This window comes from Erwinia psychrophila, from assembly GCF_039023475.1.
In the GTDB taxonomy this organism is placed as follows: Bacteria; Pseudomonadota; Gammaproteobacteria; order Enterobacterales; family Enterobacteriaceae; genus Erwinia.
In genome coordinates, this window is record NZ_JBCHVB010000001.1 from 115,344 (window position 1) to 228,249 (window position 112,906).

Genomic DNA, 112,906 nt, shown 5'->3' on the forward strand with positions numbered 1-112,906 from the left:
TGAGCAGACGGATTCAGCAGGTCAGGCTCATCCTGCAACGAGGAGAATATAATGGCGGTTACACAAACAGCCCAGGCATGCGATCTGGTGATTTTCGGTGCCAAAGGCGATCTGGCACGCCGGAAACTGTTGCCTTCCCTGTATCAGTTAGAAAAAGCCGGTCAGATTCATGAAGAATCCCGCATCATTGGCGTGGGCCGTGCAGAATGGGATAAGGCCGCTTACACCAAGGTTGTGCGCGAAGCGCTGGAAACTTTTATGAAGGAGAAAATCGACGAGGCGCTGTGGGACAAACTGAGTAGCCGGCTTGATTTCTGTAACCTTGACGTGAACGACTCAGCGCATTTCGCCAGGCTTGGCAAAATGCTCGATCAGAAAAAGCGCGTAACCATTAACTATTTTGCGATGCCGCCGGGCACATTCGGCGCCATCTGTAAGGGGCTGGGCCAGGCGAAACTCAACGCACAGCCGGCGCGCGTGGTGATGGAGAAGCCGCTGGGCACTTCGCTGGAAACCTCGTGTGAGATCAATGACCAGGTAGGGGAGTACTTCGAAGAGAATCAGGTCTTCCGTATTGACCACTATCTGGGCAAGGAAACGGTGCTTAACCTGCTGGCGCTGCGCTTCGCCAACTCGCTGTTTGCCTCCAACTGGGATAACCGTACCATCGACCACGTGCAGATTACCGTGGCGGAAGAAGTCGGTATCGAAGGTCGCTGGGGTTACTTCGACAAAGCGGGACAGATGAGGGATATGATCCAGAATCACCTTCTGCAGATCCTGACCATGATCGCCATGTCACCGCCAGCCGATCTCTCCGCCGACCGCATCCGTGATGAAAAAGTGAAGGTGCTGCGTTCGCTACGCCGTATCGATCACACCAACGTGCGCGATAAAACCGTACGCGGTCAGTACACCGCAGGCTTCGTCCAGGGGAAAAAGGTTCCGGGCTATCTGGAAGAAGAGGACGCGAATAAATCGAGCAGCACGGAAACTTTCGTGTCTATTCGCGTGGACATCGACGACTGGCGCTGGGCGGGCGTGCCGTTCTACCTGCGTACCGGTAAACGACTGCCCTCCAAGTGTTCAGAAGTGGTGGTCTACTTCAAAAACCCGGCGCTGAACCTGTTTAAGGATTCCTGGCAGGAACTGCCGCAGAACAAGCTGACTATCCGCCTGCAGCCGGATGAGGGTGTCGATATTCAGATCCTGAATAAAGTGCCGGGGCTGGATCACAAGCATAACCTCCAGACCACCAAGCTTGACCTGAGCTTCTCGGAGACCTTCAACCAGTCCCATCTGGCGGATGCCTACGAGCGTCTGCTGCTGGAAACCATGCGCGGCATTCAGGCGCTGTTTGTGCGCCGTGATGAGGTTGAGGAAGCCTGGAAGTGGGTTGACTCCATCATGGAGGCCTGGGCGTCAGATAAAGAAGCACCTAAGCCTTACCAGGCGGGCACCTGGGGCCCGGTGGCGTCCGTGGCTATGATTACCCGCGACGGCCGCTCCTGGAACGAATTTGAGTAGGTGATGGCCCGCTCCGTTGCTGAGAAGTAGCGGGGGGCTGATTAAGGCACGGAAGATCGACTGTAGCCGATCCTCTGTGCCTGCTGACCCTCCTGTTTCACCCTTTTCTGATTTTCTCTTTCCGATACTCTCCGGTTATAAGTCATTATTCCCGTCTTATTAACGCTATCCGAATTAACCCAGTGCTGCCTGAATGGACGCGCCCTGGGGGTATTTCTGCCTGCGATTAACACCTTAGGGTATTAGCCGCGAATGACCGCCTTATCGGTACGCCAAAAAAATGCGTCAGGCTTCACAAAATTGCATCCGAAATTTCCGGATATTTCCCTCTCTTCAGGCATCTGCCGTCCTCCCGATAGCGTAAAATTTAACTTAATGATTTTACTGTTGAAATTTTTATTACTGTTAAATTCATCACGCTTCTCACCTGTGATTAACCTCACAAAAATTAGCCATTGAAATGCGCTGTCAACGATCACCGCCCCGATAATATTCCCTTTAATGTGATATCCGTTGCAAATTCAGGTCTTGTATTCGGTAAATATTTACCTGCGCCCTTACTCAGGAGGTAACAATGAAAATCGGCATGGTAATCAGCGGAGGCGACGTTTCCGGCATCAATAATTTTATTTTCCAGCTGGCAAAGCAGGCTGGCGCAGAAATGACGTTATTTAATGGTGGAATTGCCGGATTGCTGGAGAATCATCATCAGGAAATAAGCGCCCGTGATCTGGTTGATTATTCAATCTCCGCGATCCCCGTTATGGCGTCGGGGAGAACCGAGCGAAAACTGATGAGTAGCGAATATGAACATATCGCAAAGAAATTAAAAGGCCTGCACATTGATGTGCTGGTCATGGCGGGCGGCGACGGTTCTCTGCAATTCCTGCATAACCTGAGTGAATACGGCGTTAATTGCTTCGGTGTCGGCATGACTATCGATAATGACGTATTTGGCAGTTATTACTCCATTGGTTTTTCTACCGCCTGTGAACAGGTCATTACGGAAGTCAGAAAACTGCGTAATACCGGACGGGCGCTGCCGGGCAGGGTGTTTATGATGGAGCTGTTAGGCGGCTACTGCGGTGAGTTAACCCTGCAGGCAGCCATCAAAAGCAACGCGGATTTTGCGCTGATCCCGGAGTGCCAGATCCCGGTGCCCGCGCTGGCTGAGCGTATTAAAGAGCGTCTGGCCGGCCAGAACAGCGTCATTATTTTGTGTTCAGAAGGCTACACCAAAGAGTATTCCCCTGGCTTTCAGGGGGCGATCGACACGTTAATAAAACAACTTGAACCGCGCATTGGCGTACGCATTCGTAAAACCCTTATGGGATACGGATTGCGAAATGGCGACCCAACCTGTGAGGAGATATATCAGGGCACAATTATGGCGAGCGAGGTGGTGCGCTGTATTAACGCCGGGATGAAAAATAAAGCCATCATTATTAATGCGGGTAATAAACCCATTCCAATAGATTTAGTGAGTATGCAAAAGCGGCTGGTCGACGCCGAAGGGCATCATTATAAACTGGCTAAACAGATCAACATTATTTAAGGATACTCTCATGCTTAACGTTCTCTGTGTATGTGGCTGCGGTTTAGGTTCAAGCTTTGCAATTGAAATGAGCGCGCAGGCGGTATTTAAAAAATTACAAATCCCGGCGAAGCTGGATCACACTACGGTCTCTGAAGCCAACGCTTTTAAATCCGACATGATCCTCACGCAAAAAGCCTTTGCCGATATTCTCACGGCCGACGCAACGCCCGAAGAAGCCAGCCGCGTAATTGTCCTGAACCGGCTTACCGATAAGGCGGAAATTGAAGAAAAAATTCTGGCTTATATGAAAACGCACAATCTGAAGGTGGCGGAGCATGACTGATATCATCAACTTCATTGTAAAAGATCTGCTGGGACAGGCTTCTATTCTTATCGCCTGTATTGCCATGCTGGGGCTGATCTTACAAAAAAAATCCGCGGGAAAAGTGGTGGAGGGCACCTTCAAAACGCTGCTGGGCTTTCTGATTATGATGGCGGGGATCAATATCATTGTCGCCACGCTGACCTTCCTGAACGATATTTTCACGCACGGTTTCGGCATGCAGGGCTACATCACCGATGTGGCGGCTATTGCCGGTCTGGCTAACCGTGAGCTTGGTTCGGAAGTGGCGCTGACGTTAATGGTTATCTTTGCCGTTAATATTCTGATTGCCCGCATTACGCCCTTTAAATATATCTTCCTGACCGGACAGGCGCTGCTCTGGATGGCCACCATCGGCGCGGTGATCGGCTACAAAACCGGCCTGACCGGCCTGCCGCTGATTCTGACCGGCGGTATCTTTGGCGGAATAATGGCGGTCGTCATGCCCGCGCTGGCGCAGCCGGTTGTGCGTCGTATCACTGGCTCAGACGATGTCGCCCTGGGGCATTTCTGCACGCTCGGTTACCTGGTGCAGGCCGCCGTCGCCAAAGTGGTGGGCAAAGGTTCCCGCTCCACGGAAGATCTGCAACTGCCGGACAACTTCAAGTTCCTGCAGGACACCTATTTTTCGATGGCGGTCGTGATGGTGCCGATGTACCTGATCCCTGCGCTGGCGGCGGGTCCCGCCTATATCGCACAGTTTTCCGGCGGCACTAACTACCTGATGTACGCATTTATGCAGGCTATTCAGTTTGTTGCCGGCGTCTTTGTGCTCTATAGCGGCGTGCGTCTGCTGTTAAACGAGCTGGTTCCGGCTTTCCGCGGCATCGCCATGCGCATTGTTCCCGATGCCAAACCCGCGCTCGACTGTCCGGTGCTGTTCCCTTATGCGCCTAATGCGGTGATTGTCGGCTTCCTGGCCACCACCGCAGGCTCCCTTATCGGCATGGTCGTTTTCCCTATGTTCGGGCTGGCGATGATCCTGCCGGGTTTGCTGACCAACTTCTTTGCCGGCGGAACGGCAGGGGTATTCGGCAACGCGATGGGCGGCCGCCGTGGCGCGATTATCGGCGGTGTGGTACACGGCCTGTTTATCACCTTCCTGCCCGCCATCCTGGTGCCAATGCTGGAAAGCTACGGTTTCACCGGCGTGACCTTTAGCGACTCCGATGTGATCAGCAGTGGTTTGCTGCTGGGACACGCGTTCCAGAATAACTGGCTGTTTGTCGGCGTATTCATCCTGTTTGTCACCTTACTTGCCTGGTTCGTCAACGGCAAATCTACTAAGCACCATGAGGAGAAGGTCCATGAGTCTGTATAATTTTACTAATCTTCTGACTGTCGCCAAGCAACGTAATTTCAAAGCGGTTGGCTCATTTAATCTGCACTGCCTGGAAATGCTGCCGGCGTTTTTTAAAGCGGCGCAAAACACCGGCAGCCCGCTGATGATTCAGATCTCTACCGGTACGGCGGAGTATCTGGGTCATAAGCTGCTGGTGGATTCGGTCCGCTCACTGTCGGCAAGCCACGATGTGCCTGCCTGTTTACATCTTGATCACTGTTCGAGTATTGAAGACATCACCACCGCGATGGATGCCGGGTTCAGCTCGGTAATGTACGACGGCTCGCATTTGCCGATTGAGGAGAATATCGAAAACACTAAAAAGGTCGTTGCGCTGGCCCGGCCACGAAATATCACCGTAGAGGGTGAGCTGGGCGCCATCGGCGGCACCGAAGATGGAAAATCCGTCGATATGGACGCGATTGAATTTACCACCGTTGAAGATGCCATGCGTTATTCAGAGGCCACCGATGTGGATATGCTGGCCGTTTCCATTGGTACCGTGCACGGCATGTATACCGGTAAAACCCAGATCCAGCACCAGCGCCTGGCGGCCATCAGTGAAGTCACCCGTAAGCCTCTGGTACTGCATGGCGGTACCGGCGTCAGCGACGAGGACATGCGTAAAGTGGTGACCGAAGGCATTGATAAGGTCAATGTCGGCACCGAAATGAATGTGCAGTGGGTGGGGCAATGTAAAGCGACTTTTGAAAAAGGCAAAGTTAACGACAGCGTGCGCAAATTTCTTATTCCTGCCAACCAGGCCGTCACCAATATATTGATGGAAAAGATCGCATTATTTAAATAAATCCGCCGTAACTGAATTTTATTTGCTTAACTGCAAAAGGCCCCGGCTTGTCCGTCGGGGCCGGGAGGATAATATGTTTTCATCCATAAAGTCTTTATTTAACAAAGCGCCGGAAGCGCAGGGTGAAGTTCAGCAGGAGGCCGGGCAATTAATGGCGGAGCTGCAGCAGCTGGAAGATAAATTAGCGACGGACCCGCGTGACGGCGAGACGCAAAAAACGCTGATGCTGCGTTACAACCGTGCTTTATCCGTCTTCGCGAAAAGTCCCCAGCACCGTCAGCAGGTGGATGAGGTATTCGTTAAAATTGATGAATTACGAAATACTATTCGCCGTAATATTTAGGGAGAAAAGATGACGATTAAACAGCTATTAATCGACGCCCAGGCGATTCAGGTCGGCATAAAGGAAAAGGACTGGCAAAAAATTATTTATCTGGCAGCCAGGCCGCTGGTTGCTCAGGGCTACGTCGAGGAGCGTTACGGCCAGGCGGTGATCGACAGTACCCTGGAGCACGGCGCCTATTACGTGTTTGACGAGGGTATAGCGATGCCGCATGCACGCCCGGAATGTGGCGTGATCAAAAACGGTTTCAGCCTGGTGCTGCTGGATGAACCCGTGCAGTTTCACGACAGCGATAAAGCGGACATCGTGATTATGTTTGCCGCCCGCGACAGCAACTCACATATTCAGGACGGCATCCGCGCCATCGTGAGCCTGCTGGATGACGAAGAGGTGCTGCGCCAGCTGCGCCAGGCCCGTACCCCTGAGCAAGTGGTGGAGATCCTATGAAGTATGGCAAAACGCTGGTGCTGGTGAATGGCGTACCTGCATCAGGGAAAAGCACGGTCGTACGCCACCTGAGCGATCGGTTTAACTGGCCGTCGCTCTCCGTAGACGACATCAAAGAACCCTTTATGGCGCAGTACCCTGATCTTGACCGGGCGACAAACCGGCAGCTGGGGCGCGCCGCCTGCCAGGCCATTGGCAGCATCGTGGCGCAGGCGCCCAAAAAGTGCATCTATGTGGTGGATGCCTGGTTTGGCTTTCAGCCGCCTGCGTTCTGGCAGGCCATTTTTGAGCAGGCTGCCGTCGGGCAGGTGCTGGAGATCTGGAATGCGGTCTCGCCAGAGCACGCGGTGGCGCGCTACGGCGCGCGGCTGCACGAGCGCAAACAAGGCCATCCGGGCGAAGATTACTTGCCGGAGCTGTACAGGCTGGCTCAACAAGCAGAACCCCTGGCGCTGGGGCCGGTCTATCGGCTGGAGCAGGGAACGACAGTCGACTATTCCGGTCTCGATCGCTGGCTCAGCGCGCGATTTTCCTCTTCTGTTACGCAGGCCGTCAATGGTCATGCACCTTCCCGTCCGGTCAGCTAAGTCCGGTTTCTTATCCATAATGGCGCTTCTCAGCGCCTTTATTTTGCCCGATCCGCACCGGCGCACAAAAAAATGAACCGTAGTTTCAAAAACTGAGCAAGCGCATGGACGCACGCCGTCAACATCCTGTATGGTAGATGCAGCAATAACTTTCCTGACGCCTGGTGCGTCGCTTTTGCCGCCTTGCCGACAGCGCAGAGGTGGGTTTTACAGGAGAAGCAGGACGATGAGTAACTGGAAAACAAGCGCAGAACAGATCCTGACCACCGGTCCGGTAGTGCCGGTGATCGTGGTGAATAAACTTGAGCACGCTGTGCCGATGGCAAAAGCGCTGGTGGCAGGAGGCGTGAAGGTGCTGGAAGTCACGTTGCGCACCCCCTGCGCGATGGATGCCCTTAAGGCGATGATCAGGGAAGTGCCGGAAGCGATCGTTGGCGCGGGTACCGTGCTGAACGTTGAGCAACTAAAACAGGTTACCGATGCGGGCGCGCAGTTTGTGATCAGCCCCGGTATTACGGCGTCGCTGCTGAAGGCGGCCGTTGACGGCCCGGTGCCGCTGATCCCCGGCATCAGCACCGTGTCAGAACTGATGACCGGGCTTGATTACGGCCTGAGGGAGTTCAAATTCTTCCCGGCTGAAGCGAACGGCGGCGTTAAAGCGCTTCAGGCTATTGGCGGTCCCTTCCCGCAAGTGCGTTTCTGTCCGACGGGCGGTATTTCACCGGCGAACTATCGGGATTACCTTGCGCTGAAAAGCGTCCTTTGTATCGGCGGTTCCTGGCTGGTGCCCGCGGATGCGCTTGAGGCAGGGGACTACGATCGCATCACACAACTGGCGAAAGAAGCGGTCGCTGGCGCCCGCTAAGCGAAGAAACCGCGCCTGCAGGCAGGCGCGGTTTTCGCTGTTAACCGCTGACCTTGACCCCCGCGGCACAGCGGGTAGCCCGTGCCACGGCGTCTTCGATGCTCTCACCGCTGGCAAGCGCCACGCCAAGACGACGCTGCCCCGCAATTTCCGGCTTACCAAAAAGACGGATCTGTAATCCCGCTCCCAGCACGCCATCAAGTTGCGCAAACTGGACGTTGTCACTGTGCAGTGAAGGAAGGATCACGGCGGAGGCTGCCGGGCCGTATTGACGGATGCCGCCCACAGGCAGACCCAGGAAAGCACGGACGTGAAGGGCAAACTCAGAGAGATCCTGAGAAATCAGCGTTACCATTCCCGTATCGTGTGGACGCGGCGAGACTTCACTGAACACCACCTCATCACCACAGACAAAGAGTTCAACGCCGAACAGTCCATAGCCGCCGAGCGCACCGACAACTTTAGCGGCAATAGCCTGAGCGCGTTCCAGAGCCAGTTTACTCATCTGCTGCGGCTGCCAGGATTCACGGTAATCGCCATCTTCCTGACGGTGGCCGACCGGGGCGCAGAAGTGAATGCCATCTGACGCGCTGATGGTCAGCAGGGTAATTTCGAAATCAAACTTCACCACGCCTTCCACGATGACGCGACCCGCGCCCGCGCGACCGCCCTGCTGGGCGTAGGCCCAGGCGGCGTCAAGCTGTGCGGCTTCCCGGATAAAACTCTGACCCTTACCGGATGAACTCATAACCGGCTTAACGATGCAGGGGAAACCAATTTCAGCCGCAGCCCGATCGAACGCGCTGCGGCTGTCGGCGAAGCGGTAGCTGGAAGTGGGCAGGGCAAGTTCTTCTGCCGCCAGTCGGCGGATGCCTTCACGGTTCATGGTCAGATGAGCTGCCCGGGCGCAGGGCACCACATGTTCGCCCTGTTTTTCCAGCGCAATCAGCATGTCGGTGGCGATGGCCTCAATTTCCGGCACGATGTAATCAGGTCGCTCCAGCGCAACCAGCGCCTTAAGCGCCTCGCCGTCGAGCATATTGATCACGTGGCTGCGGTGGGCGACGTGCATCGCTGGCGCATCGGCATAGCGGTCAACCGCGATCACTTCCACGCCGAGGCGCTGGCACTCAAGCGCGACTTCTTTGCCCAGTTCACCTGAACCTAACAGCATTACACGGGTTGCGGCAGGGCGCAGCGCGGTTCCAAGAGTTGTCATAATCTCTACCTGATTGGAGGAAAAAAACGCGGGCGCAGTATAAACGAAAACGTTTGCGCGTTCATCTGCTTTCCGGGGTTGAGCTGAAAAATGGCTGCTGTTATACTGTATAAAAATACAGTAAACCGGGTGGAAACTATGGCTGTTGAAATCAAATATGTTGTCGTCAGAAAAGGTGAGGAAAAGATGACTTTCGCCAGTAAGAAAGAGGCCGACGCGTATGACAAAATGCTCGATATGGCGGAGGTTTTCTGTGACTGGCTGAGCGCCGGTCCGCTGGCGATGGAAGAGGAGCAGCGTGAGGCGCTCGGTCTGTTCCTCGCGGAAAATAAAGATGCGGTCCAGCATATTCTGCGCACCAGCAAAATGCCGGATGCGGCAGAGGCGCATCCTGCGGTAGCGACCGTGGCGTCGATGGAAGAAGAAGACGCGGAAGAAAAAACAAAGCCTAAGGCAGCGCGCATTAAAGCGGCCTGATCGGATCGCTAAGCAACACAGGCCCGAAGCGGTTGAACGGCAGGGCCGTCAGCGGCAGGCTGCCGGGTACGGCAGCCTCAGACAGCTGACAAAGGTAAAGCTCGGGGAACAGGGACTGGGAGTAAAGCGTCCCGCGCCATGGACGGCGCGGGACGGGCTATCAGGGACGATGCTTTTGCGTCTTTACGAGCAGGCCCTGTTCCCAGAGCCACTATTTAGTGATTAGTCTGAAGCTGCCAGATACGGTAGCCTGCTTCTTTCCGTGACCTTGGCGTAACCTTAGCCGCGTCGGCGGATCGGTAAGCGCAGTTTCACTCCGGCTGCATTATGGATGCCCTGGCGCAGCAACGCTTCAGCGCGTGCATCGCTTCTCTAGCCGCATCGGCAGGCGCCTGCTGGTGGATCTTGTCGTTAAAAACCTCCAGTCCTAACGGCCCGTCGTAGCCCTCCGCCTCAAGATAGTCCAGCAGCGTATAAAGCGGGAAGTTTCCCAGGCCTGGCAGCAATCGCTGATGGCGGGCGACATCCACCACCCGATCGGCTGACGGCAGCGTGGCTAAATCGGAAAGCTGCACCAGAAAAATCTTCTCCATCGGTATGCCGTGCAGATCGGCTATCGTGCGGTTACGCACAAAGATATGAAAAGCATCCACCACCAGACCCAGGTTCGGTTCATTAACGCGCTGCACAAGCTGCCAGGCCGCGGCTGTGGTATTGATATGCGTGCTCCAGGCCATTGCCTCAAACGCCACCCGCAATCCGCGTTTCCCGGCCTCCTGAGCCAGCCAGCGAATATCCTCTTCCTCTCTTTCTGCAATACACGCCTTATGCGTGGAAGCCGGCGTCAGAAGGGTGCCCGCGCCCAGCGTCACCGCCGTATCCAGCATCTCCAGCGCCAGCTGCCGTTTTTCTTCCCGCTCTCCGTCCGGTGCGCCATCAAAGTCCAGCAGAACCTGATAGTCCGTCAGCGACAGCTTGTGCTCCTGTAAAAAGCGGGCCATATCCTGCGCCGTACCGCCGGCCGCTTCGACATCCTGCCGCCAGAGTTCCAGCTGGCTGAAGCCTGCCAGGGCCGCGGCTGTCGCTTTCTCCTCCGGGCTGCCGCCCAGCAAAACCGTATTGATAAACAAAGGGTTGTTCTGAAAACGCATCCTGCTCTCCTTATCAGCTGTGTAAACGAGCTTTTCCGGCGGCACCTTGTCCATCCGGTCTGACCTTTTGACTTTGTCCGGCTGATAAGTATAGCCACGCGTGAACATTTACCCGCGGCGTCAGGGCGATAAAGGTTTTCCAGGCTTTGCCTGCCTTGACGATTCTTGACGTGACCGTAACTATGCTGAAGTTTTCCGGTAAAAGAAGGGAAGACGATGGCTAACTGGCTGCAACAGATACAGTCCCTGATGGGCAACCACAGCAAGGCAGGTGGCGGAGAAGGACTAAGTAAAATGCTGGCGCCCGGTGCGCTGGGCGGTCTCGCCGCGATGTTAATCGGCAGTAAATCCTCACGCAACCTGCTGCTAAAGTACGGCAAAAATGCCCTTATTATCGGTGGCGGCGCTGCGGCGGGAACTGTGCTGTGGAATAAATATAAGCAGCGCATAGGCGAAGCGCGTGGCAACGAAGCTAAGGCTGTTCAGGCGCACTCTCCGGTCGATCGCCGTGCCGAACGCCTGGTGCAGGCGCTGGTCTTCGCCGCCAAAAGCGACGGTCATATTGATGACGCAGAGCGAAAAGCGATTGATGAGCATATCCATCAGGCCGGTCTGGGAGAGGAGGGCGAGCGGCTGATCCAGCAGGCTATTGATATGCCCCTTGACCCGCAAAAGCTGGCGCAGGACGTGAAAAATGAAGAAGAAGCGCTGGAGGTTTACTTCCTCAGCAACCTCGTTATCGATCTCGATCATTTTATGGAGCGCAGCTATCTTCAGGCGCTGGGGGATGAGCTTAAAATTCCCCAGGATGTTCGCGAAAGCATGGCGCGTGACATCCAGGAGGAAAAAGAGAAGCTCACTGTCTGACGTAATCGGGGGCGGCGCGCGCTGCCCCAACCCGCTGTTTCATCGTGCTATTTCAAAATTCTCCCGCTTTGCCGCCTGGCTTTCAGCCACACAACATGCCACCCTTATGTCATCAATATGACTTTGCGGGGCAGGCAAAATGAAACCACCAGCAGCAAAAAAAATACCTTATGAGATGCGCCTGCACGGCGAAACCCGCACGGATAACTACTACTGGCTGCGTGACGACAGCCGGGAAGACCCCGACGTGCTGGACTATCTGCATGCCGAGAATGATTACGGCAGAGAAGTGATGCAGTCCCAGCAGGCGCTGCAGGAGCGCCTGCTCAGAGAGATGATGGACCGCATCCCGCAGCAGGATCATTCCGTTCCCTGGGTCAGAAATGGCTATCGCTATCAGCGCCGCTACGAGGAGGGGAATGAATATGCTATTCATACCCGCCAGCCCGCGGATACTCCCACGCCGGAAGTCTGGGAAACCCTGGTCGATGGCAATCAGCGCGCCGCGCGCAGCGAATTTTATACGCTGGGCGGGCTGAGCATCTCTCCCGATAATCAGACCATGGCGCTGGCGGAAGATTTTCTGTCGCGCCGCCAGTACGGCATCCGCTTTTGCAACCTCGCCACCGGCTGCTGGTATCCTGAGGTGCTGGAAAACGTCTCTTCCAGTTTCGTCTGGGTGAACGACAGCCGCACGCTCTATTACGTTCTGAAGGATAAGCAGACGCTGCTGCCCTGGCAGGTCTGGCGTCACCGGGTGGGAACGCCACAGGAGCAGGATGAACTGGTGTATGAAGAGAAGGACGACACCTTCTACGTGAGCGTGCATAAAACCACCTCAGAGCATTTTATCCTGATCTCCCTGAGCAGCAGCACTACCAGTGAGGTTCTGCTGCTGGACGCGGAATATGCTGATGCAAAGCCGCAGGTATTCTGTCCACGCCGTAAGGATCATGAATATACGCTCGATCACTACCAGCACTATTTTTATCTGCGCTCCAACCGGGAAGGCAAAAACTTTGGCCTTTACCGGACCGATCACTTTGCTGAAAAAGAGTGGCAAACCCTGGTGCCGGCGCGGGACCATATCGTGCTGGAAGGCTTCACGGTGTTTCGCGACTGGATGGTGGTGGAAGAGCGTCAGCGCGGGCTGACCAGCCTGCGGCAAATCTGCCGGAAGAACGGCGAAACCTTCGGGATCGCCTTTGACGATCCGGCCTATGTGACCTGGCTTTCCTATAACCCCAGCCCGGAAACCGGCAAGCTGCGCTACGGCTATTCTTCCATGACCACGCCGGACACGCTGTTTGAACTGGATATGGACAGCGGCGAGCGGCGGGTGCTGAAACAGACTGAGGTTAAAGGCTTTGATGCCACGCTTTACCAGAGTGAGCACCACTGGATCAAGGTGCGGGACGGCGTTGAAGTCCCCGTTTCGCTGGTCTATCACCGTGAACATTTCAGGCCCGGTAAAAACCCGATGCTAATATACGGCTATGGCTCTTACGGCAGCAGCATGGATGCCGATTTCAGCACCAGTCGCCTCAGCCTGCTGGATCGCGGCTTCGTTTACGTGCTGGCGCATATACGCGGCGGGGGCGAGCTGGGGCAGCAGTGGTATGAAGATGGCAAACTGCTGAAGAAAATGAACACCTTCCACGACTTTATCGACGTCACCGATGCGCTGGTGGCGAAAGGCTATGGCGACCCGAAAAAACTTTATGCGATGGGAGGAAGCGCCGGGGGACTGCTGATGGGGGCCGTGATCAATATGGCCCCGGATCGTTTTGATGGCGTGGTGGCTCAGGTACCTTTTGTCGATGTGCTCACGACCATGCTGGATGAAACCATCCCGCTCACCACCGGCGAATATGATGAATGGGGGAATCCGGCAGAGGAAGACTATTACCGCTATATGCGTCAGTACAGCCCATATGACCGCATTGCTGCGCAAGCCTATCCCCATATGCTGGTGACGACCGGCCTGCACGATTCCCAGGTGCAGTACTGGGAACCGGCAAAATGGGTGGCGAAGCTGCGGGAGATGAAGAGCGATAACAATCTGCTGCTGCTCTGCACCGATATGGATGCCGGCCATGGCGGGAAGTCAGGCCGTTTTAAATCCTATGAGGGAGTGGCGCTTGAATACGCTTTTCTGATCGGACTGGCGCAGGAAACGCTCGGAGCCGGTACGGCTCACTGATCGGCTGACAGGGCACGCTCCATGGCGCTACGAAGATCGGGCTTCAGATCCCGGATATTTTTCAGCATCCATTTGAGATAGCCGGGATCGCGTTTTGCCACATCATCAATTTTACTGCCGCGATACTTCCCGAACGGGAAGGTAGTGCTGGAACCCTGCACCTGCATCCTGCGTATCATCTCGGCGGCATCCCAACCGGAAAAGCTCATGATGCGGATTAAAAGTGACGCTGTCACATAACAGTCGTAGAGCGCGCGGTGGGCATGAAGATCCGCAGGCGGCGTCACCTCCAGCTGTAGCGCCTCGCGCAGGGCCTGGTTACTGTATTTCAGCCCCGGCCACAGGCCGCGGGCCAGCTTCATGGTACATATCCATTCGCCATGCATTTCCGGCAGCATACGGCGATCGAAGCTGGCATTATGCGCGACGTAGTAATCACTGCCATGATAGCGGCTGACAACCTGCTCAATGGGCGGTTTGTCCGCCACCATCGCTTCGGTAATGCGGTGTATCGCCATCGCCTGAGGGCTGATAGGGCGGTCGGGGCAAACAAGATCGCTCATCGGATTGACGATTTGTCCATCGACGACGTCAACAGACGCTACTTCGACAATGCCGCCCTGAAGCCCGCAGGTTTCGGTATCAATTACGCGTAACAATATTCATCCTTTTCAGATAGCAGAGTGATGTCCAACAGAATGCACTTCTCCCTGCCACAGTTTACCTTTTCGCCGGGCAATAACTAACTCTTCACCGCTGCCGCCCAGTACGACCTGCCTGCCGCTTTCATCCCAGAGCGCGCTTTTACCTGCGCTCTGATAGCCGCCGGTCGGCAGGGCATGGTTCGCCATCAGCACCGCCATTTTGTAGTCACGCGACCAGCGGGCCAGATACTCGCAGTCGTTATGGTAGCCCTGCTCTGAAACCAGCACGCCAGTTGCATAGAGATTGGCGCCACGCTGCGCGGCGTCGCGGGCATAGGCTTCGACGCTGATATCGGCGCAGATCGCCATCGCCACATGGTGCTGCTGATAGCCAAACAGCGGCACGCTTTGTCCCGCCTTGAAAAACAATTTCTCCTCGCCAAACAGTTTACGTTTGCCGTAGGAGATGCGCGTCCCTTCCGGTAAGAAAGCCACGGCGGCGAGCAGCGTGTCCGGCCCGTCCAGCAGCGGCAGCCCGATCACAATCGCCATCTGGTGCGTGGCAGCCGCATCGGCAAACACCGCCAGCCGCGGATCGTCAAGAGACATCGCGAGAGAGGGAGCGAGGGCAAGCTCGTACCCGGTCAGGGAAAGCTCAGGAAAAATCAGTAAATCAACGCTGTGTTCGGCGGCCTGACGAACGAAGTCGAGATGGCGTGAAATATTCCAGTCAATTTCCCCGGAACGCGATCCCGACTGGGCGGCAGCAATACTCCAGACGGACATAGGTTCTCCTGCGGATTGGTGCGTAAGCCGCTATCTCAACCGAAGCGGCAGGGAAAAACAAGAGAAGAACGGGAAAACAGGACTATTTTTGCCGGGGTTCATAAGGCAGGCGGGACAGGCTCAGTGACGCCTGGCGATAGTGAGCCAGACGCTGGCGAAACCAGTCGCGCAGCGGTTCAGGCTGTTCACGCTCCACCATTTCGGCCACGACCGGCATATTGTAGCGCTCCTTAAAGGCCACGCCTGCCGCCGCCAGGTCAACGTTCACCTTGTCTTTCTCATCCTGAGGCAGTTCTGCCAGGTTGTAGTGCATGATTCTCTCCCGTTAGTCGCCGCAAAAATAAAGGAGTTAATGGGATTTCGCAAGTCTCCCGTGCGGTAACGCCCCGATCGGCTCGACACGCTATTTTAAGCGGGGTATTCTTGCCGCGTCACGCAGCACGCGAGCTGCTCAGATAAGGATAATACGATGTTGACGCGTAAGATTTCTATGGTTTTGACTCTGGCTGTGATGGCTGCCGCTTCTTCCCCGCAGGCCTTGGCGCATGCGCATCTGAAAAGCCAGTATCCGGCGGCGGACGCCACCATGGAGGTGTCACCGCAGGCACTGACGCTCACCTTTTCGGAAGATATCGAGCCCGCCTTCAGCGGCGTTGAAGTGCTCGACAAAGCGCAGCAGCCGATGCCGCTGACGGAAGCGGAGCGTGCGCCGAAGCAGCATAATCAGCTGATCGTCCCGCTCGAAAAGCCGTTGGCCAGCGGGGATTATCAGGTGAAGTGGCATGTGCTTTCAGTTGATGGTCATAAAACCAAAGGGAACTATCGCTTCAGCGTGAAATAGAATGTCCCTCAGCCTCATATATGTCCTCCTGCGCTGGGTGCATTTCTCCGCGCTGATGGCGCTGGCGGGCAGCAGCCTCTTTTCGGTGCTGCTGGCGCCCCAGCCTTATGGTCAGCATATCGCCCAGCGCTGCCGCCAGCTTTCTGGCGGCAGCGCCATTGTCGCTCTGGTCAGTGCCCTGTTATTGCTGGCGGCGCAGACCGGCATGATGGGCGACGGCTGGCAGGATATTCTCCGTATAGCGATCTGGCAGGCGGTACTGCAAACGCATTTCGGCATGGTCTGGCAGTGGCAGCTTGCGGCAGCCTTAACAGGCGTCATGGCGTTCGCCCTGGCTGGCAGGGCGCGGCAGGGAATATATCTTTTCAGCGCGGCGGCGCAGCTGATTGGACTGGCCTTTACCGGCCATGCGACCCTGCTTGACGGCGTACCGGGTATATTTCAGCGAACTAACCAGGCGGTGCATCTGATAGCGGGTGCATTCTGGGCGGGTGGGTTACTGCCGGTGCTTTTCGTGATGGCGGATACGCGGCATCCGTCGCTGCGCGAGGCGGCCGTCCGTACGCTAATGCGCTTTTCAGCCTTCGGCCATCTGGCCGTGGCGCTGGTGGTGCTCAGCGGACTGATCAATGCGGTAATTATTCTGCCCGACTGGCCGCCCACCAGCTTCCAGCCCTACAGTCAGCTGCTGCTGCTTAAAACCGTGCTGGTGGCGATGATGTGCGGCCTGGCCCTCTGGAATCGTTACTGGCTGGTTCCCCGTTTTCAGCAACGCGGCGGCAATGCCGCTCATCAGTTTGTGCGGGCGACCTGTGCAGAGCTGATACTGGCGGGTGGCGTATTACTGCTGGTCAGCCTGTTCGCCACGCTGGAACCAGCCTGATTAACCCTTTTACTGCCTGCGATGCAGGTTCTCTACCGACCCAGGAAATAACCATGAAGAAACTGATTACACTGATACTTGCCATGAGTTTTTGCACCAGCGCACTGGCAGCGCAAATCATTACCGTCAGCCGTTTTGAGATGGGAAGGGATAACTGGGCGTTCAATCGTGAAGAAGTGATGCTGACCTGTACCAAAGAGGGGGCGCTGTTTGTGATCAATCCCGCCACGCTGATGCAGTATCCGCTGAATGAAAGCGCCGCCGCGCTGATCAAAAGCGGTCAGACTCAGGGCCAGTCGGTCAGCGTGATCCAGATCGAGGATCCTCAGCGTCCCGGCGAGAAGAAAAGCCTGGCGCCGGTAATTGCGCGCGCGCAGAAGCTGTGTGACTCAGCCTCTTAACTGCTTTCTTTTCCTTCTGGCAAAGGCTTCTCCAGGCTTTTGCCAGAGCGGGCAGTAAGTTATCTTTTTCTGCTGCAACTTCCTAACCCCGTTTATTCCGCCACGCTCACAAAGTTGGCATCTTTAGCCGCCTCGGGTAATACCTGGCTGGAAAACCGCCGCCGCTGTACTACCTTTTAAAGGGCAAGGCAACATTGCCTTCAATAATGCCAACTTTTAGCGCAAGGCTCCCTGAAAAGAGCCATTCCCCTGGACCGAAGACAGGACTCGTCTTCGGTCTTTTTTTATAGCACTCTGAAGACGTATTATAAAACCAAGTAAACCTTAACCCACCGGGTAATATCAAACCTCTTCCAAAATCGATAGCATAGGCTACCGCACAGCTGTGACGGATAAAAACCGATCCGGCGATATAAGGCCAGAGACGCGCTGCCTATTTGCTTTTTAAGCAGGCTTCACGCAGTATCGCGGTGGGCTGTTTTGCGCCAGGTTTTTATCGGATGGATGATTTCAGAGGAAAGTATGGGAACGATGTTAGCGCTGTTAGGCCTGGTGTTAGGGGCGTGGTCGGTACGCAGTATCTGCATTAAGCCGCAGAGTAATACCAGGAAGTTTCCCAAGGCTATTTTTGCAGGATTCTATTTTCTGGCCTTTGGTGGGCTTGCGGGTCAGGATGAGAATAAAGCAACCCTGGCGATAATCATGTTACTTGCCGGTGCGGCGGTTCAGTATTATTGCAATTCACGCTATAAATCCACACAGGAATAGCGGCAAACCGTTTCACAATAACAGCGAAGATCGTCAGAGAGTCCGCTTCTTAACCGGACATGGCCCGCCTTAAATAATCCTTTTAGGGAAAGGGAGTGAAGCGCTATTCGCGCATTCTCTGCTCAGGTTTAGTCAGAGGCTTGTCACAGGCGCTGGCCGTTTAGGCGGCTGGTGGGGTTGGCGCCAGGCCAGCCCTGCTCAACCAACAGGCTTGCCCCTTTTCGCCTCTCCTTGTATATCCCCCAACAACCCTTTACCCTGACAGGGCAGCAATGGAGCGCGACTCCCGCGAATGGCCTGACTGCCCGGAGCCAATTTAATGAAAAATGAGAAAGAAATTTCGATCGACCAGTTTACCGAAGCGGAAAAAGAACTGGTCGCGGCTAAGGTCAAACAGCTGACCCTGAAACTGGCGCATCTCGCGAGTAAAAAGGAAGAGAAAGAGATCCTGAAAGAGGCCAAGCGCCTGGTGATGAAAGATCGCGTGGTGAAGGAGAGCACCAAAGCGTTAATCGCCAAAAAGCCCCGCAAACCTGCAGCGGCGAAAGAAAGTGAAGTGAAGGCCTTTAACTGGTCGGCGTCACTGAGAAAAAACCCACGTGCGCTGAAGGAAAAATAACCACAGGCGGCGGCGCCAGATGTGACGCAAGTTCAGCGCTGGCGCATCACCAATCCCCATTTTTTTGCTTCAGCCCATCATCAGGTGGAGCATCCTTGCCATAACTTCTATCAGCAAAGCACTCCCCGTCAGTAACAGCAGCAGCATCAACCCTGATAGTTTGCGATCGCACATAGCCTGAGCCTTCCTCTGTCTGCGGACTGTCTATACTTTAGCGGGTAAAACCTGAACGGAACCTCAATACTTCGTGAACAGCCAGACAGGGTGTGATTATGGTTTATCAGTATCTGGACGGTGAAAACTGGCGGCATATTTATATCGTCGGCGACCTGCACGGCTGCCGGCGCATGCTGGATGAACAGCTCGTTGCCCATCATTTCGACCCGGACCAGGACTTGCTGGTTAGCGTGGGCGATCTGATCGATCGCGGGCCGGACAGCATGGGGTGCCTTTCGCTGCTCAGGGAGCCCTGGTTCCGCAGCGTACGCGGCAACCACGAGGAGATGGCGCTCAATGCCTTAAAGCAGGGGCAGCACCAGCAGTGGGCGATGAACGGCGGCGACTGGTTTTACCATCTTGAAGGGATGCGCATGGTGGAAGCGAAGCACGCCATCAGCCGCTGCGCTGAGATGCCGCTTATCCTGCATATTCTGCAAAATGAGCGCATCGTTGTAGTGGCTCATGCCGACTATCCGGCAGATAAGTATGCCTGGGGAGCGGATATCGATGCGGCGAAGGTGGTCTGGAGTCGTGGACGGATTGAGCGCCTGCAAAGCGGTGGCGGAGGGGCGATAGGCGGCGCTGATGCCTTTTACTTTGGCCATACGCCGCTGCCGGAACCGCTGCACAGATTTAATCAGCACTTCATTGATACGGGTGCGGTGTTCGGTAACGAACTGACGCTGGCCCGCATCCAGTAACCCACGCCGGGCCGCCAGTCCTTACCGCCCGGACGGTTTATGAGGTAAATAATTTGCCATCCCGCACCAGTTCGCGCGGGTAGCTATTTTTAATCCTGCTGCCGACTTTCTTGGCAATACCCACAGGCTGCCGCTGGCAGGTCACGATCATCTCATCCGCAGGCAGATCGCGTTCCGGGTAAATATCTCGTCCTCTGTACCACTCTTCCGCTTCCGCGAGCGTCAGCTCAAAGGCGTTCGCTCCCTGACCGTCGCCAAAAGCGATAACCGCCTCGTGCTGCCACCGGTAGCCTTTCGGAAACGTCTCCGCCAGCTTCAGGCCAATACGTGAGAAACGCACTTTGCCCAGCAGCGGCTCAAGCGCCAGCGGAAAGAGCCAGATCTCTTTATCGCGCTGCCACAGGCTGTGCGATCCCTCATCCCATTTCAATCCGGCTTTATGTGCTGCGGCGGTGACCTCCTGCCGCTCTCTCGTGCGCATGGGCGAGAAGGGTAGCCGGCCAACTTTATAGGTCGGCAGCGGCATGGCTGGTACGCTCTCACGCTTACGGAGGCGGGCCACGAAGAAGCCTTCGCTGTCGAAAAGCTGCGGAAAAACGTGCAGAAAACCTTCCGGCGTCACGGCCCGATCGGCTCCGCTAAAGAGATCGTTCAGCGGTTCTATGACCACGGCCTCTGCATAGCGTGCCTGAAGCCAGGCAATCACCTGCTGGTTTTCACGCACATTAAGGGTACAGGTGGAGTAGATCAGCGTGCCGCCGGGGCGTAGCGCGTGAAAAGCGCTGTCGATCAATTCGCGCTGGGTTGCGGCAATATCTTCCGTGCTCGCTTCCGACCAGTTACGCAGGGCATCCGGGTCTTTACGGATCACGCCTTCGCCAGAACAGGGCGCATCCAGCAGTACGGCGTCAAAGCTTTCCGGCAGCGCCGGGCCAAATACGCGGCCATCAAAGTGGGTCAGGGCGGTGTTACTGACGCCGCAGCGGCTCAGGTTGGCATGCAGCACTTTTACGCGGCTGGCGGAATACTCATTGGCAAGAATCGCGCCCTTGTTCTGCATTCTTGCTGCGATTTGGGTCGTTTTTGACCCTGGCGCGGCTGCCATATCCATTACCCGCTCAGGGAGCGTGCCGGCGCTGAACAGCGCCGCGACCGGCAGCATGGAACTCGCTTCCTGAATATAGTAGAGACCGGCAAGATGTTCGGCAGTGCTGCCCAGCGGCAGGTCGTCTGCATCCGTACGGCTTATCCAGAAACCTTCACTGCACCAGGGGATCGGCGTCAGGGCCCACCGGTAGGGCTCCACCAGCGTCAGAAAGTCAGCCACGCTGATTTTGAGCGTGTTAACGCGGATACTGCGGCGCAGAGGCTGCTGGCTGATGGCGATAAAGCGATCGAAGTCCGCTGCATCAGGCAGCAGTTCGCGCATCTGATCCAGGAAGGCGTCGGGAAAAAAGAGACGAGAAGATGAGGACACTGAAAAATTCCGCTGGGAAAAAGTGAGCGGCAGTTTAGCACAGACGGGTGGGCTAGAAAAAACGGACAGCGAGGCTGTCCGTTTGAGGTGAGGCTATGCTGCCTTCAGAGAAAATGGGTCAGCGTCGTCATCTGTGTGGCCAAACGCCTGCGGATTGCTCCGCAGGCGGCTGAGATTACTTGCCAGGAATCGCCGTTCCCCATTTACGCCACCCTTCCGGCTCCTCTTCTTCCAGCAGATAATGCTTGCCGGAGGTGGCCTGAGGCGCCAGCGGCACCGTTGGCGGCGTGGCAAAGGCGATGCCGCCCTGAATAAACTGCTGGAAGGTACCGGTCTTCACGACCCCGCCAATCAGGCCAAACTTCAGGTTGTAGCCCGAGGCGAGCCAGAATACCGAGTTATTCCGCACCAGATGCTGGTACTTTTTACTGATACGCAGCGTGATCTGAACACGGTCAGCCATGGCGCCGAGCGATGTACCTGTAACCGTACCGACCTCAATACCGCGGAACAGCACCGGCGTTCCGACAGAGAGCGATCCGCCTTCAGGCGCATCCAGCACCACGTTGAGGCCGTCCAGATAGCGGGCGTCGGTGATGGTGGACTCCTGAAGCTCAAAGCTGCGCTGTGCACGGCCTTTTCCAGGATCGACGTTGATATAAGGCTGAATTAGCGTATCCAGATGCTTCACGCCCGTCGCGGAAATTTCCGGTGATACCACCGAGAAGCGGCTGCCGATGCGGGCAAAGTCCTGCACATATTCCGGATAGAGAACGGCTTTCGCTACCACCAGGTTTTTATCCGGGCTGAGCGCCAGGGATTCAAGCTGGCCAATGGTAATGCCCAGATAGCGAATCGGCATCCCCGCAGAGAGCTTGCTGGCGTCATAGGTCCGTAGCGCGATCTGGCTGCCGACCGCACGGGCCGCCGTTTCCGAATCATAAAGTACGCGTTTATCCTTGCTGTTGAGCCCCGCGCCGGCGCCTGAGAGGTTATCGAAGCTGATGGCACCTTTCAGCGCACGGTTCAGCGGTGAAGCCTGCACGGTCAGACCGCTGGCATTAACCTGGACGCGGGCGCCGCCCTCGGCCCAAAAGACGCTGTTCCCGGAAAGCAGTTTACGGTATTCCGGTTTAACGTAGACGAGGACGTCAAACTGGTTTGCTTTCGGGATCACATCGACAATCTCACCTACCTGAAACTTGCGGTAAAGCACAACTGACCCCGCCTGAATATCGGGCAGGCTATTGGCCGTCAGAGTGAGGGTGGTAGGCAGGCGGTCGGTGGTGATCCCTGCGGCCGCTTTGTCAGCATTGGCGTAGAGAGGATAGTTCTGCTGCGCTTTTCCTTTGCTGCCCGGCTCAAGACGTATGCCGCCATCGACCCATTCACGGGCGCTGGCGCCAATCACTTCCATGCCGTCCAGCCCCAGCTTGACGTCGAGGCGGCTGTTGATAATGAATTTGCTGTCGCCATGCACCAGATGGCGGTATTTGGGCGCTACGGCGAGGCTGAACTGCACACCTTGCTCCTTCAGGTCCCGGCTGACGATCTGACCGATGCGCATGCCGTGCAGCATCAGCGGCTGGCCCGCATCTATGCCGTAGCTCTCCGGAGCGGTCAACGTCAGTTCCAGCGCGTCAGGCTGCTGTAAAAGAGAGGCGTTGTCCGGCACAACGGTGAAATGTTTCTGCGGGTCGCCTTCACCCGGGATCAGCTCCAGCGTGTTGCCGGTGAGCAGGCTGCTCAGGCTGGTATCGTTCAGGCTGACCTTCGGGCTGCGCATCTCAATACGGGTGCCGGTGCGCATCAGGCCCGTTACCGAAGGATCGAGGGTCAGTTCACCGGTCACCTTACCGCCAGGGTTCAGGTTCAGCGCGGTCAGGGTGCCCACTTCCAGTCCCTGATACATCAGCGGCGTACTGTCCGCCTTGAGGTTTTTGCCATCGGGAAGGTCGAGCGTGACGATGACGCCGCGCTTGCTGTGGGCCAGATCCGGATAGAGATTATAGGTATCCTCGGATTTCGCCTGCGGCGAATCTTCCGGTGAGTCGAAGGCGATCGCACCGTTGACCAGCGCGGCCAGGCTCTCTAACTCTACCTTGGCGCCGCTCAGGCTCACATCCGCCTTCATGCCGGATACGTTCCAGAAGCGGCTCTCTTTTTTCACCAGGTTGGTGAAACGGCGTTCGATTAGCACATCTACCGTTACGCCCTGGTTGCCGGGGTTAATGCTGTAATCATAAACGCGGCCTACCGGGATCTTACGGAAGTAAACCAGCGAGCCGGTATTCAGTGAACCCAGGTCGTCGGTATGCATATGGATCAGCATCTCACCGGTATTGACGCGATATTTCGGCTGGGTATCCAGCGCCACGAAATGTTCACGCGGCTCGCCTTTGCCGGGCATCATGCCGATATAGTTCCCGCCTACCAGCGCGTCCAGGCCGGAGACGCCCGCCAGTGAGGCTTTTGGCGTGACCAGCCAGAACTGCGTATCCTGACGTAGCGCATCGCGCATATCGCTTTTGATGCTGGCCTTGATTTTGATCGTGCGCAGGTCATCGGTCATGCTGATGCCCTGTACCAGACCCACCTCCACGCCCTGATAGCGCACCGGCGTGCGTCCCGGCACAATGCCGTCCGCCGTAGCGAAATCAATGATAACCGTCGTGCCTCGCTCCTGGTAATTGGACCAGAGGAGCCAGCCTGCGATCAGCAACGCGATAAGCGGCAGCAGCCAGAACGGCGAAATCTTGCGCCGGCGTGTAATGCGCGCGTTAGTCGGTGTAGTCGGCGTTTCCTGTTGCATGTGCATCCCAAAGTAAACGGCTATCCAGCCACTCAACGGCAAGGATAGTGAGAATGACCGCGGCACCAAAATAGAAGGCGGCAGGTCCCATGGTAAAAGCCAGTAGCTGATCGCGATTGACCAGCGACATGGTTAACGAAATCACAAACAGGTCCAGCATAGACCAGCGTCCGATCCAGGTCACAACGCGCAACAGCCGGACGCGGGTTTTCAACCCCTGTTCACATTTGAAATGAATGCTGATCAGCAGCGTAAGCAGCACTATCACCTTGGTGAACGGCACAAGAATACTGGCGATAAACACCACAGCCGCGATCGGGATATTCCCTGAGGCGAGCGAGAGGATCCCCGAAAATAGGGTGTCTTCCTGCCGTGAACCGTTCAGATAGATAATAGAGATTGGCAGCAGATTCGCCGGGATCAAAAACACGATAGAGGCGATCAGCGCGGCCCAGGACTTTTGCAGGCTGAAGCGGCGGCGAAACCGCAACGGCGTATGGCAGCGGGGACAGCGCCCGCGATCGTCGGCAAGCCCGGTATGATGGCAGTTCAGGCAGACCTGTAGCTGTTCAGGCGATACGTTCGGCTGTGGCTGCGGATAAAACCGGTGCCACAGCTGCTCCACGTTGATATGGATCAGCGTCACCAGACTCAATATTGTCAGCAGGACGTAGGCAATCAGTCCGGGGCCTGGGTTAATGCTGGCGTAATCCTGCACTTTAATTGAGGCGACCGCGATGCCGACCAGATAGATATCGAGCATCACCCACTCTTTAAGGCGGTCAAGCATCAGAAGCACCGGACGCAGGTTCAGGCCGAACTGATGCCCGAAGTAGAGCCAGCCAATCGCCGCCACCAGGGTTACCGGCGCGCCGATCGTACAGAAGGCAACCATCGAAGCGGTAATTACGTTGCCCTGCTGCGCCATCTGGATAACGCCGCCCAGCAAACTGGCCCGAATCGTGGTCCCCAGTAGCCTGATGGTCATCAGCGGCTCGTTAAAAGCGAAAGGCATCAGCAGCAGCATAGTTACCGCCATGGCCGCAAGCCGGGTCATCGACCAGTCGCGGCCATTCAGGATACGGGCGTTGCAGCGGGGGCAGTGCGCGGACTGGTCAGATTTCACATCTGGTAAGGAAAAAAGGGTATCGCATTGGGGGCAACGCTGATAACGTGCCTGAGGCAGAGCATGACGAATGACGTGTATTTTCATAATCCTGACTATGCTGATGCCCGGACGGTGCAGGGCAGGGTTTGGCTGTGTACTTCGCCACTAAGCTACCAGGACACATCGCAGTCGTGCTTAAGGTCCAGACAAAACCAAGGGTATATTAACTAACGGAATGTTTCACCTTGTCCGTCTGGACTTTTAATGCTTATTTTATCAGTTGCGGTCATTACGGGCCGCATATCTCGTTTTCATAATGGTTAAAAAATGACAAAAACAGAATTTTATTCCGACCTCAACCGCGATCTGCGTGCGCTGATTGCCGGTGAAACCAGTTTCCTTGCGGCGATGAGCAACTGTAGCGCGCTGCTTTATGAACGGCTTGAGGGCGTGAACTGGGCTGGGTTTTATCTGTTAACCGAAGCCAATACGCTGGTGCTGGGACCTTTCCAGGGCAAAATCGCCTGCGTGCGTATTCCCGTGGGTAAAGGCGTTTGCGGTACTGCCGTGGCGGAAAGCACCGTGCAGCGCGTTCAGGACGTGCATGCGTTTCCTGGCCATATCGCCTGCGACGCCGCCAGCAATTCCGAAATCGTCCTGCCGCTGGTGGTCAACGGTGAGACCATCGGCGTGTTAGATATCGACAGCGTTGAATATAACCGCTTCGATCAGGAAGACGAAGAAGGCCTGAAAACCCTGACTGACGGGTTGTGCGATCTCCTCGCCAAATCCGATGTGGAAAAATTTATTCACATGAAACGTAGCTAAAGCGCTGGATAACGTAGCATTTGCCGATGGGGTCATTATAATGACGCCTGTTCATGCCTGCGCTGATTGGCAAACCCGTTGTAATCAGGAAATTTCATGGAAAATCAACCTAAGTTGAATAGCAGCAAAGAAGTTATCGCCTTTCTGGCCGAGCGCTTTCCTCAATGTTTCAGTGCCGAAGGCGAAGCAAAGCCGCTGAAGATCGGAATCTTTCAGGATTTAGTCGATCGTGTACAGGGAGAAATGAACCTGAGTAAGACTCAGCTTCGCTCCGCGTTACGTCTGTACACGTCGAGCTGGCGTTATTTATACGGCATCAAAGCCGGTGCGACCCGCGTTGACCTTGACGGCAATGCCTGTGGCGTCCTTGACGAGCAGCACGTTGAACATGCGCGTAAGCAGCTGGAAGAGGCCAAAGCGCGCGTTCAGGCGCAGCGCGAGCAGCAGCAGGCGAAAAAACGCGAAGCGGGTAACGATGGCGCGCCACGTCGCCCCCGCAAGCCGGTGCGTAAACCTTCTGCCGAAGGCGAGCAGCCGCGTAAAGCTCAGAGCAAACCCGCCGCTGAGCGCGCGCCTTTGGCAGAACGTCAGCCACCGCGCAGCAAACCCGTCACCGATACGGCAGCATTGCAGATCGGCCAGCACATCAAAGTCACCGCGGGTAAAAGTGCGATGGATGCCACCATTCTTGAAATTACCAAAGATGGCGTCCGGGTACAGCTCACTTCCGGCATGGCAATGATAGTACGCGCAGAACACTTGCAGTTCTGATACGGAGGCCAGTCAGGGCATGAACAACTTTTTTAAAACCACCGTAATCGCTGGACTGCTGCTTGCCGGAAATGTTTTCGCCGCGGATACGCTTACCCGCGCCGACCAGATCCCTCAGCTTCATCAGGAACCGCAGCATGCGACCGTCAGTGAGCGCATCAGCTCACGCTTTACGCGTTCGCACTACCGGCAGTTCGACCTGGATAAGGCGTTCTCCGTAAAGATTTTTGACCGCTACCTCAATCTGCTCGACTACAGCCACAACGTGCTGTTGAGTTCAGATATTGCCCGGTATGCGGATAAGAAAGGCACCCTGGACGGCGAGTTAAAATCGGGCCAGCTGGATGTTTTTTATGATTTATATAACCTGGCGCAGAAGCGCCGGTTTGAACGCTATCAGTATGCGCTGAGCGTACTGAAAAAGCCGATGGACTTCAGCGGTCAGGATACCATCGATCTCGATCGCAGTAAGGCACCCTGGCCGAAGTCCACCGCCGAGCTTAATCAGCTCTGGGACGCCAAGGTCAAATATGACCAGCTGAGCCTCAAGCTGGCCGGCAAGGATGAGAAAGAAATCGGCGAAGTGCTCACCAAGCGCTATCAGTTTGCTATTCGCCGCCTGGCGCAGAGCAACAGCGAGGACGTGTTCCAGCTTGCGATGACGGCCTTCGCCCGCGAGATCGATCCTCATACCAGCTATCTCTCCCCGCGTAATACCGACCAGTTCAACACTGAAATGAGCCTGTCGCTTGAGGGGATCGGTGCCGTACTGCAGATGGATGAGGACTACACCGTCATCAACTCTCTGGTGGCCGGCGGACCTGCTGCCAAGAGTAAAGCCATCACCGTTGGCGATCGCATCGTTGGCGTGGGGCAGCCGGGTAAACCAATGGTGGATGTGATCGGCTGGCGGCTTGATGATGTCGTGGCGCTGATTAAAGGGCCAAAAGGCAGTAAAGTGCGGCTGGAAGTGCTGCCCGCCGGTAAGGGAACCAAAACCCGCACCCTGACCCTGACGCGCGAAAAGATCCGCCTTGAAGATCGTGCGGTGAAAATGTCCGTACATAACGTCGGCAGCAAAAAAGTGGGCGTTCTGGATATTCCCGGCTTTTATGTTGGCCTGACTGACGACGTTAAGGTGCAGCTGCAAAAGTTACAAAAGCAGAACGTCACCAGTATCGTAATCGATTTACGTACCAACGGCGGTGGGGCGCTGACCGAGGCAGTATCGCTTTCCGGTCTGTTTATCCCGTCCGGCCCGATCGTCCAGGTACGCGATAACAACGGCAAAGTGCGTGAAGACAGCGACACTGACGGCACCGTCTTCTATAAAGGTCCGCTGGTAGTGCTGGTCGATCGCTTCAGCGCCTCCGCCTCGGAGATTTTTGCGGCGGCGATGCAGGATTATGGCCGCGCGCTGATTGTCGGCGAACCGACGTTCGGTAAAGGCACCGTTCAGCAATACCGCTCTCTGAACCGTATTTACGATCAGATGCTGCGACCTGAATGGCCTGCGCTGGGCTCCATCACCTATACGATCCAGAAATTCTACCGCATCAACGGCGGCAGTACCCAGCGTAAAGGGGTGACCCCGGATCTGCTGATGCCAACGGGCGTGGAAGCGGTTGAGACCGGCGAGAAGTTTGAAGATAATGCGCTGCCGTGGGACAGCATCAATGCTGCCACCTACGCCAAAACCGGCGATCTCAGTCCGCTGGAGCCGCTGCTGGTGAAAAACCATCAGGATCGCATCGCTAAGGATCGTGAGTTCCAGTACATCATCAAAGATATTGCCCGCTTCAACGCTCTGAAAGAGAAGCGCAATATGATCTCTCTTAATTACGCCGAGCGTGAAAAAGAGAACCATGAAGATGATGCGCTGCGGCTGGCGCGTATTAATGCGCGACTACAGCAGGAAGGCAAAAAGCCGCTGGCTACGCTTGACGATCTGCCAAAGGATTACAAAGAACCCGATCCTTACCTTGATGAAACGGTCAATATCGCCAATGACCTGGCGGAACTTGAGAAATCTCACCCCTCAACGGCCGCTCAGTAAACCGAAAGCACAGCGAAAGCTGTGCTTTTTTTTAACGTTTCCGCAGAGATTAACGCCGCCTTTTTGACCCGCTTTTACCTCGCTTCTTCCGCCGTTACCCTTGCTGCCAGCTCCCTGCGCCATTGAGTGTAAAGTTATGTCTTTATAAGCACTTAAAGTTCAAGAGTGCTTGAAATGTTTTTAGCAGCCCATAGGATAGTTATCCGCTACAGGCACAATTGTTTACTGAGGAAGATAAAATTTTATGATGCGTATTGCGCTTTTCCTGTTAACCAACCTTGGGGTGATGTTGGTGTTTGGGCTGATCCTCAGCCTGACAGGGATCCAGTCAAGCAGCGTTCAGGGCCTGATGATTATGGCAGGCCTGTTTGGCTTTGGCGGTGCGTTTGTTTCACTGCTGATGTCGAAATGGATGGCGTTGCGCTCCGTCGGCGGTGAAGTGATTGAACAACCCCGTACGGAGACCGAGCGCTGGCTGGTCCAGACCATCGCCCATCAGGCGCAGCAGGTGGGGATCGCTATGCCGCAGGTGGCGATTTACCACGCGCCTGACATTAACGCGTTTGCCACCGGCGCTCGTCGCGATGCCTCGCTGGTAGCGGTCTCCACCGGCCTGTTGCAGAATATGAGCCGGGATGAGGCTGAAGCGGTACTGGCGCACGAAATCAGCCATATCGCCAACGGCGATATGGTCACGATGACGCTGATCCAGGGCATTGTTAACACCTTTGTGATCTTTGTTTCACGCATTATTGCCCAGATCGCCTCTGGTTTTCTCTCCGGCAACCGGGATGGCGAAGGTGAAAGCAGCAACGGCAATCCGATGGTCTATTTTGCCGTGTCGATGGTGCTGGAGCTGGTCTTTGGTATCCTCGCCAGCATGATCACCATGTGGTTTTCGCGTCATCGCGAGTTCCACGCAGATGCCGGTTCTGCAAAACTGGTGGGCCGTGAAAAAATGATCGCCGCGCTTCAGCGACTGAAGACCAGCTACGAGCCGCAGGAAGCCAGCACCATGATGGCCTTCTGCATTAACGGCAAGTCGAAATCGATAAGCGAATTCTTTATGTCGCACCCGCCGCTGGATAAACGTATTGAGGCGCTGCGCAGCGGCCAGTACCTCAATTAAGCGGCAAACGTCGCAAAAACCGGCCTGATGGCCGGTTTTTTTACGCCTGAAAAACGTTAAGCGCCGGCGCGGGGCTGGGTCAGTCGGAAGACGCTGACGACGGCGGCTATCGCTGAGAAGCCGCCCGCCAGCAGTAAAGAGGCATGGGTGCCGTGGGAACCGAACAGATTAAACATCAGCGCCACCAGCGCGGCGCCCATGGTTTGCCCAAGCAGGCGGGCGGTGCCGAGCATGCCGCTGGCGCCTCCGCTGCGGTGCCGGGGCGCGGAAGAGATAATAGCGTGGTTGTTGGGCGACTGGAACAGCCCGAACCCCGCGCCGCACAACGCCATTCGCCAGATGATATCCGCATCGCCGGGCGACGCAGGGAGCAGCGCCAGCGCAAACAGCCCGGCGGCAAAGAGCGCCAGCCCGGCTCCCCCCAGCAGGCCAGCATGAAAGCGCTCTGTCAGCCTGCCGGCAAGCGGGGATACCACCATGGTAGCCAGCGGCCAGGGCGTCAGCAGTAGCCCGGTTGCCACTTCATCACGCAGCAGCACGGTTTGCAGGAAAAAGGGCAGTGAAACCATCGCCAGCATTTGAGCGCAGAAAGAGCAGACGGACGTGCCGATTGAAAGCGAGAACACCGGGATGCGGAAAAGATCGACCGGCAGCAGCGGAAAGGGCAGGCGAAGCTGGCGACGGATAAACAGAAATCCCACCACCAGCAGAGCAGCAACCTCCGTGAGGATCAGCGTTCCACTCTGCCCCTGAGCAAAACCGCTCAGGGCGGAGATGAGCAGGCCAAAGGTTAAAGCGTTCATCACGGCGCTGATGAGATCAAAACGCTGCCCCTTCGCTTTTTGCTGATTATCCGGCAGAAAGCGTAACGCGAGAAAGAAAGCCGCCAGACCAATGGGAATATTGATCAGAAACAACCAGTGCCATGTCGCGACTGAGAGGATGGCAGCGGCGACCGTGGGGCCGGCGGCGATAGAGACGGCAACAATCAGCGAGTTAATGCCCATGCCCCTCCCGAGGAAACGCTGCGGATAAATAATCCTGATCAGGGCCGTATTCACGCTCATCAGCGCCGCGCCGCCGAATCCCTGGAGAACGCGCGCAAAGGTGAGCATCTCCAGCGAAGTGGAAAAGGCACAGAACACCGACGTGCCGGTGAACAGCACCAGCCCCGCCTGATAAATACGCCGGTAGCCAACAATATCGCCTAAAAACGAAAGCGACAGCAGCGAGACGATAATGGCCAGCTGATAGGCGTTAACGATCCAGATCGACTCCGCCGGGCTAGCGTTCAGATCGCGGGCGATAGTCGGCAATGCAACGTTAGCGATGGCGCCATCAAGGACGGCAACCGTAATGCCAAGCGCGATGGCCATAATGGCCCCATAGCGTCGGGGAACGGGCAGGCCGTCAGGGTAAGATGTTTGCGGCATAGGCCTTACGGAATCAGAGAAGAGAGTCTGAGTATGCTAGTGATTTTTTTTGCACTTTTCCAACTGCGCGCCGTTAAAATTAACGCGGATTTGTTCACAATTATTCGACAGCCGTCGTTGCGCCTGTTATGGCGCAAAACGTATACTAGAAATAATGTTCCATTTTTTATAAAACACGTAAAGGATCCCTCATGGCTAGCGGTGATATGGATAAACAACCGGATGCGGTCTCTTCGGTAATGAAAGTCTTTGGGATTTTACAGGCGCTGGGGGAGGAGAGAGAGCATGGCATCACGGAGCTGTCCCAGCGGGTAATGATGTCTAAAAGCACCGTCTACCGTTTCCTGCAGACGATGAAATCCCTGGGCTACGTTTCCCAGGAAGGGGATTCAGAAAAATATTCCCTGACCCTGAAGCTGTTTGAGCTGGGCGCAAAAGCGCTTCAGAACGTGGATCTGATCCGCAGCGCGGATATTCAGATGCGCGAGCTTTCCCGCCACACCAAAGAAACAATTCATCTCGGTGCGCTGGAGGAAGACAGCATTGTTTATATTCATAAAATCGACTCCCTCTACAACCTGAGAATGTACTCGCGTATTGGCCGCCGTAATCCGTTACACAGCACCGCCATTGGAAAAGTGCTGCTGGCCTGGCGCGAGGTGGAAGAGGTGAAGGAGATTCTGGCCGATGTCGTCTTTAACCGCAGTACCGCCCGTACCGTGGGCAGCGCAGATGAGTTGATGCCGGTACTGGAGAGAGTCCGGGCTCAGGGGTTTGGTGAAGATAATGAAGAGCAGGAAGAAGGATTACGCTGCATAGCCGTTCCGGTATTCGACCGCTTCGGTGTGGTGATTGCCGGACTGAGTATTTCTTTCCCCACCATCCGCTTTGCGGAGGAGGAGAAAAGTGACTACGTGGCGATGCTTCATCAGGCCGCGAGAAAGCTTTCTGAGCAGATGGGCTACCACGACTACCCCTTCTGAAAAGCGGGGCCAGCAGGCGCTGGCCCCGGCGTTTAGTTGTCCACCACTTCGGTGCTTTTTCTTAAAAGCGGGCAGTCGGTGACGCCAACAATGCCGCTATCGGAATGCAGGTATTGCGCTGTGACCACGCCCCGGGCGGTCAGGTAGTGACACTGAAGACCCAGCCCGGCGACGTTGCTGGCGCTGCTGGTCAGTACGCCATAGCCTGTTACCAGCAGCGCAACCCAAATAAGAACAAAAAGCATGACAAGTCGAACTAAAAAACGCATTTCTACTCCTTAAAACTCAAATTCAGCCGTTCAGGCATTCCCGCCTCGCTGTAAGCACTTATCATAACAGCCGCACATCCAGGTTTCGCAGCATAACTTATGCCGGGAAACCTGGCCTTATGAAGGTTCTTAAAATCTTGCGCGCCCGCTGTCAATTTTACGGCGACAGGGTAGAATCTTTCCCCAGCATGCACCACACCGGGGATGCAGTAAAAGAAAGGCACTTCAGAGGCAACTATGACGATTACAAACGATGCGATGAGTCTGGCGTCAATGGGCTTTATGGTCCTGCTGGTCATCATTAGCCTGATTGCCTGGTTCTTTGTTAACCGGGCCAGCGTCCGGGCCAGCCAGCAGGTGCGCTTACTTGAGTCGCTGCTGGAAGAGCAGAAGCGTCAGAACGTGATGCTTCACCGGCTGACCGATGCGGTGGCGGGTAAAGAGAAAGTCGCCTCCGGCGGGGAAAGGGATAGTCAGGACTTTATCCGCCTGATCCCTGAGCGTTAACCCTCAGGGAAGGCAACCTACTATGGCATGGCAAAACCCCTGGTACGATCCGGGCAAAGCACATCATACCCCCAAGGGGTTTCGTAACCCGGAAGAGGAACTGAGAGCCCCCGGCGATCTGCAACGCTGGCGCCGGGAGCGCAAAGCGGCCGGACTGCCTTATCCCCCTGCGCTGGGTTACGATGGTTTTACCCGCCAATGGTGGCAGCAGGCGGATCTCAGCGGCAGCGATGAGGCAGTCTGGTGGCTTGGTCACGCCTCGCTGCTGCTCAGGACGGAAGGGCAGTACACCCTGATCGATCCCGTTTTATCCTCACGCGCATCTCCCGTCAGTTTTTTCGGGCCGAAGCGTAAAACACCTTCTCCACTGGCGCTGGAGCAACTCTCCTCTCTGGCCTGCGTGCTGATTTCCCACAGCCATTATGATCATCTCGATCGGCCCACCATCAAAAAGATTTTGCGCCGTTTTCCTGACGTCACCTTTATCGTGCCGCTGGGGCTGGAACCCTGGTTCCGCAGGCTGGGTGCCAGAAACGTTACCCAGCTGGACTGGTGGGAGACAACGCAGACCGCCGGACTGGCTATTCACGCCGTTCCTGCCCGGCACTGGAGTATGCGCACGCCCTTCGATCGTAACCGCTCGCTCTGGTGCGGCTGGGTGATCAAGAGCGACAGGTTAAGCTTCTGGTTTACCGGCGACAGCGGCTATACGGAGAATTTGCTTGAGATACCCCGCCGTCTGGGGCCGTTCAACCTGGCGGCCTTGCCGGTGGGGGCCTATGCGCCAGAATGGTTTATGCGCGGGCAGCATATGAACCCGACCGCCGCAGTATCGTTGCATAAGGCCTTGGGCGAGCCCGTATCCATACCTGTTCACTGGGGAGTCTTTGAGCTTGCCGATGAATCACTGGATGAACCCCCGGCAATGCTGGCGGAAGCGATGCGTATCGCGGAGATGGATAATCGGCGATTCCGCGCCTGGCGAATAGGTGAAAAGAGATCGCTGAATAAGCTCACCCAGGAATATTCCTAAAACACTTAATTTGCCCGGAGCAGATTTAGCGTTTCATCTCAAATAATACAAATAGCCTGAAGACAGGACCGCAAATTAATTTAGCCCACTTTTTGCCTTTTAATGGGGCAGTGGGAATACAGTTTCCTGATTTTGGTGCAATTTAAAATTTCAGGCTGTACCTGAGCTTTTTTTTTGTACAGTTTTCTTTGGTAAACATTCGCTGAATGCGTACGCATTAAAAAAGAATGCGTCAGGTCCGGCTATGCCATATTTATGCAATACTTTTCCCCGATACTGACAGCAGGACTTATCAGGGAATAGACATAAAGCCACCGGCAGGGTAAGCTGGTGCCACTATTTTGAGAGAAGAATGGGCGGCGATAAACGGCCTTCAGGGCGCGACGTTTTCAGCCTGTCAGACATACAGATGCATTCTGTGCTTTATTCGATTCAATTCTGTGCGACGTCTCTATCACTGTTTAAAAATGACTTGCCATTAATTAACGGATATGTGATAACGCTTTAAGATAAAACGAGGTACAGCTCTGTTTATGTATGGCATCTTCAGTAAAGAAGTTTCGAGTAAAGACGTTGACGTTGAATACCGCTTCCTTGCCGAGCCTTAATTCATGCCTCATGCAGTAATGTCTCTGGTTTTTTTGTACGTCAAGCCTCCGGGCGAATAAACTCTCTAAGGAATTTGCAAAATGGCAAAGATTAAAGGTCAGGTTAAGTGGTTCAACGAGTCTAAAGGTTTTGGTTTCATCACCCCAGCAGACGGCAGCAAAGATGTATTCGTACATTTCTCTGCAATTCAGGGTAATGGCTTCAAAACGCTGGCCGAAGGCCAGAACGTTGAGTTCGAAATTCAGGACGGCCAGAAAGGCCCTGCTGCTGTGAACGTTACCGCTATCTAATTTTCGATCTGAGCCTGCTCTTGCCCGCGTGGCGAGTCACCAGGCACGCATCTGAATGCTAAAGCCCTGCCGGAAACGGCGGGGCTTTTTCATGGGCTCAGGAAAAGCGTGCCGCTGTCCGTCAGTTTCCGGTAAACTTCCGCCGTGTCCCTTTCCCGGAGAGTTGTTATGTCGTACCAGTGCCCCCTTTGCCATTCCCCTCTGCATCAGGAGGCGTCGCTGTGGCGATGCAGCAACAGACATCAGTTTGACCGGGCGAAAGAGGGTTACGTTAACCTCCTGCCGGTACAGCATAAGCGCTCACGCCAGCCGGGAGACAGTGCCGATATGATGCTGGCGCGGCGGGAGTTCCTGGATGCCGGGCACTATCAACCTTTGCAGCAGAAGGTCGGCGATATCTTCAGCCGGATCCTGCCGCCGACGGCGACAAGCGTGCTGGATATCGGCTGCGGCGAGGGCTATTACACCCATGCTGTGGCAGCAAAGTTGCAGGCGCGCGGCGAGGCGGAGGTTTATGGCCTGGATGTCTCGAAGGTCGCCGTTCGCTATGGTGCCCGCCGCTACCACAATGTGGAATTTTGCGTGGCCTCCAGCCACCGTCTGCCGTTCCCGGACGCGCAGTTTGATGCCGTGCTGCGCATTTATGCGCCCTGTAAGGCGAAAGAGCTTTTCAGAGTGGTAAAAGAGAATGGCTATGTGCTTACCGTTACGCCGGGTCCGCGTCATCTGATCCAGTTTAAGGCGCTTATTTATCAGGACGTGAAGCTCCATGATGAAACGCCGGAGCAGATGGAGGGATTCGAGATGATTGAGCAGCACGCCCTCAACTATCCGATGCAGCTTAACAGCGAAGAGTCCGCCGCGCTGTTACAGATGACGCCGTTTGCCTGGCGCGCGCGTCCCGAGGTCTGGGGCGTACTGGCCACGACGCCGCAGTTCGACTGTGAAACCGATTTTACGCTGCGTCTCTGGCAGCGCAGGGCGACGCCAGAGGCTACTGCGCTGCCATAAAGTGGTAAATGCTTTCCAGGTCATCCAGTTTGCTGACGTGTATATAGAGTTTACGCTGTTCAAGTTCGATGACCAGCACGCCATCTTCTGAAAGATTCATGGTTTTGATGCGGTCGTAACCGATGAAGATATTGGCGTAGAAAAAGCCCTGCGGCTTGAACAGCAGCTTCGGCTGGCGTATCCAGAAGAGATAGATGGAGCAGAAGGCCAGCGCCATCAGCAGCGTGGTGGTCAGCCGGGTGCCGCCAGCCGTGATATTCTGATAAAGGAGAATGGCAATCAGCCCGACGAAAATCAGACTGTCGAGCTTGTTCCGCCGCTTCAGCAGGACTTTCAGGCGGGTTTCGCCCCGCAGGCGATCCATGATCAGCTCATCATAGACGGCATAGAGCAGAAACAGGGCGATAAACAGCACGATCACGTAGTCGGTTAATGACATCTCTTTTCCTCTGAAAAAACAGCCGGAAGAAGCCTCTGATAAGCGCCTTCCGGCTGGTCTCTGAGACGCCGGGGTCGCCCCCGGCGACGCGTTTACAGACCCAGCACGCCGATCCCGTAGCCGACGATACCGATAACGAAGAAGCCCATAATAATCCAGAGCGCATTGACCTTACGGCGCAGCAGCCACATACAGCCGAAGGTCAGGAGCAGCGGGATAAGGCCCGGCATCAGCTGATCGAGAATCGTCTGTACCGTAGTGACCGTTGTTTTCCCGGTCTGATCGGTAATGCGCGAGACCACCAGCGGCACATTCACATGCGTCCACTTGTTGACCAGCGCTCCCATGACAAAGAGGCCAAGAATGGACGCCCCCTCGGTCAGCTTTTGCAGAAAACCGCCGCCCATATCGCCTACGATATCGACCCCTTTGCGGTAGCCGTAGGCCACGCCGTAATAGCGTACCAGCAGGCGCACCAGGTTAAAGAGCACGAAGAAGAGGACAGGGCCAAGCAGGCTGCCGCTCATGGCGATGCCGGCACCGAGTGCGGCAAATACCGGGCGGACGGTTCCCCAGAAAATCGGGTCGCCCACGCCTGCCAGCGGCCCCATCAGGCCAACCTTGATGCCGTTGATGGCCGCATCATCGATTGGCGCACCGTTCGCACGTTGCTCTTCCATAGCCATGGTTACGCCCAGAACCGGCGCCGCCACGTAAGGATGGGTATTAAAAAACTCCAGATGACGCTTGATGGCCTGCTTGCGGTCATCATTATTTTCGGGATAGAGGCGACGGATTACCGGCACCATGGAGTAGCAGAAACCCAGCGCCTGCATACGTTCAAAGTTCCAGGAGCCCTGAAACAGATTGGAGCGAAGAAACACGCCGCGTACGTCGCCCGCCGTCAGTTTTTTCTGCGTGCCGGAGGCCGTTGTGGCAGTTGCTGCTGTGGTAGTCGTAGTGGTATCAACCATTTTGCTCACCCTTTGCCTAATCTAATTCGTTATCAAGGTCGTTTGCGACCGGGCCAGAGCCCTGCGCACCCGCCACGCGGTTATATTTCGGTGCCAGCTGGATGTAGAGCACCGCCATCACCACGCCAATCACGCCCAGCGCAACCAGGTTAAAGTCGGTAAAGGCGGCGGTCACGAAGCCCAGATAGAAGAAAGGCATCAGATAGCCCGCGCGCATCATATTGATAACCATCGCGTAACCGACCACTACGATCATGCCACCGGCGATATTCAGGCCGTTGGTCACCACGTCAGGGATCGACTCAAGCATGCCCTGTACAATGCTGGTGCCGACCGAGATCGCAACGATAAGGGCGGGAATAGCGATACGCATCGCCTGCAAAAACAGCGCCGACACATGGATCCAGGAAATCGCCGTCAGATTGCCTTTTTCCGCCGCCTTATCGGCCGCGTGCTGGAAGGCCACGGTGATTGTCCTGACGATGATGGTCAGGACCTGGCCCGCCGCTGCCAGCGGGATAGCCAGCGCAATACCGGCACCGACGCTCTGTCCACCGGCAATAACCAGAATGGTGGAGATAATGGAGGCGAGGGCGGCATCCGGTGCAACGGCGGCACCGATGTTCATCCAGCCGAGGGCGATCATTTCCAGCGTACCGCCGATAATGATGCCGGTTTTCACATCACCTAACACGAAGCCGATAAGCGTACAGGCCACCAGGGGGCGGTGAAACTGAAATTCATCAAGGATGGAGCCCATACCTGCGATACAGGCAACGATAAATATGAGCACAATCTGAAGAGTGGTAATCTCCATTGCACTTCTCCTCTGTCATTCGAATACTGAGTTAAGCCTGAGATATCAGGCAATAATTTTCGCGAGTGCTACCTGTCCATTTTGGCAATCAGATCCATCATTTTCAGGCGTTGATCGGATGAGACCTTACGGACTTCAAGTTCAATGCCGCGTTCGTTCAGTTTCTTAAAGGCGGCGATATCTTTTTCATCCACGGATACGGCGTTGTTGACCTGTATTTTTCCCTGACGGAACGCCATGCCGCCAATGTTCACGCTTGGGATTTTTACGCCAGCCTCGACCAGTCGCTCCACGTCGGTCGGGTTAGTAAAGAGAAGCATAACGCGATCGCCCGCATATTTCGGGTTATTCCAGACGCGGATCATTTTGGCAACGTCGACCACGTGCGCCGTGACGCCCGGTGGGGCAACCTGAGTCAGCAGAGTCTTGCGCACGTTGTCCGCAGCAACCTCGTCGCTGACAACGATAATGCGGGTGACGTTGGTTTCTTTGGTCCAGCGGGTTGCAACCTGGCCATGGATTAAGCGGTCATCAATGCGGGCGAGTCCGATCTTCATATGGTCGTTCGGGCCCATCGGTTTCTGCGCTGCGGGAGCAGCGGCTTTTGCCGGAGCGGCGGCGACAGGCGCAGGCGCTGCTTCTTTTGCCTTCAGGGCCTTAACGCCTTCACGTCCGGTTTCCACGGCGATCGCCACCAGCTCATCAAAGCTGGGATCATCGTCTCTCGCCATCAGGGTTTCCACCAGCATCGGAATATTAACGCCGGCAATCACTTCATGGTTCTCTTTCTCAACCACCAGGCGGCTGGCAGCGTTGAACGGACTGCCTCCCCATGTATCGACCAGAAAAAGAACGCCCTTGCTGGTGTCTAAATCGGCCAGTCTCGCCTGATATTTCTCAATCAGGGTTTCAGCATTTTCGCCGGGAACGAAGTCGATCCAGGCGATATTTTGCTGCTCCCCGAGGAGCATTTCGGCCGTTTTGATCAGCTGCTCCGCAGCCCAGCCGTGCGTGCCGATAACAATAGCAATTGTCACTTGCTACCTCCATTAACAATAGGTTGCAGCCCGATATCTCTGTTGGGCCGCGCGAGAATTTATCTGACAGCCTGAGCTTATCGTAATAAATTGAACGTTTTGTTATTTTGCTGAGTTACCCGGGCACAGAATTAACCTGGCCGGCTCAGCAACAGGTCACCCAGAAAGGAACGCTGACGTTATCCGGGGCGCGATTTATTTTAGTACGCGAAAAAATAAATTATGTGACCGCGCTCAGTTATTTAGACCCTCGTCGCTTTTGCATGCCGATCCGTTTGGATAAGCAGGGCGAAACGTGCGCTCGCTCTGTAAATGTAAGAAAACATTTTGACGAGGTGAAAAGCGCTGTTTAAAGTAGTGATCCTTTTTCAACACAGGAGTAATGGGCCTCAGCCCTCCCTATGGACTGTCACCGAAGTCGCTTATTCATCTCACCGGATCATCCGGCCAGCTTTATCCCGTCGTCTGACGAATCTCCTGGTTCTCCCTGTCATGTTGTCTGCTGCGCACTGCTCTCTCCAGTGGCGGCGTTTTCCTGTTCCTGCTTCCGGAGTCTGTAATGGAATTTCTTTTAGACCCCTCAATCTGGGCTGGACTGCTGACGCTGGTCGTGCTTGAGATTGTATTAGGTATCGATAACCTGGTTTTTATCGCTATTCTTGCGGATAAACTGCCGCCGAAACAGCGAGATAAGGCCCGTATCATTGGCCTGTCGCTGGCGCTGATCATGCGCCTTGGCCTGCTGTCGCTGATCTCCTGGATGGTGACGCTCACCCGACCCCTTTTCAGCGTGGGAGAGTTCAGCTTCTCAGGCCGCGACCTGATCCTGCTGTTTGGTGGTCTGTTCCTGTTGTTCAAGGCAACGATGGAGCTGCATGAGCGGCTTGAAAACCGCGATCACGGCGATGGTGGCAATAAGGGTTATGCCAGCTTCTGGGCAGTGGTGGCGCAGATCGTGGTGCTGGATGCCGTCTTCTCGCTGGACGCCGTGATTACCGCCGTCGGTATGGTGGATAACCTGGCTGTCATGATGACCGCTGTGATTATCGCGATGGGCGTTATGCTGCTGGCTTCCAAGCCGTTGACCAATTTTGTTAACGCACATCCTACGGTGGTGGTGCTGTGCCTGAGCTTCCTGTTGATGATCGGCCTGAGCCTGGTGGCGGAAGGGTTTGGCTTCCATATTCCTAAAGGCTACCTCTACGCGGCGATTGGCTTCTCCATCCTTATTGAGATGTTCAACCAGATTGCGCGGGTAAACTTTATGCGCCATCAGGCAAGAAGGCCGATGCGTGAACGTACCGCGGAAGCTATCCAGCGCCTGATGGGGGGACGCCGCAGCCAGGAAGTACAGAGTGGCGAAAGCGACGAAGTGGCAAAAATCATGCCGCAGGAAACCTTTAAGGACGAAGAGCGCTACATGATTAACGGCGTGCTGACGCTGGCATCCCGGTCGGTGCGCAGCATCATGACGCCACGAGGAGACATCTCCTGGGTGGATGCCGATCGTCCACTGAATGAGGTGCGCGTCCAGCTACTGGATACACCACACAGCCTGTTCCCGGTTTGCCGTGGTGAACTGGATGAAATTATCGGCGTGGTTCGCGCGAAAGAGCTGCTGGTCGCGCTGGAACACGGCATTGATGTGGCAACCTTCGCCGCCGCCTCGCCGCCGATTATCGTGCCGGAAACGCTCGACCCGATTAACCTGCTCGGTGTTCTGCGCCGCGCGAAGGGGAGCTTCGTGGTGGTGACGAATGAATTTGGCGTGGTGCAGGGGCTGATCACCCCGCTGGACGTACTGGAAGCGATTGCCGGTGAATTCCCGGATGAGGATGAAACTCCCGATATTATCGCGGACGGTGAAGGGTGGCTGGTGAAGGGAGGAACAGATTTGCACTCTCTGCAACAGCTGCTGGATACCCAGATGCTGGTGAATCAGGAGGACGATCATGCCTCGCTGGCGGGTCTGCTGATTGAGCAGAAGGGGCAGCTGCCCCAGCCGGGTGAGGTGATCAAACTGGCTTCGTTTCTGTTTCAGATAGTGGAAGCAACCACCTACCGCATCGATCTTGTGCGTATCACCCGCGAACGCGATCCCCATGCCGGGGACGAAGAAGAGTAACGTTCAGGGCTGCATCCCGCTCAGCGGATGCAGCCTGTTACGTTTTTAACGGTGAGACGGTATACAGAGGGCCGGGCACCTCTTTTTCATCCGGAACCGTCGTCTTATGATTCGCCAGCCACTGCGGGAATTCGCCCAGGGGCATGGGACGCGCATAAAAATAGCCCTGCAGCACATCCACGCCTTTATCACGCAGATAATCGGCTTGCTCTTCCGTTTCCACGCCTTCCGCGACCAGACTGATATTTAGCCGCTGCGCCAGTGAGATCACCATGTCCGTTACCGTTGCGTTGATCGCATCCGTCCCGATAGCGGCAGTGAAAATTTTATCAATTTTCAGCACGTCCGGACTCAGCGTCTTCAGATAGGAGAGGGAGCTGTGGCCGGTGCCAAAGTCATCAATCGCCAGCTTCACGCCTATTTTGTGCAGATGTGAAACCACACGCTGGTCAACGGCGGGCAGGGAGTCACGCTCGGTCAGCTCCACTATCAGCTGGGGAACAGGGTTAGCGGGCCACCACAGGCGCTGAAGATCGTCAATAATTTCCCGGTTATGGAAATGGCTGGCGGCCACGTTGATGGCGATATGAAACGTAGGGGATGTGGGCAGTTCCGGCAGATGACGCACGACCTCGCTCATCACGAAGCGGGTAAGTGGCGCAATAAGATTCTGCCGCTCGGCCAGCGGAATAAAGACGTCCGGCGGGATCCAGCCCTGGCGGGCGTTATGCCAGCGCAGCAGGAGCTCAATGCCGTCACAGTCGCCGGTTCGCGCGTTAATCAGCGGCTGGCAGTAAACCATAAATTCTCTGGCGGTAATGCCATAGCTTATCTGCCAGGAGAGACTCATGCGGTTAGCGGTCGCCAGCCAGACGATATAGCCCATCAGCAGGCTGAGCAGCAGGGCGAGCGGGAGCTGTGACGGCACGGTCATCAGCGCCAGCCTGCCGGGTGCCGGGCCAAACAGGGTTATCGAAAAGGGATAGCGGAGCGAGACGTCTTTATAGGCGACTTCATCCTCAGAAGGCCAGGCAGGTTCAATCAGCGGATTGCCATACTCAAGGCTTTTGCCTCCGACATCGAATATCGCCCGTTCCACCCAGGGCAAGGTCGGTTCCAGCAGGTAATTGCTCATCATCTCAATGTTGATGACCTGGAGAATACCGGAGCGGTTATTCGTATCGTGAGGGGTCCACAGCAGCAGGACAGGGGAGCCCTTCAGCAGATGATCGTCGGTACTGAGCATCATCCGCTGATTGTTCACCGCCAGTTCAGGATAGCTCTGGCTGAAGGTCATGCCCGTAGTGCCAAAAATGCTGGAACAGTACATATTATCCTGATCCACCAGCACGATTGCGCGCACGGTTTGCAGCGCCGCAACCTTCTCAATCAGCGGAAACCGGACCTGATCGCAGGAGAGGCCTACCAGCCCAAGCGTATTATTCGCCGCCACGTCCAGCGGTGAAAAGAGGCGATCGAAGCGCTGAATGGCCTTATCGGCAAAAGTGCGCGACTGTTGCTCAATCCGGCCTTTCTCTTCCATAAAACGGAAGGATAATGTGAGGATAAGCACCAACGCGGCAACAACCGCAGCGATAAAAAATCGCTTACGGCGGAACTGTCCGAAAACTTCCTGGGACATTGGCATCAGTAACCACCCTTAGATCAAGACGCATATACACAGATCGAACATCTGTTATCGGCACCGGTTCCGGTAAGTTTAGTCTGATACGGGAGATTAACCGGTTCAGCGAAAACAGAAGGTTAAGGCGTGGGTTCGCCAGTAAACTGCGCTCGTGCATAACTGACGGGCGGTCAGGGTCTGTCAGGCGCAGGCACTAAAAACGCCACCGGGAAGGTGGCGTGAGGGGAGTGGCAAAGTGCCGGCTTCGGGATCAGTCACACTGGACTTTAATCGCCAGTCCGCCGCGTGACGTCTCGCGATACTTCGCGTTCATATCCTTGCCGGTTTCATACATGGTTTCAATGACCTTATCGAGCGAGACACGAGCCTCGCTGGTGCGGCGCATCGCCATCCGCGCGGAGTTGATAGCCTTCACGGCGCCGATGGCGTTACGCTCAATGCAGGGAACCTGCACCTGGCCTGCGACCGGGTCACAGGTCAGCCCAAGGTTATGCTCCATGCCGATTTCAGCGGCAACGCAGACCTGTTCCGGGCTGGCGCCCAGCAGTTCAGCCAGTCCCGCCGCCGCCATGGAACAGGCCACGCCCACTTCGCCCTGGCAGCCTACCTCCGCGCCGGAAATGGAGGCATTCATTTTATAGAGAATGCCCACGGCACCAGACGCGAGGAAGTAACGAATAAAAATATCCGGGCTGACTGACTCAATGAAGTGGTCGTAATAGGCCAGCACGGCGGGAACGATACCGCAGGCGCCGTTGGTCGGTGCGGTCACAACCCGTCCACCCGCGGCATTCTCTTCATTCACGGCCAGCGCAAACATGTTCACCCAGTCGATGACGTTCATCGGGTCGCGTGACAGTTTATCGGAGGAGACCAGCAGCCTGCGCAGCGCGGCGGCCCGGCGGGGAACGCGCAGCGGGCCGGGCAGTACGCCTTCGGTATTCAGACCGCGATCGATACAGTCGCGCATACTCTGCCAGATGTCAGCGAAATAGTGCTCGATTTCCGCTTTAGTGTGCACGGCCAGTTCGTTTTTCATCACCATGCCGGAGAGCGAGAGCCCGGTCTGATGACAGTGGGCCAGCATCTCTTTAGCCGAGTTAAACGGATAAGGGACGGAGACCTCATCAAGCGTGGATTGTCCGAAATGTTCCTCATCGACGATAAAGCCGCCGCCGATGGAGTAATAGGTTTTGCTGTAAAGGAGCGTGTCGCCCGACCAGGCGTGGATCCGCATACCGTTTTCATGCAGCGACAGGTTATCACTGCGGAACACCATACCGCCCTCGCGGGGGAAATCCACCTCATGCGCGCCGTTGGCCAGCAGCAGGCGCTGACGCTGCTCAACGTCGCGAATAAAACCGGCGATGCCGTCGATATCAACGCTTTCCGGCGAGGCGCCGGAGAGGCCCATAATAATGGCGATATCCGTATGGTGCCCCTTGCCCGTCAGGGAGAGCGAGCCATACACATCGACGGCCACGCGCGTCGCCTCGTTAAGCCTGCCGCTGCTGACCAGATCGTCGACAAACTTTTTACCGGCTTTCATCGGGCCTACCGTATGAGAACTGGATGGACCAATGCCGATTTTAAACATGTCGAAAACGCTAATCACACTTCGCTCCTTAGAGGGGCCAACCGGGCCATCGGGGACTGAGACTGTTAACCGATCGTCACGTCGGGACGATCGCATAAAATAAGGTACCGGGATAAGACAGGAAAGTGATGGCTGCGATCTGCACCTGCCGCACTGCAACACGCCGCAGCCAGATGCATCGTCATCTCTTTTCACGATGGCAAAATTCTTACCCTCTTTCTGCGGTGCAATATAAATGATCCGCCGCGTTTGTGAAGTGATTTGACCGGCAGAAGTGGGAATTTTATGGATGAAAATAGGGTAAATGTTTTTTCAGGCGGGTTATTTGTCGGCAAATTCGCCAGGCGTCGCCTGTTTTGCCACCTGGAGGCTGAGCTGGCGAATAATGCCGGCCGTCATCCCCCAGATAAAATAGTGCTCAAACCAGGAGAGCCAGACGCGGTGCGACAGGCCGTGACGATGGATATCCAGCGCGGTGTAGCGGCCCAGCCGGAGCGCTTCCTGCAACGGCATCTCAAACACCGATTCGACCTCACCTTCGTTAGGGTGCCAGTTCAGGTTGGCAGGCAGGATCCCGACAACGGGCGTCACCTGAAATCCGGTACTGCTGGTGACGGGCGGCAGGACGCCGACTACGTTCACGCTGGCGGGCGGGATCGCCACTTCTTCTTCAGCTTCACGCAGCGCGGTGACGATCAGCGATTCATCTTCCGGGTCCATCATGCCGCCGGGAAAAGCGACCTGACCCGGATGTTTACGCAGCGCGCTTGACCGCCGGGTCAGCAAAAGCGTGGGGTGCTCCCGGTTAACGATGGGGACCAGCACCGCCGCACGCCGCGTGGGTAAGTCAACCGGCAGATGGCGCGGCGGCTGAAGCAGAAAGCGGCTCAGGAAGGTTTCAAGCGTCAGCGGAGCGTCACTCATGCCGATCCTCCAGGCAGGGCAGAATGCGGTTAACCTTATCGAAGGTTTCCTGATATTCGGCCTCTTCAACGCTGTCAGCCACAATACCGCCGCCGGCAGAGCAGTAAAGCTCACCCTTTTCTGCGGTCAGGGTGCGGATGGTGATGCTGGTATCCATCCGGCCACAGACGCTGAGATAGCCGATGCTGCCGCACCATGCGTTGCGGCGGTGCGGCTCCAGCGTATCGATGATCGCCATCGCCCGCACTTTTGGTGCGCCGGTGATGGAGCCGCCAGGGAAACAGGCACGCAACAGATCGCAGGCGCTCAGCGAGGGCTTAAGCGCGGCGGTAATGGTGCTGACCAGATGATGTACCGCAGGAAAAGGCTCTACTACAAATAACTCAGGCACACGTACGCTGCCAGGCACGGCGACCCGGCCGATATCGTTACGCAGCAGATCGACAATCATCACGTTCTCTGCGCGATCTTTCGGGGAGTGCGCCAGCTTCTCCGCCTGCTGTTTGTCCGCCTCCGGATCGGCCAGGCGCGGGAGCGTTCCCTTGATAGGGCGGGTTTCAATAAGCCCGTTCTCCATTTTCAGAAAGCGCTCCGGCGAGAGGCTGAGCAGCGTGCTTTCCGGCAGCCTGATAAAGGCGCTGAACGGCGCACGGTTTTGCGCGCTCAGCCTCAGATAAGCCTGCCACTCATCGCCGCAGTAGCCCGCCCGAAAGCGCTGAGCGAGATTAATTTGATAGCAGTCGCCTGCGCGCAGCCACTGCTGTACGCGGCGGAACTTTTCACCATATTCCTGGCGGCTCATATTCGACCGCCATGGATGAGTCAGGCTGAACGGCGTGACCTGCGCGGGTTCAGGAAGATTATTCAGCCACTCAAGCCGCGAGGCGGGATCGTTTTGCGCCACCAGCGTCAGCGTTTTCCGGTGATGATCGGCAATGAGCGCCCAGTCGTAGATGCCGACGGCCATATCCGGCGTGGCGAGATCCTGCTCTGCAATTTCAGGTAATTTTTCAAACCTGCGGCCCAAATCGTAGCCAAACAGCCCCACCGCGCCGCCCTGAAAGGGCAGGTCAGGGTGAGACGGGGCCTGCATCTCACTTTCACTCAGCAGCCGGTCAAGAAGGCGCAGCGGATCGTCACGGCTTTCCGTGACGTCAGCGCCCTGAGTCAATAAGGTAATCTCACCTCTGGCGATCAGCGTGGCGACCGGGTCAGCGACCATGATATCGAAGCGATTATCGCTGTGGTCAGCAAAGCCGGAATCAAGCAGCATTGCCCAGGATTGACCGGCAACGCGGGCAAAGAGATTCCTGAGGGTTTCAGGCGTATACTCAAGAGGATAATAAACAGGTAGCATGGCGGTCAGCAGGTCTGGACGGTAACTGGGTGCAAGCCTGGCATACTTTTCCGCTGCTGGCATCTGTTTGTTACGCGTGGAATAATCCCCGCGATGTTTGCAGGAGTTTTTATGATTACAGGTTTACCGGCACTTACTTACGAACAGCAGCAGCTGGCCGTTGAACGCATTCAGGCGCTGATGGCGGAAGGGATGAGCAGCGGGGAGGCCATTCAGCTGGTGGCGGCGGAAATTCGCGAAACGCATACCGGAGAGATGATCTCGGCTCGCTTCGAGGATGAAGAAGAGGAGGACGAGGAAGAGGTCACGGAATACAAAGAGTTTCCGCAAGAAGACGAAGAGGACGACTATTAAGTCATTCGTCAGCGGCTGTGAAGCCGTGCAGCGCTAATCCTTTTTCGTGGCAGACAGCAGTATTCTGCCTGCCACGCTAACAACTCCCCCCGGCGTTACTTCGCCGCGACGATTTTAATTTCCACCAGATACTCCGGTTTCATCAGTCCCGCCTGCACCGTGCAGCGCACCGGCGCATTGCCGGGTGAAACCCAGGCGTCCCAGGCGCGGTTCATCGCCGGGAAATCTTCCTTATGAACCAGAAAAATCGTGGCGTCGAGAATGCGGCTTTTATCCGAACCAAGTCGGGTCAGCACCCGGTCGATGACGGCAAGCGCATTCGCGGTCTGCGCTTCGGCATCCTCATCCAGATTTTCAGGCACGCTGGTGTAGTAGATCGTATCGTTATGCACTACCGCTTCTGACATGCGGTGCTCTGGATCGAGACGTTCAATAGTCATGCTTTCCTCACATAGGGCAAAAAATTTTGCCGCTAGCCTGGCACAGATTCGGCCTGGCTGTCACCTAAAGGGTGGAGTGACGCGGCGGATACTGACATAATTACAGGGTTTTTTATTCAGTGGTGAGGGTGTGTGGCAGACGATTTTGCAGCAGACGGCGCGCTGGCGCTGGCTATTCCGGGCTTTAAACCGCGCGAACCGCAGCGGCAGATGGCTGAAGCGGTAAGTGAAGCGATAGCGAACAAGCGCGAGCTGGTCGTCGAAGCTGGCACCGGCACCGGGAAAACCTACGCGTATCTTGCTCCGGCGTTGCGATCCGGGAAAAAGGTGATTATCTCTACCGGCTCAAAAGCGTTGCAGGATCAGCTTTACAGCCGCGATCTGCCCACGGTGGCGAGCGCGCTGAAATTCAAGGGGACGCTGGCGCTGCTGAAAGGGCGATCGAACTATCTCTGTCTGGAGCGGCTGGAACAGCAGTCGATGGCGGGCGGGGAACTCGTGGCGCAGGCGATGAGCGATCTGGTGCATCTGCGCGGCTGGTCGGGCGAAACCGTGGATGGCGATATCAGCACCTGCGGCGGCGTAGCTGAAGACAGCACTATCTGGCCGCTGGTGACCAGCACCAACGATAACTGCCTGGGCAGCGACTGCCCGCAGTATCAGGATTGCTTTGTGGTCAAAGCGCGTCGGAAAGCGATGGATGCGGATGTGGTGGTGGTTAACCATCACCTTTTTCTCGCCGATATGGTGGTGAAAGAGAGCGGTTTTGCAGAGCTTATCCCCGATGCGGACGTAATGATTTTCGATGAAGCGCACCAGGTGCCCGATATCGCCAGTCAGTATTTCGGTCAACAGCTCTCCAGCAAACAGCTTGTGGACCTCGCCAAAGACATCACCATTGCTTACCGCACGGAAGTGCGTGATGCACAGCAGCTGCAAAAATCCGCCGATCGCCTCGCGCAGTGCGCGCAGGATTTCCGCCTGGCCCTTGGCGATCCCGGTTTTCGCGGGAATCTTCGCGAACTGCTCAGCGATGCCACGATACAACGTGCGCTGACGCTGCTCGATGATGCGCTTGAGCTCTGTTATGACGTCGCTAAGATGTCACTGGGCCGCTCCGCCTTGCTGGATGCGGCCTTTGAACGTGCCGCGCTCTATCGCGGGCGGCTTAAGCGGCTGAAGGATGTTTCTCAGCCGGGCTTCAGCTACTGGTATGAGTGCAACTCCCGTCACTTTGTGCTGGCGCTGACGCCGCTTTCCGTCTCCGAACGCTTCCGTGAGGTGATGAATGAAAGACCGGCGAGCTGGATTTTCACCTCTGCCACGCTGGCGGTTAACGAGCAAATGACCCACTTTGTGGAGCGGTTAGGGGTGACGGAGGCGGAAACGCTGATCCTCAACAGTCCTTTTGACTTCGCCAGTCAGGCGCTGCTCTGCGTGCCGCGCAATCTCCCGGCCTCCAACCAGCCCGACACCGCACGGCGGATGGCGCGTATGCTGCTGCCGCTGATTGAAGCGAACAACGGCCGCTGCTTCTTTCTCTGTACCTCCCATAAAATGATGCGCGAACTGGCGGCCGAGTTCCGGGCGCTGCTGACGCTGCCGGTCCTGTTACAGGGCGAAACCAGCAAAGGGCAGCTCCTCAAGCAGTTTATCGCGGCGGGAAATGCGCTGCTGGTGGCGACGAGCAGCTTCTGGGAAGGGGTGGACGTGCGGGGCGATCTCCTGTCGCTGGTGATTATCGACAAGCTGCCCTTTACCTCGCCGGATGACCCGTTGCTGAAGGCGCGGATGGAAGATTGCAAACTACGCGGCGGCGAGCCCTTTGATGATGTCCAGCTGCCGGATGCGGTGATTACCCTGAAGCAGGGCGTTGGCCGTTTAATCCGCGATGTGGACGATCGCGGCGTGCTTGTTATCTGTGATAACCGGCTGGTAATGCGCCCTTACGGCGCGGTCTTTCTGAACAGTTTGCCGCCTACGCCGCGTACCCGCGACATCGCGCGGGCCGTGGCGTTTCTGAAGCCGCCGGCAGAGCAGTAATCCTGCGTACAGTGTGCTATGCTGCGCGCCGAAAATTTTCTCCCGCCAGAGGTGAGTATGTCCACGCGAATTTTAGCTATTGATACGGCGACCGAGGCCTGTTCGGTGGCGCTGCTGAATGAGAACAAGGTGACGGCCCATTTTGAGCTTTGCGCCCGCGAGCACACGCAGCGCATTCTGCCCCTGGTGCAGGAGATCCTCAGCCAGGCGCAGCTCGGGCTGACCGGACTGGATGCGCTGGCGTTTGGTCAGGGGCCGGGGAGCTTTACCGGCGTGCGCATCGGTATAGGAATTGCGCAGGGGCTGGCGCTGGGTGCGGGTCTGCCAATGATCGGCGTTTCCACGCTGAAAACCATGGCGGAAGGTGCCTGGCGCCGCGACGGCGCGACCCGCGTGCTTGCGGCGATTGACGCCCGTATGGGAGAAGTCTACTGGGCAGAGTACCAGCGTGACGACCAGGGCGTCTGGCAGGGCGAAGAGAGTGAAGCGGTGCTGAAGCCGGAAGCGGTCCAGGCGCGGATGGCCCAGCTGACGGGACAATGGGCGATGGTGGGCACCGGCTGGAAAGCCTGGCCGCAGCTGGCTGAGCAGAGCCCGCTCGATCTCAGGCCTACTGATGTAACGCTTCCCTGTGCGGAAGATATGCTGCCGCTGGCGGTTACCGCGCTGGCCGAAGGGAAAACCGTTGCCGTCGAACATGCCGAACCGACCTACCTGCGTAATGAAGTGGCATGGAAAAAATTACCGGGGCGGGATCAGGCGTAGCAACTTATCACTGCGCCCGGAGTCCAAGGAATCAGTCCCAGGGAGATCATTATGCGTAAACGTGTTTTCGTGCAGTTAGGTAGTGTATTGCTGGCCGCCATCCTGCTTTCTGGCTGTGTGAGCGTTCCCGATTCGGTGAAAGGCACCTCACCCGCGCCCCAGCAGGACCTGGCGCGGGTGCTGAATGCACCACAGCTCTATGTCGGGCAGGAGTCGCGTTTTGGCGGCAAAGTGATTAGCGTGACAAACAGCAACGGGATGACCCGGCTCGAAATCGCCGCGATGAGGCTGGATAGCAGTGCCAGACCGCTACTGGGCAGCCCCTCGGTTGGGCGTATCTATGCGGATATTAACGGCTTTGTCGATCCGGTCGATTTTACCGGTAAGATGGTCACCGTCGTTGGCCCAATCAAGGGCGTGGAAAAAGGTAAAATCGGCCAGGCAACCTACAATTTTGTGATCGTTAACGTCACGGGATACCAGCGCTGGCATCTCTCACAGCAGATTATCTCGCCGCCGCAGCCTGTCGATCCCTGGATTTGGTACGGTCCACCGCGTGGTCGTCACTACGGGGGATACTGGGGCCCGCCGCCGTTTGGCTATTACTCCCCCGGCCCGGTGCAGGTACAAACCATTCTGACTGAGTAGTGCTGACAGGCCTGATGACCCGGCGGCTGGGTGACAGTCGCCGGGTCATTTTTTATCTGGGATCCCAGGACGGGATCATTTTTAGTGATGTGCTTCGCAACCTCTTAAGAGAGACCTGAGCAAACTGGTACGCTGAGTTAAAATAATGTTAACAAATGCGATCGGCCGAGGCTGCGATGACAATAAATAATAGTTTCCGAGGTGCTTCCTTGAATAAGGTCTGGTTAAACCGCTACCCCGCCGATGTACCGGCTGAAATTGATGCTGACCGTTACGCCTCGCTGATCGATCTGTTTGAACAGGCCGTTTCACGTTATGCAGAGCGGCCCGCATTTATCAATATGGGGCAGGCGATGACCTTCCGTCAGCTGGAGGCGCGCAGCCGCGCTTTTGCTGCTTACCTCCAGCAGGGGCTGGGCCTGAAAAAGGGCGATCGCGTCGCCCTGATGATGCCGAACCTGTTGCAGTACCCGATTGCGCTTTTTGGCATTCTTCGCGCCGGCATGGTGGTGGTTAACGTCAACCCGCTTTACACCCCCAGGGAGCTGGAACACCAGCTTAACGACAGCGGTGCCAGCGCTATCGTCATCGTCTCCAATTTTGCCCATACGCTGGAAAAGGTGGTGGCAAAGACGCAGGTAAAGCACGTCATTCTGACCCGACTTGGCGATCAGCTTTCCCCGGCCAAAGGCACGCTGGTCAACTTTGTAGTGAAATACGTCAAGCGCCTGATCCCTAAATATTATCTGCCGGATGCGCTCTCTTTCCGCAGCGCGCTGCAAAAAGGGGAGCGGATGCAGTATGCCCGCCCGCAGGTCAGCAACGACGATCTGGCGTTTCTTCAGTATACCGGGGGCACCACCGGCGTGGCGAAAGGGGCGATGCTGACGCACCGCAATATGCAGGCCAATCTTGAGCAGACCAAGGCGACCTACGGCTCCCTGTTGAAAGAGGGCAAAGAGCTGGTGGTAACGGCGCTGCCTCTCTATCATATCTTTGCGCTGACCGTAAATTGTATGCTGTTTATCGATCTCGGCGGGACGAATCTGCTGATCACCAATCCCCGCGATATCCCGGCACTGGTGAAGGAGCTGGGCAAGCACCGTTTTACCGCCATCACCGGCGTGAATACGCTGTTTAACGCGCTGCTTAATGATGAGGATTTCAATAAGCTTGATTTCTCAAGCCTCACGCTTTCGGCGGGCGGCGGCATGGCGGTGCAGAAAGCGGTCGCTGAACGCTGGGAAAAACTGACCGGCCACTATCTGCTGGAGGGTTACGGCCTGACAGAGTGTTCTCCTCTCGTTTCCGTTAACCCTTATGATATTCGCTACCACAGCGGCAGCATCGGCCTCCCGGTGCCTTCAACCGATATTATGCTGGTGGATGAAGCGGGAAATGAGGTCACTGAGGGCGAACCGGGCGAGCTGTGTATCAAGGGGCCGCAGGTGATGACGGGCTACTGGCAGCAGCCGGAAGCCACCAGCGAAGTGCTGAAAAATGGATGGCTTCACAGCGGCGATATTGTTACCGTTGACGAAGAAGGTTTTATCCGCATCATCGATCGTAAAAAAGATATGATTCTGGTGTCGGGCTTCAACGTTTATCCCAATGAAATCGAAGACGTGCTGATGCAGCATCCGAAAGTTCGTGAGGTGGCCGCAGTGGGCGTGCCCAATGATATTACGGGCGAAACGGTCAAAATCTGCGTGGTGAAGAAAGATGCGTCGCTGACGCAGGAAGAGCTTATTGCGCACTGTAAAAAGCACCTGACGGGCTATAAAATTCCCCGCGTCGTCGAGTTCCGCAGCGATTTGCCAAAAACCAACGTGGGTAAAATCCTGCGTCGCGAGCTGCGTGATGAAGCGATCAGGACGGCAAAAGCCTCCTGACCGCCAGCCAGGCTGCTGAAGATGACCACAACGCCGGAACCTCCGGCGTTTTTATTGAAAAGAACTGGGGCGGGACACGCCGCAGCGAGAGGATCATTTTGAACTACACCATGATAACCACCAACGAGGCGCTGGCCGGACTTTGCCAGGCTGCCCGTCAGGTTCCGGCGCTGGCGCTGGATACCGAATTTGTCCGCACGCGGACCTATTATCCCCGCCTGGGCCTGATCCAGCTTTATGACGGTGAGCAAATCTCCCTGATTGATCCTCTGCCTATTACCGACTGGACGCCGTTTCGCGATCTTTTACTCGACCGTGACGTCATTAAATTTCTCCATGCCAGTAGTGAAGACCTTGAGGTCTTCCTGCATGAATATGGCGTGCTGCCGACGCCGATGATCGACACGCAGATACTGGCTGCCTTTACTGGCCGTCCACTTTCGTGCGGCTTTGCCACCATGGTGGAATCCTTTACCGGCATCGCGCTCGATAAAAGCGAATCACGCACGGACTGGCTTGCCCGTCCTCTGACCGCAAGACAGTGCGAATATGCCGCCGCCGACGTCTTTTATCTGCTGCCTGTTGCGCATAAGCTGATGGCCGAAGCGGAAGCGTCCGGCAGGATCGCTGCCGCACTGAACGAGTGCGGCCTGCTGTGTCAGCGCCGTCAGGTCGTGGTTGCGCCTGAGGAGGCGTATCGCGATATCACCAACGCCTGGCAGCTTCGCCCCCGCCAGCTTGCCGCGCTGCGTCTGCTGGCCGCCTGGCGTCTCTCGCTTGCCCGCGAGAAAGATATGGCGGTGAACTTTGTGGTACGCGAAGAGAATCTCTGGAAAGTGGCGCGCTACCTGCCGGGTTCTCTGGGTGAACTCGATCATCTGGGCCTGCCGGGGCAGGAGATCCGCTTCCACGGCAAAGTGCTGGTGGAGTTGGTTGCCCAGGCGAACGCGCTGGATGAAAGCGAACTGCCGGAACCGGTCGCGAATCTGATTGATAACCCGGAATATAAAAAGGCGTTCAAGGCGCTGAAGGCGCTGGTCGCCGAAGCGGCGGAGAAAAATGGCGTCAGCCAGGAGCTGCTGGCGTCGCGCCGTCAGATCAATCAGCTGCTGAGCTGGCACTGGAACCTGAAGCCGCGTGACAAAAAGCCGGAACTGATCGACGGATGGCGGGGCGAACTGCTTAACGAAGGGATTGCAGAGATCCTGCGGGCTTACTGAGCCTGATGATTCCCCCTGCCAGGAGCAGGGGAGAATCAGCCACAGTTGAGGATCATTTTGGTGCTTCTTCCGCCTCCGGCAGCGTCACGTTCAGCTCCAGAATCGAAATATCATCATCTTTCTGATCCAGCTTCACGCTCAGCATCTCCGGATCGATTTTGACATATTTACAGATCACCTCAAGAATATCCCTTTTTAACTGCGGCAGATAATGGGGCTCGCTGTCGCCCCTTCTGCGCTCTGCCACAATGATCTGTAGCCGTTCCTTGGCAATATTGGCTGTGCTCTTTTTACGGGATAAAAAGAAATCGAGTAAGGCCATGGTTTATCCCCCAAACAGGCGTTTCAGGAAACCCTTCTTCTCTTCTTCAATGAAGCGGAAAGGGCGTTCTTCACCGAGGATACGGTCCACGGTGTCGGCGTACGCTTTGCCCGCATCGGATTCTGTATCCAGAATCACCGGCTCGCCCTGGTTGGACGCGCGCAGTACGGACTGATCTTCCGGGATAACGCCCGCCAGAGGGATGCGCAGAATTTCCAGCACGTCCTCCATGCTCAGCATATCCCCGCGGCTGACGCGCCCCGGATTGTAGCGGGTCAGCAGCAGATGCTCTTTTATCGGATCCTGGCTGTTCTCAGCACGGCGTGATTTGGAGGAGAGAATACCCAGAATACGGTCGGAGTCCCGTACGGAAGAGACTTCAGGGTTGGTGGTGATGATCGCCTCATCGGCGAAGTAGAGTGCCATCAGCGCGCCGGTTTCAATGCCTGCCGGTGAGTCACAGACGATGAAATCAAACTCCATCTTAGCCAGGTCGTTAAGCACTTTTTCCACGCCATCACGCGTTAGCGCATCTTTATCACGCGTCTGCGAGGCGGGAAGAATAAACAGATTCTCGGTGCGTTTGTCTTTAATCAGCGCCTGGTTTAGCGTGGCATCGCCCTGAATAACATTAACAAAGTCGTAAACCACACGGCGTTCACAGCCCATAATCAAGTCAAGGTTACGGAGACCGATATCAAAATCGATCACAACCGTTTTTTTACCTTTCTGGGCTAAACCGGTAGCGATGGCCGCGCTGGACGTGGTCTTGCCCACGCCTCCTTTACCCGATGTAACAACAATAATGCGTGCCATATAATTATTTCCTTAAGAAAAGAAAGGCTTCGTGAGCCTGGCTCAGTTCAGTGTCTGTATAGTCAACGCGCCGTCCTTTAAACAAAGGCGCGACGCTTTTCCGAAAAATTCAGCAGGTATCTGATCCATTATCCAGTATTCACCGGCTACAGAGACCAGTTCTGCTGACAAGCTGGTACAAAAAATCTGGCAGTCGCGGTCGCCGCCAGCCCCGGCCAGCGCCCGCCCGCGCATCATGCCGTAGATGTGGATATTGCCATCGGCGATCAGCTCAGCCCCGGCGCTGACGCTGTTGGTGACGATCAGATCGCAGTTTCTGGCATAAATTTGCTGACCTGAGCGAACCGGCGTATCGATGACGCGGGTTTTCACAGCCGGCAGTTCGACCGGCGGGGTGGGAACAACGGCACTCTGCTTCTGCTCTTTACCTTCAGAAAGCAGCGGCAGACCGGCCTGACCAATGATGCGCTTCAGCGGCTCATCTTTGCAGCCGCTGACGCCAACGATATGCAGACCGGTTGAGGCGATCGCCTGCTGCATCTTCTGCCAGTTGACCTGGCTGTCAAGCGAGGCGACGTTAAGCACCACAGGTGCATCTTTCAGGAAAGCGGGAGCCTGGTTGACCTTCTCCTGTAGCGCCTGGCGTACCACGTCAGGATCGGCGTGGTGTAAGTGAACTACAGACAGAGTAAAACTGCTGCCTTTTAACTCAATTGGCGTTTGTGACATCTGTCCTGGCTCAGTCCTGTTATTTTATCGCCCTGAATTAAGCCTGATAAAGCCGCAATTAATCGTCAGGGGACAATATTCCGAAGTTCTGCAAGCATGTTATAGTTACTGCTATATTCAGGCAAGTCGCCATCCAGGTTAATTCGAGTAAAAAATATGCTTTGTGTGATCTATAGAAGCGCTAAACGCGATCAGACTTATCTTTACGTAGAGAAAAAGGACGATTTTTCCCGCGTGCCCGCGGAGCTGATGCAGGGATTTGGCAAACCGCAGCTAGCGATGCTTCTGCCGCTGGACGGTAGCAAACGGCTGGTCAACGCGGATCTGGAGAAAGTGAAAGCCGCTCTGAAAGAGCAGGGCTATTATTTACAGGTCCCGCCGCCGCCGGAAAGTCTGCTTAAGATGCATCTGGAAAAAAGTAAAAAAGTTTAATTCAGAATCATCTGCACAAATAGCGCCTCGCCACAACGTACATTCTGCGAATTTAATTAGTGGCGAGGCGTCATCAAAAAAGGATGCCGCATGAAGACAAGGTCCCTTAACCCTCTTATTTTCTCTTTTCTTCTTGCGGGCAGCATGGCGGCGAGTCCGATCGCTACTGCGGCTGGCGAAGCCGGAACCGGTAACGCCGCACGCCAGAACAGTCAGGGTTTCCTCAACGCGCCGAAGAAAACGACGCTGGCAACGACCGGTCGGGATCCCTCTGCATTTCCCGCTTACGTGGAGACGCTGAAAGACGAGGCCCGCCGGCAGGGGATCGACGAGGCAACTCTGGATGCCGCGTTTGCCCAGGTACATTTCGTGGATCGCGCGATTCAGGCCGATCGCGATCAGCCCGAGAAAAAAATCACGCTCAGCGACTATCTGGTCCGCGTTCTGCCGCAGGCGAAGATCGACCGGGCCCGCGAAAAATTGCAGGAGCACCAGCAACAGCTGCTATCTGTCAGCCGTAAAACCGGCGTACAGCCGGAGTATAACGTGGCGCTCTGGGCGATTGAGAGCAATTTTGGCCGTATTCAGGGCCGGGAAGATGTTATTTCCGCGCTTGCAACTATGGCGTTTGAAGGGCGCCGGGAAGCGTTTTTCACCCGCGAGCTGATCGCCGCGCTGACGATGATTCAGCAGAAGCACGTTGAGGCCAGCATGATGAAGGGATCCTGGGCGGGCGCAATGGGGCAAAATCAGTTTATGCCCAGCTCCTTTCTCACCTACGGGAAGGATGGTGACGGCGACGGGATAATCGATATCTGGCAGAACAGCGACGACGTGTTCGCTTCCACGGCTAACTATCTGGTGAAAGAGGGCTGGCAGGCTGGCGAAAGCTGGGGACGTGAGGTGGTGCTTCCCGCTGATTTCAGGCCCGCACTCGCCGGTCTGAAAACGGAGCAGGCGAAAAGCGTTGGCGAATGGCGGGCAATGGGGGTTCGCACCAGGAGCGATGCGGCGCTTCCGGCGGACGCTGTCCGGGCCTGGCTCATTACTCCCGATGATCCTTCGGGACGCGCCTTTATGGTCTATGACAATTTCCGCACAATCATGCACTGGAATCGCTCTCTCTATTTCGCCATCAGCATCGGCATGATGGCCGACGCGATTTCACAGTAACGTTACGATGGCCAGCAGAGGGCCATCCTCATGGCAGTATCAGGGGGTTAATATGTATCAGCACCATAACTGGCAGGGCGCCTTACTTGATTATCCGGTAAGCAAAGTGGTCTGCGTGGGCAGCAACTATGCAAAACATATCAGGGAAATGGGAAGCGCGACGCCCACCGAGCCGGTGCTTTTTATTAAACCCGAAACGGCTATCTGTGATATCCGCCAGCCGATTTCCATTCCGAAAGATCTCGGCGCAGTACACCATGAAGTGGAGCTGGCCATTCTGATCGGCGCCACGCTGAAGCAGGCCTCAGAAGAGCATGTGGCGCAGGCGATCGCCGGATATGGCGTTGCGCTGGATCTGACGCTGCGTGACGTTCAGGCCGGCTGCAAAAAAGCGGGCCAGCCCTGGGAAAAGGCGAAAGCGTTTGACGGCTCATGCCCGCTGTCAGGTTTTATTCCGCTGAGTGAACTGGGCGCCGATCCGCAAGATATCGAGCTGAAGCTTGAGGTCAACGGCGAGCTGCGTCAGCAAGGGAGCACTCAGGATATGATCCACAAAATCCTGCCGCTCATTGCCTATATGAGTCACTTTTTTACGCTGCGTGCGGGGGATGTTATTCTGACCGGCACCCCGGAAGGCGTGGGCCCGATGCACTCTGGCGACCAGCTGTCGATCTCGCTTGGCGGCCACGGTATCACCACTCGCGTACTCTAAGGCTTGCAACATAGGCCCGAACTGTTTATAAGGTGCGGGCTTTTACACAAACAGGAGAGGAACATGACTGACACCCCGTTCTGGCAGAAAAAAACGCTGGAGCAGATGAGCGATGAGGAATGGGAATCCCTGTGCGATGGTTGTGGCCAGTGCTGCCTTAACAAGTTACAGGATGCCGATACGGATGAAATTTACTTCACCAACGTCGCCTGTAACCAGCTCAATATCAAGACCTGCCAGTGCCGTAACTATGAGCGTCGCTTCGAGTATGAAGATGACTGCATCAAGCTGACGCGGGATAATTTGCCCACCTTCTCATGGTTACCGCCGAGCTGTGCCTATCGTATGCTGGCCGAAGGTAAAAATCTGCCGCCATGGCATCCCCTGCGCAGCGGCTCTAAAGCCGCGATGCATGCCGCACGCATTTCCGTCCGTCACATTGCGGTCAGGGAGAGTGAAGTGCGCGACTGGGAAGATCACATCATGAATAAGCCCGCCTGGGCTAAGTAATCACTCTCCACGCTTCAGCGTGTGTAGATGAGTGCGATACCGGCTGTGATCTTACCGGTATCGCCTGTCTGAACAGAACGTCTCTCTGCAAGGCCGTCTGGCCACTTTTGGTAAGCAACAGCCTGACCGATCAGGCCTGAGGCTGTCCCACCGGCCCGCTGCCACCCGGCGCGCCCGGCGGCTGTTGTCCTCCCGGCGGCGCCGGCGGCGGGCTGTGAGTGTTCTCTTCTCCCCAGTAGGCACAGCTGGAAAGCGAGAGGGCAGAGCAGGCCAGCAAAAGTACTAACGCAATGTTTTTCATTGTTTTCCCTTTTCGACACGATGTCATGGTTACAGCGTAGTCGTGGCCGTACATCTGTACAAACTTTCCTGCCGTCGCGGCGGCAACCTGAGCGACAGATCCTGCCCGGAAAAGAGAATCAGCGCGAAAACAGAGCGCGCTGTTTCGGCTTCAGCGGCTGAGCGATCAGCACCAGCAGGCCCACGACCAGAAAGGCGGCGAAGATCCCGATCAGCCACTGCGGCATACTCAGCGTCAGCAGCGACCACTGCTTCTCGGCACAGTCACCGGTAGCGACAAATACCGAGGGCAGCCACTTGTCCAGCGGCAGCCAGCCGGGAAAACGGGCGGCGAAATCGCAGGTGACGAAGGGATTAGGATGAAGCTGGATCATCGTGTGCTCCCAGGCGAGGCGGAGGCCTTCCCAGGCGCTGTAGAGCCAGATCCCGATTGCGGCCCAGCGAAGCGGCGTTTTTGGCGCAATTGCACCGACAATGCCGGCACCCATGATGCCAAACAGCGCGCAGCGCTCATAAATACACATTACGCAGGGTTTCAGCAGTAAAACGTGCTGAAAGTAGAGCGCAACCATTTCCAGTACAAAAGCGGTGAAAGCAAGCAACAGCCATGCGCCGCGCCCCCGGGAACAGCTGTTCAGATATCTCAACATAGTCAATCCATGCAATAGTCGTTGAAACGGCAGTGTAAACTAAAAGCCTCTGCCTGCCAGCCACCCGGCGGAAATTTTAAGCGGGAAAATGACTTAAGCTAAATTAAGCCTCATTGCGGGCGGCTTTTTTTCGCGCTGTTCCATGACGTTTACCTTGCCGAAAAGCGCTAATAAAGCGGTGCGACTTTTTTCCTGTTTTGCAGTACATTCGCCGTTTTAGCCCGCCGTCAGTCTATGTGATGCCGGGGCCATCTGGTATGATGAGCTGAATTTTTGCAGACTGAACGCAACGGAAACAGAACGCTATGGTAATTAAGGCGCAGAGCCCTGCGGGTTTCGCTGAAGAGTACATCATTGAAAGTATCTGGAACAGTCGCTTCCCGCCGGGAACGATATTACCCGCAGAGCGCGAACTTTCAGAGCTGATTGGCGTGACGCGTACCACGCTGCGGGAAGTATTGCAGCGCCTGGCACGGGATGGATGGTTGACCATTCAGCATGGTAAGCCGACGCGCGTCAATGATTTCTGGGAAACGTCCGGTCTGAACATCCTTGAGACGCTGGCCAGGCTGGATCACGACAGCGTACCGCAGCTGATCGACAATCTGCTCTCTGTGCGCACTAATATCTCCTCCATTTTTATCCGCCGCGCTATTCGCACCTATCCGGAAAAGGCGAAAGCGGTTCTGGAAACGGCACAGGATGTTGAGGATAAAGCGGAAGCTTATACTGACCTGGATTACAGTATTTTCCGTGGTCTCGCCTTCGCGTCGGGCAATCCCATTTACGGGCTGATCCTGAACGGGCTGAAAGGGCTTTATACGCGGGTGGGCCGCCACTACTTTTCCAATCCGGCGGCGCGCAAGCTGGCAAGGGATTTCTATCAGCAGCTGCTGACCATCTGTCAGAACCAGCAGTACGATAAGATTGTGGATACCGTCCGTGATTACGGCCGTCAGAGCGGCGAAATCTGGCACAGCATGCAGAACAGTATGCCAACCGATCTGCCGCCGCAGCGCCGGTAATTCAACTGGTTTGTCAGGATGCTCGCGGTGAGACGGTACTGATAAAGGTAAATTTACAGGACGCGAATGCTGAGATCGCAGGTCAGATAATATTTTAACAGTTACTGAAGCCGGTTCGTCAGAACCGGCTTTTTTATGCACGTCTCGTCATCACGCTCAGAGAACTGAAGGTCTTGGCGGACAGCGATCGAGGATCTCAGTACTGCCATCTTCATTCTGTTGCTCAAGATGAATATCAAATCCCCACAGCCGGTGAACATGCTTCAGCACTTCACGGCGGCTTTTATCCAGCGGCGCGCGGCTATGCGGCACATAGCGTAGCGTCAGCGAACGATCGCCGCGCAAATCGACGTTGTAAACCTGAATATTCGGCTCCAGATTACTCAGGTTGTACTGGGCGGAAAGCTGCTGGCGAATGGCCCGGTAGCCCGCTTCATCATGTATCGCCGCGATCTCAAGGAAATTATTACGATCGTCATCCATCACCGTAAACAGGCGGAAGTCGCGCATCACTTTAGGTGACAGGAACTGACTGATAAAGCTCTCATCCTTAAATTCCCGCATGGCGAAATGCAGCGTTTCCAGCCAGTCACTGCCGGCGATATCCGGGAACCAGTGGCGATCTTCTTCCGTCGGCTGCTGGCAGATGCGCTTGATATCCTGAAACATGGCAAAGCCCAGCGCGTAGGGGTTAATGCCGTTATACCACTGGCTGTTGTAGGGCGGCTGATAAACCACATTGGTGTGGCTGTGCAGGAATTCCAGCATAAAACGCTCGGAGACTTTTCCCTCATCATAAAGATGATTGAGAATGGTGTAGTGCCAGAAGGTGGCCCAGCCCTCATTCATCACCTGGGTCTGCTTCTGGGGATAGAAATACTGGCTGACTTTACGCACGATGCGCAAAATTTCGCGCTGCCAGGGTTCCAGCAGCGGGGCGTTCTTCTCCATAAAATAGAGCAGGTTTTCCTGCGGTTCAGAAGGATAACGCACCGCCTCAACCTGGGCCTCTTCACGTTCGCGACGGGGAAGAGTACGCCACAGCGTGTTGACCTGGCTTTGCAGGTACGCTTCCCGGCTTTGCTGGCGCGCTTTCTCTTCCTGCAGGGAGATCTTCTGCGGACGTTTATAGCGATCGACGCCGTAATTCATCAGCGCGTGGCAGGAATCCAGCAGCTTCTCCACCTCTTCAAGGCCATAACGCTCCTCGCACTGGGTGATGTAATTCCGGGCGAAGATGAGGTAATCCACAATCGAGCTGGCGTCGGTCCAGCTGCGAAACAGATAATTGTTTTTAAAAAAGGAGTTATGCCCATAACAGGCGTGAGCCATCACCAGCGCCTGCATGGTAATAGTGTTTTCTTCCATCAGGTAGGCGATACAGGGGTTGGAATTGATGACGATCTCATAAGCCAGGCCTTGCTGACCATGCTTATATCGCTGCTCGGTCTCGATAAACTTTTTACCAAACGACCAGTGGGTATAGTTGATAGGCATGCCCACGCTGGAGTAGGCATCCATCATCTGTTCGGAGGTAATAACCTCAATCTGATGGGGATAAGTTTCAAGACGGTAAAGCCTGGCGACCCGGTCAATTTCGGCAAGATAGACATCAAGCAGGTCGAAGGTCCAGTCGGGTCCGTCACTCAGTCTTTTATTGCTTGTGATGGCATCGTCAAAGATAGTCGTCATAGCGCACCCCTTTTATAAAATCGGTTTTCGACGTTACACCACGTAGCGACAAAATATCCGTTTTCATGTCGGCGGCCAGCGCGTGCAGCTGCGCGGGTTCGCCTGGAATAAAAGCCAATATCTCAATGATAGCCCACTCTCTCCGATCGCTCTGGCGATTCCCGCTATTCTTCACCATAAAATAGCGTGGCGCGATAGCATACCCATGAGCTTATTGGATAATTCATGTTTTCGGGTAAATGTCAGCATAAAAATCTGAAAGATTAGCCGGGGTGTGGCCGGGCTCATAATCTGCTGAACGGAGGCCGGTAAACGGCATGAATTATTATTTGCCACTTTCAGCCGCGGTAAAGCAGCGTTTAATTCCGTATTTAACGCAGCGTTCTGTTTTAGTTGCCAGTATATGTGAAAAAGATGTGAAATATGTCACCGCAAGCCTATGGGTTTCGGGTTAGTGTTTTCATCTGTAAATAACGCATTAATGCAGTTCAATCCTCTTTTTAACGTGGTGAAAAGGTATGCGAGTCGTCATTTTGGGTAGTGGGGTGGTTGGCGTGGCGAGCGCCTGGTATCTGGCTCAGGCGGGTCATGAGGTGACGGTTATCGATCGCCAGCCCGGCGTGGCGCTGGAAACCAGTGCCGCCAATGCCGGTCAGATTTCACCCGGTTATGCCGCGCCGTGGGCGGCGCCTGGCGTGCCGCTTAAGGCGATTAAATGGATGTTTCAGCGGCATGCGCCGCTGGCCGTGCGGCCTGACGGCAGCCTGTTCCAGCTCGCCTGGATGTGGGAAATGCTCAAAAACTGTAATATGCAGCATTACCAGCAAAACAAGAGCCGGATGGTCCGCATCGCGGAATACAGTCGCGACTGCCTGAAAGCCCTGCGCCAGCAGACCGGCATCGCCTATGAGGGCCGCCAGGGCGGTACGCTTCAGCTGTTCCGCACCGCGCAACAGTTTGAAAGCGCGGCGAAGGATATTGCGGTGCTGAAGGACGCTGGCGTGCCCTATCAGCTGCTTGAGGCGGATCGGCTGGCGGAAGTGGAACCTGCGCTTGCCGCGACAAAGCATATCCTGACCGGCGGGCTGCGTTTGCCAAACGATGAAACCGGCGACTGTCAGCTGTTTACCCAGCAGCTGGCCGGGATGGCGGCGGCGGCTGGCGTCACCTTCCGGTTTAATACCGCGGTGGATGCCTTGCTTCAGGAGGGTAATCAGATTGCCGGCGTGAAGAGTGGTGAAGAAATCATTACTGCGGATGCTTATGTCGTGGCGTTCGGCGCCTACTCCACCGCCTTGCTGGATAAAATCGTCCGCCTGCCCGTCTATCCGCTTAAAGGATACTCGCTCACGATTCCCATCAGAAACCCCCAGGCAGCGCCGGTTTCAACTGTGCTGGATGAGAGTTATAAAGTGGCGATCACCCGCTTTGAGGATCGTATTCGCGTCGGAGGTATGGCGGAAATTGTTGGTTATAACACCCAGCTTTTGCCCGCCCGACGTGAAACCCTGGAGATGGTCGTGCGCGATCTCTTTCCTGAGGGCGGCTCTATTGAGCAGGCAACATTCTGGAGCGGCCTGCGGCCGATGACGCCGGATGGTACGCCTATCGTCGGCAGAACGCCGTTTAAGAATCTTTACCTCAATACCGGTCATGGAACGCTCGGTTGGACGATGGCGTGCGGATCGGGACAGCTGATTTCTGATATTATTTCCGGACGTTCACCGGCTATCGCCGCAGACGATCTTTCCGTAATGCGTTATCTGCCCGGTTTTTATCCGCCAACGGGTCAGGTTTTGCAGGGTGCCCGCTAATTTTCCATAGTCAGAATCAGGAGAAGTTATGTCACGTCCGATTGTCGCAACGATCGATTCCAGCGCGTTACGACATAACCTGGCGGTTGCCCGCCAGGCTGCACCGCATTCCCGCCTCTGGTCAGTAATAAAAGCTAACGCCTATGGGCATGGCATCGATCGCGTCTGGCAAAGTCTTGCCGGATCGGACGGCTTCGCATTGCTCAATCTCGAAGAGGCGATCCTGCTGCGTGAACGTGGCTGGAAAAAGCCAATTCTGTTGCTGGAAGGCTTTTTCCATCCGGATGAGCTCGCCCTGCTGGATCGCTATCGTCTGACAACCAGCGTGCACAGCAACTGGCAGATCCAGGCCCTGGCGAAAGCGAAACTGTCGGCGCCGCTCGATATCTATCTGAAAATGAACAGCGGCATGAACCGGCTCGGTTTCCGTCCCGAGCAGGTGCATCAGGTCTGGCACAAGCTGCGCGGGCTGGAAAACGTCGCGGAAATGACGCTGATGGCCCACTTTGCCGAAGCGGAAACGCCGGAGGGGATCGTGGCACCGATGAAGCGGATCGACCAGGCGGCAGAAGGTCTGGACTGCCCACGCTCGCTGGCTAACTCTGCCGCCACGCTCTGGCACCCCGAAACGCACCACGACTGGGTGCGGCCAGGCATCATTCTTTATGGCGCTTCACCAACCGGCCACTGGCGGGATATTGCCAGCTGCGGCCTGAAGCCAGCCATGACGCTCAACAGCGAAATCATTGGTATCCAGAACCTGAAAGCAGGCGATGCAGTCGGCTACGGGGCGCGCTATCGTGCCGCCGGAGAGCAGCGGATTGGCGTGGTTGCCTGTGGCTACGCTGATGGCTATCCCCGTCATGCGCCCAGCGGTACGCCGGTCTGGGTTGATGGCGTGAAGACGCAGACCGTGGGAGCTGTCTCCATGGATATGATTACTGTCGATCTGACGCCGTGCTACCAGGCTGGCATTGGCAGCCAGGTCGAACTGTGGGGAAGTAATGTGAAGATCGATGAGGTTGCACATGCCTCCGGCACCCTGGGCTATGAGCTGATGTGCGCGCTCGCGCCCCGGGTGCCGGTCCGTATCAGTCAGTCTACCTGAGCGCGGTGATCGTACCGCGTACTTTCTTACTGTAAAGCCATGCGATACCTGCCAGCATGGCGCCGGTGATCATCATCAATGCCAGGGCGGGCTTTTCCGCAAGGGGCAGGGCCATCATCAGCAGCCCGGCGGAGGAGCCGCCGGCCATCTGGATAAAACCTGCCAGCGCCGAAGCCACCCCCGCCTGCTGCTGGTAAGGCTCCAGCGCGTAGCTGGTGGCCGGACCGACGGTAAAGGCGAGGCCGGCAACGGAGATGGCAACCGGGAACATATAAAGCGCCCAGTGAGCCTGCCATTCGCCCGGCAACAGAAACACCCCTCCGGCCAGCGTCAGCGCGCCCAGCGCCATCGCCAGGCTGCCTGCCGCCAGGCAGAAAGGGCGACCCACTTTACGAATGATTTTATTCACCAGCACGCTGACCAGCATAATCCAGAAGCCGTTCGCGCCGAACACGATGGAAAATTGCAGCGCGGTCAGTTGTCCCTCGGTCATCAATACCTGCGGCGCGAGGGAAACATAAGTCAGTACCATTCCCAGCGCCCCGGCATTGGCAAAAGCGAAGGCAAGAAATCGGGGCTGTCGCAGTATTTGCCAGTACTGCCTCAGCGGCAGACCTTTCACCGCCAGCGTACCGGCAGGGCGGGTTTCCGGCAGGAAGAAAACCACTACCAGACCAATCATCAGCGCATAGGCGGTGAGGAACCAGAAGGGTGCCCGCCAGCCAAACGCCTCAGCGAGCAATCCGCCCAGCATCGGTGCCAGCGCGGGTACGATATTAAGCGCGCCGTTAAGAAAACCGTAGGCTTTAGCCGCGTCTTCGCCGTCCAGACGGTCGCGTACGCCGCTGAACGCCACCACCGCGGTACAGCAGACCGCACAGCCCTGCACGATGCGGGCAGTAAGAAACTGAGGCCAGCTGGTCGCCGTTGCGGCAAGTACGCTGCCTACCATATAGAGAAAGAGACCAATCAGCGCAACAGGCTTGCGGCCAAAGTTATCCACCAGCGGCCCGGCCACAATCTGACCCAGCCCCATCACCAGCAGGAAGAGCGGGATAGTAGTCTGCACGGTAGTGACGGGCGTGTTCAGCCCCTCCGCTATTTCAGGCAGCGTAGGCAGATAGAGATCGATACCCAGGGGAGCCAGCAACACCAGGCTAAGAAGGATCAGAGTGAATTTTTGCATCGTGCGAGGCGATATCCGTTTAAGAGCGAGCCGCACAGGGTAGTGATAAGACCGGCAAAAGGAAAGGGGAGAGATAAGAAAAAAACCGTGGCAGCGCGGCCATGCTGGCTTCTTACCAGCATGGCGCTGCGCGTTAAGAAATCAGTAGGCGCCGTCGCGACGAAACACCACTCCGGCCGTTTTAAACAGAATGGCAATATCGGTCCACAGCGCCCAGTTTTTAACATACCAGGAGTCAAAGTAAACGCGCGTGTCGTAGTCAATGTCATTACGCCCGCTTACCTGCCAGAGGCCGGTCATGCCCGGTTTAGCCATCAGATAGTAGTCCACATCGCCGGCGTAACGCTCAAGCTCCGCTTCAATCACCGGGCGGGGGCCGACCAGGCTCATTTCGCCGCGGATAACGTTCCAGAGCTGTGGCAGTTCGTCCAGGCTGGTTTTGCGCAGGAAGGCGCCGATTTTGGTTACGCGCGGGTCTTTCTTAAGCTTGAAGTCCTTATCCCACTCCGCCCGGGCCTCGGCGCTGGTGGCGAGCAGTTCTTCAAGCACCTCTTTGGAATTCGTCACCATGGAGCGGAATTTGAGGCACTTAAATTTCTTCCCATCCTGGCCCACGCGCTCATGGCCGTAGATTTTGTTGCCGCCATCACGGCCTACCATCCAGCAGATGATGGCAAATGCGGGGGCGAGAAAAAGCAACAGCAGAGAAGCAACCACCATATCAAAGACGCGCTTAAGGAAGCGGGAAGAGCGCTTGGCGAGATTATTACTGACCCGCAGGATCATCACTTCATGACTGAAGATAAAAGACATATCAGTTCCGTAAAGTGGCACACCGCGCAGCGTGGGCACCACGGAAACCGAACGGCACTTTTTCTTCGATAACAGTTTGAGCCAGGTATCACGCATGACCTGCTGTTCATACTCCATCGCCACGATAAACTGGGTATTTTCAAGATCGACAGTATCCCAGACGATATCTTTCGCGGTGATCACCGGCACACCATTAAGGCTTTCTGCTCCCCCATGATCGTTGGAGGCGACAAACGCTTTCACTTCATAGCCCAGAATTTCTTCACTCTGTAGCGCGGCGTAGGCTTCACGCGCATTTTTACCGGAACCAATAATGATGGTCTGCTTTTGCCACTGTCCGGCTTTCAGGATGGCGTGCTTGACCCAGGAGCGGAGCAGTGGGACAAGGATCAGCGCCCATACCCAGGTAAAGCTCCAGAGCAGGCGGGAGAAATCCCATTTAGAGAAAGCGATTAACGCCAGATCGAGCAGCGAAAATATCACCAGTGTCTTAATAATCTCTTTCAGTTCAAACCAGAATGGCTTGCGGTAAGTGTAGTGCCGCAGGCGCATCCAGAACCAGGCGGTACAGACTACCGACATTATAAATTGCGCCAGGAAGCGTACTTTTACTTCCTGAGGCGGGATAAATATATCGAGATTGCCCCAGATACCCTGAACCGTCGCCGTAGATAAGAACAGGGCCAGGTTTATAGAGATAAGATCGGAAAGACTGAGTGCGACTTTGGTAATAATATTTTTTCGTGTACCGCTAAATGCCCGGCGGCGATCGTTCAATACCAGAGTACTTGCCATAATGCCTGCTCTCTTTACATGAGTGATCGGTGACCTGACGGGGATCAAGCACGCGTTCAGGAGTAATGAAAATAAGGATATTTTATAAGTACTATAACGAAGTCGTATGCCAGTACTCGCTGTAGTGATGCGGCGAGAAGAGAAATGAAGCAATACCAGTACGGTTATGGTTTCATCTAAAAGCAGGATCAGAGTATGCCGGACTTATTTGGCTTAGTTAATACGGGTAATTCCTAAAATGGCTAAAAAACCAGCAAAATTTATTTATTATCCGGGGGGCAAACGAAGCGGGAAATTAGCAGCGAAGGGAATAAGATATGACGCGGAAATAACAGTTTAATGGCAAATAAAAGAAAATTTCACCGCAGTGAATTACCACAGCGGTGAAACTTAACAATCCTCAGGCCGGCTTTTTCAGTATCCACCGATCCTGCTGTTTATCATAGTGACAAATGGCAAGGTCCACGGGCTCACCGTCAATCCAGGCGGGAACGCTGGTCTCATTATCCCATCCATCCAGCTGATAGCTTAGCCCGGGATTGGTGCTGCAGGGGATGCTGACCGTATCGATATTCTGCGCATCCAGTTCCGCATCAATGATTTCATAGCGACCAATCTTAACAACATGACCCATGATTTACTCCCTTCCGGACAAATACGAATCTTAAGTTTAGCCGCTATCTGAAATAGATCGAGGCGGGCAGACCAGGATTATTCCTTGTTATCCACAAACCGTACGCCGATTTTCACAATCTCATTGGCTTCTTTTTCCGCCACCGTCCAGATCATATTTTTCCATTCCACCTGATCGCCGACCACCGGCGTGCCGCCAATCATTTTACCAATCAGATGTCCCAGCGTCTGGCTGGCGTTGATCTCCTCATCCAGCTCAATACCGTAAATTTCACAGACGTCATGAAGGCGGGCATCGGCCTGTAAAATAAAGTCGCCAAAAAAGCGCTGATCGAGCGAGACGGGCGGCAGTTGGCTGAACAGCTTGCCCAGCGCCGGAAGATCGCGCTCACGGCCAATAACGCACAGCACATCGCCTTCTCTGAGACGAGTATTACCGGTGGGATGAAGCAGTAAATTATCGCGAAAGAGGGCGGAAATGCGGGTTTCTCTGGGCATTTTCAGTTCGCGCAGCGCCGCTCCGATGCACCATTTATCTTCGCTAAGCTGATAAACAAAATGTTCCCAGGGATTTTCCGGGTGAATATCCAGACCGGCACGCGAAATGGGAGAGGCCATCGGCGGAACGATCACCCTGGCCTTTCGCGCCGCATAGCCCAGGGACGTTCCCTGAACCATTAACGAAACCAGTACCACAAAGAACGCAATATTAAAGAAGAGCGAGGCATGTTCCAGTCCCGCCATCATCGGGAAGACCGCCAGGATAATCGGCACCGCCCCGCGTAAACCAACCCAGCTGATAAAGAATCTTTCGCGGATGTTAAACCCACGAAACGGCAGCAGGCCCACAAAGACCGAGAGCGGACGGGCGACCAGAATCAGCCAGATAGAGAGCAGCATGGCCGGCAGGGCGATTGTCCAGAGGTCGAGCGGATTAACCAGCAGTCCCAGAACCAGAAACATGCCGATCTGACTGAGCCAGGCCATACCATCGAAGGTTTGCAGAATGCCGTGCCGGTTACGAATTGGCCGGTTGCCCAGCAGAAAACCGCAAAGATAAACGGCCAGAATGCCGCTGCCTTCAAGCAGGGTGGTCAGGGCGAAAACCAGAATGCCGCCGCTGACCGCCAGCAGTGGATAGAGGCCGCTGGCGAGCGAAACCCGGTTTATCAGCTGTTGCAGTGCCCAGCCCCCGCCCAGCCCCAGTACGATACCCAGACCGAACTGCTGGATCAGGTGAACCACAAACATCCCGCTCAGGCCCGTTTGCCCCTGCTGGATCATCTCTATCAGCGTAATAGTTAAAAAGACGGCCATCGGATCGTTGCTGCCGGATTCGATTTCCAGCGTGGCGCCAACGCGCTCGTTAAGTCCTTTACCGCCGAGCAGTGAGAAGACGGCTGCCGCATCCGTGGAGCCGATAATCGCCCCGACCAGAAAACCTTCCAGCATATCTAAATCGAACAGCCAGGCCGCCGCCATCCCCGTCAGGCCGGCGGTAATCAAAACGCCAAGCGTGGCCAGCGAAAGGGCCGGGCCGAGCGCCACTTTAAATGAACTTGCCTGCGTACGCATGCCGCCATCGAGCAGAATGACCGCCAGCGCCAGGTTACTGATGAGATAAGCGGCGGGATAATTATCAAATTCAATCCCGCCAATGCCGTCCACACCCGCCAGCATCCCTAACGCGAGGAAAATGACCAAAATTGGGATACCGAGCCTCGATGAGAACGAACTCAGTAAAATGCTTGCGGCGACCAGCACGGAACCAATAATAAACAGACTGTAGATAGCGCTGGCTTCCAATGGATGACTCTCCTGTAATCAATAAATTCTTTTTTAACAGCAAGTTGTGATTATTTCTTTTCCCTCTGATGCATTAGCGGCAGTGAGCAACAGGCTGCGATATTTTTCATCGTTAGTTAAAATAACATATAATGCGTTGAGATAAAGGCCACTGAGTGCGCCAGAACAGTGGGTTATTTAAGGGATTGAGCGGAAAAAAGCAGATAACGGGCGCTTTTTCATTCCTTGAGTATGGGAGGAACCAGGGAGGGAATCTTAATCAACCGCATAGCTTAAGGCCTGACTGAGACAAGCAGCGGATTGCGTCAGTAATGGCGCGGGAAAAGCATCAGCCTGAAAGCAGTTGAACACCTGAAGAAAGCATCCTTCTGCCGCCTGAGCCCTTCCCGCCATAATAGTTAGCCAGTAAACCCTTCTTGCCTGGCCGTTACGCCCAATCAGTAACTCTCTTCCGCCTGTTTATGAAACAGTTCCCGGAAGACAGGATAGATATCCTCCGGCTCGCGGATATGCTGGATAGCAAAATTATCAAACATCGCCTGAAGATGCTCATATTCCCGCCAGAGCGTCTGATGTGCGCGGCGGGTAATTTCAATATAGCTATAGTAACGTACCACCGGCAGAATCTGCTTCGCCAGGATTTCATGACAAAGCGGCGAATCGTCAGCCCAGTTATCGCCATCTGACGCCTGCGCGGCGTAGATATTCCACTGAGCCGGATCGTAACGCTCTTTCACCACTTCATCCATCAGCTTCAGGGCGCTGGAAACAATAGTGCCGCCCGTTTCCTGCGAGTAGAAAAACTCCTGTTCATCCACCTCTTTCGCCTGGGTATGATGGCGAATATAGACCACTTCCACATTTTTATAGGTACGACTCAGGAAGAGATAGAGCAAAATATAAAAGCGTTTCGCCATATCCTTTGTCGCCTGATCCATAGAGCCCGAAACGTCCATCAGGCAGAACATCACGGCCCGGCTTGAGGGTTCGGGGCGCTTCTCAAAGTTTTTATAACGGAGGTCAAAGGTGTCGATAAAGGGCACCCGTTTAATGCGCGCGCGCAGTTCGGCAATCTCCTGGCGCAACCGCTCCTCCTCCAGCAGCTGGGCCGGCTCCGATTTTTCCACTACCTCAAGCGTCGCCTCCAGTTCGCTAAGCATCCTGCGCTTGCCGGCGGTCATTGCGGTACGCCTTGCCAGCGAGTTTTGCAGCGAGCGTACCACGCTGATATTCGCCGGGACGCCGTTTGATGTATAGCCCGCCCGGTGCACCTTATATTCATTAAGCTGACGGTGCTGATTTTTTCTCAGATTTGGCAGCGCAAGATCTTCAAACAGTAGATCAAGATATTCATCTTTCGAAATATTGAAAACGAATTCGTCCTGGCCCTCACCATCCTGGCTGGCGTTTCCCTGTCCGCTGCCGCCGCCTCCGCCGCCGCCCTGAGGACGCTCGACGCGGTCATTCTGTACAAAGTGGTCATTTCCCGGATGAACGCGATGGCGCTTACCGCCGCGTCCCTGATGGAAGATGGGTTCATGAATATCATCCACCGGGATAGAAACAGATTCGCCGCTTTCAACGTCGGTCACCGAACGCTTATTGATGGCCTCGGAGATCGACTGTTTAATTTGCGATTTGTAACGGCGCAGAAAGCGCTGACGGTTCACCGCGCTTTTGTTTTTGCCGTTAAGACGCCGATCGATAAAATAGGCCATAACTTCCCCCACCACGTTGCATGTCGGGCCGGATCAACCCGGCCCGCTGATGCATACAGACCTGAATCAGGACGATTTTCTTACCCGCAGATACCATTCGCACAGCAGGCGAACCTGCTTACGGGTATAGCCTTTCTCCATCATCCGGTCGACGAAATCATCATGCTTCTTCTGTTCATCCGTGGACGTTTTCGCATTAAACGAGATCACCGGCAGTAGCTCTTCGGTGTTTGAGAACATTTTCTTCTCGATCACCGTGCGCAGTTTCTCATAACTGGTCCAGTTAGGGTTGCGGCCATTATTGTGCGCACGGGCGCGCAGCACGAAGTTGACGATTTCATTACGGAAGTCTTTCGGATTACTGATCCCGGCAGGCTTCTCTATTTTCTCCAGTTCGGCGTTCAGCGATTCCCTGTCGAAGAGCTGACCGGTGTCGGGGTCGCGGTATTCCTGATCCTGAATCCAGAAGTCTGCGTAGGTCACGTAGCGGTCAAAAATGTTCTGACCATATTCAGAGTAAGACTCGAGGTAGGCTGTCTGAATCTCTTTACCAATAAATTCGGCGTATTTCGGGATCAGATAACCTTTAAGGTGCTCAAGGTATTTCTCAGCCTGATCCTGGGGGAACTGTTCCCGCTCAATCTGCTGTTCAAGCACGTAAAACAGATGGACCGGGTTGGCTGCGACTTCGGCATGGTCGAAGTTAAATACCCGGGAAAGAATTTTAAAGGCGAATCGGGTGGAAAGCCCGTTCATCCCCTCATCGACGCCCGCGTAGTCACGATACTCCTGGTAGGATTTCGCTTTCGGGTCGGTATCCTTCAGGCTTTCGCCATCGTAAACGCGCATTTTGGAGTAGGTACTGGAGTTTTCCGGCTCTTTAAGGCGTGACAAGATGGTGAAGCGGGCCAGGGTTTCAAGCGTACCGGGCGCGCAGGGCGCGTGGTAAAGCTCACTGTGGTTAAGCAGTTTGTCGTAGATTTTAATCTCTTCCGAGACGCGAAGGCAGTAAGGCACCTTGACGATATAAACGCGGTCAAGAAAGGCTTCATTGTTCTTATTATTGCGGAAGGTGACCCACTCTGATTCGTTGGAGTGGGCAAGAATGATGCCGTTAAACGGCAGGGCGGATATCCCTTCGGTACCGTTATAGTTACCTTCCTGCGTGGCGGTCAGCAGAGGGTGCAGCACCTTGATCGGCGCCTTAAACATCTCCACAAATTCCATTATCCCCTGGTTAGCCCGGCAGAGCGCGCCCGAATAACCGTAGGCATCAGGATCGTTCTGGGCGTGATTCTCCAGCTTGCGGATATCGACCTTACCGACCAGCGCGGAAATATCCTGATTGTTTTCATCACCCGGTTCCGTTTTGGCAATGGCCAGCTGATCGAGGATAGATGGCCAGACTTTGACTACCTTGAAGCGGGTGATATCGCCGCCAAAATCGTGCAGGCGTTTAGCGGCCCACGGCGACATAATGGTGCCAAGATAGCGGCGGGGAACGCCATATTCCTTCTCCAGGATATTGGCATCTTCCTGAGGATTAAACAGGCAGAGCGGATGGTCGTTAACCGGACTGCGCTCGCCGTCGGCACTCAGTACATAAATCGGCACGCGCTGCATCAGCGATTTCAGCCGTTCGGCCAGCGAAGATTTACCTCCTCCCACCGGACCAAGCAGGTAGAGGATCTGTTTTTTCTCCTCAAGTCCCTGAGCCGCATGCCTCAGATAGGAAACAATTTGTTCAATCGCCTCTTCCATACCATAGAACTCTTCAAAGGCGGGATAGCGGGCGATGACGCGGTTAGAGAACAGGCGGGATAGGCGAGGCTCCTGGGCAGTATCAACCATTACCGGCTCACCAATAGCCGTTAACAGTCGTTCTGCCGCGTTGGCGTAGGCACTGCGATCTTGCCGACACACGGTAAGAAATTCCTGGAGTGTGAACTCTTCGTCCTTGGCAGCTTCATAACGCTGACGATAGTGATCGAATATATTCATAGCGATGCCCGTCCTTTCTTTTTTAGCACAGGTACCAGGAGCCTAAGTGGGGTCAGCCCCTGAAGGAACTTATTAGTGAGTACAGCAACCCTTATGCCAACCTGACGTTTTTTTATCGGGTAGATATGGAACTGGTTACGTTCTCGTGCAAATTTCCTCTCTTCATTAAAGCGTAGATGGCATTTAAGAAATTTCCTGAACGCCGTCTCATTTATGATGATAATTCAAGGACAAAGTCAGATGCCTTTGCGGCATATACCTTGCCGGAGGCGGGCTGCCGGGAAATTGTAAATAAGCCTGGTTTTTTGGCGTGTTGAGTGGGGTAAATTGATTCTGAGTGCTACAGGATATGAATCTTTTTTACTCTCATACAGAGACTGGTAAACTGAAGAACCTGATTGTTATATTTATGGATTGAATAAATTGTGAACTATCTCAAAGTTAGCGCTATTGCCCTTCTTTTACCTGCCTCTATGCTGGCGCAGGCGAATCCGTTAACGCTTGGCGCTTCCGTCATCTACAGTCAGAACCCCTATAAAGGTGGCCAGGAGCGTTACTATCCTTTCCCGATAATTAACTATGAAGGCGATCGCTTCTTCATTCGGGGTATTCAGGCGGGCTATTATCTGTGGAACGATGAGGCGAATCAGCTTTCGCTGAGCGTTCTGGGTTCCCCACAGAACTTCAATACGGATGATACCGACAACAAGCAGCTTAAGCAGCTAAGCGACCGCCATATGACCCTGATGGGCGGCGTTACCTATCGTCACAGCGCGGAGTGGGGCATTGTGCGTACGGTGCTGGTGGGCGATATGCTGGATAACAGCAACGGTTTTCTGTGGGACCTGACCTACCTTTATCGTTTCCAGTTTGGCGATTTTACCCTGACGCCGGGAATTGGCGCCCTCTGGAGCAGCGAAAACCAGAATGACTACTACTACGGCATATCGAAAAACGAATCCCGCCGCAGTGGTCTGAGCAGCTATGAACCCGATGCCAGCTGGAATCCCTACATGGAGCTGACGGCGACCTATGCGCTCAACGCCAACTGGACCGCATCGGCGTCCGGTCGTTATACCCACCTGAGCGATGAAGTTAAAGACAGCCCAATGGTGGATCGTAATTCGCAGGTCACGGTGTGGACTGGCATCAGCTATACCTTCTGATCTCAGGCTAATGCACAAAAAAAGGGCGCGCCGCGCCCTTTTGCACAGTTGTGACGCGTAAAAATGTGCAGGAGATAATCATGACCCGGACAGTAATATTTTCCGAAGATTGCCCGTTACCCGCCATTGGTCAGGGAACCTGGTACATGGGCGAGGACGCCATGCAGCGCCGGACGGAGGTGGCGGCGCTCCAGCATGGACTCGATCTCGGTCTCCGCGTGATCGATACAGCGGAAATGTACGCTGACGGCGGGGCGGAGGAAGTGGTTGGCGAAGCGCTCCAGGGACGGCGTGAGCAGGCGTGGCTGGTTTCAAAAGTTTACCCCTGGAACGCCAGTGCCACTGATGCCACAGAAGCCTGCGAGCGCAGCCTGCGTCGCCTGAAAACAGATTATCTGGATCTTTATCTGCTGCACTGGCGTGGGAACGTACCGCTGGAAGAAACCCTCCGCGCCATGACGCTATTGCAACAGGCCGGAAAGATACGCCGCTGGGGAGTGTCAAATTTTGATACCGAAGATATGAATGAACTGCTGGCAGAGGAGGGAGGTGAAGCCTGCGCCACCAATCAGGTTCTTTACCATCTGGCCTCCAGAGGGATTGAGTTCGATCTCCTGCCGGCGTGTCGGCAGCGCAACATGCCGGTAATGGCCTATTCTCCCCTTGCGCAGGCCGGGCGGCTCCGTCGTGACCTGATGAATCATCCTGTTCTGAATCAGATTGCCAGCCGGAAGGCGATTACCGTCGCGCAGCTTTTGCTGGCATGGGTCATCCGTAAGGAGGGGGTTATGGCGATCCCCAAAGCGGGTAGCAGGCAGCATGTGGCGGAAAATGCCGCCGCGCTTGATGTGATCCTTACGAGTGAGGAGCAGGCGTTAATAAACCAGGCTTTCCCCCCGCCGGAAAGAAAATTCCCGCTGGATGTGATTTAGCGCGGTTTTCCCTTAGTCTTATTGATCGCACTTACCACCAGCGGTAACAGCCCCGGCTGGTGGTGAGCAGAAACAGCGATCAGTTCGATTTCCGTACCCGTATCGTCGTCGAGAGACGTGAAGGCGACTCGTCCGCGCTGATCATCGGGGACGAGACGTGGGCCGTCTCCACGCAGACCATGGTTTTATACCCTTCGTTTGCCATATCCCCCATGCTGCAAGAGAGCTCCGGACCCGGGTTCCACGTGACAACGTCACTGTGTGAGTGATGGTGCACTTCAATCGTACGACGTCCAGTCCGATCGTGAATCAGGCTACAGGCATCAGGCTGCGTGTAAATACGGTCAACGCGATCTGGATAGGTCTGCCTGCCGTCCTCAGACGTCCCCTGGGCACCCTGATTCACCTTATCGATATAGGTCTTACCCAATCCGCTGACCTCAACATCAGCGATGTCAGCCACGCTAAAGTAGCTGTGCAGTGCCGCCGTCGCTTCATAGTCGCCATGCGCTTCCAGTTCGATTTCACAGCGATCGCTGAAGCGGAAGCGGGCCAGCAGGGTAAAATCGTGCGGCCAGAGTTTTTTCGTCTGCTCACTGCTTTCCAGGACAAAGGTGAGCATGACGCTCTCCTCATTTTCATCATGCGCGGAAAGCGTCCAGGGCAGGGTACGGGCGAATCCATGCGCCGGCTCGCCCGCCGGGCCAAACCAGGGCCAGCAGATGGGAACGCCGCCCCGAATCGCTTTGCCCGGACGCCAGGCGGTTTTATCACTGAGCCAGATTACTGGTTTTTCACCTGCGGGTTGCCACGCAATCAGGTGGGCGCCCTGAAGGGTGACCGCCGCACGCACTTTCGGATGCGCAATGACAACCGTGGGCAGTTCGCCGACGTTACGCTGGGTGATATAGGGCGTTATCTGGTTAACAACGGGAAGCGAAAAGAGTTCTTCGTTCATGAGTAAACCTTATTTCAGCCAAAAAAAAGGGCGACCGCAGTCGCCCAGAATTCGTGTTTCACCGCGCTTATTTAGCGATGTGAGCAACCAGGTCAAGAACCTTGTTGGAGTAACCGGTTTCGTTATCGTACCAGGAAACCAGTTTAACGAAAGTGTCGCTCAGTGCGATACCCGCTTTGGCATCGAACACGGAGGTCAGGGTTTCGCCGTTGAAGTCAGTGGAAACCACTTCATCTTCGGTATAGCCCAGAACGCCTTTCAGTTCGCCTTCAGCAGCGGCCTTGATAGCATCACAAATTTCTTTGTAAGAGGCAGGCTTAGCCAGACGTGCAGTCAGGTCAACCACGGAAACGTTAGGCGTAGGAACGCGGAACGCCATGCCGGTCAGTTTGCCGTTCAGCTCAGGGATCACTTTACCAACGGCTTTAGCTGCACCGGTAGAAGAAGGGATGATGTTCTGAGAAGCGCCGCGGCCGCCGCGCCAGTCTTTGTGCGATGGACCATCAACGGTTTTCTGCGTGGCAGTCGTCGCGTGAACGGTCGTCATCAGAGCTTCAACGATGCCGAATTTGTCGTTGATGACTTTAGCCAGCGGTGCCAGGCAGTTCGTGGTGCAGGAAGCGTTAGACACGATATCCTGGCCAGCGTAAGACTTGTGGTTTACGCCCATTACAAACATTGGGGTGTCATCTTTAGAAGGGCCGGTCAGAACAACTTTCTTCGCGCCCGCCTGGATGTGCTTACGTGCGGTTTCGTCGGTCAGGAAGATGCCGGTCGCTTCTGCCACGACGTCAACGCCGATTTCGTCCCACTTCAGGTTAGCCGGATCTCTTTCAGCGGTAACACGGATGGTTTTGCCGTTGACAACCAGTTGGCCGTCTTTGACTTCTACGGTGCCGTCGAAACGACCGTGGGTAGAGTCATACTTCAGCATGTAAGCCATGTACTCGGCGTCCAGCAGATCGTTGATTGCGACGATCTCTACGTCAGAACGCTGCTGAGCAGCACGGAAAACGATGCGACCGATACGGCCAAAACCGTTGATACCTACTTTGATAGTCATATATTCCACCAGCTAGTTGTTAGTGAATAAAAGGTTGGTTGTAAAATTACAAAAACCTTACCAGGCGTCAAGCGGAATCGCTTCAAGTGTTGCGACAAATCAAACCATAAAGCAGGAATTATTTGTCAGAAAGCGCATTTCGCACGGCGATTAATCTCACTATTGGGGCGTGATACCCGGATATAAAGGGGTAGCCTGGCTAAAAGGTGACTTGCATCACACTTTCACCTTCCGGTGACTTTCAGATTCCGCCTGACGTGAAAAAATCCCCTGACGTTGTTAAGTATTTGTTAGAATACTAGCCAATATTTTCAGAATCACACTGTCCGGGAGTAGCAAAATGGCTAATGACCAACATCCCCTGTCGCCTGAAACCGATCTGAATGAGATGCAGCGCTATGTGACCCAGCAGCGCGGCACTGAACCTCCGTTTTCCGGCAAGCTGTTGCATAACAAGGGCGAAGGGATTTACCACTGCCTCGTCTGCAACGCCTCCCTGTTTCTCTCCGGGTCAAAATATGACTCGGGCTGCGGCTGGCCAAGCTTTTATCAGCCGGTGCAGGAAGACTCCATCCGTTATATCGAAGATGATTCGCACGGTATGCAGCGTATAGAAATCCGCTGTGGCACCTGCGATGCGCATCTCGGCCATGTCTTCCCGGATGGCCCGCAGCCCAGCGGCGAGCGCTACTGTGTTAATTCTGCCTCACTGAGTTTTACCGATGATGATGGCAATCAGATTAAAGGTTAGTGCTTATGATGCTTGATGAGATGATTGCCACCATGACGCCTGAAGTGTACCAGCGTCTGGTGACGGCAGTAGAAACCGGAAAGTGGGCCGACGGCGTGGCGCTGACGCCTGAGCAGAAAGAGAACAGCCTGCAGCTGGTGATGCTCTGGCAGGCGCGTCACAACGACCAGCCTCAGCATATGAGCGTGGGCAAGGGTGGGGAGATGGTGATGAAAACCAAACGGGAGCTTAAGGAAGAGTTCGGCATTACTGATGACAATGTCACCCGTATCAAGCTGCAGTAATCTCTTATCTGCAACAGGAATAAGAGTGCTAAACGCAGCTCTTATTCCTGGCCCTGTTCCAGGCCTTCGGCGGAATTTTCAGAATAGTGCCACATGCCTGTTATGACTCAGCGTCGGGCCCTGGCAGTCTGCCCAGCCACGGAACGCATTACTGAATAATGGCCCCGCCTGCCGCCATCGCTTCAAGCGCAGATTCGCAGTCTCCCTGCCTCAGTTCAACGCCCCGACATCCCGCTTTGATAACCGTAACGGCATAACCCAGCATCAGCGCATCCAGCACGCTGTATCTGACGCAGTAGTCTGTCGCCAGACCCATAACGGTCAGGGCGGTGATACCTCTTGCTTTGAGCCAGCCATCCAGTCCGGTCTGCTCAAGCCGGCCGTTATCAAAAAACGCGCTGTAGCTGTCCACCTGGGGATTTTGCCCTTTACGCACGGTATGGCTGAGGTGTTGCTGCATAAGCGACGGATGAAACGCAGCCCCGATGCTCTCCTGTATACAGTGATCGGGCCACCAGATCTGCGGCAAACCCGCCAGCGTTCCGGTGCTGCCGACAGGCTGTCCGGCGTTGGACGCAAAACTTCCGTGGTTTGCCGGGTGCCAGTCAAGCGTGGCGACGACGGGCTGGTCCCGCAGGCGGAATTCAGCCGCGTACTGGTTAGCGACTGCGATAACTTCATCGCCCTCCCTGACGGCAAGGGCGCCGCCGGGACAGAAGTCATTCTGTAAATCAATCAGTAACAGGGCCTGCTGCGTAGCTGTCATGGTGTCTCACTTTTCGTCAGGGGTTAATTCACCGCGAAGATTAACCTGCATCAGCCGGCGCACTTCGCTGCTGGAGAGATTCTGGCTGAGCAGGAAGTGGAGTTTGGTCAGCGTGGCCTCGACGGTGAGGTCCAGTCCGCTCACCACACCCGCCAGCGCCAGCGCGTTACCGGTAGCGTAACCACCCATATTCACCTTGCCAGACATGCACTGCGTCAGGTTAACCACCACAATACCGCGTGCGGAAGCCTCTTTCAGCTCTTTCAGAAAGGCGGGGTTCTGCGGCGCATTGCCCACGCCATAGGAGCGTAGAATCAGCGCTTTCACCGGCTGGAGCAGGAAGTTACTGACGACATCCGCCGAGATCCCCGGATAGATGGTCACCACGCCAACGGGCTGGGGCGTGACGGAATGAACAATCAGATCGCCGCTTCCTGTGGGCGCGGGCGGGGTGTTCAGGCGACGGATATGGATACCCGCTTCCAGCAGTGGAGCAAGGTTAGGGGAGTCAAAGGCGTTGAATCCATCCGCATGGGCCTTGGTAGTGCGGTTGCCGCGATAAAGAGTGTTATTGAAAAACAGCGTCACTTCATTTATCGGGTAATTGGCGGCCACGAACAGCGCGTTAAGCAGATTTTGCTGGCCGTCCGAGCGCAGTTCCGCCAGCGGTATTTGTGACCCTGTCACAATTACCGGTTTGGCGAGGTTCTCCAGCATAAAGGAGAGCGCCGAAGCGGTGAAGGCCATGGTGTCGGTGCCATGAAGAATAACGAAGCCGTCATAGCTATCGTAGTTTTGCCGGATGTCATCGACGATCGCCTGCCAGTCCTGCGGGGTCATATCGGAAGAGTCGATCAGCGGCTGATATTCATGGATTGTGAAGTCGGGCATTTCGGCACGGTGAAATTCAGGCATGTTAGCCAGCTGAGTTTGCAGGTGGCCGGAAACGGGAATGTAGCCATGTTCAGAGCGCTGCATACCGATAGTGCCGCCGGTATAGGCAACGTAAATAGATTTTTTGTGCATCAGAGGACTCAGGCTTGCCGAAAAGGCGCAGTATAAGGGGAAAGTAAGGGAAAAGCAGCCCGGTCAGACGCCGGGCTGCGGGGGGCTACTTCACCTGACCGCAGGTCAGGCAGATAGCGTAGCGGTTTTGCGGATCGTTCAGGTTGTCGAAAAGCCCCGGCTGACCTTTCATGGCGGTCATCACATCAAGCATTGGGGCTGGCAGCCAGACTTTCAGCGCATCAGGCAGCGCCGCGCGCGCAGAAGCATCCATCTGGCTGAACAGCAGATCAATAAAGCCCGGATCTTCCTGATACCAGCTGAGATGCCAGGTTTTCAGCTTAGCCAGCTCAGCCGCTTTGGCAACGGCGTCATCAAAGTCGCCCAGCGCGTCAACCAGGCCGTTCGCTTTCGCGTCACTGCCGGTCCAGACGTGACCCTGCGCGATTTCGTCGATCTGCTCGGGCGTTTTATTGCGCGACTTCGCCACCAGGCCCAGGAAGTTTCTGTAGCCATTCTCAATGGTCAGCTGCATCATCTGCTGCACTTCAGGCGGCAGGGCTTTTGTCATCGTCACATCAGCCAGCGGAGAGGTTGCCACGCCGTCGGTATGGACGCCGATGGCATCAAGGGAATTCTCAACCGTGTTGATAACGCCGAAGATGCCGATCGAGCCGGTCAGCGTGCTGGGGCTGGCGATGATGTAGTTGGCCGGCGTCGAAACCCAGTAACCGCCAGAGGCCGCCATGCCGCCCATGGAAACGACGACCGGTTTACCCGCTTCTTTCGCGGCGGCCAGCTCTTCACGTATCGTCTCAGAGGCGGTCACGCTGCCGCCGGGGCTGTTGACGCGGAACAGAATGGCTTTGATTTTCGGATCCAGCCTTGCCTGGCGGATCTCCATCGCCGTGGTGTCGCCACCGACGCTGCCGGGCGTCTCTTCACCGTCCATAATCGCGCCGCTGGCGAGGATCACGGCAATATTGCCGTTCGCCGCATCCTGCTTCTTGATCTGATAGTCGTAAATGCTGGTTCCTTTGTAATCTTTTACGCTCTCGTCCCAGCCAAAGACTTTGGTCAGCTCATGGTTAACCAGCGCCCGTGAGGAGAGTTCATCGACCAGCTTATGTTCTTTTGCATACTGCGCCGTATCGCCATCAACTGCCTGCAGTTCGGCGATCATTTCCGGTGCGCCAGGGAATAGCTGGGCAGGGGTTAACTGACGGTTCGCCGAAACAGTGTTGAGATAATTTTGCCAGAGTTCGCCTACCCAGCGGCTGTCAGCTTCTCTGGCGGCAGGGGACATATCATCGCGCAGGAAAGGCTCAACCGCGGATTTATACGTACCAACGCGGAAAACGTGGGAGTTGACCTTCAGCTTATCCAGCAGAGATTTATAGTAAAGTCCGTTGGTGGCGAAACCGTGCAGATCAACGGCGCCCTGCGGGGTGAGATAGATCTTATTCGCGAAGCTGGCAAGATAATATTGCGCCTGGCTGTAGCTGTCTCCCGTGGCGTAAATCGGCTTGCCGCCGTCGCGGAATTCACGAAGCGCCTTACCGATATAGCGCAGAGAAGGCTGATCGGCACCGGCGAAATCGCGCAGATCGAGCACCATGCCGGTAATGTTGGCATCATCTTTGGCCTGACGGATCGCGTCTACCACGTCAAACAGCGAGTTCTCTTTTAACCGGTCGCTGCTGGCGCCAAGAAGCTGGCGGCCAATTTTACTGATCTTATTGCTGACGGAAGGTTTATCAACGACCACGCCGCTGAGGTCAACAATAAGTGCGCCTTTGGTAGGTTCGACCGCCGTGGTGGACCGGTTGTACTGGAACCAGGCACCGGCCAGGATCACAATCAACGCGATCAGAAACAGGTTGAGAATGAATTCCCGGACAAAGTTCAGAAGCCGCCAGGTCCATTTGAAAAAGCCAGCGATAAATCGCCCTATCATGCGCATATTAACTCCGTTAACGCCGTACAAAAGTCCGCTCTCGTCCGTTGCCAACGCGCAACGCCGCCGAAACCGGAGCAGGATGGTGACATCCTAATTATCAGCGGCGATATTGTCAGCAGGAAAAAGCGTTATGCTGTAACAAATCATCATCCTGTGCTAGCTTCAGCTCACTGAAACGCGTTATCAGGAGAGTAAAATGGACGCACTGGACTTAGTGGTTAACCGACGTTCTGCATCCCGTTTAGCTGAGCCCGCACCGGCTGGCGAGGCGCTGGAAAATATCCTTCGTGCCGGTATGCGGGCCCCCGATCACGGCACGCTGCAGCCGTGGCGCTTTACGGTCATTGAAGAGGCGGGACGCGAGCGTTTCAGCCAGCTTCTGGAAAGCGCCGCGCGTCAGGATCAGATGGACGAAAAGGCCATTGAAAAAGCAAAACAGTCGCCATTCCGTGCGCCGATGATCATTACCGTGGTGGCCCATTGCCAGGAAAATCATAAGGTACCGCGCTGGGAGCAGGTCGTCTCCGCAGGCTGCGCAGTGATGGCGATGCAGATGGCCGCTCTGGCCCAGGGCTTTAACGGTATCTGGCGCAGCGGCGCCTGGACGGAGCATCCTGCCGTGCGGGAAGCCTTCCACTGCCGGGAACAGGATGCCATCGTGGGGTTTCTCTATCTCGGTACGCCGCAGCTGAAGTCGCATACCACGGTACTTCCGCCCGACACCACGCCTTTTGTCCGTTATTTTTAGCTGACGCCAGTTCCACCGGAGTAAGAGAAAGCGCACCGCACCGCAATTTGTCGCGATAATGAGCGAACGGAAAGGAAAAAGGGAACGCGCTCTTACTCCTGCTTGTCCAAAACGCTACCATGATGGCGGAACCAGCCTGTCTGCCTGTTGCAGACGATAGTTCTCCTTCCTGACCGACCGGGTCAGGGAGCGGACTTTACAGGCCATTGTTAGCTGAGCAGGAAGTGACCTCCGGATGCGTTTGTTTATTGCAGAAAAACCGAGCCTGGCCCGCGCTATCGCGGACGTTCTACCGAAACCGCACCGGCGGGGAGACGGCTATATCGCCTGTGGCACCGACCACATGGTAACCTGGTGCGTGGGCCACCTTCTGGAACAGGCCCAGCCGGACAGCTATAACAGCCGCTATGCGCGCTGGGCGCTGGCGGATCTGCCGATAGTGCCGGAAAAGTGGCGGCTACAGCCCCGGCCCTCAGTCGCTAAGCAGCTGAACGTGATCAAAAAGCTGCTGGAGCAGGCGACGGAAGTCATCCATGCCGGAGACCCGGATCGCGAAGGGCAGCTGCTGGTGGACGAGGTGCTGGATTACCTTGATTTGCCTGCCGCGAAGCGGGAAAAAGTTCAGCGCTGTCTGATTAACGATCTCAATCCCCAGGCGGTGGAGCGGGCGGTGGGCCGGCTACGGGAAAACCGCGAGTTTATCCCGCTCTGCGTATCGGCGCTGGCGCGAGCCCGTGCTGACTGGCTTTACGGCATCAATATGACCCGGGCTTATACGCTACTGGGCCGCAATGCCGGTTACGACGGCGTGCTCTCCGTGGGCAGGGTACAGACGCCGGTACTGGGCATGGTAGTGCGGCGTGATGAAGAGATCGAAAACTTCATCCCCAAAGACTTCTTTGAGGTTAAAGCGCATATTGTCACGCAGCAGCAGGAGCGCTTTGTGGCCCAGTGGCAGCCCAGCGACTCCTGCGAGCCTTATCAGGATGAAGAGGGACGTTTGCTGCATCGTCCGCTGGCTGAGCATGTGGTGGCGCGTATTGGCGGTCAGCCTGCCATGGTTACCAGCTACAATGATAAACGCGAGAATGAGACGGCACCGCTGCCATTTTCGCTCTCAAGTCTGCAAATAGAAGCAGCTAAGCGCTTTGGGCTTAGTGCGCAGACCGTGCTGGATACCTGCCAGAAACTGTATGAAACGCATAAGCTTATCACCTATCCGCGCTCCGACAGTCGCTATCTGCCGGAAGAACATTATGCCGGTCGCCATGCGGTACTGAACGCCATTAACGCCCATCAGCCCGACCTGACGCCGCCGGGGGATTTCAATCCCGATCGCAAAAACCGCTGCTGGGATGATAAAAAGGTAGATGCGCACCACGCTATTGTGCCAACGGCGCGCAGTAGCAGCATCCGGCTTACTGAGAACGAAAGCAGTATTTACCGCCTCATCGCCACCCAGTATCTGATGCAGTTCTGCCCGGATGCGGTTTATCGTAAATGCGTGATTGAAACAGAAATAGCCGGCGGTAAATTTGTGGCGAAAGCCCGCTTTCTGGCTGAAGCGGGCTGGCGTGCGCTGCTCGGCAGTAAGGAGCGCGATGAAGAAAACGACGGAACGCCGCTGCCGGTGGTGACCAAAGGGGATGAACTCCTGTGCGAGCGCGGCGAAGTGGTGGAGAAGCAAACCCAGCCGCCCCGGCCCTTCACCGACGCCACCATCCTTTCCGCCATGACCGGCATCGCCCGCTTTGTGCAGGATAAAGCATTAAAGAAAGTCCTCCGTGCGACCGATGGTTTAGGGACAGAGGCAACGCGCGCCGGGATCATTGAATTGTTATTCAAGCGCGCCTTTTTAATTAAAAAAGGGCGCTATATTCATGCCACTCCCGCCGGGCGGGCGCTGATACATTCGCTGCCCGAAATGGCGGCGCGTCCCGATATGACCGCCCACTGGGAGTCCACGCTGACCAAAATCAGTGAAAAGCAGTGCCGCTACCAGGATTTTATGATGCCGCTGGTAGAAACGTTGCATACTCTGATAGAACAGGCGAGGCAGCAGCCTGCCGCGCACGCGTTCCGTGGTCTCCCCGCAGCGGCTCAGGGTAAAAAACCGAAACCGCGACGCAGGGCGTCAAAGGCAAAGGAAACTGAGTGATGAAAAGAACGTCAATAGGCGTGTTGATTGCCGCTTCGCTTTTATGCGGCCAGGCGCTGGCGGAGGGGCAGTCTCTGCATGTCGGCAGTACTACGCAGAGTACCGCGCAAACGCAGCACTCCTCCGGGGGGCACTATCAGCGTGACCGCGATCGCGGTCAGGGCCACGGCGACGGATATGACAACGTCCCTGACACGGGCAATGATGGCTATAACGCGGACGTTGTGGTCGATTTGCCCCCTGAAGCATGGAGCAAAGGAGGAAGCGGCAATCAGAAGCCCTGCCTGCGCTGTTGTACCTATGAAAACCGCAGCTATACGGAAGGGTCGGTGGTGAAGATGGAGGGCGTGCTGCTTCAGTGCCGGCGTGATGAACAATCCATTGGCACAAACAATCTGATCTGGCAAATAGTTAAGTAAGACCGGGAGTCAGGCTTAAACCTGACTCCGTTCATTTTCAGGCGTTGTATTCAGAGACTAAACTCTGCCCAGACGGGGGCGTGATCGGACGGTTTTTCCATGCTGCGGATCTCATAATCGATCCCCGTTGCCACACAGCGTTCTGCGAGCGGCTGGCTGGCCAGCAGCAAATCTATCCGCAGGCCACGGTTATCGTCGAAGCCCTTCGAGCGATAGTCAAACCAGGAAAAACGGTCGTTCACGTCGCTGTTCTGCGCGCGCCAGGTATCCACCAGACCCCAGCTGAGCAGGCGATCCATCCATTCCCGCTCTTCAGGCAAAAATGAACACTTTCCGGTGCGCAGCCAGCGCTTACGGCTCTCTTCACCGATGCCGATGTCTGAGTCGGTTGAGCTGATATTCATATCACCCATAATCAGCATCGGGTTATTCGCTTTCTGCTCCTGCTCAAGGTAATTTTGCAAATCGCGATAAAACTTCTCCTTGGCCGGGAATTTGGTCGGGTGCTCACGGCTCTCGCCCTGTGGAAAGTAGCCATTAATCACCGTGATATTGCCAACCGGGCTGGCGATATCCGCCATAATCAGGCGACGCTGCGCATCTTCGTCATCGCCGGGAAAGCCGCGGCGCACCATAACAGGCTGGGTTTTGGTGAGCAAAGCCACGCCGTAATGACCTTTCTGTCCGTGATAGAAAACGTTGTAACCCAGTTTCGCCACCGATTCGAGCGGAAACATATCATCATGAACCTTCGTTTCCTGCAGGCCGATAACGTCCGGCTGGTGCCGATCGATAATCGCTTCAAGTTGATGGGGTCGGGCGCGCAGCCCGTTGATATTAAAAGAAAGAAATTTCATTGCGCAGGCCATTTCAGGTAGAGAATTTAGCGCGGATGGTAGCAGAGTTTACCCCTAAAAGTCATCTTCCCCTCTGTTACCGCGGTCAGGTGCTTCTCAGGCTTCGCGGCAGGAAGAGGGCAGGTCGTGAGGTTATCAATAACGGAAAGGGGATGCTGAAGTAGACACCGTGCGCGAAGGATTCACGTCGCTTTGCTCCGTGCCCTGCGGGTCAAACCTTCGGGGTCGAAGCTTCTCATCCTCCCCCGTGGGGAATATGGCAGAGGGTGTTTTGATTGAGGTTTGGAGTAGAACTGAAATGGTGTGTTGCTGAAGTTGGCACCGTACAGGAAGGATTCACGTCGCTTTGCGCCGTGTCCTGCGGATCAAACCTTCGGGGTCGAAGCTTCTCATCCTCCCCCGTGGGGAATTTGAAAAATTGTGCCTCAACGCTGGACAAACCGAAGTCTGAAATGGTGGTGGGGGAAGGATTCGAACCTTCGAAGTCGATGACGGCAGATTTACAGTCTGCTCCCTTTGGCCGCTCGGGAACCCCACCAGGGGAAGCGTACTACTTGTTTAGTGCTGGTGCCTGAGAGCTACACCGTGCAGGAAGGATTCACGTCGCTTTGCGCCGTGCCCTGCGGGTCAAACCTTCGAGGTCGAAGCTTCTCATCCTTCCCCGTGGGGAATCTGAAAAAATGTGCTTCAACGCCGGACAAACCGAAGTCTGTAATGGTGGTGCCTGAAAGCGACACCGTGCAGGAAGGATTCACGTCGCTTTGCTCCGTGCCCTGCGGGTCAAACCTTCGAGGTCGAAGCTTCTCATCCTTCCCCGTGGGGAATCTGAAAAAATGTGCTTCAACGCCGGACAAACCGAAGTCTGTAATGGTGGTGGGGGAAGGATTCGAACCTTCGAAGTCGATGACGGCAGATTTACAGTCTGCTCCCTTTGGCCGCTCGGGAACCCCACCACTACTGGCCTTGCTCTGTGCTGTTAAGCGGGGCGCATCATACCAAATCGAGTGAGGCTGTAAAGCCCGCGCTGGCCATAAATCAATTGTTTGCCGGTTTTTTACGCGGACTGCTGGTTTGTCAGCCAAACCAGCAGAGTGCACCTTCAGAGAATAATAGTGCGGTTGCCATAAACGAATACCCGCTGCGCAAGCACCTTGTAAAGCGCGCGGCTCAACGCATTTTTTTCAACGTCCCGGCCCGCCCGCATCATATCTTCTGCGGTGTAGGTATGATCGACATGAATGACATCCTGCATAATGATAGGGCCTTCATCCAGATTGTCGTTCACGTAGTGCGCAGTGGCGCCAATAATCTTCACGCCACGTTCATAGGCCTGATGATAAGGACGCGCGCCGATAAATGCAGGCAGGAACGAGTGGTGAATATTGATAATCTGGTTCGGGTAACGCTGCACGAAAGCGGGCGTCAGGACACGCATATATTTGGCCAGCACGACATAATCTGGCTGAAAGCGGTCAATTTCCACAGCCATATTATTATCATGCTCTTCGCGCGTCAGGCCTTCGTGGCTGGCCAGGATGAACGGGATATCAAAGCGTTCAACCAGGGTACGCAGCGTTTCATGGTTGCCAATCACGGCCGCAATCTCAACGTCGAGGCCGCCATAAGCGCTTTTCATCAGCAGATCGCCAAGGCAGTGCGCCTCTTTCGTTACCAGGATCACAATGCGGCGGCGTCCTGCGGAATTCAGTTCGCGCACGGATCCTGCCGGCAGCGCGCTGTCCAGATCTGCCAGCAGCGTCGTATCGTTAAAAATCCCTTCGAGCTCGGTGCGCATAAAAAAACGCCCGGTGCGATGATCGACAAATTCATTGTTCTGCACGATATTGAGTTCGTGCTTGTAACAAATATTGGTGATTTTGGCGATCAGCCCTTTAGCGTCCGGGCAGATGGTTCTTAATACTTTTCTTTGCGGGGTTTGCGCTTGCATTGCAATGGTAATCCTGTTGAAGCCATTAATAGGGTAATAAGGGTCATTACTGACCACAGCATTTCTTGAATTTTTTGCCGGAGCCGCATGGGCACCGATCGTTACGCCCTGTCTCGGGGTAGGTTCCGTCAATATAATACCAGCGTTGCTCCTCACGAAGAAAGCGGGAACGTTCGTGAATAAACCCCTCCCGCCCATTTTCAGCGAAACGCGCAAAAAATGTCACAAATCCTTCAGGCTTAATTTCTGGCGTTTCAGTCTCAATTATTTGTAGACTTAACCAGCGGGTTGAAGAGAAGCTTTCAGTAAGACTGTCGCGGAAGCGCTCTGCCTGGCAGGAAGGATGCCAGGTGCCGATAAGATAATCAGCATCCTGCTTCGCATAACCGCAATAGCGAGATCGCATCAGCGCTTCAGGTGTATCAGGAATTGCCTCTCCCTTTAGGTAGGGGTGGCAACATAGGCTATACTCCAGTCCGCTACAGCAGGGGCAAGGGTCAGACACGATGGCTCCGGAAAGTATAAAAAAACGGATAAAGTAGTTGGGCATCATGGTAACCGAGCGGCCGGAATGATGCCATTTGAAAGTTTTAAGCATGCCAGAGGTGGAATGAGACAAGTTAAAATTGGACTGGCACTAGGATCGGGTGCGGCAAAGGGATGGGCGCATATTGGCGTAATAAATGCGCTTGAGCGGGCTGGCATTAAGGTGGATGTTGTGGCGGGTTGTTCCGTTGGCGCACTGGTTGGGGCCGCCTACGCCAGCGATCGCCTGCCGCTGATGGAAAGTTGGGTACGTTCCTTTGGCTACTGGGATGTCATTCGTCTGATGGACTTTTCATGGCGGCGCGGTGGACTGCTGCGGGGTGAGCGGGTTTTCAATCACATCCGTCGCCTGGTCACTCATGAACGTATCGAACAGTGCACTTTACCTTTTGGCGCCGTGGCAACAAACCTCAGTACCGGCCGGGAGCTTTGGCTCACCGACGGCGATCTTCACCAGGCCATACGTGCCTCATGCAGTATGCCCGGCCTGCTGGCCCCGGTAGCCTGGAACGGTTACTGGCTGGTGGACGGCGCGGTCGTCAATCCTGTTCCTGTCTCTCTTACCCGGGCGCTCGGCGCCGATATCGTTATCGCCGTCGATCTTCAGCATGATGCACACCTCATGCAGCAGGATCTTTTCTCCGTCACGCCCGACAGCGAAGAGCCTGCCCCGGCCGAAGTCGTGACCAGCTGGGGAGGGCGGATTCGTAACAGTCTTGCCCGGGTGGCACAGCGAAAGATCAATCAAAGCCCCGGCGCGATGGAAATCATGACCACCTCTATCCAGGTGCTTGAAAATCGTCTCAAGCGAAATCGCATGGCTGGCGATCCGCCAGACGTGCTGATTCAGCCCTTCTGCCCGCAGATCTCTACGCTGGATTTCCATCGCGCGGAAGAGGCGATCGAAGCTGGACGGCTTGCCGTTGAGAAAAAAATGGATGAATTGCTGCCACTGGCAGGCCATAAGCCTTTGCCGGGAAGAGAAAAATGAGAGTTAAGGCAATTCTGACAGGCACGATTGAGGTTTATAGGCCACTATTGTGTAATCTGATGTACAAGGGGGGATAATGGACAAGCCATTAAGCGGGAAACAGATTCTGATCGTTGAAGACGAAGTCGTTTTCCGCTCATTGCTGGATAATTTCCTTAGCGCGCTCGGCGCGACCATTACTCTGGCGGATGATGGCATTCAGGCTCTGGAAAGGTTAACGCATCTCACCCCCGAACTGATCATTTGCGATCTTGCCATGCCCAGAATGAACGGGTTAAAGCTGGTTGAGCATCTCCGCAGTAAGGGCAGTGGTATTCCTGTTCTGGTTATTTCCGCTACCGAAAACATGGCCGATATTGCGCAGGTATTGCGCCTTGGCGTCCAGGATGTGCTGCTGAAGCCGCTCAAAGATCTGGGACGCCTGCGTGAGGCTGTCTATGAATGTCTCTATCCTTCCATGTTTACTTCTAAAGTTGAGGAGGATGAGCAGCTCTTCCAGGACTGGGATGCGCTGGTACGCGATCCTCAGGCAGCCGCAAAACTGCTTAAGCAGCTTCAGCCGCCCGTACAGCAGGTTATCGCTAACTGCCGGATAAACTATCGCCAGTTGACCACCGCCGAGCAACCCGGCCTGGTGCTGGATGTGGCAGCCCTGTCTGAGAAAGATCTCGCTTTTTACTGCCTCGATGTTACCCGCGCCGGCGATAATGGCGTCCTGGCGGCTCTTCTGCTTCGCGCATTATTTAATGGTCTGCTACAGGATCAATTGTCTGGTCAGGCTCAGCGCCTGCCGGAATTAAATGGTTTGCTTAAACAGGTTAATCTTCTTTTACGTCAGGCTAATCTGAAGGGACAGTTTCCTTTATTGGTCGGTTACTACCATCAGGGATTAAAAAATCTGATTCTTGTTTCCGCCGGCTTAAATGCCACGCTTAACGTCAATACCCATCAAATACAGCTCAGTAATGGCGTACCGCTTGGCACGCTGGGCAGTACGCATCTTAATCAAATAAGCCAGCGTTGCGACGCCTGGCAATGTCAGGTGTGGGGCGCTGGCGGCAGGCTGCGCCTGATGTTGTCCACGGATTAACCGAACCGCGTTTTTTTTATAACGGCATCCCGCAGACAGGGCCAGAGTTAGGCTTTACACTTGGGTAATAGTCTTAAATTATACTGAAATGATTCAACCAGGATAATTCCGTCCGGGTTGAACTGGTATACTCACTTCGTTTTTTAATCGACATATCAAGTAATAACTTGAACGGCCTAAAGAGAGGTACTTTGATGTCTACCTATAAGTCCAAAGTAAAAAAAGCGGTAATCCCTGTAGCTGGTCTGGGCACGCGTATGCTGCCAGCAACAAAAGCGATTCCAAAAGAGATGTTGCCGCTGGTTGATAAGCCGTTAATTCAGTATGTCGTTAACGAGTGTATCGCCGCAGGCATTAACGAGATTGTGCTGGTAACGCACTCCTCTAAAAACGCCATTGAAAACCACTTCGATACCAGCTTTGAACTGGAATCTATGCTGGAGAAACGCGTTAAGCGTCAGCTGCTGGAAGAGATCCAGTCTATCTGTCCTCCACACGTCACCATCATGCAGGTCCGTCAGGGTCTGGCAAAAGGCCTGGGCCACGCCGTTATGTGTGCTTACCCGGTTGTTGGTAACGAGCCTTTCGCCGTTATCCTGCCAGACGTTATCATCGATGAATATGAGTCAAACCTGGCGAAAGATAACCTTGCCGATATGATGCGTCGCTTTGATGAAACCGGTCACAGCCAGATTATGGTTGAGCCAGTAGCCGATGTGACCGCTTATGGCGTGGTGGATTGCCAGGGCGCAGAACTGAACGCGGGTGAAAGTGCGCCAATGGTAGGCGTAGTAGAGAAGCCTAAAGCCGACAAGGCGCCTTCTAACCTGGCAGTAGTGGGACGTTATGTTCTCTCTGCTGATATCTGGCCTCTGCTGGCGAAAACGCCTCCGGGCGCCGGTGATGAAATTCAGCTGACTGACTCTATCGCAATGCTGATGGATAAAGAAACCGTTGAAGCTTACCACCTGAAAGGCATAAGCCACGACTGCGGTAACAAACTGGGCTATATGCAGGCCTTCGTTGAGTATGGCGTACGCCATAACACGCTGGGCAGCGATTTCAAAGAGTGGCTTGACGCTACTGTTGGCAATAAAAAGTAAGTTTAATTTCTAACCGGGACAACTCAATGAAAGTCACCGTATTTGGTATCGGCTATGTGGGTCTGGTACAGGCGGCTGTTTTAGCCGAAGTCGGACATGACGTTCTTTGCATCGATGTCGACGAAAATAAAGTCGAGAATCTGAAGAAAGGGATCATTCCAATTTTTGAACCGGGCCTGACGCCGCTGGTGATGCAGAACTATGAGGCCGGGCGTCTGAAATTTTCCACCGTAGCGGAAGATGGCGTCAACCACGGCACCATGCAGTTTATCGCTGTAGGAACGCCGCCGGATGAAGACGGCTCTGCGGATCTGAAATATGTTACCGCCGTAGCCCGTACTATCGCACAGCACATGAATGAACATAAAGTGGTGATCGATAAGTCCACTGTTCCAGTCGGCACCGCCGATCGTGTCCGTGCCGTAATGGAAGAGACGCTGAAGGCGCGCGGCGCTGACATCGCCTTTGACGTGGTTTCTAACCCGGAATTCCTGAAGGAAGGTGCGGCGGTCAGCGACTGTATGCGTCCTGAACGTATTGTGGTTGGTACCGACAATGATGACGTGGTTGAGCTGCTGCGCGAGCTTTATGAGCCGTTCAACCGCAATCACGATCGTATGATCCTGATGGATATCCGTAGCGCGGAGCTGACCAAGTATGCGGCAAACTGCATGCTGGCAACGAAAATCAGCTTTATGAATGAGATCTCTAACCTGGCTGAGCGCCTGGGTGCGGATGTTGAGAAGGTACGTCAGGGCATCGGTTCTGATTCCCGTATCGGCTACTCATTCATCTATCCAGGCTGCGGTTATGGCGGTTCCTGCTTCCCGAAAGATGTTCAGGCGCTGATCCGCACAGCGGAACAGATTGGCTACAAGCCACGTCTGTTACAGGCTGTGGAAGATGTCAATGACTCGCAGAAAACCAAGCTGCCTGACTTCATCAAGCGTCATTTTGGCGACGATCTTAAAGGCAAAACCTTTGCGCTGTGGGGGCTTTCCTTTAAGCCGAACACGGATGACATGCGTGAAGCATCCAGCCGCGTGCTGATGGAATCCCTCTGGCAGGCTGGTGCCTCCGTTCAGGCTTTCGATCCGGAAGCGATGGATGAAGCGCAGCGTATCTATGGTCACCGCAGCGATCTTAAGCTGATGGGCACCAAAGAAGCAGCACTGCAGGGCGCAGATGGCCTGGTCATCTGTACAGAATGGCAGAATTTCCGCGCACCGGATTTCGACGTCATTAAAAATGCTCTGAAAGAACCCGTGATTTTTGATGGTCGTAACCTGTATGATCCAGAAAGAGTCAGCAAACGCGGTTTTGTTTATTATGCAATCGGCCGCGGAGCTTCTATAAAATTGCATAATTAACGAGGGCAGTATGAAATATCTGGTTACCGGCGCAGCAGGATTTATCGGGTTTCACGTAACGGAACGCCTGCTGGCTGCCGGTCACCAGGTTGTCGGTATCGACAACCTGAATGATTATTACGATGTTAACCTCAAAACAGCCCGCCTTGCGCTTATTGAGTCCCATTCAGCCTTTCAGTTTATTAAAATCGATCTTGCCGACCGTGAAGGTATCGCCCATCTTTTCCGTGAACAGGGATTTGACCGGGTTATTCATCTTGGCGCTCAGGCCGGCGTACGCTATTCGCTGGAGAATCCTTTAGCCTATGCGGATGCCAACCTGATCGGGCATCTGAATATTCTTGAAGGGTGCCGGCATAATCATATTGGTCACCTGCTCTACGCCTCCTCCAGTTCGGTATACGGCCTCAACCGTAAAATGCCGTTCTCCACGGAAGACTCTGTGGATCACCCGGTTTCTCTTTATGCCGCCACGAAGAAAGCCAATGAGCTGATGTCCCATACCTATTCTCATCTTTATGGTATTCCCACCACCGGCCTGCGGTTCTTTACCGTTTATGGTCCGTGGGGAAGGCCGGATATGGCGCTGTTTAAATTCACTAAGGCGATTATTGCCGGTGAGAAAATAGACGTTTATAACCAGGGTCAGATGCGCCGCGATTTTACCTATATTGATGATATCGCCGAAGCTATTTTCCGTCTTCAGGATGTGATTCCACAGCCGGACGCAGAATGGACGGTCGAACAGGGCAGCCCGGCCACCAGCTCTGCGCCTTATCGTGTTTATAATATCGGCAACAGTCAGCCGGTGACGCTGATGCGCTATATTGAGGCGCTGGAGAACGCGCTGGGAATGCAAGCCGATAAAAATATGCTGCCCATGCAGCCGGGCGACGTACTGGAGACCAGTGCTGATACCACTGCGCTCTATGAGGCAACAGGATTTAAGCCGCAGACGGGAGTGGAAGAGGGTATCGCTAACTTTGTTAGCTGGTATCGCGAATTCTATCAGGTCTGAGCCACTGAGCGGATACACCAGAAAAAGGGAAGCCGCTGTGCTTCCTTTTTTAATTCACGCTTATCTTAAACGGGATAAATAAAAAACCCCATTACAGGAATGGGGAATTTTCTGAAGCACTGAACTGCAGTTACAGCAGGAAATCGTCCAGCTGCTTACCTTCTTCTTCAATGGCTTTCTTGATCACCGCTGGCGTACGGCCCTGACCGGTCCAGGTTCTGGCTTCGCCGTTTTCGTCGGTATATTTATATTTGGCCGGACGGGCAGCGCGCTTGGTTTTACCCGGCGCTTTAGCGGCGGCAAGCGTGGACAGCAGTTCGTTAGGGTCGATGCCATCAGCAATCAGCATTTCGCGATATTGCTGTAATTTACGGACGCGTTCTTCGTTCTCTGCCTGTGCGTGGCTCTCTTCTTCACGACGTTCATTAACCACAACTTCCAGTTTTTCCAGCATCTCTTCCAGCGTTTCCAGAGTACACTCTCTGGCCTGTGCGCGCAGGGTACGGATGTTGTTCAAAATTTTAAGTGCTTCGCTCATTATCTAAATCTCAAAATTATAAAAGTGGGGGGATGTTCTGCCTGATAATAATAGGGTGAGGGAATAAGAACTGCAATAGGTAATTTTAAAAGATGAATTGCATTATCCTGATAACAGCGCCACTTCGCCCTTATTAACAGGGTGATTCTCAGAATTTTGCAGGAATATGCTCTATTAGCGTTAAGCGTAATGCATTAGCATTTCGCTTAAAAATGAGAAAATTAGGACAGCAGAAGCGCACGTTACCAATTCATTAACACAGACTAACCTTCAGAAAATCCACCGGATATTAGCCGCGTCGGCGCCACTTTTGTATCATAAAATGCGAAACTCGCAACAGTTATAATGCAATCTATTGTAAAAGCAAAAAACAGCCCAGGATTGCCCGGTAACGGTGGTCGAACATTTGCATGACGGCGCCCTCATCTGTCTGGCCCGTTGTGATACACTCCGGAAAATCCTGTTGCAAACTTATACCTGGAGTTGATGCTGATGGCTCAGCTGTATTTCTATTATTCGGCAATGAATGCCGGAAAATCCACCGCATTGTTGCAGTCTTCTTATAACTATCAGGAGCGCGGAATGCGCACGCTGGTCTTCACCGCCGAGTTAGATAACCGTTTCGGCACGGGTAAAGTCAGCTCGCGAATTGGACTTTCATCTCCAGCAAAATTGTATAATAACGAGAGTTCACTGTTTAATGAGATAAGCACGGAACATCAGCTGGAACCGGTACACTGTGTGCTGGTTGATGAATGCCAGTTCCTGACGCGGGAGCAGGTTAAAGCATTATCTGACGTTGTGGATTTCCTCGATATCCCGGTGCTTTGCTATGGATTACGCACTGATTTCCAGGGCGAGTTATTCAGCGGGAGCCACTATTTACTGGCCTGGGCGGATAAGCTGGTGGAATTAAAAACCGTGTGCCACTGCGGCCGGAAAGCGGGAATGGTATTGAGGCTGGACAGTAACGGTGCACCTTTTAAAGAGGGCGAACAGGTCGTGATAGGCGGGAATGAACGCTACGTCTCCGTTTGCCGTAAGCATTACAAAGAAGCATTAGAACAGGGATCGTTACGGGCTATTCATGGCGAGCATGGGCTCAGTGAGTAAGAATGGCAGGTACGCTTCGCAATGAACGTTCTGCCTGCTTTTTATACAGCGGTTCATAAGATTTTTTAAATATTCCGTCATAAAAAAACCCGCCTTCCGGCGGGTTTTGATTTGATTTGCTTTAATTTACTTCTTCACTTTCTTTTCTGTTTTTTTCACTTCCACCGGCTGAGCGGCAATCGCTTCGGCAACGTTGGCAAAGGGTTCGGTAAATTCGCGTCCGTAGAAGGTGTCCAGCATGATCTGTTTCAGTTCTGCAATCAGCGGATAGCGCGGGTTTGCACCGGTACACTGATCGTCAAAGGCATCATCTGCCAGCTTGTCAACCTTCGCCAGGAAGTCCGCTTCCTGCACGCCTGCTTCGCGAATAGATTTTGGAATGCCCAGCTCAGATTTCATCTCCTCAAGCCATGCCAGCAGCTTCTCAATTTTCTGTGCGGTGCGGTCGCCAGGCGCGCTCAGGCGCAGATGGTCTGCCACTTCAGCGTAGCGGCGACGGGCCTGTGGGCGGTCGTACTGGCTGAAGGCGGTCTGCTTGGTCGGGTTGTCATTAGCGTTATAGCGAATGACGTTGCTGATCAGCAGGGCGTTGGCGAGGCCGTGCGGAATATGGAACTCCGAACCCAGCTTGTGCGCCATTGAGTGACAGACGCCCAGGAAGGCGTTGGCAAACGCAATACCGGCGATGGTGGCTGCATTATGTACGCGCTCACGGGCAACCGGGTTTTTCGCTCCTTCGCGGTAGCTCGCCGGCAGGTTTTCCTGAAGCAGTTTCAGCGCCTGGAGCGCCTGGCCGTCGGAGTACTCATTCGCCAGAACGGAGACGTAAGCTTCCAGCGCGTGGGTTACCGCATCGAGGCCGCCGAAAGCACAGAGTGACTTCGGCATATTCATCACCAGGTTGGCGTCCACGATAGCCATATCAGGCGTCAGCGCATAATCAGCCAGCGGATATTTCTGACCGGTGGCATCATCGGTTACTACCGCAAATGGCGTGACTTCAGAGCCGGTTCCGGAGGTGGTGGTGATAGCGATCATTTTCGCTTTCACGCCCATTTTCGGAAATTTATAGATACGTTTACGGATATCCATAAAGCGCAGCGCCAGCTCTTCAAAGTGGGTTTCCGGATGTTCATACATCACCCACATAATTTTAGCTGCATCCATTGGAGAGCCGCCGCCAAGCGCAATAATGACATCCGGCTTAAAGGAATTCATCTGCTCGGCACCTTTGCGCACGATGCTCAGCGTTGGGTCAGCTTCTACCTCAAAGAACACTTCCGTTTCGATGCCGTGTGATTTGAGTACGGAAACAATCTGATCGGCATAGCCGTTGTTGAACAGATACCTGTCGGTAACGATAAAGGCGCGTTTCGCTCCATCGGTAGCCACTTCTTCCATGGCAATCGGCAGTGAACCGCGGCGGAAGTAAATGGACTTTGGAAGTTTATGCCACAACATATTCTCTGCTCGCTTGGCCACGGTTTTCTTGTTGATCAGGTGCTTAGGTCCGACGTTTTCAGAAATGGAGTTACCGCCCCATGAACCACAGCCCAGCGTCAGTGAAGGCGCCAGTTTAAAGTTGTAGAGGTCGCCAATACCGCCCTGAGACGCCGGTGTGTTGATCAGAATACGGGCAGTTTTCATCTTGTCGCCGAAATAGTTCACGCGCTCGCGCTCATTATCCTGGTCAGTATAAAGACAAGAGGTGTGGCCGATACCGCCCATCGCGACCAGTTTTTCAGCTTTGCTGACGGCATCTTCGAAGTCTTTCGCCCGGTACATGGCGAGGGTAGGGGAGAGTTTCTCGTGGGCGAAAGGTTCAGTTTCATCCACCAGTTTTACTTCGCCGATCAGGATCTTGGTGTCGCCGGGTACTTTGATACCGGCCATCTCAGCAATTTTCACCGCTGGCTGACCGACGATGGCAGCGTTAAGCCCGCCATTTTTCAGAATAATATTCTGAACGGCTTTAAGCTCCTCGCCCTGTAACATATAGCCACCGTGGCTGGCAAAGCGCTCACGGACTGCATCATAGGCAGAATCCACGACAATCACGGACTGTTCAGAGGCGCAGATAACGCCGTTATCGAAAGTCTTGGACATCAGAATTGAGGCAACGGCGCGTTTGATATCGGCAGTGTCATCGATAACGACCGGCGTATTGCCCGCGCCAACGCCGATAGCAGGTTTACCTGAGCTATAGGCCGCTTTCACCATGCCCGGTCCACCTGTCGCCAGAATCAGATTGATGTCCGGATGGTGCATCAGCTGATTAGATAGCTCGACGGAAGGGACGTCAATCCAGCCGATGATATCTTTTGGCGCGCCCGCCGCGATAGCAGCCTGAAGCACAATATCAGCCGCCTTATTGGTCGCATCTTTCGCACGAGGATGCGGCGAGAAGATAATGCCGTTACGGGTTTTCAGGCTGATAAGCGCTTTGAAGATGGCGGTAGAAGTGGGGTTAGTGGTAGGGACAATACCGCAAATCAGGCCGGTTGGTTCGGCAATAGTGATGGTGCCGAAAGTATCATCGGTATCAAGGATACCGCAGGTTTTTTCATCTTTATAAGCGTTGTAGATATATTCGGAAGCGAAGTGGTTTTTAATTACCTTATCTTCGACAATACCCATACCTGACTCCGCAACGGCCATTTTAGCCAGCGGGATACGGGCATCAGCGGCGGCGAGAGCCGCAGCACGGAAAATTTTGTCAACCTGTTCTTGAGTGAAATTGGCGTATTCTCGCTGGGCTTGTTTTACACGTTCAACCAGTGCGTTGAGTTCAGCAACATTTGTAACGGCCATAATACTCTCCTGATGGAAGTTAAACTCTATTAGTAAACAAGTCTGAACCTATGAGTATAGTCACGCGATGTTATGCTGTAGTTAAATCGTCGTGGCAGTTCACCGCTTTACAAACTTGCGTTACAGGTTTACTGAAAGAGTCTTCGCTTTACTCCAGTTGGTTGGAGAGAGCAGCGACTTTACACTTCCTTTTGATGACGCCAGCTTACCCATAATGAGGTAAGCAATGATTGATTTAGATCAACTTTCACCCAAGCTGACACCTTTCAGCCGCACGTTTTGCGCGCTTTCTGACAATTTCTGAAAACCGGGAAGATGCTAAGGAGCGGTAGGTGAGCCAAACTGCCACCCGGAAGTATTATTGTGGCGGATTATGCTGGAGGTACGACATAAAACCAGGCAAAAATCCGGTGGCTTACGATGGTAAGCGTAACGCTTTTGCATTAAATTAGCGGCCAGAAAACCAGCCCGCTCAGGAGCGTATTGTGAACCCGGCTATATTAGATCTTTCCGGATATATTAAATTTTTCGTCGGGCTTTTTGCCCTGGTGAATCCGGTAGGGATCATCCCCGTTTTTATCAGCATGACCAGCTACCAGGCGGCTGCAGCCCGTAATAAAACCAATATGACCGCCAATCTCTCCGTGGCGATTATTCTCTGGACGTCGCTTTTCCTGGGTGATGCGATTCTGCATATATTTGGCATCTCAATTGATTCCTTCCGCATTGCGGGCGGTATCCTGGTCGTGACCATTGCGATGTCGATGATCAGCGGCAAACTGGGAGAGGACAAACAGAACAAGCAGGAAAAGTCAGAAACGGCGATCCGTGAAAGCATTGGCGTGGTGCCGCTGGCGCTGCCGCTGATGGCCGGGCCTGGCGCGATCAGCTCAACGATTGTCTGGAGCACGCGCTACCACAGCTGGCTAAATCTGCTCGGTTTCAGCCTCGCCATTGCCCTGTTTGCTTTTTGCTGCTGGCTGCTCTTCCGGGCCGCCCCACTGATGGTCCGGCTGCTGGGGCAAACCGGCATTAACGTGATTACGCGAATTATGGGGCTACTGCTTATGGCGCTGGGCATCGAATTTGTGGTGACCGGGATCAGGGCGCTGTTTCCCGGCCTGGTGAATTAACTCACCTCATATCACGCCTGAAATTATAAAAAATAAGCGCAGATTCTGCGCTTTTTTTTTAGCTGAGGTAAAGCATGGCACCATTAAGGTGCATTTAAGGCTTTTTATGAATTTATTTGGTGCAATCATTCGGCAAACTTAAGGAGGCTACGGCATTATTAATGTAACTACTGTAATTACGCCTGATTTCAACAACTAAACGCAAAATGTTATTTTAATCACATTGTTGAAATAGGTCAGCTTATGAGGTTTGTGGCAGAAGTGTTCAGCCTGGAAAGCCTTTATAGTGGATCATTCTGCACTACAAAAGTTAACGCCTATTTTGCCAGTTTTGTGAAGTCGATCGCTCTGTGGATTGTGTAATCTCTCGCCTTTTTGATGTTAATCAATTGAAAATCAGCAGGATGGCGATTAATTCAGCATGTTAAATAACGCTTCTGATTGTCAGCAGCTCGTGATAAAAGAGAATTAGTTAACATTTTTGGTTCACCGCTTTGACGTAAAAAGCAGCAGTCTGATAACGTCTCGCTTTTCAGTGAAGAATTGGCACCGGATATGCAAAAGTGTCTCAGCTTTTACCGTTCCGGTTTCTTAATAAGGTTACTCACGCTTAATGAAACATAATACGCAGTGCTGTTTACGTCTCAGTAAAGTCGTTGTAGCTATTACAGGACTTATGGCCAGCTATTCGTTTGCCGCCACGGTGCCAGAAGGGGTCGGCCTGGCCACCAGCCAGTCTGTCGTCATCAATAACGGCAGCGAAGTTTCTTCTCTTGACCCACAGAAAATCGAAGGCGTTCCGGAATCTAATATCATTCTTAATCTGCTGGAAGGGCTGGTGACCACCGATAATAATGGTCGTCTGGTGCCCGGCGTCGCCGAAAGCTGGCGCAATCAGCAGGGAAAAATCTGGACCTTTACCCTGCGTGATAACGCAAAATGGAGCAACGGCGAGCCCGTTACCGCCAGCGACTTTGTTTACAGCTGGCAGCGATTAGTGGATCCGGCAACCGCATCCCCTTACGCCAGCTATCTTCAGTATGCGCATGTCGTGAACATCGATGCCATTCTGGCGGGCAAGCTGCCGCCTTCCGCACTTGGCGTGAAGGCGCTGGACGATCGCCGCTTTCAGGTTACGCTCAGCCAGCCTGTTCCCTATTTTGCTGCGCTGGCGGCCCATACTTCGCTGAAGCCGGTCAATCGTCACGCCGTGGAAAAGTGGGGCGACCGCTGGACGCAGCCCGATCATTATGTCGGCAACGGGGCATATACCCTCAGCGACTGGGTTATTAATGAGAAAATTGTCCTGCAGCGCAGCCCAAACTACTGGGATAACGGCAGTACCGTCATTGATAAGGCCACTTTCCTGCCGATTACCTCCGAAGCCAGCGATGTTAACCGCTATCGCAGCGGCGAAATTGATATTACTAACAGCGCGCTGCCGCCGGAACGTTTTCCCACCCTGAAGAAAACGCTGGGTGACCAGGTACGTATCAGCCCGCTGCTCTGCACTTTTTACTATGAACTGAACAATAAACGTCCTCCTTTTAACGATCCGCGCGTGCGGACAGCGGTGAAGCTGACGCTGGATCGCGACATTATCACTGAGAAAGTGATGGGACAGGGACAGATCCCCGCAGGTAACTTCACGCCACCTTTCATTAATGGCGGAACTTCCACGCAGCCAGACTGGATGGCGCTGACGCAGCCTGAAAGAAATGACGTGGCCAGAAAACTGCTTGAAGAAGCAGGCTATACGCGTGATAAACCGCTGCGCTTCACGCTTTTGTATAACACTTCTGACGTAAACAAAAAGCAGGCGATTGCCGCGGCCTCATTGTGGAAATCGAACTTAGGGGCCAATGTCTCGCTGGATAATCAGGAGTGGAAAACGATGCTGGATACGCGTCGTCAGGGGGATTTCGACATGGCCCGCGCCACCTGGTGCTCAGATTATAATGAGCCTTCCACGTTCCTGAACGCCATGTTGAGTACTTCCACCAACAACACCGCCTTCTATAAAAGCGAAAATTTTGACGCGCTGATGGCCCGTTCGCTGACGGTGCCCGATGCTGAGCGTGCGGCAGTTTATCAGCAGGCGGAGCAGCAGCTGGACAAGGACTCTGCCATCATACCGGTCTACTACCGCGTCAGCGCGCGCCTGGTAAAACCCTGGGTTGGTGGCTTTACCGGCAAAGATCCTCAGGATTTGACCGACCTGAAATATTTCTATATCAAAAAGCATTAAGGCCGGAGCTGCTTGTCCGGCGACAGCAGTAAAAAAAGATAGGGTAAAACCGCATTGACTCAGGGCGTCAACGTTCCGGCAAACTGAGGAAGAAACCCTGTAAAAGGGTGGCGCTAATGTCTTTGACCACATTGGCAATGATAAAACTGGAGTAGGTAAATAATGACCAACATCACGAAAAAGAGCCTGATCGCGCTCGGCGTTATGACCGCACTGGCGGGCAATCTGGCGGTGGCCGCTACGGTGCCGGCGGGCGTGGAACTGGCGGCCAAACAGGAGCTGGTTAAGGGTAACGGCGGGGAAGTTCAGTCGCTTGACCCGCACAAAATTGAAGGCGTGCCGGAATCCAACGTCAGCCGCGACCTGCTGGAAGGTCTGGTAATCAGCGATCTTCAGGGACATACCATCCCAGGCGTGGCAGAAAGCTGGGATAACAAAGACGGTAAGGTCTGGACTTTCCACCTGCGTAAAGATGCTAAATGGTCAAACGGCGAGCCGGTTACCGCTCAGGATTTCGTTTACAGCTGGCAGCGTCTTGCCGACCCTAAAACCGCTTCCCCTTATGCCAGCTACCTGCAATACGGCCACCTGGAAAATGTGGATGACATTATTACCGGGAAAAAAAGCCCCGATCAGCTGGGCGTAAAGGCGATTGATGAACACACGTTACAGGTCACGCTGAGCCAGTCCGTGCCTTACTTCTACAAGCTGCTGATCCACCCATCTATGTCACCGGTTTACAAACCGGCGATTGATAAAGCGGGTGATAAGTGGACGCAGCCCGCTAACTGGGTTGGTAACGGCGCCTTTAAATTACAGTCTCACATGATTAACGAGCGAATTGTGCTGGTGCGTAACCCTGAATATTGGGATAACGCTAATACCAAGCTGGACAAGGTGACCTTCCTGCCGATCTCCTCTGAAGTGAGCGATGTTAACCGCTACTTCAGCAGCGACGGCAGCGATATGACCTACAACAATATGCCGATCGAGCTGTTTAAAAAGCTGCAGCGTGAAAATCCGAAAGAGCTGCACGTTGATCCCTATCTCTGCACCTACTACTACGAGATCAACAACCAGAAGCCGCCTTTCAACGATCCGCGCGTCAGGGCTGCTCTGAAACTGGGTATCGATCGTGACATCATCGTCAACAAGGTTCTGGCCCAGGGTCAGATGCCGGCCTACAGCTATACCCCAACCGCCACCGACGGCGCCGATCTGACCAAGCCGGAGTGGTTCACCTGGACCCAGGCAAAACGTAACGAAGAAGCGAAAAAGCTGCTGGCCGAAGCGGGTTACACCAAGGATAATCCACTGACCTTCCAGCTGCTGTATAACACGTCTGACCTGCATAAAAAGCTCGCTATTGCCGCCACTTCCATCTGGAAGAAGAACCTTGGCGTGGATATCAAGCTTAACAACCAGGAGTGGAAAACCTTCCTCGATACGCGTCATCAGGGTAACTTCGACGTAGCCCGTGCGGGCTGGTGTGCGGATTATAACGAACCGACTTCGTTCCTGAATACCATGCTCTCTGACAGCAGCAACAACACCTCTCACTATAAATCGGCCGAGTTCGATAAAGTGATGGCCGCAGCGGCGGGTGCTGGCGATGAGAAAGCGCGTAGCGGCCTGTATGCCAAGGCTGAGCAGATCCTGGATAAAGACTCCGTGATTGTGCCGCTCTATTACTACGTTAACACCCGTCTGGTGAAACCTTACGTCGGTGGCTACACCGGTAAAGATCCGCTGGATAATGTCTACGACAAAAATCTCTACATCATCAAACATTAATGGCAAAAATGGGGGGAAGGGCAACCTTCCCCCAGCGTGTCTATTTTAAGCAGTGCTGAGGCACAAGCCAGCGGGTAAGGGCAATGTTAAAGTTTATTCTGCGTCGCGTTCTGGAAGCGATCCCGACGTTACTCATTCTGATCACCATCTCCTTCTTTATGATGCGTTTAGCACCGGGCAGTCCTTTTACCGGCGAGCGTACGCTGTCAGCAGAAGTGATGGCGAATATTGAAGCAAAATATCACCTGAACGATCCTATGTGGAAGCAGTACACCAATTATCTGGTGCAGCTGGCCCATGGCGATTTCGGTCCCTCTTTTAAATACAAAGACTATTCGGTCAACTATCTGGTGGGGCATGCCTTTCCGGTATCGGCCAAGCTCGGCCTCGCGGCCTTTGTCCTTGCGGTCGTGCTGGGCGTAACGGCGGGCGTCATCGCGGCGCTGAAGCAGAACACTAAGTGGGACTTTGCCGTAATGGGGGTGGCAATGACCGGGGTGGTCATACCGAGCTTTGTGGTGGCTCCGCTGCTGGTGCTGATCTTCGCCATCAGCCTGAAGTGGCTGCCCGGCGGTGGATGGAACGGTGGCCAGTTGAAATATATGATCCTGCCGATGGTCGCCCTTTCACTGGCCTATATTGCCAGCATTGCGCGTATCACGCGGGGTTCGATGATTGAGGTATTACACTCTAACTTCATTCGTACAGCCCGCGCCAAAGGGTTACCGATGCACCGCATTGTGCTGCGCCATGCGCTGAAGCCCGCCATGCTGCCGGTAATGTCTTACCTGGGGCCAGCTTTCGTCGGTATCATCACGGGCTCTATGGTCATTGAAACCATTTACGGACTGCCCGGCATCGGCCAGCTTTTCGTTAACGGTGCCCTGAACCGCGACTATTCACTGGTACTGAGCCTGACAATTCTGGTCGGCGTGCTGACTATTCTGTTTAATGCGATTGTTGACGTGCTTTATGCGGTCATCGATCCGAAAATTCGTTATTAAGACCGGAGCTCGCCATGTTATTGAGTAAAAAAAATAGCGAAGCTCTAGATACCTTCAGCGAGAAGCTGGAAGTTGAAGGGCGCAGCCTGTGGCAGGATGCCCGTCGCCGCTTTATCCATAACCGCGCCGCGCTGGGCAGCCTGATTGTGCTGCTGCTTATTGCGCTGTTCGTCATCTTTGCCCCCATGCTGTCAGCCTTTACCTATGATGAAACGGACTGGGGCATGATGTCTGCGCCGCCGGAAATGGAGGTGGGTCACTATTTCGGCACCGACTCATCAGGGCGCGATCTGCTGGTACGCGTGGCAATAGGAGGCCGTATCTCGCTGATGGTCGGTATCGCCTCCGCGCTGGTGGCGGTGCTGGTCGGGACGCTCTATGGCTCGCTTGCGGGCTATCTCGGCGGTAAAACGGACTCAGTGATGATGCGCCTGCTGGAAATCCTGAACTCGTTCCCGTTTATGTTTTTCGTCATCCTGCTGGTCACCTTTTTTGGCCGTAATATTCTGCTGATTTTCGTGGCAATCGGCCTGGTTTCCTGGCTGGATATGGCGCGTATTGTGCGCGGTCAGACGCTCAGCCTGAAGCGTAAAGAGTTTATCGAAGCGGCCCACGTGGGCGGCGTCTCTACCGCCAGCATCGTGCTGCGCCATATCGTGCCCAACGTGCTGGGCGTGGTAGTGGTCTACGCCTCGCTGCTGGTGCCAAGCATGATCCTGTTTGAGTCTTTCCTGAGCTTCCTCGGACTGGGGACACAGGAGCCGCTCAGCAGCTGGGGCGCGTTGCTCAGCGACGGCGCTAACTCAATGGAAGTCTCGCCGTGGTTGCTGATGTTCCCGGCCGGCTTCCTGGTGATCACGCTGTTCTGTTTCAACTTTATCGGCGATGGCCTGCGTGATGCCCTCGACCCGAAAGATCGTTAAGGAGTTTCCCGATGAACCTGACTGAACAACAGCCAGCAATGGCAACACAAGCGGGAAGCGACCTGTTACTGGACGTGAAGGATCTGCGCGTGACGTTTAACACGCCCGACGGCGATGTCACTGCGGTTAACGACCTCAACTTCAGCCTGCGGGCGGGGGAAACGCTTGGCATCGTGGGCGAATCGGGCTCGGGGAAATCCCAGACCGCGTTCGCCCTGATGGGACTGCTGGCCTCGAATGGCCGGATTGGTGGATCGGCGCTGTTCAACGGACGCGAAATCCTTAACCTGCCGGAAAAACAGCTTAACAACCTGCGCGCTGAGCAGGTGGCGATGATTTTTCAGGATCCGATGACCTCGCTGAATCCCTATATGCGCGTGGGCGAGCAGCTGATGGAGGTATTAAAGCTTCACAAAGGCATGAGCAGCTCAGCCGCATTTGAAGAATCTGTGCGCATGCTGGATGCGGTGAAAATGCCGGAAGCCCGTAAACGCATGAAAATGTATCCGCACGAGTTTTCCGGTGGGATGCGTCAGCGCGTTATGATTGCGATGGCGCTACTCTGCAAACCAAAACTCCTGATTGCTGATGAGCCTACCACTGCCCTGGACGTCACGGTACAGGCGCAGATCATGACGCTGCTGAACGATCTGAAAAGAGAATTTAATACGGCGATCATTATGATCACGCACGATCTGGGCGTAGTCGCCGGTATCTGCGATCGGGTTCTGGTGATGTACGCAGGACGGACCATGGAATATGGCAAAGCACGTGATGTGTTCTATCAGCCCACCCATCCTTATTCGATTGGCCTGCTGAATGCGGTGCCGCGCCTGGATACAGAAGGGGACTCGCTGATGACCATCCCCGGTAATCCGCCAAACCTGCTGCGCCTGCCGCCGGGTTGTCCGTTCCAGCCGCGCTGCCCCCATGCAATGGAGATCTGTTCCACTACGCCGCCGCTTACGCCGTTTGGCGAAGGTCGCCTTCGTGCCTGCTTTAAACCTGCGGAGGAGCTGGTATGACCGGGGTAGCTGAAAAGAAAGTCTTACTCGAAATCGCCGATCTGAAGGTACATTTTGACATCAAAGATGGCAAGCAGTGGTTCTGGCAGCCGTCAAAAACCCTGAAGGCGGTGGACGGCGTCAGCCTGCGGCTGTATGAAGGGGAAACGCTGGGCGTAGTGGGCGAATCAGGCTGCGGTAAATCCACGCTCGCCCGGGCCATTATCGGGCTGGTTAAGGCGACCGATGGCCGCGTGGCCTGGCTGGGACGCGATCTCCTGGGGCAGAGCGAAGAAGAGTGGCGCAGAGCCCGCAGCGATATCCAGATGATATTTCAGGATCCTCTGGCCTCGCTGAACCCACGTATGACCATTGGCGACATTATCGCTGAGCCGCTGCGCACCTATCAACCCAACATGGCCAAAACCGAAGTCAAAGAGCGGGTTAAGGCGATGATGATGAAGGTCGGTCTGCTGCCTAACCTGATCAACCGTTATCCGCATGAATTTTCCGGCGGACAGTGTCAGCGTATCGGGATTGCGCGCGCGCTGATCCTGGAACCCAAGCTGATTATCTGTGACGAGCCGGTATCAGCACTGGACGTGTCGATACAGGCGCAGGTAGTGAATCTGCTGCAAAAGCTGCAAAGAGAGATGGGCCTGTCGCTGATCTTTATTGCGCACGATTTGGCGGTGGTTAAACATATCTCCGATCGCGTGCTGGTGATGTATCTTGGCCACGCGGTGGAGCTGGGCACCTACGACGAGGTCTATCAGAACCCGCAGCATCCTTATACCCGGGCGCTGATGTCCGCTGTTCCCGTGCCCGATCCGGATCTGGAGAAGAACAAGGTTATTCAGCTACTGGAAGGGGAACTGCCGTCGCCGATCAATCCGCCCTCCGGCTGCGTATTCCGCACGCGCTGCCCGATTGCCGGGCCGGAGTGTGCCAAAACGCGTCCGCTGCTGGAAGGCAGCTTCCGCCATGCGGTCTCCTGTCTCAAGGTAGATCCGCTTTAAACGAAAAAGACCGGCAATGCCGGTCTTTTTTTCAGACGTTACTCACGCCACAAAATGTGGCAAAGCTTATGATCCTTCTCGCGGCAGAGCAGCACGCGGGCAAAAACATCATTGATAGGTTCACCCTCTGCTTCGCCCAGCCCGATAACGACCTCAGCAAAAAAGTCCGGGTTCAGGTCAAAATCAACGTGCTCAGACCAGTCCTCGGCAGGATCGGAAAGCTCGGCACCGCCGCGCTCCTCAAACTGCAGGTTAAACAGAATAATGTCAGCCGGATCGAGGTTATCGCCCGCCAGCTCCAGAAAAATATCGTAGGCCTGTTCCAGCGTTTCATCTTCGGTAAGGCGATTATTTAAATCCATCATATTTCCCGTCATGCCCCGTGGGCGCTGTGCTTTCCGCTCGTTTTACAGTAATGGACTGAAGAAGTAAAACAGTCGTTCAACGATTCGCTGCCAGTAGGCACGACGTGCCCAGCGGCTGGCATCCACCAGCCGTGAACGGGCGATATAATCATCCTGCACCCGTGCCAGATCGCTGCCAAAACCGTCATCATCAATAACCATGGTAATTTCGAAATTAAGCCAGAGGCTGCGCATATCCAGATTGACCGTGCCCACCAGGCTGAGCTGACCGTCAACCAGCACGCTTTTGGTGTGTAACAGGCCATCCTCAAACTGGTAGATTTTGACGCCCGCTTCCAGCAGCTCAGCAAAGAATGCCCGGCTTGCCCAGCCGACCAGCATCGAATCATTATGCCTGGGCACGATAATACTGACATCAACGCCGCGCAGGGCAGCGGTACAGATGGCATGCAGAAGATCGTCGCTGGGCACGAAATAGGGCGTGGTCATGATTAACTGATCGCGGGCGGCATAGACGGCGGTCAGCAGCGCCTGGTGAATCAAATCCTCCGGAAAGCCCGGGCCGGAGGCGATAACCTGGATGGTATGCCCGCTTTCCTGCTCAAACGGCATGATGTTGCCGTCCGGCGGCGGCGGCAGAATGCGCTTACCGGTTTCGATCTCCCAGTCGCAGGAGTAGATGATCCCCATCGTGGTCGCCACCGGACCTTCCATTCTGGCCATCAAATCGATCCACTGACCCACGCCCGCATCCTGTTTGAAATAGCGGGGGTCTACCAGATTCATGCTGCCCGTATAGGCGATATAGTTATCAATCAACACCACCTTACGATGCTGACGGAGATCCATGCGGCGCAGAAACACGCGCAGCAGGCTGACCTTCAGCGCCTCCACCACATCAATGCCGGCATTACGCATCATCGCCGCCCAGGGGCTGCGGAAAAACTGCACGCTGCCGGCGGAGTCCAGCATCAGCCGGCAGTGCACGCCGCGGCGGGCGGCGGCCATCAGCGATTCCGCCACCTCATCAGCCAGCCCGCCAGGCTGCCAGATGTAAAACACCATCTCAATATTATGCCGGGCCAGCTGGATATCACGGATCAGCGCCTGCATGGTGTCATCGGTGGAGGTCAGCAGCTGCAGCTGATTACCCTTTACCCCCGCCACGCCCTGACGGTTTTCGCATAGCTGAAACAGTGAACGGGCAACGTCGCTGTTATCCCGCGCAAAAATCTGCTGGCACGATTTTAAATCTTCGAGCCATTTTGCGGTGGAAGGCCACATCGTGCGGGCACGTTCAGCGCGACGCTTGCCCAGATGCAGTTCCCCGAACGAGAGATAGGCTACAATACCGACCAGCGGCAGAATATAGATAATCAGCAGCCAGGCCATGGCAGAAGGGACGGCGCGGCGCTTCATCAGAATACGCAAGGTGACACTGGCTATCAGCAACCAGTAACCGAAGAAAATGAGCCAACTGATTAATGTATAAAAAGTCGTCATGGAAGTGGAAGTCCTGTTCACGCCTGAATAGAGGGAGTTTACGTGCAGTTGGCGTAAGGGGAAACCTTTTCCCGGTGAAAGTCATCGGACCCCATCCGGAGTCTGAAAGCGCTATACTGCGCCGCGAGTTTTTCAGTACAGAGGTTAAAAATGAGACGGAGCAGAAATGAAGTCGCACGCTGGCGGATGTCGCGTCAGGTTCAACGCCGCCGGGCGCGGTGGCTGGAAGCGCAGTCGAGGCGCTACGGACGTATGGTCGCGATCCGCCATCAGCTAAGCCAGCAGCAGCGGCGTTCTATTCTGTTTATCACTCATCCCGGCGTGCGGGAAGCGCTTAGCGGATAACGGTTATAAGGCTAAGCGCCAGAAAAGTCAGAACGTACGCTTAAAGGGTTTGACCTGAACCTGTTTGTAGACCCCGGCAGCAATGTAGGGGTCATCTTTCGCCCAGGATTGCGCTTCCTCAAGCGAAGAGAATTCCGCTACGACGGTTGAGCCGGTAAAACCCGCCACGCCCGGTTCATTGCTGTCCACTGCGGGCATGGGCCCCGCCAGAATTAGGCGGCCCTCGTCTTGCAGAAGCTGCAGTCGCGCCACGTGGGCAGGGCGCACGGCGGTACGCTTTTCCAGAGAATCGGCATTGTCTTCTGCATAAATTACGTAAAGCACAGTCACAGCTCCATTCGGTTTTTGATCGTCGTTTATCACGTTAAGTCATCGTTAACAGATCTGCAAATGAAAGATAGCACTCTGTTGATAACGGTCAGTGGAAAAGACTTTTCTGCCGAAATCACGCCCGAAGCAGCGAGAGGTTATTGAAACTGATTGCTATTTGCATTTAAACTTATCCCTTCACATTAACAGCAGAAAGATTATGACGACGCTTGCAGAAACTTCTTTACCCAGCCGTATCTCGCTGCCGATGCTGTTCTCGTTAGGACTGCACGCCGTGGTGATTGGGGGAATTCTATATGCTTCTTTTCACCAGGTTGTGGAGATGCCGAAAGCGTCCCAGCCAATAAGCGTGTCATTAGTCGCTCCTGAAGTGCAGCCAGAGCCCCAGGCTGCCCCTATGCCGGCACCCGAGCCTGTCGCAGAACCCGAGCCGGAACCTGAGCCGGAACCTGCGCCTGTGCCAGAACCGCCTAAACCGGAACCGGTGCCGATCCCTGAGCCCAAGCCTAAACCAAAACCGAAGCCGAAGCCGGTGAAAAAAGAGGTAGTGAAGCCGAAGAAAGAGGTTAAGCCCAGAACCGAACCTCGCCCGGCCTCGCCGTTTGAGAAAACGGAGCCGGCGGCAACACGGCCTTCGACGGCACCAAAGACGACGCCTGCGGCAACGCCGTCTGTCAGCAGCGGGCCGAGAGCGCTGCAACAGAGCAAACCGGGCTATCCGGCACGGGCTTATGCGCTGCGCCTTGAAGGGCAGGTAAGGGTGCGGTTTGACGTCGACAGCGCAGGGCGGGTTGATAATGTCCGGATACTGTCAGCAAAACCCCGCAATATGTTTGAACGCGAGGTGAAGAAGGCGATGAAACAATGGCGCTATGAACCCAATAAGCCGGGTAAAGATCTGACGATGAATATTGTTTTCCGCATGAATGGCGGCAGCAGCATCGAATAAAAAAGCACGGCGATGCCGCGCCTGATCCCGCGAAAGGATGTTATGCCTGCTCGTCGTGCCGGAAGTTGCTCTTTCCGGCCGGCAGCGGGCGGGATTTCCCGGCGGCGTCTACGGCAACATAGACAAAAACCGCCTCGGTTGTGCAGTATCGCTGTCCGATAGGCTCGGACGACACCTTCTTAATCCACACTTCCACATTAATGATGATGGAGCTGGTCCCGGTACGGATACAGCGGGCGTGGCAGCTCA

General features: G+C 54.9%; 109 protein-coding genes, 2 tRNA genes and 1 pseudogene (1 of these 112 running past the window's edge). 64 read left to right on the forward strand and 48 right to left on the reverse strand.

The window, feature by feature from the left end; all coding sequences use genetic code 11:
- The first annotated feature begins 51 nt into the window (after window positions 1-51).
- From zwf to AAH446_RS00575, 9 genes are all read left to right on the forward strand, one after another.
- The gene (zwf, locus tag AAH446_RS00535) at window positions 52-1,527 is read left to right on the forward strand and encodes a glucose-6-phosphate dehydrogenase (RefSeq protein WP_342904780.1); all 1,476 of its coding nucleotides are present in this window, start codon (window positions 52-54) and stop codon (window positions 1,525-1,527) included.
- A gap of 574 nt (window positions 1,528-2,101) precedes the next feature.
- Window positions 2,102-3,082 carry a 6-phosphofructokinase gene (locus tag AAH446_RS00540; protein ID WP_342904781.1) on the forward strand — a complete coding sequence of 327 codons (981 nt, stop codon included), beginning with the start codon at window positions 2,102-2,104 and terminating at the stop codon, window positions 3,080-3,082.
- 10 nt (window positions 3,083-3,092) lie between these two features.
- Window positions 3,093-3,407: a PTS sugar transporter subunit IIB gene (locus tag AAH446_RS00545; RefSeq protein ID WP_342904782.1), complete on the forward strand. Its 315-nt coding sequence runs from the start codon at window positions 3,093-3,095 to the stop codon at window positions 3,405-3,407.
- Window positions 3,400-4,767, forward strand: a complete 1,368-nt coding sequence (locus AAH446_RS00550) for a PTS sugar transporter subunit IIC (protein WP_342904783.1) — start codon at window positions 3,400-3,402, stop codon at window positions 4,765-4,767. The genes AAH446_RS00545 and AAH446_RS00550 overlap by 8 nt, the downstream gene beginning before the upstream one ends.
- Window positions 4,754-5,596 carry a class II fructose-bisphosphate aldolase gene (locus tag AAH446_RS00555; protein ID WP_342904784.1) on the forward strand — a complete coding sequence of 281 codons (843 nt, stop codon included), beginning with the start codon at window positions 4,754-4,756 and terminating at the stop codon, window positions 5,594-5,596. The genes AAH446_RS00550 and AAH446_RS00555 overlap by 14 nt, the downstream gene beginning before the upstream one ends.
- A gap of 73 nt (window positions 5,597-5,669) precedes the next feature.
- Window positions 5,670-5,939 (forward strand): hypothetical protein, encoded by a 270-nt coding sequence (locus tag AAH446_RS00560; protein ID WP_342904785.1) that lies wholly within the window; start codon window positions 5,670-5,672, stop codon window positions 5,937-5,939.
- Between the two features lie 9 nt (window positions 5,940-5,948).
- Window positions 5,949-6,386 carry a PTS sugar transporter subunit IIA gene (locus AAH446_RS00565; RefSeq protein ID WP_342904786.1) on the forward strand — a complete coding sequence of 146 codons (438 nt, stop codon included), beginning with the start codon at window positions 5,949-5,951 and terminating at the stop codon, window positions 6,384-6,386.
- Window positions 6,383-6,973 carry a P-loop nucleotide/nucleoside kinase family protein gene (locus AAH446_RS00570; protein ID WP_342904787.1) on the forward strand — a complete coding sequence of 197 codons (591 nt, stop codon included), beginning with the start codon at window positions 6,383-6,385 and terminating at the stop codon, window positions 6,971-6,973. Before AAH446_RS00565 ends, AAH446_RS00570 begins: the two co-directional genes overlap by 4 nt.
- 226 nt (window positions 6,974-7,199) lie before the next feature.
- Window positions 7,200-7,838 carry a bifunctional 4-hydroxy-2-oxoglutarate aldolase/2-dehydro-3-deoxy-phosphogluconate aldolase gene (locus tag AAH446_RS00575; protein WP_342904788.1) on the forward strand — a complete coding sequence of 213 codons (639 nt, stop codon included), beginning with the start codon at window positions 7,200-7,202 and terminating at the stop codon, window positions 7,836-7,838.
- Window positions 7,839-7,878: 40 nt separating this feature from the next.
- On the opposite strand, the gene purT is transcribed toward AAH446_RS00575, so the two are convergent.
- Window positions 7,879-9,057, reverse strand: coding sequence for a formate-dependent phosphoribosylglycinamide formyltransferase (purT, locus tag AAH446_RS00580; RefSeq protein WP_342904789.1), 1,179 nt, complete (start codon window positions 9,055-9,057; stop codon window positions 7,879-7,881).
- Between the two features lie 138 nt (window positions 9,058-9,195).
- On the opposite strand from purT, the gene AAH446_RS00585 reads away from it, so the two are divergent.
- Window positions 9,196-9,534 (forward strand): YebG family protein, encoded by a 339-nt coding sequence (locus AAH446_RS00585; protein WP_342904790.1) that lies wholly within the window; start codon window positions 9,196-9,198, stop codon window positions 9,532-9,534.
- Between the two features lie 311 nt (window positions 9,535-9,845).
- Here the strand turns inward: AAH446_RS00585 and AAH446_RS00590 are convergent, their stop codons facing one another.
- Window positions 9,846-10,685 carry a sugar phosphate isomerase/epimerase family protein gene (locus AAH446_RS00590; protein WP_342904791.1) on the reverse strand — a complete coding sequence of 280 codons (840 nt, stop codon included), beginning with the start codon at window positions 10,683-10,685 and terminating at the stop codon, window positions 9,846-9,848.
- A 216-nt stretch (window positions 10,686-10,901) separates the two neighbouring features.
- Here AAH446_RS00590 and AAH446_RS00595 point away from each other — a divergent pair, with 216 nt between their 5' ends.
- Together AAH446_RS00595 and AAH446_RS00600 are read left to right on the forward strand one after the other, a co-directional pair.
- Window positions 10,902-11,552: a tellurite resistance TerB family protein gene (locus tag AAH446_RS00595; protein ID WP_342904792.1), complete on the forward strand. Its 651-nt coding sequence runs from the start codon at window positions 10,902-10,904 to the stop codon at window positions 11,550-11,552.
- 139 nt (window positions 11,553-11,691) lie between these two features.
- The gene (locus tag AAH446_RS00600; RefSeq protein WP_342904793.1) at window positions 11,692-13,755 is read left to right on the forward strand and encodes a prolyl oligopeptidase family serine peptidase; all 2,064 of its coding nucleotides are present in this window, start codon (window positions 11,692-11,694) and stop codon (window positions 13,753-13,755) included.
- Here AAH446_RS00600 and exoX read toward each other — a convergent pair.
- The 3 genes from exoX to AAH446_RS00615 all read right to left on the reverse strand — a co-directional run bounded on the left by exoX (window position 13,749) and on the right by AAH446_RS00615 (window position 15,498).
- Window positions 13,749-14,414 (reverse strand): exodeoxyribonuclease X, encoded by a 666-nt coding sequence (exoX, locus tag AAH446_RS00605; RefSeq protein WP_342904794.1) that lies wholly within the window; start codon window positions 14,412-14,414, stop codon window positions 13,749-13,751. The two genes, AAH446_RS00600 and exoX, sit on opposite strands and share 7 nt — an antisense overlap.
- A 12-nt stretch (window positions 14,415-14,426) precedes the next feature.
- Window positions 14,427-15,185: a carbon-nitrogen hydrolase family protein gene (locus AAH446_RS00610; protein ID WP_342904795.1), complete on the reverse strand. Its 759-nt coding sequence runs from the start codon at window positions 15,183-15,185 to the stop codon at window positions 14,427-14,429.
- Between the two features lie 82 nt (window positions 15,186-15,267).
- A complete protein-coding gene (locus AAH446_RS00615; protein WP_342904796.1) occupies window positions 15,268-15,498 on the reverse strand; it encodes a DNA polymerase III subunit theta in 231 nt (76 codons plus the stop codon).
- Between the two features lie 156 nt (window positions 15,499-15,654).
- On the opposite strand from AAH446_RS00615, the gene yobA reads away from it, so the two are divergent.
- From yobA to AAH446_RS00645, 6 genes are all read left to right on the forward strand, one after another.
- Complete coding sequence (gene yobA, locus AAH446_RS00620) at window positions 15,655-16,026, forward strand: CopC domain-containing protein YobA (protein WP_342904797.1); 372 nt, start codon at window positions 15,655-15,657, stop codon at window positions 16,024-16,026.
- A gap of 1 nt (window position 16,027) precedes the next feature.
- Window positions 16,028-16,909 (forward strand): copper homeostasis membrane protein CopD, encoded by an 882-nt coding sequence (gene copD, locus AAH446_RS00625; RefSeq protein ID WP_342904798.1) that lies wholly within the window; start codon window positions 16,028-16,030, stop codon window positions 16,907-16,909.
- Window positions 16,910-16,962: 53 nt separating this feature from the next.
- Window positions 16,963-17,310: a YebY family protein gene (locus tag AAH446_RS00630; RefSeq protein ID WP_342904799.1), complete on the forward strand. Its 348-nt coding sequence runs from the start codon at window positions 16,963-16,965 to the stop codon at window positions 17,308-17,310.
- Between the two features lie 522 nt (window positions 17,311-17,832).
- Window positions 17,833-18,078 carry a hypothetical protein gene (locus tag AAH446_RS00635; protein ID WP_342904800.1) on the forward strand — a complete coding sequence of 82 codons (246 nt, stop codon included), beginning with the start codon at window positions 17,833-17,835 and terminating at the stop codon, window positions 18,076-18,078.
- Between the two features lie 319 nt (window positions 18,079-18,397).
- Window positions 18,398-18,697 (forward strand): hypothetical protein, encoded by a 300-nt coding sequence (locus AAH446_RS00640; protein WP_342904801.1) that lies wholly within the window; start codon window positions 18,398-18,400, stop codon window positions 18,695-18,697.
- A gap of 272 nt (window positions 18,698-18,969) precedes the next feature.
- A complete protein-coding gene (locus AAH446_RS00645) occupies window positions 18,970-19,617 on the forward strand; it encodes a metallophosphoesterase (protein ID WP_342904802.1) in 648 nt (215 codons plus the stop codon).
- A gap of 37 nt (window positions 19,618-19,654) precedes the next feature.
- On the opposite strand, the gene rsmF is transcribed toward AAH446_RS00645, so the two are convergent.
- From rsmF to yebS, 3 genes are all read right to left on the reverse strand, one after another.
- Window positions 19,655-21,094 (reverse strand): 16S rRNA (cytosine(1407)-C(5))-methyltransferase RsmF, encoded by a 1,440-nt coding sequence (gene rsmF / locus AAH446_RS00650; protein WP_342904803.1) that lies wholly within the window; start codon window positions 21,092-21,094, stop codon window positions 19,655-19,657.
- A gap of 175 nt (window positions 21,095-21,269) precedes the next feature.
- The gene (locus AAH446_RS00655; protein ID WP_342904804.1) at window positions 21,270-23,906 is read right to left on the reverse strand and encodes a PqiB family protein; all 2,637 of its coding nucleotides are present in this window, start codon (window positions 23,904-23,906) and stop codon (window positions 21,270-21,272) included.
- A complete protein-coding gene (gene yebS, locus AAH446_RS00660; RefSeq protein WP_342904805.1) occupies window positions 23,875-25,119 on the reverse strand; it encodes a membrane integrity lipid transport subunit YebS in 1,245 nt (414 codons plus the stop codon). The genes AAH446_RS00655 and yebS overlap by 32 nt, the downstream gene beginning before the upstream one ends.
- A gap of 222 nt (window positions 25,120-25,341) precedes the next feature.
- Between yebS and AAH446_RS00665 the strand changes: the two genes are divergently transcribed.
- From AAH446_RS00665 to htpX, 4 genes are all read left to right on the forward strand, one after another.
- Window positions 25,342-25,842 (forward strand): GAF domain-containing protein, encoded by a 501-nt coding sequence (locus AAH446_RS00665; RefSeq protein ID WP_342904806.1) that lies wholly within the window; start codon window positions 25,342-25,344, stop codon window positions 25,840-25,842.
- Between the two features lie 96 nt (window positions 25,843-25,938).
- The gene (gene proQ, locus AAH446_RS00670; protein ID WP_342904807.1) at window positions 25,939-26,613 is read left to right on the forward strand and encodes an RNA chaperone ProQ; all 675 of its coding nucleotides are present in this window, start codon (window positions 25,939-25,941) and stop codon (window positions 26,611-26,613) included.
- Window positions 26,614-26,632: 19 nt separating this feature from the next.
- On the forward strand, window positions 26,633-28,669 hold the full coding sequence (prc, locus tag AAH446_RS00675) for a carboxy terminal-processing peptidase (protein WP_342904808.1): 2,037 nt from the start codon (window positions 26,633-26,635) through the stop codon (window positions 28,667-28,669).
- A gap of 244 nt (window positions 28,670-28,913) precedes the next feature.
- Window positions 28,914-29,798: a protease HtpX gene (htpX, locus tag AAH446_RS00680; RefSeq protein WP_342904809.1), complete on the forward strand. Its 885-nt coding sequence runs from the start codon at window positions 28,914-28,916 to the stop codon at window positions 29,796-29,798.
- Between the two features lie 56 nt (window positions 29,799-29,854).
- Here htpX and AAH446_RS00685 read toward each other — a convergent pair whose 3' ends face one another.
- Window positions 29,855-31,231, reverse strand: coding sequence for an MFS transporter (locus tag AAH446_RS00685; protein WP_342904810.1), 1,377 nt, complete (start codon window positions 31,229-31,231; stop codon window positions 29,855-29,857).
- A gap of 191 nt (window positions 31,232-31,422) precedes the next feature.
- Here AAH446_RS00685 and kdgR point away from each other — a divergent pair, with 191 nt between their 5' ends.
- Entirely contained in the window at window positions 31,423-32,214 is a 792-nt protein-coding gene (gene kdgR, locus AAH446_RS00690; RefSeq protein ID WP_342904811.1) for a DNA-binding transcriptional regulator KdgR, read from the forward strand.
- Window positions 32,215-32,246: 32 nt separating this feature from the next.
- Here kdgR and AAH446_RS00695 read toward each other — a convergent pair whose 3' ends face one another.
- The gene (locus AAH446_RS00695; RefSeq protein ID WP_342904812.1) at window positions 32,247-32,483 is read right to left on the reverse strand and encodes a YobH family protein; all 237 of its coding nucleotides are present in this window, start codon (window positions 32,481-32,483) and stop codon (window positions 32,247-32,249) included.
- Between the two features lie 237 nt (window positions 32,484-32,720).
- On the opposite strand from AAH446_RS00695, the gene AAH446_RS00700 reads away from it, so the two are divergent.
- The 5 genes from AAH446_RS00700 to rlmA all read left to right on the forward strand — a co-directional run bounded on the left by AAH446_RS00700 (window position 32,721) and on the right by rlmA (window position 35,933).
- Window positions 32,721-32,990, forward strand: a complete 270-nt coding sequence (locus AAH446_RS00700; RefSeq protein ID WP_342904813.1) for a YebO family protein — start codon at window positions 32,721-32,723, stop codon at window positions 32,988-32,990.
- Between the two features lie 22 nt (window positions 32,991-33,012).
- Window positions 33,013-34,023 carry an MBL fold metallo-hydrolase gene (locus AAH446_RS00705; protein ID WP_342904814.1) on the forward strand — a complete coding sequence of 337 codons (1,011 nt, stop codon included), beginning with the start codon at window positions 33,013-33,015 and terminating at the stop codon, window positions 34,021-34,023.
- Window positions 34,024-34,556: 533 nt separating this feature from the next.
- Entirely contained in the window at window positions 34,557-34,631 is a 75-nt protein-coding gene (locus AAH446_RS19710; protein WP_428946306.1) for a DUF2627 domain-containing protein, read from the forward strand.
- A gap of 81 nt (window positions 34,632-34,712) precedes the next feature.
- Entirely contained in the window at window positions 34,713-34,922 is a 210-nt protein-coding gene (gene cspE / locus AAH446_RS00715) for a transcription antiterminator/RNA stability regulator CspE (protein WP_001062678.1), read from the forward strand.
- Between the two features lie 168 nt (window positions 34,923-35,090).
- Window positions 35,091-35,933, forward strand: a complete 843-nt coding sequence (gene rlmA, locus AAH446_RS00720) for a 23S rRNA (guanine(745)-N(1))-methyltransferase (protein ID WP_342904815.1) — start codon at window positions 35,091-35,093, stop codon at window positions 35,931-35,933.
- Here the strand turns inward: rlmA and AAH446_RS00725 are convergent.
- The 4 genes from AAH446_RS00725 to manX form a co-directional block, all read right to left on the reverse strand.
- On the reverse strand, window positions 35,917-36,372 hold the full coding sequence (locus AAH446_RS00725; protein WP_342904816.1) for a DUF986 family protein: 456 nt from the start codon (window positions 36,370-36,372) through the stop codon (window positions 35,917-35,919). The two genes, rlmA and AAH446_RS00725, sit on opposite strands and share 17 nt — an antisense overlap.
- Window positions 36,373-36,464: 92 nt before the next feature.
- On the reverse strand, window positions 36,465-37,346 hold the full coding sequence (locus tag AAH446_RS00730; RefSeq protein ID WP_342904817.1) for a PTS mannose transporter subunit IID: 882 nt from the start codon (window positions 37,344-37,346) through the stop codon (window positions 36,465-36,467).
- Window positions 37,347-37,362: 16 nt separating this feature from the next.
- Complete coding sequence (locus AAH446_RS00735) at window positions 37,363-38,163, reverse strand: PTS mannose/fructose/sorbose transporter subunit IIC (RefSeq protein ID WP_342904818.1); 801 nt, start codon at window positions 38,161-38,163, stop codon at window positions 37,363-37,365.
- A gap of 68 nt (window positions 38,164-38,231) precedes the next feature.
- Window positions 38,232-39,200 (reverse strand): PTS mannose transporter subunit IIAB, encoded by a 969-nt coding sequence (gene manX / locus AAH446_RS00740; protein WP_342904819.1) that lies wholly within the window; start codon window positions 39,198-39,200, stop codon window positions 38,232-38,234.
- A 559-nt stretch (window positions 39,201-39,759) separates the two neighbouring features.
- Here manX and AAH446_RS00745 point away from each other — a divergent pair.
- Window positions 39,760-41,325, forward strand: coding sequence for a TerC family protein (locus AAH446_RS00745; protein ID WP_342904820.1), 1,566 nt, complete (start codon window positions 39,760-39,762; stop codon window positions 41,323-41,325).
- Window positions 41,326-41,362: 37 nt separating this feature from the next.
- Here the strand turns inward: AAH446_RS00745 and AAH446_RS00750 are convergent, their stop codons facing one another.
- The 4 genes from AAH446_RS00750 to pabB all read right to left on the reverse strand — a co-directional run bounded on the left by AAH446_RS00750 (window position 41,363) and on the right by pabB (window position 46,848).
- Entirely contained in the window at window positions 41,363-42,973 is a 1,611-nt protein-coding gene (locus AAH446_RS00750; protein WP_342904821.1) for an EAL domain-containing protein, read from the reverse strand.
- Between the two features lie 247 nt (window positions 42,974-43,220).
- Window positions 43,221-44,585, reverse strand: coding sequence for an L-serine ammonia-lyase (locus AAH446_RS00755; RefSeq protein ID WP_342904822.1), 1,365 nt, complete (start codon window positions 44,583-44,585; stop codon window positions 43,221-43,223).
- A gap of 303 nt (window positions 44,586-44,888) precedes the next feature.
- Complete coding sequence (locus tag AAH446_RS00760) at window positions 44,889-45,491, reverse strand: CoA pyrophosphatase (RefSeq protein ID WP_342904823.1); 603 nt, start codon at window positions 45,489-45,491, stop codon at window positions 44,889-44,891.
- Window positions 45,484-46,848: an aminodeoxychorismate synthase component 1 gene (pabB, locus tag AAH446_RS00765; RefSeq protein WP_342904824.1), complete on the reverse strand. Its 1,365-nt coding sequence runs from the start codon at window positions 46,846-46,848 to the stop codon at window positions 45,484-45,486. Before pabB ends, AAH446_RS00760 begins: the two co-directional genes overlap by 8 nt.
- Window positions 46,849-46,959: 111 nt before the next feature.
- Between pabB and AAH446_RS00770 the strand changes: the two genes are divergently transcribed.
- The gene (locus AAH446_RS00770) at window positions 46,960-47,202 is read left to right on the forward strand and encodes a YoaH family protein (RefSeq protein WP_342904825.1); all 243 of its coding nucleotides are present in this window, start codon (window positions 46,960-46,962) and stop codon (window positions 47,200-47,202) included.
- Between the two features lie 95 nt (window positions 47,203-47,297).
- On the opposite strand, the gene AAH446_RS00775 is transcribed toward AAH446_RS00770, so the two are convergent.
- A complete protein-coding gene (locus AAH446_RS00775) occupies window positions 47,298-47,642 on the reverse strand; it encodes a RidA family protein (RefSeq protein ID WP_342904826.1) in 345 nt (114 codons plus the stop codon).
- A 132-nt stretch (window positions 47,643-47,774) separates the two neighbouring features.
- Here AAH446_RS00775 and AAH446_RS00780 point away from each other — a divergent pair, with 132 nt between their 5' ends.
- From AAH446_RS00780 to rnd, 5 genes are all read left to right on the forward strand, one after another.
- A complete protein-coding gene (locus AAH446_RS00780) occupies window positions 47,775-49,685 on the forward strand; it encodes an ATP-dependent DNA helicase (RefSeq protein ID WP_342904827.1) in 1,911 nt (636 codons plus the stop codon).
- Window positions 49,686-49,742: 57 nt separating this feature from the next.
- A complete protein-coding gene (gene tsaB / locus AAH446_RS00785; RefSeq protein ID WP_342904828.1) occupies window positions 49,743-50,450 on the forward strand; it encodes a tRNA (adenosine(37)-N6)-threonylcarbamoyltransferase complex dimerization subunit type 1 TsaB in 708 nt (235 codons plus the stop codon).
- A gap of 51 nt (window positions 50,451-50,501) precedes the next feature.
- Window positions 50,502-51,098 (forward strand): Slp family lipoprotein, encoded by a 597-nt coding sequence (locus AAH446_RS00790; RefSeq protein ID WP_342904829.1) that lies wholly within the window; start codon window positions 50,502-50,504, stop codon window positions 51,096-51,098.
- 209 nt (window positions 51,099-51,307) lie between these two features.
- Window positions 51,308-52,990 (forward strand): long-chain-fatty-acid--CoA ligase FadD, encoded by a 1,683-nt coding sequence (fadD, locus tag AAH446_RS00795; protein ID WP_342904830.1) that lies wholly within the window; start codon window positions 51,308-51,310, stop codon window positions 52,988-52,990.
- Between the two features lie 110 nt (window positions 52,991-53,100).
- On the forward strand, window positions 53,101-54,210 hold the full coding sequence (rnd, locus tag AAH446_RS00800; protein WP_342905780.1) for a ribonuclease D: 1,110 nt from the start codon (window positions 53,101-53,103) through the stop codon (window positions 54,208-54,210).
- A gap of 52 nt (window positions 54,211-54,262) precedes the next feature.
- On the opposite strand, the gene minE is transcribed toward rnd, so the two are convergent.
- Genes minE through minC form a run of 3 tightly spaced genes read right to left on the reverse strand, consistent with a single transcriptional unit; the run spans window position 54,263 to window position 56,077 of the window.
- Window positions 54,263-54,532, reverse strand: a complete 270-nt coding sequence (minE, locus tag AAH446_RS00805; protein ID WP_158784887.1) for a cell division topological specificity factor MinE — start codon at window positions 54,530-54,532, stop codon at window positions 54,263-54,265.
- Window positions 54,533-54,535: 3 nt separating this feature from the next.
- The gene (minD, locus tag AAH446_RS00810; protein WP_342904831.1) at window positions 54,536-55,348 is read right to left on the reverse strand and encodes a septum site-determining protein MinD; all 813 of its coding nucleotides are present in this window, start codon (window positions 55,346-55,348) and stop codon (window positions 54,536-54,538) included.
- A 42-nt stretch (window positions 55,349-55,390) separates the two neighbouring features.
- Window positions 55,391-56,077 (reverse strand): septum site-determining protein MinC, encoded by a 687-nt coding sequence (gene minC, locus AAH446_RS00815; RefSeq protein WP_342904832.1) that lies wholly within the window; start codon window positions 56,075-56,077, stop codon window positions 55,391-55,393.
- 156 nt (window positions 56,078-56,233) lie between these two features.
- On the opposite strand from minC, the gene AAH446_RS00820 reads away from it, so the two are divergent.
- The 4 genes from AAH446_RS00820 to AAH446_RS00835 all read left to right on the forward strand — a co-directional run bounded on the left by AAH446_RS00820 (window position 56,234) and on the right by AAH446_RS00835 (window position 58,904).
- Window positions 56,234-56,509 carry a YcgL domain-containing protein gene (locus tag AAH446_RS00820; protein WP_342904833.1) on the forward strand — a complete coding sequence of 92 codons (276 nt, stop codon included), beginning with the start codon at window positions 56,234-56,236 and terminating at the stop codon, window positions 56,507-56,509.
- Between the two features lie 90 nt (window positions 56,510-56,599).
- A complete protein-coding gene (locus AAH446_RS00825; RefSeq protein WP_342904834.1) occupies window positions 56,600-57,682 on the forward strand; it encodes a lytic murein transglycosylase in 1,083 nt (360 codons plus the stop codon).
- Between the two features lie 52 nt (window positions 57,683-57,734).
- Window positions 57,735-58,394: a fumarylacetoacetate hydrolase family protein gene (locus AAH446_RS00830; protein ID WP_342904835.1), complete on the forward strand. Its 660-nt coding sequence runs from the start codon at window positions 57,735-57,737 to the stop codon at window positions 58,392-58,394.
- Between the two features lie 63 nt (window positions 58,395-58,457).
- On the forward strand, window positions 58,458-58,904 hold the full coding sequence (locus AAH446_RS00835) for a YcgN family cysteine cluster protein (protein ID WP_342904836.1): 447 nt from the start codon (window positions 58,458-58,460) through the stop codon (window positions 58,902-58,904).
- Between the two features lie 130 nt (window positions 58,905-59,034).
- Here AAH446_RS00835 and AAH446_RS00840 read toward each other — a convergent pair whose 3' ends face one another.
- Together AAH446_RS00840 and dsbB are read right to left on the reverse strand one after the other, a co-directional pair.
- The gene (locus AAH446_RS00840; protein WP_342904837.1) at window positions 59,035-59,205 is read right to left on the reverse strand and encodes a hypothetical protein; all 171 of its coding nucleotides are present in this window, start codon (window positions 59,203-59,205) and stop codon (window positions 59,035-59,037) included.
- 118 nt (window positions 59,206-59,323) lie between these two features.
- Window positions 59,324-59,854 (reverse strand): disulfide bond formation protein DsbB, encoded by a 531-nt coding sequence (gene dsbB, locus AAH446_RS00845; RefSeq protein ID WP_342904838.1) that lies wholly within the window; start codon window positions 59,852-59,854, stop codon window positions 59,324-59,326.
- Between the two features lie 305 nt (window positions 59,855-60,159).
- On the opposite strand from dsbB, the gene fadR reads away from it, so the two are divergent.
- On the forward strand, window positions 60,160-60,879 hold the full coding sequence (fadR, locus tag AAH446_RS00850; protein ID WP_342904839.1) for a fatty acid metabolism transcriptional regulator FadR: 720 nt from the start codon (window positions 60,160-60,162) through the stop codon (window positions 60,877-60,879).
- 156 nt (window positions 60,880-61,035) lie between these two features.
- Here the strand turns inward: fadR and AAH446_RS00855 are convergent, their stop codons facing one another.
- Window positions 61,036-62,571 (reverse strand): SpoVR family protein, encoded by a 1,536-nt coding sequence (locus AAH446_RS00855; RefSeq protein WP_342904840.1) that lies wholly within the window; start codon window positions 62,569-62,571, stop codon window positions 61,036-61,038.
- The gene (locus AAH446_RS00860) at window positions 62,555-62,749 is read right to left on the reverse strand and encodes a hypothetical protein (protein ID WP_342904841.1); all 195 of its coding nucleotides are present in this window, start codon (window positions 62,747-62,749) and stop codon (window positions 62,555-62,557) included. Before AAH446_RS00860 ends, AAH446_RS00855 begins: the two co-directional genes overlap by 17 nt.
- A gap of 340 nt (window positions 62,750-63,089) precedes the next feature.
- Between AAH446_RS00860 and AAH446_RS00865 the strand changes: the two genes are divergently transcribed.
- Together AAH446_RS00865 and dadX are read left to right on the forward strand one after the other, a co-directional pair.
- Entirely contained in the window at window positions 63,090-64,385 is a 1,296-nt protein-coding gene (locus AAH446_RS00865; RefSeq protein ID WP_342904842.1) for a D-amino acid dehydrogenase, read from the forward strand.
- A gap of 28 nt (window positions 64,386-64,413) precedes the next feature.
- Window positions 64,414-65,493, forward strand: a complete 1,080-nt coding sequence (gene dadX / locus AAH446_RS00870) for a catabolic alanine racemase DadX (protein WP_342904843.1) — start codon at window positions 64,414-64,416, stop codon at window positions 65,491-65,493.
- On the opposite strand, the gene AAH446_RS00875 is transcribed toward dadX, so the two are convergent.
- The 6 genes from AAH446_RS00875 to yeaG form a co-directional block, all read right to left on the reverse strand.
- A complete protein-coding gene (locus AAH446_RS00875) occupies window positions 65,486-66,679 on the reverse strand; it encodes a multidrug effflux MFS transporter (protein ID WP_342904844.1) in 1,194 nt (397 codons plus the stop codon). The two genes, dadX and AAH446_RS00875, sit on opposite strands and share 8 nt — an antisense overlap.
- Window positions 66,680-66,820: 141 nt before the next feature.
- The gene (wbaP, locus tag AAH446_RS00880; protein WP_342904845.1) at window positions 66,821-68,287 is read right to left on the reverse strand and encodes an undecaprenyl-phosphate galactose phosphotransferase WbaP; all 1,467 of its coding nucleotides are present in this window, start codon (window positions 68,285-68,287) and stop codon (window positions 66,821-66,823) included.
- Window positions 68,288-68,687: 400 nt separating this feature from the next.
- Window positions 68,688-68,921: a DUF1480 family protein gene (locus AAH446_RS00885; protein ID WP_342904846.1), complete on the reverse strand. Its 234-nt coding sequence runs from the start codon at window positions 68,919-68,921 to the stop codon at window positions 68,688-68,690.
- Between the two features lie 77 nt (window positions 68,922-68,998).
- The gene (locus AAH446_RS00890; RefSeq protein ID WP_342904847.1) at window positions 68,999-70,726 is read right to left on the reverse strand and encodes a potassium/proton antiporter; all 1,728 of its coding nucleotides are present in this window, start codon (window positions 70,724-70,726) and stop codon (window positions 68,999-69,001) included.
- A gap of 437 nt (window positions 70,727-71,163) precedes the next feature.
- Window positions 71,164-72,444 carry a YeaH/YhbH family protein gene (locus AAH446_RS00895; protein WP_342904848.1) on the reverse strand — a complete coding sequence of 427 codons (1,281 nt, stop codon included), beginning with the start codon at window positions 72,442-72,444 and terminating at the stop codon, window positions 71,164-71,166.
- 66 nt (window positions 72,445-72,510) lie between these two features.
- Entirely contained in the window at window positions 72,511-74,445 is a 1,935-nt protein-coding gene (yeaG, locus tag AAH446_RS00900; RefSeq protein WP_342904849.1) for a protein kinase YeaG, read from the reverse strand.
- 425 nt (window positions 74,446-74,870) lie between these two features.
- Here yeaG and AAH446_RS00905 point away from each other — a divergent pair, with 425 nt between their 5' ends.
- Together AAH446_RS00905 and AAH446_RS00910 are read left to right on the forward strand one after the other, a co-directional pair.
- Window positions 74,871-75,611, forward strand: coding sequence for a MipA/OmpV family protein (locus AAH446_RS00905; protein ID WP_463322757.1), 741 nt, complete (start codon window positions 74,871-74,873; stop codon window positions 75,609-75,611).
- A gap of 80 nt (window positions 75,612-75,691) precedes the next feature.
- Window positions 75,692-76,543, forward strand: coding sequence for an aldo/keto reductase (locus AAH446_RS00910; protein WP_342904850.1), 852 nt, complete (start codon window positions 75,692-75,694; stop codon window positions 76,541-76,543).
- 79 nt (window positions 76,544-76,622) lie between these two features.
- Here the strand turns inward: AAH446_RS00910 and AAH446_RS00915 are convergent, their stop codons facing one another.
- Both AAH446_RS00915 and gapA read right to left on the reverse strand, forming a co-directional pair.
- Entirely contained in the window at window positions 76,623-77,501 is an 879-nt protein-coding gene (locus AAH446_RS00915; protein ID WP_342904851.1) for a D-hexose-6-phosphate mutarotase, read from the reverse strand.
- 67 nt (window positions 77,502-77,568) lie between these two features.
- Window positions 77,569-78,564 carry a glyceraldehyde-3-phosphate dehydrogenase gene (gapA, locus tag AAH446_RS00920; RefSeq protein ID WP_342904852.1) on the reverse strand — a complete coding sequence of 332 codons (996 nt, stop codon included), beginning with the start codon at window positions 78,562-78,564 and terminating at the stop codon, window positions 77,569-77,571.
- A 340-nt stretch (window positions 78,565-78,904) separates the two neighbouring features.
- Between gapA and msrB the strand changes: the two genes are divergently transcribed.
- Both msrB and AAH446_RS00930 read left to right on the forward strand, forming a co-directional pair.
- On the forward strand, window positions 78,905-79,315 hold the full coding sequence (msrB, locus tag AAH446_RS00925; protein ID WP_342904853.1) for a peptide-methionine (R)-S-oxide reductase MsrB: 411 nt from the start codon (window positions 78,905-78,907) through the stop codon (window positions 79,313-79,315).
- 5 nt (window positions 79,316-79,320) lie between these two features.
- Window positions 79,321-79,599: a YeaC family protein gene (locus AAH446_RS00930; RefSeq protein WP_342904854.1), complete on the forward strand. Its 279-nt coding sequence runs from the start codon at window positions 79,321-79,323 to the stop codon at window positions 79,597-79,599.
- Between the two features lie 148 nt (window positions 79,600-79,747).
- On the opposite strand, the gene pncA is transcribed toward AAH446_RS00930, so the two are convergent.
- The 3 genes from pncA to sppA all read right to left on the reverse strand — a co-directional run bounded on the left by pncA (window position 79,748) and on the right by sppA (window position 83,333).
- Window positions 79,748-80,365: a bifunctional nicotinamidase/pyrazinamidase gene (gene pncA / locus AAH446_RS00935; RefSeq protein WP_342904855.1), complete on the reverse strand. Its 618-nt coding sequence runs from the start codon at window positions 80,363-80,365 to the stop codon at window positions 79,748-79,750.
- A gap of 6 nt (window positions 80,366-80,371) precedes the next feature.
- Window positions 80,372-81,391 carry an asparaginase gene (gene ansA / locus AAH446_RS00940; RefSeq protein WP_342904856.1) on the reverse strand — a complete coding sequence of 340 codons (1,020 nt, stop codon included), beginning with the start codon at window positions 81,389-81,391 and terminating at the stop codon, window positions 80,372-80,374.
- Window positions 81,392-81,476: 85 nt separating this feature from the next.
- Window positions 81,477-83,333 carry a signal peptide peptidase SppA gene (gene sppA / locus AAH446_RS00945; protein ID WP_342904857.1) on the reverse strand — a complete coding sequence of 619 codons (1,857 nt, stop codon included), beginning with the start codon at window positions 83,331-83,333 and terminating at the stop codon, window positions 81,477-81,479.
- A gap of 193 nt (window positions 83,334-83,526) precedes the next feature.
- Here sppA and AAH446_RS00950 point away from each other — a divergent pair, with 193 nt between their 5' ends.
- From AAH446_RS00950 to AAH446_RS19715, 3 genes and pseudogenes are all read left to right on the forward strand, one after another.
- Window positions 83,527-84,078, forward strand: a complete 552-nt coding sequence (locus AAH446_RS00950; protein ID WP_342904858.1) for an NAD(P)H nitroreductase — start codon at window positions 83,527-83,529, stop codon at window positions 84,076-84,078.
- Between the two features lie 235 nt (window positions 84,079-84,313).
- Window positions 84,314-86,236, forward strand: coding sequence for a DNA topoisomerase III (locus AAH446_RS00955; protein WP_342904859.1), 1,923 nt, complete (start codon window positions 84,314-84,316; stop codon window positions 86,234-86,236).
- A 188-nt stretch (window positions 86,237-86,424) separates the two neighbouring features.
- Window positions 86,425-86,655 (forward strand): annotated as a pseudogene (locus AAH446_RS19715) (DUF1496 domain-containing protein); the annotation flags it as partial.
- 50 nt (window positions 86,656-86,705) lie between these two features.
- Here the strand turns inward: AAH446_RS19715 and xthA are convergent.
- From xthA to AAH446_RS00985, 5 genes are all read right to left on the reverse strand, one after another.
- Window positions 86,706-87,512, reverse strand: coding sequence for an exodeoxyribonuclease III (gene xthA / locus AAH446_RS00965; RefSeq protein ID WP_342904860.1), 807 nt, complete (start codon window positions 87,510-87,512; stop codon window positions 86,706-86,708).
- Window positions 87,513-87,965: 453 nt separating this feature from the next.
- A tRNA-Tyr gene (locus AAH446_RS00970) sits at window positions 87,966-88,050 on the reverse strand.
- A 330-nt stretch (window positions 88,051-88,380) separates the two neighbouring features.
- Window positions 88,381-88,465: transfer RNA gene (locus AAH446_RS00975), tRNA-Tyr, on the reverse strand.
- Window positions 88,466-88,611: 146 nt separating this feature from the next.
- Window positions 88,612-89,460, reverse strand: a complete 849-nt coding sequence (purU, locus tag AAH446_RS00980; protein WP_342904861.1) for a formyltetrahydrofolate deformylase — start codon at window positions 89,458-89,460, stop codon at window positions 88,612-88,614.
- Window positions 89,461-89,506: 46 nt separating this feature from the next.
- A complete protein-coding gene (locus AAH446_RS00985) occupies window positions 89,507-89,965 on the reverse strand; it encodes a YchJ family protein (RefSeq protein WP_342904862.1) in 459 nt (152 codons plus the stop codon).
- 105 nt (window positions 89,966-90,070) lie between these two features.
- On the opposite strand from AAH446_RS00985, the gene rssA reads away from it, so the two are divergent.
- From rssA to AAH446_RS01010, 5 genes are all read left to right on the forward strand, one after another.
- The gene (gene rssA, locus AAH446_RS00990; RefSeq protein WP_342904863.1) at window positions 90,071-90,997 is read left to right on the forward strand and encodes a patatin-like phospholipase RssA; all 927 of its coding nucleotides are present in this window, start codon (window positions 90,071-90,073) and stop codon (window positions 90,995-90,997) included.
- 76 nt (window positions 90,998-91,073) lie between these two features.
- The gene (gene rssB / locus AAH446_RS00995; RefSeq protein ID WP_342904864.1) at window positions 91,074-92,087 is read left to right on the forward strand and encodes a two-component system response regulator RssB; all 1,014 of its coding nucleotides are present in this window, start codon (window positions 91,074-91,076) and stop codon (window positions 92,085-92,087) included.
- 194 nt (window positions 92,088-92,281) lie between these two features.
- A complete protein-coding gene (gene galU, locus AAH446_RS01000; protein ID WP_342904865.1) occupies window positions 92,282-93,190 on the forward strand; it encodes a UTP--glucose-1-phosphate uridylyltransferase GalU in 909 nt (302 codons plus the stop codon).
- Window positions 93,191-93,216: 26 nt separating this feature from the next.
- Window positions 93,217-94,560, forward strand: a complete 1,344-nt coding sequence (locus AAH446_RS01005; RefSeq protein ID WP_342904866.1) for a UDP-glucose dehydrogenase family protein — start codon at window positions 93,217-93,219, stop codon at window positions 94,558-94,560.
- A gap of 10 nt (window positions 94,561-94,570) precedes the next feature.
- Complete coding sequence (locus AAH446_RS01010; RefSeq protein ID WP_342904867.1) at window positions 94,571-95,578, forward strand: NAD-dependent epimerase; 1,008 nt, start codon at window positions 94,571-94,573, stop codon at window positions 95,576-95,578.
- A 130-nt stretch (window positions 95,579-95,708) separates the two neighbouring features.
- On the opposite strand, the gene hns is transcribed toward AAH446_RS01010, so the two are convergent.
- Window positions 95,709-96,116 carry a histone-like nucleoid-structuring protein H-NS gene (hns, locus tag AAH446_RS01015; protein WP_342904868.1) on the reverse strand — a complete coding sequence of 136 codons (408 nt, stop codon included), beginning with the start codon at window positions 96,114-96,116 and terminating at the stop codon, window positions 95,709-95,711.
- A 492-nt stretch (window positions 96,117-96,608) separates the two neighbouring features.
- On the opposite strand from hns, the gene tdk reads away from it, so the two are divergent.
- A complete protein-coding gene (tdk, locus tag AAH446_RS01020; protein WP_342904869.1) occupies window positions 96,609-97,229 on the forward strand; it encodes a thymidine kinase in 621 nt (206 codons plus the stop codon).
- Window positions 97,230-97,355: 126 nt separating this feature from the next.
- Here tdk and adhE read toward each other — a convergent pair whose 3' ends face one another.
- Complete coding sequence (gene adhE, locus AAH446_RS01025; RefSeq protein WP_342904870.1) at window positions 97,356-100,040, reverse strand: bifunctional acetaldehyde-CoA/alcohol dehydrogenase; 2,685 nt, start codon at window positions 100,038-100,040, stop codon at window positions 97,356-97,358.
- A gap of 485 nt (window positions 100,041-100,525) precedes the next feature.
- Between adhE and AAH446_RS01030 the strand changes: the two genes are divergently transcribed.
- The 7 genes from AAH446_RS01030 to oppF all read left to right on the forward strand — a co-directional run bounded on the left by AAH446_RS01030 (window position 100,526) and on the right by oppF (window position 109,165).
- Window positions 100,526-101,173: a YchE family NAAT transporter gene (locus tag AAH446_RS01030; protein ID WP_342904871.1), complete on the forward strand. Its 648-nt coding sequence runs from the start codon at window positions 100,526-100,528 to the stop codon at window positions 101,171-101,173.
- Between the two features lie 613 nt (window positions 101,174-101,786).
- A complete protein-coding gene (locus tag AAH446_RS01035; protein ID WP_342904872.1) occupies window positions 101,787-103,421 on the forward strand; it encodes an ABC transporter substrate-binding protein in 1,635 nt (544 codons plus the stop codon).
- Window positions 103,422-103,583: 162 nt separating this feature from the next.
- Window positions 103,584-105,215 (forward strand): oligopeptide ABC transporter substrate-binding protein OppA, encoded by a 1,632-nt coding sequence (oppA, locus tag AAH446_RS01040; protein WP_342904873.1) that lies wholly within the window; start codon window positions 103,584-103,586, stop codon window positions 105,213-105,215.
- An 83-nt stretch (window positions 105,216-105,298) separates the two neighbouring features.
- Complete coding sequence (oppB, locus tag AAH446_RS01045; RefSeq protein ID WP_342904874.1) at window positions 105,299-106,219, forward strand: oligopeptide ABC transporter permease OppB; 921 nt, start codon at window positions 105,299-105,301, stop codon at window positions 106,217-106,219.
- Window positions 106,220-106,233: 14 nt separating this feature from the next.
- Entirely contained in the window at window positions 106,234-107,142 is a 909-nt protein-coding gene (gene oppC, locus AAH446_RS01050) for an oligopeptide ABC transporter permease OppC (RefSeq protein WP_342904875.1), read from the forward strand.
- 11 nt (window positions 107,143-107,153) lie between these two features.
- The gene (gene oppD / locus AAH446_RS01055) at window positions 107,154-108,167 is read left to right on the forward strand and encodes an ABC transporter ATP-binding protein (RefSeq protein WP_342904876.1); all 1,014 of its coding nucleotides are present in this window, start codon (window positions 107,154-107,156) and stop codon (window positions 108,165-108,167) included.
- Entirely contained in the window at window positions 108,164-109,165 is a 1,002-nt protein-coding gene (gene oppF, locus AAH446_RS01060; RefSeq protein ID WP_342904877.1) for a murein tripeptide/oligopeptide ABC transporter ATP binding protein OppF, read from the forward strand. Before oppD ends, oppF begins: the two co-directional genes overlap by 4 nt.
- 38 nt (window positions 109,166-109,203) lie before the next feature.
- Here oppF and AAH446_RS01065 read toward each other — a convergent pair whose 3' ends face one another.
- Window positions 109,204-109,527, reverse strand: coding sequence for an HI1450 family dsDNA-mimic protein (locus AAH446_RS01065; protein WP_342905783.1), 324 nt, complete (start codon window positions 109,525-109,527; stop codon window positions 109,204-109,206).
- A 45-nt stretch (window positions 109,528-109,572) separates the two neighbouring features.
- Entirely contained in the window at window positions 109,573-111,033 is a 1,461-nt protein-coding gene (gene cls / locus AAH446_RS01070; protein ID WP_342904878.1) for a cardiolipin synthase, read from the reverse strand.
- 150 nt (window positions 111,034-111,183) lie between these two features.
- Here cls and AAH446_RS01075 point away from each other — a divergent pair, with 150 nt between their 5' ends.
- The gene (locus AAH446_RS01075; protein ID WP_342904879.1) at window positions 111,184-111,378 is read left to right on the forward strand and encodes a YciY family protein; all 195 of its coding nucleotides are present in this window, start codon (window positions 111,184-111,186) and stop codon (window positions 111,376-111,378) included.
- Window positions 111,379-111,405: 27 nt separating this feature from the next.
- On the opposite strand, the gene AAH446_RS01080 is transcribed toward AAH446_RS01075, so the two are convergent.
- Entirely contained in the window at window positions 111,406-111,702 is a 297-nt protein-coding gene (locus tag AAH446_RS01080) for a YciI family protein (protein WP_342904880.1), read from the reverse strand.
- 205 nt (window positions 111,703-111,907) lie between these two features.
- Between AAH446_RS01080 and tonB the strand changes: the two genes are divergently transcribed.
- Window positions 111,908-112,657 (forward strand): TonB system transport protein TonB, encoded by a 750-nt coding sequence (gene tonB / locus AAH446_RS01085; RefSeq protein WP_342904881.1) that lies wholly within the window; start codon window positions 111,908-111,910, stop codon window positions 112,655-112,657.
- A 40-nt stretch (window positions 112,658-112,697) separates the two neighbouring features.
- Here tonB and yciA read toward each other — a convergent pair whose 3' ends face one another.
- Window positions 112,698-112,906: the final stretch of an acyl-CoA thioester hydrolase YciA gene (gene yciA, locus AAH446_RS01090; RefSeq protein WP_342904882.1), read on the reverse strand. It continues 223 nt past the right edge of the window; 209 of the gene's 432 nt are visible here — the last part of the coding sequence; its start codon lies beyond the right edge, outside the window; its stop codon occupies window positions 112,698-112,700.

What these genes read in the sequence shown, in the direction of transcription:
- zwf (WP_342904780.1), top strand. Translation starts at nt 52, where the DNA reads ATGGCGGTTACACAAACAGCCCAGGCATGCGATCTGGTGATTTTCGGT.
- AAH446_RS00540 (WP_342904781.1), top strand. Translation starts at nt 2,102, where the DNA reads ATGAAAATCGGCATGGTAATCAGCGGAGGCGACGTTTCCGGCATCAAT.
- AAH446_RS00545 (WP_342904782.1), top strand. Translation starts at nt 3,093, where the DNA reads ATGCTTAACGTTCTCTGTGTATGTGGCTGCGGTTTAGGTTCAAGCTTT.
- AAH446_RS00550 (WP_342904783.1), top strand. Translation starts at nt 3,400, where the DNA reads ATGACTGATATCATCAACTTCATTGTAAAAGATCTGCTGGGACAGGCT.
- AAH446_RS00555 (WP_342904784.1), top strand. Translation starts at nt 4,754, where the DNA reads ATGAGTCTGTATAATTTTACTAATCTTCTGACTGTCGCCAAGCAACGT.
- AAH446_RS00560 (WP_342904785.1), top strand. Translation starts at nt 5,670, where the DNA reads ATGTTTTCATCCATAAAGTCTTTATTTAACAAAGCGCCGGAAGCGCAG.
- AAH446_RS00565 (WP_342904786.1), top strand. Translation starts at nt 5,949, where the DNA reads ATGACGATTAAACAGCTATTAATCGACGCCCAGGCGATTCAGGTCGGC.
- AAH446_RS00570 (WP_342904787.1), top strand. Translation starts at nt 6,383, where the DNA reads ATGAAGTATGGCAAAACGCTGGTGCTGGTGAATGGCGTACCTGCATCA.
- AAH446_RS00575 (WP_342904788.1), top strand. Translation starts at nt 7,200, where the DNA reads ATGAGTAACTGGAAAACAAGCGCAGAACAGATCCTGACCACCGGTCCG.
- purT (WP_342904789.1), bottom strand. Translation starts at nt 9,057, where the DNA reads ATGACAACTCTTGGAACCGCGCTGCGCCCTGCCGCAACCCGTGTAATG.
- AAH446_RS00585 (WP_342904790.1), top strand. Translation starts at nt 9,196, where the DNA reads ATGGCTGTTGAAATCAAATATGTTGTCGTCAGAAAAGGTGAGGAAAAG.
- AAH446_RS00590 (WP_342904791.1), bottom strand. Translation starts at nt 10,685, where the DNA reads ATGCGTTTTCAGAACAACCCTTTGTTTATCAATACGGTTTTGCTGGGC.
- AAH446_RS00595 (WP_342904792.1), top strand. Translation starts at nt 10,902, where the DNA reads ATGGCTAACTGGCTGCAACAGATACAGTCCCTGATGGGCAACCACAGC.
- AAH446_RS00600 (WP_342904793.1), top strand. Translation starts at nt 11,692, where the DNA reads ATGAAACCACCAGCAGCAAAAAAAATACCTTATGAGATGCGCCTGCAC.
- AAH446_RS00610 (WP_342904795.1), bottom strand. Translation starts at nt 15,185, where the DNA reads ATGTCCGTCTGGAGTATTGCTGCCGCCCAGTCGGGATCGCGTTCCGGG.
- AAH446_RS00615 (WP_342904796.1), bottom strand. Translation starts at nt 15,498, where the DNA reads ATGCACTACAACCTGGCAGAACTGCCTCAGGATGAGAAAGACAAGGTG.
- yobA (WP_342904797.1), top strand. Translation starts at nt 15,655, where the DNA reads ATGTTGACGCGTAAGATTTCTATGGTTTTGACTCTGGCTGTGATGGCT.
- copD (WP_342904798.1), top strand. Translation starts at nt 16,028, where the DNA reads ATGTCCCTCAGCCTCATATATGTCCTCCTGCGCTGGGTGCATTTCTCC.
- AAH446_RS00630 (WP_342904799.1), top strand. Translation starts at nt 16,963, where the DNA reads ATGAAGAAACTGATTACACTGATACTTGCCATGAGTTTTTGCACCAGC.
- AAH446_RS00635 (WP_342904800.1), top strand. Translation starts at nt 17,833, where the DNA reads ATGGGAACGATGTTAGCGCTGTTAGGCCTGGTGTTAGGGGCGTGGTCG.
- AAH446_RS00640 (WP_342904801.1), top strand. Translation starts at nt 18,398, where the DNA reads ATGAAAAATGAGAAAGAAATTTCGATCGACCAGTTTACCGAAGCGGAA.
- AAH446_RS00645 (WP_342904802.1), top strand. Translation starts at nt 18,970, where the DNA reads ATGGTTTATCAGTATCTGGACGGTGAAAACTGGCGGCATATTTATATC.
- AAH446_RS00655 (WP_342904804.1), bottom strand. Translation starts at nt 23,906, where the DNA reads ATGCAACAGGAAACGCCGACTACACCGACTAACGCGCGCATTACACGC.
- yebS (WP_342904805.1), bottom strand. Translation starts at nt 25,119, where the DNA reads ATGAAAATACACGTCATTCGTCATGCTCTGCCTCAGGCACGTTATCAG.
- AAH446_RS00665 (WP_342904806.1), top strand. Translation starts at nt 25,342, where the DNA reads ATGACAAAAACAGAATTTTATTCCGACCTCAACCGCGATCTGCGTGCG.
- proQ (WP_342904807.1), top strand. Translation starts at nt 25,939, where the DNA reads ATGGAAAATCAACCTAAGTTGAATAGCAGCAAAGAAGTTATCGCCTTT.
- prc (WP_342904808.1), top strand. Translation starts at nt 26,633, where the DNA reads ATGAACAACTTTTTTAAAACCACCGTAATCGCTGGACTGCTGCTTGCC.
- htpX (WP_342904809.1), top strand. Translation starts at nt 28,914, where the DNA reads ATGATGCGTATTGCGCTTTTCCTGTTAACCAACCTTGGGGTGATGTTG.
- AAH446_RS00685 (WP_342904810.1), bottom strand. Translation starts at nt 31,231, where the DNA reads ATGCCGCAAACATCTTACCCTGACGGCCTGCCCGTTCCCCGACGCTAT.
- kdgR (WP_342904811.1), top strand. Translation starts at nt 31,423, where the DNA reads ATGGCTAGCGGTGATATGGATAAACAACCGGATGCGGTCTCTTCGGTA.
- AAH446_RS00695 (WP_342904812.1), bottom strand. Translation starts at nt 32,483, where the DNA reads ATGCGTTTTTTAGTTCGACTTGTCATGCTTTTTGTTCTTATTTGGGTT.
- AAH446_RS00700 (WP_342904813.1), top strand. Translation starts at nt 32,721, where the DNA reads ATGACGATTACAAACGATGCGATGAGTCTGGCGTCAATGGGCTTTATG.
- AAH446_RS00705 (WP_342904814.1), top strand. Translation starts at nt 33,013, where the DNA reads ATGGCATGGCAAAACCCCTGGTACGATCCGGGCAAAGCACATCATACC.
- cspE (WP_001062678.1), top strand. Translation starts at nt 34,713, where the DNA reads ATGGCAAAGATTAAAGGTCAGGTTAAGTGGTTCAACGAGTCTAAAGGT.
- rlmA (WP_342904815.1), top strand. Translation starts at nt 35,091, where the DNA reads ATGTCGTACCAGTGCCCCCTTTGCCATTCCCCTCTGCATCAGGAGGCG.
- AAH446_RS00725 (WP_342904816.1), bottom strand. Translation starts at nt 36,372, where the DNA reads ATGTCATTAACCGACTACGTGATCGTGCTGTTTATCGCCCTGTTTCTG.
- AAH446_RS00730 (WP_342904817.1), bottom strand. Translation starts at nt 37,346, where the DNA reads ATGGTTGATACCACTACGACTACCACAGCAGCAACTGCCACAACGGCC.
- AAH446_RS00735 (WP_342904818.1), bottom strand. Translation starts at nt 38,163, where the DNA reads ATGGAGATTACCACTCTTCAGATTGTGCTCATATTTATCGTTGCCTGT.
- AAH446_RS00745 (WP_342904820.1), top strand. Translation starts at nt 39,760, where the DNA reads ATGGAATTTCTTTTAGACCCCTCAATCTGGGCTGGACTGCTGACGCTG.
- AAH446_RS00750 (WP_342904821.1), bottom strand. Translation starts at nt 42,973, where the DNA reads ATGCCAATGTCCCAGGAAGTTTTCGGACAGTTCCGCCGTAAGCGATTT.
- AAH446_RS00760 (WP_342904823.1), bottom strand. Translation starts at nt 45,491, where the DNA reads ATGAGTGACGCTCCGCTGACGCTTGAAACCTTCCTGAGCCGCTTTCTG.
- pabB (WP_342904824.1), bottom strand. Translation starts at nt 46,848, where the DNA reads ATGCTACCTGTTTATTATCCTCTTGAGTATACGCCTGAAACCCTCAGG.
- AAH446_RS00770 (WP_342904825.1), top strand. Translation starts at nt 46,960, where the DNA reads ATGATTACAGGTTTACCGGCACTTACTTACGAACAGCAGCAGCTGGCC.
- AAH446_RS00775 (WP_342904826.1), bottom strand. Translation starts at nt 47,642, where the DNA reads ATGACTATTGAACGTCTCGATCCAGAGCACCGCATGTCAGAAGCGGTA.
- tsaB (WP_342904828.1), top strand. Translation starts at nt 49,743, where the DNA reads ATGTCCACGCGAATTTTAGCTATTGATACGGCGACCGAGGCCTGTTCG.
- AAH446_RS00790 (WP_342904829.1), top strand. Translation starts at nt 50,502, where the DNA reads ATGCGTAAACGTGTTTTCGTGCAGTTAGGTAGTGTATTGCTGGCCGCC.
- rnd (WP_342905780.1), top strand. Translation starts at nt 53,101, where the DNA reads ATGATAACCACCAACGAGGCGCTGGCCGGACTTTGCCAGGCTGCCCGT.
- minE (WP_158784887.1), bottom strand. Translation starts at nt 54,532, where the DNA reads ATGGCCTTACTCGATTTCTTTTTATCCCGTAAAAAGAGCACAGCCAAT.
- minD (WP_342904831.1), bottom strand. Translation starts at nt 55,348, where the DNA reads ATGGCACGCATTATTGTTGTTACATCGGGTAAAGGAGGCGTGGGCAAG.
- minC (WP_342904832.1), bottom strand. Translation starts at nt 56,077, where the DNA reads ATGTCACAAACGCCAATTGAGTTAAAAGGCAGCAGTTTTACTCTGTCT.
- AAH446_RS00820 (WP_342904833.1), top strand. Translation starts at nt 56,234, where the DNA reads ATGCTTTGTGTGATCTATAGAAGCGCTAAACGCGATCAGACTTATCTT.
- AAH446_RS00825 (WP_342904834.1), top strand. Translation starts at nt 56,600, where the DNA reads ATGAAGACAAGGTCCCTTAACCCTCTTATTTTCTCTTTTCTTCTTGCG.
- AAH446_RS00830 (WP_342904835.1), top strand. Translation starts at nt 57,735, where the DNA reads ATGTATCAGCACCATAACTGGCAGGGCGCCTTACTTGATTATCCGGTA.
- AAH446_RS00835 (WP_342904836.1), top strand. Translation starts at nt 58,458, where the DNA reads ATGACTGACACCCCGTTCTGGCAGAAAAAAACGCTGGAGCAGATGAGC.
- AAH446_RS00840 (WP_342904837.1), bottom strand. Translation starts at nt 59,205, where the DNA reads ATGAAAAACATTGCGTTAGTACTTTTGCTGGCCTGCTCTGCCCTCTCG.
- dsbB (WP_342904838.1), bottom strand. Translation starts at nt 59,854, where the DNA reads ATGTTGAGATATCTGAACAGCTGTTCCCGGGGGCGCGGCGCATGGCTG.
- fadR (WP_342904839.1), top strand. Translation starts at nt 60,160, where the DNA reads ATGGTAATTAAGGCGCAGAGCCCTGCGGGTTTCGCTGAAGAGTACATC.
- AAH446_RS00855 (WP_342904840.1), bottom strand. Translation starts at nt 62,571, where the DNA reads ATGACGACTATCTTTGACGATGCCATCACAAGCAATAAAAGACTGAGT.
- AAH446_RS00860 (WP_342904841.1), bottom strand. Translation starts at nt 62,749, where the DNA reads ATGGTGAAGAATAGCGGGAATCGCCAGAGCGATCGGAGAGAGTGGGCT.
- AAH446_RS00865 (WP_342904842.1), top strand. Translation starts at nt 63,090, where the DNA reads ATGCGAGTCGTCATTTTGGGTAGTGGGGTGGTTGGCGTGGCGAGCGCC.
- dadX (WP_342904843.1), top strand. Translation starts at nt 64,414, where the DNA reads ATGTCACGTCCGATTGTCGCAACGATCGATTCCAGCGCGTTACGACAT.
- AAH446_RS00875 (WP_342904844.1), bottom strand. Translation starts at nt 66,679, where the DNA reads ATGCAAAAATTCACTCTGATCCTTCTTAGCCTGGTGTTGCTGGCTCCC.
- wbaP (WP_342904845.1), bottom strand. Translation starts at nt 68,287, where the DNA reads ATGGCAAGTACTCTGGTATTGAACGATCGCCGCCGGGCATTTAGCGGT.
- AAH446_RS00885 (WP_342904846.1), bottom strand. Translation starts at nt 68,921, where the DNA reads ATGGGTCATGTTGTTAAGATTGGTCGCTATGAAATCATTGATGCGGAA.
- AAH446_RS00895 (WP_342904848.1), bottom strand. Translation starts at nt 72,444, where the DNA reads ATGGCCTATTTTATCGATCGGCGTCTTAACGGCAAAAACAAAAGCGCG.
- yeaG (WP_342904849.1), bottom strand. Translation starts at nt 74,445, where the DNA reads ATGAATATATTCGATCACTATCGTCAGCGTTATGAAGCTGCCAAGGAC.
- AAH446_RS00910 (WP_342904850.1), top strand. Translation starts at nt 75,692, where the DNA reads ATGACCCGGACAGTAATATTTTCCGAAGATTGCCCGTTACCCGCCATT.
- AAH446_RS00915 (WP_342904851.1), bottom strand. Translation starts at nt 77,501, where the DNA reads ATGAACGAAGAACTCTTTTCGCTTCCCGTTGTTAACCAGATAACGCCC.
- gapA (WP_342904852.1), bottom strand. Translation starts at nt 78,564, where the DNA reads ATGACTATCAAAGTAGGTATCAACGGTTTTGGCCGTATCGGTCGCATC.
- msrB (WP_342904853.1), top strand. Translation starts at nt 78,905, where the DNA reads ATGGCTAATGACCAACATCCCCTGTCGCCTGAAACCGATCTGAATGAG.
- AAH446_RS00930 (WP_342904854.1), top strand. Translation starts at nt 79,321, where the DNA reads ATGATGCTTGATGAGATGATTGCCACCATGACGCCTGAAGTGTACCAG.
- pncA (WP_342904855.1), bottom strand. Translation starts at nt 80,365, where the DNA reads ATGACAGCTACGCAGCAGGCCCTGTTACTGATTGATTTACAGAATGAC.
- ansA (WP_342904856.1), bottom strand. Translation starts at nt 81,391, where the DNA reads ATGCACAAAAAATCTATTTACGTTGCCTATACCGGCGGCACTATCGGT.
- sppA (WP_342904857.1), bottom strand. Translation starts at nt 83,333, where the DNA reads ATGCGCATGATAGGGCGATTTATCGCTGGCTTTTTCAAATGGACCTGG.
- AAH446_RS00950 (WP_342904858.1), top strand. Translation starts at nt 83,527, where the DNA reads ATGGACGCACTGGACTTAGTGGTTAACCGACGTTCTGCATCCCGTTTA.
- AAH446_RS00955 (WP_342904859.1), top strand. Translation starts at nt 84,314, where the DNA reads ATGCGTTTGTTTATTGCAGAAAAACCGAGCCTGGCCCGCGCTATCGCG.
- xthA (WP_342904860.1), bottom strand. Translation starts at nt 87,512, where the DNA reads ATGAAATTTCTTTCTTTTAATATCAACGGGCTGCGCGCCCGACCCCAT.
- purU (WP_342904861.1), bottom strand. Translation starts at nt 89,460, where the DNA reads ATGCAAGCGCAAACCCCGCAAAGAAAAGTATTAAGAACCATCTGCCCG.
- rssA (WP_342904863.1), top strand. Translation starts at nt 90,071, where the DNA reads ATGAGACAAGTTAAAATTGGACTGGCACTAGGATCGGGTGCGGCAAAG.
- rssB (WP_342904864.1), top strand. Translation starts at nt 91,074, where the DNA reads ATGGACAAGCCATTAAGCGGGAAACAGATTCTGATCGTTGAAGACGAA.
- galU (WP_342904865.1), top strand. Translation starts at nt 92,282, where the DNA reads ATGTCTACCTATAAGTCCAAAGTAAAAAAAGCGGTAATCCCTGTAGCT.
- AAH446_RS01005 (WP_342904866.1), top strand. Translation starts at nt 93,217, where the DNA reads ATGAAAGTCACCGTATTTGGTATCGGCTATGTGGGTCTGGTACAGGCG.
- AAH446_RS01010 (WP_342904867.1), top strand. Translation starts at nt 94,571, where the DNA reads ATGAAATATCTGGTTACCGGCGCAGCAGGATTTATCGGGTTTCACGTA.
- hns (WP_342904868.1), bottom strand. Translation starts at nt 96,116, where the DNA reads ATGAGCGAAGCACTTAAAATTTTGAACAACATCCGTACCCTGCGCGCA.
- tdk (WP_342904869.1), top strand. Translation starts at nt 96,609, where the DNA reads ATGGCTCAGCTGTATTTCTATTATTCGGCAATGAATGCCGGAAAATCC.
- adhE (WP_342904870.1), bottom strand. Translation starts at nt 100,040, where the DNA reads ATGGCCGTTACAAATGTTGCTGAACTCAACGCACTGGTTGAACGTGTA.
- AAH446_RS01035 (WP_342904872.1), top strand. Translation starts at nt 101,787, where the DNA reads ATGAAACATAATACGCAGTGCTGTTTACGTCTCAGTAAAGTCGTTGTA.
- oppA (WP_342904873.1), top strand. Translation starts at nt 103,584, where the DNA reads ATGACCAACATCACGAAAAAGAGCCTGATCGCGCTCGGCGTTATGACC.
- oppB (WP_342904874.1), top strand. Translation starts at nt 105,299, where the DNA reads ATGTTAAAGTTTATTCTGCGTCGCGTTCTGGAAGCGATCCCGACGTTA.
- oppC (WP_342904875.1), top strand. Translation starts at nt 106,234, where the DNA reads ATGTTATTGAGTAAAAAAAATAGCGAAGCTCTAGATACCTTCAGCGAG.
- oppD (WP_342904876.1), top strand. Translation starts at nt 107,154, where the DNA reads ATGAACCTGACTGAACAACAGCCAGCAATGGCAACACAAGCGGGAAGC.
- oppF (WP_342904877.1), top strand. Translation starts at nt 108,164, where the DNA reads ATGACCGGGGTAGCTGAAAAGAAAGTCTTACTCGAAATCGCCGATCTG.
- AAH446_RS01065 (WP_342905783.1), bottom strand. Translation starts at nt 109,527, where the DNA reads ATGGATTTAAATAATCGCCTTACCGAAGATGAAACGCTGGAACAGGCC.
- cls (WP_342904878.1), bottom strand. Translation starts at nt 111,033, where the DNA reads ATGACGACTTTTTATACATTAATCAGTTGGCTCATTTTCTTCGGTTAC.
- AAH446_RS01075 (WP_342904879.1), top strand. Translation starts at nt 111,184, where the DNA reads ATGAGACGGAGCAGAAATGAAGTCGCACGCTGGCGGATGTCGCGTCAG.
- tonB (WP_342904881.1), top strand. Translation starts at nt 111,908, where the DNA reads ATGACGACGCTTGCAGAAACTTCTTTACCCAGCCGTATCTCGCTGCCG.